Origin of the sequence: Actinoplanes sp. NPDC049316 (genome assembly GCF_040677315.1) — a bacterium.
GTDB lineage: Bacteria > Actinomycetota > Actinomycetes > Mycobacteriales > Micromonosporaceae > Actinoplanes.
On record NZ_JBFAQM010000004.1, the window covers coordinates 111,513 to 223,952 of the forward strand.

The 112,440-nt window shown below is 72.8% G+C and carries 103 protein-coding genes and 2 pseudogenes (1 of these 105 cut by a window edge); 58 read left to right on the forward strand and 47 right to left on the reverse strand.

Translation table 11 applies throughout. The annotated features are described in order from the left end of the window. Nucleotides 1-221, reverse strand: the 5' portion of a protein-coding gene (locus tag AB0K03_RS07915; RefSeq protein ID WP_364681925.1) for an extracellular solute-binding protein. The gene continues 1,066 nt to the left of window position 1, outside the view; the window shows 221 of its 1,287 coding nt (coding positions 1-221); its start codon is at nt 219-221; its stop codon lies beyond the left edge, outside the window. Nucleotides 222-331: 110 nt separating this feature from the next. Between AB0K03_RS07915 and AB0K03_RS07920 the strand changes: the two genes are divergently transcribed. Beyond that, complete coding sequence (locus tag AB0K03_RS07920) at nt 332-1,654, forward strand: endo-1,4-beta-xylanase (RefSeq protein WP_364681927.1); 1,323 nt, start codon at nt 332-334, stop codon at nt 1,652-1,654. On the opposite strand, the gene AB0K03_RS07925 is transcribed toward AB0K03_RS07920, so the two are convergent. Next, nucleotides 1,639-3,309, reverse strand: a complete 1,671-nt coding sequence (locus AB0K03_RS07925) for a glycoside hydrolase family 43 protein (protein WP_364681929.1) — start codon at nt 3,307-3,309, stop codon at nt 1,639-1,641. The two genes, AB0K03_RS07920 and AB0K03_RS07925, sit on opposite strands and share 16 nt — an antisense overlap. 77 nt (nt 3,310-3,386) lie before the next feature. After that, the gene (locus tag AB0K03_RS07930; protein WP_364681931.1) at nt 3,387-4,415 is read right to left on the reverse strand and encodes a glycoside hydrolase family 11 protein; all 1,029 of its coding nucleotides are present in this window, start codon (nt 4,413-4,415) and stop codon (nt 3,387-3,389) included. Between the two features lie 382 nt (nt 4,416-4,797). On the opposite strand from AB0K03_RS07930, the gene AB0K03_RS07935 reads away from it, so the two are divergent. The 5 genes from AB0K03_RS07935 (at nt 4,798) to AB0K03_RS07955 (ending at nt 8,433) form a co-directional block, all read left to right on the forward strand. Next, a complete protein-coding gene (locus tag AB0K03_RS07935) occupies nt 4,798-5,487 on the forward strand; it encodes a phytase (RefSeq protein ID WP_364681933.1) in 690 nt (229 codons plus the stop codon). Between the two features lie 90 nt (nt 5,488-5,577). Further along, complete coding sequence (locus AB0K03_RS07940; RefSeq protein ID WP_364681935.1) at nt 5,578-6,426, forward strand: alkaline phosphatase family protein; 849 nt, start codon at nt 5,578-5,580, stop codon at nt 6,424-6,426. 7 nt (nt 6,427-6,433) lie between these two features. After that, nucleotides 6,434-7,261 carry an MFS transporter gene (locus tag AB0K03_RS07945; RefSeq protein WP_364681937.1) on the forward strand — a complete coding sequence of 276 codons (828 nt, stop codon included), beginning with the start codon at nt 6,434-6,436 and terminating at the stop codon, nt 7,259-7,261. Between the two features lie 33 nt (nt 7,262-7,294). Next, the gene (locus AB0K03_RS07950) at nt 7,295-7,420 is read left to right on the forward strand and encodes a hypothetical protein (protein WP_364681939.1); all 126 of its coding nucleotides are present in this window, start codon (nt 7,295-7,297) and stop codon (nt 7,418-7,420) included. Beyond that, nucleotides 7,417-8,433 carry a hypothetical protein gene (locus AB0K03_RS07955; protein ID WP_364681940.1) on the forward strand — a complete coding sequence of 339 codons (1,017 nt, stop codon included), beginning with the start codon at nt 7,417-7,419 and terminating at the stop codon, nt 8,431-8,433. The genes AB0K03_RS07950 and AB0K03_RS07955 overlap by 4 nt, the downstream gene beginning before the upstream one ends. Here AB0K03_RS07955 and AB0K03_RS07960 read toward each other — a convergent pair. Together AB0K03_RS07960 and AB0K03_RS07965 are read right to left on the reverse strand one after the other, a co-directional pair. Next, nucleotides 8,394-9,419 (reverse strand): LuxR C-terminal-related transcriptional regulator, encoded by a 1,026-nt coding sequence (locus tag AB0K03_RS07960; protein WP_364681942.1) that lies wholly within the window; start codon nt 9,417-9,419, stop codon nt 8,394-8,396. The two genes, AB0K03_RS07955 and AB0K03_RS07960, sit on opposite strands and share 40 nt — an antisense overlap. 124 nt (nt 9,420-9,543) lie before the next feature. Then, nucleotides 9,544-9,951 (reverse strand): STAS domain-containing protein, encoded by a 408-nt coding sequence (locus AB0K03_RS07965; protein WP_364681944.1) that lies wholly within the window; start codon nt 9,949-9,951, stop codon nt 9,544-9,546. 123 nt (nt 9,952-10,074) lie between these two features. On the opposite strand from AB0K03_RS07965, the gene AB0K03_RS07970 reads away from it, so the two are divergent. Further along, nucleotides 10,075-11,115 (forward strand): zinc-dependent alcohol dehydrogenase family protein, encoded by a 1,041-nt coding sequence (locus AB0K03_RS07970; protein ID WP_364681946.1) that lies wholly within the window; start codon nt 10,075-10,077, stop codon nt 11,113-11,115. A gap of 125 nt (nt 11,116-11,240) precedes the next feature. On the opposite strand, the gene AB0K03_RS07975 is transcribed toward AB0K03_RS07970, so the two are convergent. From AB0K03_RS07975 to AB0K03_RS08015, 9 genes are read right to left on the reverse strand one after another with little or no spacing between them, the layout of a single operon-like run. Further along, nucleotides 11,241-11,939, reverse strand: coding sequence for an endo alpha-1,4 polygalactosaminidase (locus AB0K03_RS07975; RefSeq protein WP_364681948.1), 699 nt, complete (start codon nt 11,937-11,939; stop codon nt 11,241-11,243). Then, nucleotides 11,936-12,904, reverse strand: a complete 969-nt coding sequence (locus AB0K03_RS07980; protein ID WP_364681950.1) for an NAD-dependent epimerase/dehydratase family protein — start codon at nt 12,902-12,904, stop codon at nt 11,936-11,938. The genes AB0K03_RS07975 and AB0K03_RS07980 overlap by 4 nt, the downstream gene beginning before the upstream one ends. Then, nucleotides 12,901-14,205 (reverse strand): nucleotide sugar dehydrogenase, encoded by a 1,305-nt coding sequence (locus AB0K03_RS07985; RefSeq protein WP_364681952.1) that lies wholly within the window; start codon nt 14,203-14,205, stop codon nt 12,901-12,903. The genes AB0K03_RS07980 and AB0K03_RS07985 overlap by 4 nt, the downstream gene beginning before the upstream one ends. Before the next feature lie 10 nt (nt 14,206-14,215). Continuing rightward, on the reverse strand, nt 14,216-15,118 hold the full coding sequence (locus tag AB0K03_RS07990) for an endo alpha-1,4 polygalactosaminidase (RefSeq protein ID WP_364681954.1): 903 nt from the start codon (nt 15,116-15,118) through the stop codon (nt 14,216-14,218). After that, entirely contained in the window at nt 15,115-15,954 is an 840-nt protein-coding gene (locus AB0K03_RS07995; RefSeq protein WP_364681956.1) for an NAD(P)-dependent oxidoreductase, read from the reverse strand. Before AB0K03_RS07995 ends, AB0K03_RS07990 begins: the two co-directional genes overlap by 4 nt. Further along, nucleotides 15,951-16,679 carry a sugar phosphate nucleotidyltransferase gene (locus tag AB0K03_RS08000; protein WP_364681958.1) on the reverse strand — a complete coding sequence of 243 codons (729 nt, stop codon included), beginning with the start codon at nt 16,677-16,679 and terminating at the stop codon, nt 15,951-15,953. Before AB0K03_RS08000 ends, AB0K03_RS07995 begins: the two co-directional genes overlap by 4 nt. Before the next feature lie 22 nt (nt 16,680-16,701). After that, on the reverse strand, nt 16,702-18,108 hold the full coding sequence (locus AB0K03_RS08005; RefSeq protein ID WP_364681960.1) for a hypothetical protein: 1,407 nt from the start codon (nt 18,106-18,108) through the stop codon (nt 16,702-16,704). Beyond that, a complete protein-coding gene (gene pelF / locus AB0K03_RS08010; protein ID WP_364681962.1) occupies nt 18,105-19,622 on the reverse strand; it encodes a GT4 family glycosyltransferase PelF in 1,518 nt (505 codons plus the stop codon). Before pelF ends, AB0K03_RS08005 begins: the two co-directional genes overlap by 4 nt. A gap of 7 nt (nt 19,623-19,629) precedes the next feature. Beyond that, nucleotides 19,630-21,750 (reverse strand): hypothetical protein, encoded by a 2,121-nt coding sequence (locus AB0K03_RS08015; protein WP_364681964.1) that lies wholly within the window; start codon nt 21,748-21,750, stop codon nt 19,630-19,632. Nucleotides 21,751-22,325: 575 nt separating this feature from the next. Here AB0K03_RS08015 and ppk2 point away from each other — a divergent pair. Continuing rightward, entirely contained in the window at nt 22,326-23,222 is an 897-nt protein-coding gene (ppk2, locus tag AB0K03_RS08020) for a polyphosphate kinase 2 (RefSeq protein WP_364681966.1), read from the forward strand. A 74-nt stretch (nt 23,223-23,296) separates the two neighbouring features. Then, nucleotides 23,297-24,112, forward strand: a complete 816-nt coding sequence (gene arsM / locus AB0K03_RS08025; protein ID WP_364681968.1) for an arsenite methyltransferase — start codon at nt 23,297-23,299, stop codon at nt 24,110-24,112. A gap of 50 nt (nt 24,113-24,162) precedes the next feature. On the opposite strand, the gene AB0K03_RS08030 is transcribed toward arsM, so the two are convergent. From AB0K03_RS08030 to AB0K03_RS08040, 3 genes are all read right to left on the reverse strand, one after another. Then, a complete protein-coding gene (locus AB0K03_RS08030) occupies nt 24,163-25,521 on the reverse strand; it encodes a polysaccharide deacetylase family protein (RefSeq protein ID WP_364681970.1) in 1,359 nt (452 codons plus the stop codon). A 406-nt stretch (nt 25,522-25,927) separates the two neighbouring features. Next, nucleotides 25,928-26,737, reverse strand: coding sequence for a DUF4142 domain-containing protein (locus AB0K03_RS08035; protein WP_364681972.1), 810 nt, complete (start codon nt 26,735-26,737; stop codon nt 25,928-25,930). Between the two features lie 90 nt (nt 26,738-26,827). After that, nucleotides 26,828-27,805: an SMP-30/gluconolactonase/LRE family protein gene (locus tag AB0K03_RS08040; protein ID WP_364681974.1), complete on the reverse strand. Its 978-nt coding sequence runs from the start codon at nt 27,803-27,805 to the stop codon at nt 26,828-26,830. A gap of 92 nt (nt 27,806-27,897) precedes the next feature. Here AB0K03_RS08040 and AB0K03_RS08045 point away from each other — a divergent pair. Further along, a pseudogene (locus tag AB0K03_RS08045) lies at nt 27,898-28,782 on the forward strand (glycosyltransferase 87 family protein); the annotation flags it as partial. Between the two features lie 210 nt (nt 28,783-28,992). Here AB0K03_RS08045 and AB0K03_RS08050 read toward each other — a convergent pair. Both AB0K03_RS08050 and AB0K03_RS08055 read right to left on the reverse strand, forming a co-directional pair. After that, nucleotides 28,993-29,739, reverse strand: a complete 747-nt coding sequence (locus AB0K03_RS08050) for an SDR family oxidoreductase (RefSeq protein ID WP_364681976.1) — start codon at nt 29,737-29,739, stop codon at nt 28,993-28,995. An 11-nt stretch (nt 29,740-29,750) separates the two neighbouring features. Beyond that, entirely contained in the window at nt 29,751-31,466 is a 1,716-nt protein-coding gene (locus AB0K03_RS08055) for an IlvD/Edd family dehydratase (protein ID WP_364681978.1), read from the reverse strand. A gap of 74 nt (nt 31,467-31,540) precedes the next feature. Here AB0K03_RS08055 and AB0K03_RS08060 point away from each other — a divergent pair, with 74 nt between their 5' ends. From AB0K03_RS08060 to AB0K03_RS08070, 3 genes are read left to right on the forward strand one after another with little or no spacing between them, the layout of a single operon-like run. Then, nucleotides 31,541-32,311, forward strand: a complete 771-nt coding sequence (locus AB0K03_RS08060) for an IclR family transcriptional regulator (protein WP_364681979.1) — start codon at nt 31,541-31,543, stop codon at nt 32,309-32,311. Further along, entirely contained in the window at nt 32,308-33,183 is an 876-nt protein-coding gene (locus AB0K03_RS08065; RefSeq protein ID WP_364681981.1) for an SMP-30/gluconolactonase/LRE family protein, read from the forward strand. Before AB0K03_RS08060 ends, AB0K03_RS08065 begins: the two co-directional genes overlap by 4 nt. A gap of 14 nt (nt 33,184-33,197) precedes the next feature. Next, nucleotides 33,198-34,058 carry a fumarylacetoacetate hydrolase family protein gene (locus AB0K03_RS08070; RefSeq protein WP_364681982.1) on the forward strand — a complete coding sequence of 287 codons (861 nt, stop codon included), beginning with the start codon at nt 33,198-33,200 and terminating at the stop codon, nt 34,056-34,058. 10 nt (nt 34,059-34,068) lie between these two features. Here AB0K03_RS08070 and AB0K03_RS08075 read toward each other — a convergent pair whose 3' ends face one another. Then, nucleotides 34,069-35,973: an acyl-CoA dehydrogenase family protein gene (locus tag AB0K03_RS08075; protein ID WP_364681984.1), complete on the reverse strand. Its 1,905-nt coding sequence runs from the start codon at nt 35,971-35,973 to the stop codon at nt 34,069-34,071. Nucleotides 35,974-36,064: 91 nt separating this feature from the next. Next, nucleotides 36,065-37,003, reverse strand: a complete 939-nt coding sequence (locus AB0K03_RS08080) for a PaaX family transcriptional regulator C-terminal domain-containing protein (protein WP_364681986.1) — start codon at nt 37,001-37,003, stop codon at nt 36,065-36,067. Nucleotides 37,004-37,264: 261 nt separating this feature from the next. On the opposite strand from AB0K03_RS08080, the gene AB0K03_RS08085 reads away from it, so the two are divergent. Next, a complete protein-coding gene (locus tag AB0K03_RS08085) occupies nt 37,265-38,581 on the forward strand; it encodes a PHB depolymerase family esterase (protein ID WP_364681988.1) in 1,317 nt (438 codons plus the stop codon). 19 nt (nt 38,582-38,600) lie between these two features. On the opposite strand, the gene AB0K03_RS08090 is transcribed toward AB0K03_RS08085, so the two are convergent. After that, the gene (locus AB0K03_RS08090; protein ID WP_364681990.1) at nt 38,601-39,416 is read right to left on the reverse strand and encodes a PaaX family transcriptional regulator C-terminal domain-containing protein; all 816 of its coding nucleotides are present in this window, start codon (nt 39,414-39,416) and stop codon (nt 38,601-38,603) included. A 93-nt stretch (nt 39,417-39,509) separates the two neighbouring features. On the opposite strand from AB0K03_RS08090, the gene AB0K03_RS08095 reads away from it, so the two are divergent. Genes AB0K03_RS08095 through AB0K03_RS08135 form a run of 9 tightly spaced genes read left to right on the forward strand, consistent with a single transcriptional unit; the run spans nt 39,510 to nt 47,764 of the window. Next, nucleotides 39,510-40,691 (forward strand): ABC transporter substrate-binding protein, encoded by a 1,182-nt coding sequence (locus AB0K03_RS08095; protein ID WP_364681992.1) that lies wholly within the window; start codon nt 39,510-39,512, stop codon nt 40,689-40,691. After that, nucleotides 40,691-41,467 carry an ABC transporter ATP-binding protein gene (locus AB0K03_RS08100; protein ID WP_364681994.1) on the forward strand — a complete coding sequence of 259 codons (777 nt, stop codon included), beginning with the start codon at nt 40,691-40,693 and terminating at the stop codon, nt 41,465-41,467. Before AB0K03_RS08095 ends, AB0K03_RS08100 begins: the two co-directional genes overlap by 1 nt. After that, nucleotides 41,464-42,153 carry an ABC transporter ATP-binding protein gene (locus AB0K03_RS08105; protein ID WP_364681996.1) on the forward strand — a complete coding sequence of 230 codons (690 nt, stop codon included), beginning with the start codon at nt 41,464-41,466 and terminating at the stop codon, nt 42,151-42,153. Before AB0K03_RS08100 ends, AB0K03_RS08105 begins: the two co-directional genes overlap by 4 nt. Then, nucleotides 42,150-43,010, forward strand: coding sequence for a branched-chain amino acid ABC transporter permease (locus AB0K03_RS08110; RefSeq protein ID WP_364681998.1), 861 nt, complete (start codon nt 42,150-42,152; stop codon nt 43,008-43,010). The genes AB0K03_RS08105 and AB0K03_RS08110 overlap by 4 nt, the downstream gene beginning before the upstream one ends. Further along, nucleotides 43,007-43,957, forward strand: a complete 951-nt coding sequence (locus AB0K03_RS08115; protein WP_364682000.1) for a branched-chain amino acid ABC transporter permease — start codon at nt 43,007-43,009, stop codon at nt 43,955-43,957. Before AB0K03_RS08110 ends, AB0K03_RS08115 begins: the two co-directional genes overlap by 4 nt. Next, nucleotides 43,954-44,865, forward strand: coding sequence for an SDR family oxidoreductase (locus tag AB0K03_RS08120; RefSeq protein WP_364682002.1), 912 nt, complete (start codon nt 43,954-43,956; stop codon nt 44,863-44,865). Before AB0K03_RS08115 ends, AB0K03_RS08120 begins: the two co-directional genes overlap by 4 nt. Next, complete coding sequence (locus tag AB0K03_RS08125; RefSeq protein WP_364682004.1) at nt 44,866-45,747, forward strand: amidohydrolase family protein; 882 nt, start codon at nt 44,866-44,868, stop codon at nt 45,745-45,747. It begins immediately after the preceding gene. Continuing rightward, nucleotides 45,744-46,199: a MaoC family dehydratase gene (locus AB0K03_RS08130; RefSeq protein ID WP_364682005.1), complete on the forward strand. Its 456-nt coding sequence runs from the start codon at nt 45,744-45,746 to the stop codon at nt 46,197-46,199. The genes AB0K03_RS08125 and AB0K03_RS08130 overlap by 4 nt, the downstream gene beginning before the upstream one ends. After that, a complete protein-coding gene (locus AB0K03_RS08135; RefSeq protein ID WP_364682007.1) occupies nt 46,196-47,764 on the forward strand; it encodes a long-chain fatty acid--CoA ligase in 1,569 nt (522 codons plus the stop codon). The genes AB0K03_RS08130 and AB0K03_RS08135 overlap by 4 nt, the downstream gene beginning before the upstream one ends. On the opposite strand, the gene AB0K03_RS08140 is transcribed toward AB0K03_RS08135, so the two are convergent. Next, nucleotides 47,699-48,634: an alpha/beta fold hydrolase gene (locus AB0K03_RS08140; RefSeq protein WP_364682009.1), complete on the reverse strand. Its 936-nt coding sequence runs from the start codon at nt 48,632-48,634 to the stop codon at nt 47,699-47,701. The two genes, AB0K03_RS08135 and AB0K03_RS08140, sit on opposite strands and share 66 nt — an antisense overlap. Before the next feature lie 106 nt (nt 48,635-48,740). On the opposite strand from AB0K03_RS08140, the gene AB0K03_RS08145 reads away from it, so the two are divergent. The 3 genes from AB0K03_RS08145 (at nt 48,741) to AB0K03_RS08155 (ending at nt 51,423) form a co-directional block, all read left to right on the forward strand. Beyond that, a complete protein-coding gene (locus AB0K03_RS08145; RefSeq protein WP_364682011.1) occupies nt 48,741-49,595 on the forward strand; it encodes a glycosyltransferase family 2 protein in 855 nt (284 codons plus the stop codon). Nucleotides 49,596-49,621: 26 nt separating this feature from the next. Next, the gene (locus tag AB0K03_RS08150) at nt 49,622-50,848 is read left to right on the forward strand and encodes a GAF domain-containing SpoIIE family protein phosphatase (RefSeq protein ID WP_364682012.1); all 1,227 of its coding nucleotides are present in this window, start codon (nt 49,622-49,624) and stop codon (nt 50,846-50,848) included. 176 nt (nt 50,849-51,024) lie between these two features. Continuing rightward, nucleotides 51,025-51,423 (forward strand): NUDIX domain-containing protein, encoded by a 399-nt coding sequence (locus AB0K03_RS08155; RefSeq protein WP_364682014.1) that lies wholly within the window; start codon nt 51,025-51,027, stop codon nt 51,421-51,423. Here AB0K03_RS08155 and AB0K03_RS08160 read toward each other — a convergent pair. The 3 genes from AB0K03_RS08160 to AB0K03_RS08170 form a co-directional block, all read right to left on the reverse strand. Further along, entirely contained in the window at nt 51,420-52,418 is a 999-nt protein-coding gene (locus AB0K03_RS08160) for a GGDEF domain-containing protein (RefSeq protein WP_364682016.1), read from the reverse strand. The two genes, AB0K03_RS08155 and AB0K03_RS08160, sit on opposite strands and share 4 nt — an antisense overlap. A 170-nt stretch (nt 52,419-52,588) precedes the next feature. Further along, nucleotides 52,589-53,128: a hypothetical protein gene (locus tag AB0K03_RS08165; protein ID WP_364682017.1), complete on the reverse strand. Its 540-nt coding sequence runs from the start codon at nt 53,126-53,128 to the stop codon at nt 52,589-52,591. Between the two features lie 472 nt (nt 53,129-53,600). Next, the gene (locus tag AB0K03_RS08170; protein WP_364682019.1) at nt 53,601-54,275 is read right to left on the reverse strand and encodes a MarR family transcriptional regulator; all 675 of its coding nucleotides are present in this window, start codon (nt 54,273-54,275) and stop codon (nt 53,601-53,603) included. A gap of 60 nt (nt 54,276-54,335) precedes the next feature. On the opposite strand from AB0K03_RS08170, the gene AB0K03_RS08175 reads away from it, so the two are divergent. Genes AB0K03_RS08175 through AB0K03_RS08185 form a run of 3 tightly spaced genes read left to right on the forward strand, consistent with a single transcriptional unit; the run spans nt 54,336 to nt 56,856 of the window. Further along, nucleotides 54,336-55,934, forward strand: coding sequence for a DHA2 family efflux MFS transporter permease subunit (locus tag AB0K03_RS08175; protein WP_364682021.1), 1,599 nt, complete (start codon nt 54,336-54,338; stop codon nt 55,932-55,934). A 59-nt stretch (nt 55,935-55,993) separates the two neighbouring features. Then, nucleotides 55,994-56,245 carry a FitA-like ribbon-helix-helix domain-containing protein gene (locus AB0K03_RS08180; RefSeq protein WP_364682023.1) on the forward strand — a complete coding sequence of 84 codons (252 nt, stop codon included), beginning with the start codon at nt 55,994-55,996 and terminating at the stop codon, nt 56,243-56,245. Next, nucleotides 56,239-56,856: a PIN domain-containing protein gene (locus AB0K03_RS08185; RefSeq protein ID WP_364682025.1), complete on the forward strand. Its 618-nt coding sequence runs from the start codon at nt 56,239-56,241 to the stop codon at nt 56,854-56,856. The genes AB0K03_RS08180 and AB0K03_RS08185 overlap by 7 nt, the downstream gene beginning before the upstream one ends. Before the next feature lie 330 nt (nt 56,857-57,186). Here the strand turns inward: AB0K03_RS08185 and acpA are convergent, their stop codons facing one another. Together acpA and AB0K03_RS08195 are read right to left on the reverse strand one after the other, a co-directional pair. Further along, the gene (gene acpA, locus AB0K03_RS08190; protein WP_364682027.1) at nt 57,187-58,827 is read right to left on the reverse strand and encodes an acid phosphatase; all 1,641 of its coding nucleotides are present in this window, start codon (nt 58,825-58,827) and stop codon (nt 57,187-57,189) included. Nucleotides 58,828-58,912: 85 nt separating this feature from the next. Next, nucleotides 58,913-61,381, reverse strand: a complete 2,469-nt coding sequence (locus AB0K03_RS08195; RefSeq protein WP_364682029.1) for a SpoIIE family protein phosphatase — start codon at nt 61,379-61,381, stop codon at nt 58,913-58,915. Between the two features lie 124 nt (nt 61,382-61,505). On the opposite strand from AB0K03_RS08195, the pseudogene AB0K03_RS08200 reads away from it, so the two are divergent. The 4 genes and pseudogenes from AB0K03_RS08200 to AB0K03_RS08215 form a co-directional block, all read left to right on the forward strand. Further along, nucleotides 61,506-61,742, forward strand: a pseudogene (locus tag AB0K03_RS08200) (MerR family transcriptional regulator); the annotation flags it as partial. 188 nt (nt 61,743-61,930) lie between these two features. Continuing rightward, nucleotides 61,931-62,593 (forward strand): response regulator transcription factor, encoded by a 663-nt coding sequence (locus tag AB0K03_RS08205; protein ID WP_364682031.1) that lies wholly within the window; start codon nt 61,931-61,933, stop codon nt 62,591-62,593. Beyond that, nucleotides 62,590-63,849, forward strand: a complete 1,260-nt coding sequence (locus AB0K03_RS08210) for a HAMP domain-containing sensor histidine kinase (protein WP_364682032.1) — start codon at nt 62,590-62,592, stop codon at nt 63,847-63,849. Before AB0K03_RS08205 ends, AB0K03_RS08210 begins: the two co-directional genes overlap by 4 nt. Beyond that, entirely contained in the window at nt 63,846-64,820 is a 975-nt protein-coding gene (locus AB0K03_RS08215; RefSeq protein WP_364682034.1) for a glycosyl hydrolase, read from the forward strand. Before AB0K03_RS08210 ends, AB0K03_RS08215 begins: the two co-directional genes overlap by 4 nt. Nucleotides 64,821-64,828: 8 nt before the next feature. Here AB0K03_RS08215 and AB0K03_RS08220 read toward each other — a convergent pair whose 3' ends face one another. Continuing rightward, nucleotides 64,829-66,166, reverse strand: a complete 1,338-nt coding sequence (locus tag AB0K03_RS08220; protein ID WP_364682036.1) for a HAMP domain-containing sensor histidine kinase — start codon at nt 66,164-66,166, stop codon at nt 64,829-64,831. Nucleotides 66,167-66,260: 94 nt separating this feature from the next. Here AB0K03_RS08220 and AB0K03_RS08225 point away from each other — a divergent pair, with 94 nt between their 5' ends. Further along, the gene (locus tag AB0K03_RS08225) at nt 66,261-66,923 is read left to right on the forward strand and encodes a response regulator transcription factor (protein WP_364682038.1); all 663 of its coding nucleotides are present in this window, start codon (nt 66,261-66,263) and stop codon (nt 66,921-66,923) included. On the opposite strand, the gene AB0K03_RS08230 is transcribed toward AB0K03_RS08225, so the two are convergent. Next, a complete protein-coding gene (locus AB0K03_RS08230; RefSeq protein ID WP_364682040.1) occupies nt 66,924-68,030 on the reverse strand; it encodes a hypothetical protein in 1,107 nt (368 codons plus the stop codon). Nucleotides 68,031-68,186: 156 nt separating this feature from the next. Between AB0K03_RS08230 and AB0K03_RS08235 the strand changes: the two genes are divergently transcribed. Genes AB0K03_RS08235 through AB0K03_RS08255 form a run of 5 tightly spaced genes read left to right on the forward strand, consistent with a single transcriptional unit; the run spans nt 68,187 to nt 70,067 of the window. Continuing rightward, complete coding sequence (locus AB0K03_RS08235; RefSeq protein WP_364682041.1) at nt 68,187-68,546, forward strand: hypothetical protein; 360 nt, start codon at nt 68,187-68,189, stop codon at nt 68,544-68,546. Beyond that, nucleotides 68,543-68,977, forward strand: coding sequence for a MerR family transcriptional regulator (locus AB0K03_RS08240; RefSeq protein WP_364682043.1), 435 nt, complete (start codon nt 68,543-68,545; stop codon nt 68,975-68,977). The genes AB0K03_RS08235 and AB0K03_RS08240 overlap by 4 nt, the downstream gene beginning before the upstream one ends. After that, nucleotides 68,974-69,252 (forward strand): hypothetical protein, encoded by a 279-nt coding sequence (locus AB0K03_RS08245; RefSeq protein WP_364682045.1) that lies wholly within the window; start codon nt 68,974-68,976, stop codon nt 69,250-69,252. The genes AB0K03_RS08240 and AB0K03_RS08245 overlap by 4 nt, the downstream gene beginning before the upstream one ends. A 9-nt stretch (nt 69,253-69,261) precedes the next feature. Then, on the forward strand, nt 69,262-69,729 hold the full coding sequence (locus AB0K03_RS08250) for a hypothetical protein (protein ID WP_364682046.1): 468 nt from the start codon (nt 69,262-69,264) through the stop codon (nt 69,727-69,729). 29 nt (nt 69,730-69,758) lie between these two features. Beyond that, on the forward strand, nt 69,759-70,067 hold the full coding sequence (locus AB0K03_RS08255; RefSeq protein WP_364682048.1) for a hypothetical protein: 309 nt from the start codon (nt 69,759-69,761) through the stop codon (nt 70,065-70,067). A 13-nt stretch (nt 70,068-70,080) separates the two neighbouring features. On the opposite strand, the gene AB0K03_RS08260 is transcribed toward AB0K03_RS08255, so the two are convergent. Together AB0K03_RS08260 and AB0K03_RS08265 are read right to left on the reverse strand one after the other, a co-directional pair. After that, nucleotides 70,081-70,545 (reverse strand): GyrI-like domain-containing protein, encoded by a 465-nt coding sequence (locus AB0K03_RS08260; RefSeq protein WP_364682050.1) that lies wholly within the window; start codon nt 70,543-70,545, stop codon nt 70,081-70,083. A gap of 10 nt (nt 70,546-70,555) precedes the next feature. Continuing rightward, nucleotides 70,556-70,855, reverse strand: a complete 300-nt coding sequence (locus AB0K03_RS08265) for a 2TM domain-containing protein (RefSeq protein ID WP_364682052.1) — start codon at nt 70,853-70,855, stop codon at nt 70,556-70,558. Nucleotides 70,856-71,035: 180 nt separating this feature from the next. Here AB0K03_RS08265 and AB0K03_RS08270 point away from each other — a divergent pair, with 180 nt between their 5' ends. From AB0K03_RS08270 to AB0K03_RS08290, 5 genes are all read left to right on the forward strand, one after another. Then, nucleotides 71,036-71,227: a hypothetical protein gene (locus tag AB0K03_RS08270; RefSeq protein ID WP_364682054.1), complete on the forward strand. Its 192-nt coding sequence runs from the start codon at nt 71,036-71,038 to the stop codon at nt 71,225-71,227. A gap of 87 nt (nt 71,228-71,314) precedes the next feature. Next, on the forward strand, nt 71,315-72,082 hold the full coding sequence (locus AB0K03_RS08275; RefSeq protein ID WP_364682056.1) for an ABC transporter ATP-binding protein: 768 nt from the start codon (nt 71,315-71,317) through the stop codon (nt 72,080-72,082). Between the two features lie 12 nt (nt 72,083-72,094). Next, the gene (locus AB0K03_RS08280) at nt 72,095-74,524 is read left to right on the forward strand and encodes an FtsX-like permease family protein (RefSeq protein WP_364682058.1); all 2,430 of its coding nucleotides are present in this window, start codon (nt 72,095-72,097) and stop codon (nt 74,522-74,524) included. A gap of 73 nt (nt 74,525-74,597) precedes the next feature. Beyond that, entirely contained in the window at nt 74,598-75,803 is a 1,206-nt protein-coding gene (locus AB0K03_RS08285; protein ID WP_364682060.1) for an acyltransferase, read from the forward strand. 16 nt (nt 75,804-75,819) lie between these two features. Further along, nucleotides 75,820-76,326 carry a hypothetical protein gene (locus tag AB0K03_RS08290; protein WP_364682062.1) on the forward strand — a complete coding sequence of 169 codons (507 nt, stop codon included), beginning with the start codon at nt 75,820-75,822 and terminating at the stop codon, nt 76,324-76,326. Here the strand turns inward: AB0K03_RS08290 and AB0K03_RS08295 are convergent. From AB0K03_RS08295 to AB0K03_RS08305, 3 genes are all read right to left on the reverse strand, one after another. Beyond that, a complete protein-coding gene (locus AB0K03_RS08295; protein ID WP_364682063.1) occupies nt 76,304-76,852 on the reverse strand; it encodes a hypothetical protein in 549 nt (182 codons plus the stop codon). The two genes, AB0K03_RS08290 and AB0K03_RS08295, sit on opposite strands and share 23 nt — an antisense overlap. A gap of 101 nt (nt 76,853-76,953) precedes the next feature. Then, a complete protein-coding gene (locus AB0K03_RS08300; protein ID WP_364682065.1) occupies nt 76,954-78,180 on the reverse strand; it encodes a DUF6596 domain-containing protein in 1,227 nt (408 codons plus the stop codon). Next, nucleotides 78,177-78,506, reverse strand: coding sequence for a YciI family protein (locus AB0K03_RS08305; protein WP_364682066.1), 330 nt, complete (start codon nt 78,504-78,506; stop codon nt 78,177-78,179). The genes AB0K03_RS08300 and AB0K03_RS08305 overlap by 4 nt, the downstream gene beginning before the upstream one ends. Nucleotides 78,507-78,578: 72 nt before the next feature. Between AB0K03_RS08305 and AB0K03_RS08310 the strand changes: the two genes are divergently transcribed. The 3 genes from AB0K03_RS08310 (at nt 78,579) to AB0K03_RS08320 (ending at nt 81,833) form a co-directional block, all read left to right on the forward strand. Continuing rightward, nucleotides 78,579-79,616, forward strand: coding sequence for a polyprenyl synthetase family protein (locus AB0K03_RS08310; protein WP_364682067.1), 1,038 nt, complete (start codon nt 78,579-78,581; stop codon nt 79,614-79,616). A gap of 66 nt (nt 79,617-79,682) precedes the next feature. Next, on the forward strand, nt 79,683-80,069 hold the full coding sequence (locus tag AB0K03_RS08315; protein WP_364682069.1) for a DUF6394 family protein: 387 nt from the start codon (nt 79,683-79,685) through the stop codon (nt 80,067-80,069). Nucleotides 80,070-80,081: 12 nt separating this feature from the next. Then, nucleotides 80,082-81,833, forward strand: a complete 1,752-nt coding sequence (locus AB0K03_RS08320; protein WP_364682070.1) for an NAD-binding protein — start codon at nt 80,082-80,084, stop codon at nt 81,831-81,833. 7 nt (nt 81,834-81,840) lie between these two features. On the opposite strand, the gene AB0K03_RS08325 is transcribed toward AB0K03_RS08320, so the two are convergent. Together AB0K03_RS08325 and AB0K03_RS08330 are read right to left on the reverse strand one after the other, a co-directional pair. Further along, entirely contained in the window at nt 81,841-84,108 is a 2,268-nt protein-coding gene (locus AB0K03_RS08325; protein WP_364682071.1) for a beta-L-arabinofuranosidase domain-containing protein, read from the reverse strand. Nucleotides 84,109-84,186: 78 nt separating this feature from the next. Then, a complete protein-coding gene (locus AB0K03_RS08330) occupies nt 84,187-85,284 on the reverse strand; it encodes an aminopeptidase P family protein (protein ID WP_364682073.1) in 1,098 nt (365 codons plus the stop codon). A 54-nt stretch (nt 85,285-85,338) separates the two neighbouring features. On the opposite strand from AB0K03_RS08330, the gene AB0K03_RS08335 reads away from it, so the two are divergent. Continuing rightward, complete coding sequence (locus AB0K03_RS08335; protein ID WP_364682075.1) at nt 85,339-86,499, forward strand: amidohydrolase family protein; 1,161 nt, start codon at nt 85,339-85,341, stop codon at nt 86,497-86,499. 56 nt (nt 86,500-86,555) lie between these two features. Here the strand turns inward: AB0K03_RS08335 and AB0K03_RS08340 are convergent, their stop codons facing one another. Further along, entirely contained in the window at nt 86,556-87,122 is a 567-nt protein-coding gene (locus AB0K03_RS08340; RefSeq protein WP_364682077.1) for a TetR/AcrR family transcriptional regulator, read from the reverse strand. 118 nt (nt 87,123-87,240) lie between these two features. Here AB0K03_RS08340 and AB0K03_RS08345 point away from each other — a divergent pair, with 118 nt between their 5' ends. After that, nucleotides 87,241-88,248 (forward strand): NAD(P)-dependent oxidoreductase, encoded by a 1,008-nt coding sequence (locus AB0K03_RS08345; protein WP_364682078.1) that lies wholly within the window; start codon nt 87,241-87,243, stop codon nt 88,246-88,248. Here the strand turns inward: AB0K03_RS08345 and AB0K03_RS08350 are convergent. The 3 genes from AB0K03_RS08350 to AB0K03_RS08360 are packed head-to-tail and all read right to left on the reverse strand — an operon-like array spanning nt 88,245 to nt 90,818. Next, nucleotides 88,245-89,033: an ABC-2 family transporter protein gene (locus AB0K03_RS08350; RefSeq protein WP_364682080.1), complete on the reverse strand. Its 789-nt coding sequence runs from the start codon at nt 89,031-89,033 to the stop codon at nt 88,245-88,247. The two genes, AB0K03_RS08345 and AB0K03_RS08350, sit on opposite strands and share 4 nt — an antisense overlap. A gap of 1 nt (nt 89,034) precedes the next feature. Beyond that, nucleotides 89,035-89,820: an ABC-2 family transporter protein gene (locus AB0K03_RS08355; RefSeq protein ID WP_364682082.1), complete on the reverse strand. Its 786-nt coding sequence runs from the start codon at nt 89,818-89,820 to the stop codon at nt 89,035-89,037. Further along, nucleotides 89,817-90,818 carry an ATP-binding cassette domain-containing protein gene (locus AB0K03_RS08360; RefSeq protein WP_364682084.1) on the reverse strand — a complete coding sequence of 334 codons (1,002 nt, stop codon included), beginning with the start codon at nt 90,816-90,818 and terminating at the stop codon, nt 89,817-89,819. Before AB0K03_RS08360 ends, AB0K03_RS08355 begins: the two co-directional genes overlap by 4 nt. A 154-nt stretch (nt 90,819-90,972) precedes the next feature. On the opposite strand from AB0K03_RS08360, the gene AB0K03_RS08365 reads away from it, so the two are divergent. After that, nucleotides 90,973-92,238, forward strand: a complete 1,266-nt coding sequence (locus AB0K03_RS08365; protein WP_364682086.1) for a prolyl oligopeptidase family serine peptidase — start codon at nt 90,973-90,975, stop codon at nt 92,236-92,238. Between the two features lie 13 nt (nt 92,239-92,251). Here AB0K03_RS08365 and AB0K03_RS08370 read toward each other — a convergent pair whose 3' ends face one another. Further along, nucleotides 92,252-93,799 (reverse strand): diguanylate cyclase, encoded by a 1,548-nt coding sequence (locus tag AB0K03_RS08370; protein WP_364682088.1) that lies wholly within the window; start codon nt 93,797-93,799, stop codon nt 92,252-92,254. 23 nt (nt 93,800-93,822) lie between these two features. Beyond that, complete coding sequence (locus AB0K03_RS08375) at nt 93,823-95,316, reverse strand: S8 family serine peptidase (RefSeq protein ID WP_364682090.1); 1,494 nt, start codon at nt 95,314-95,316, stop codon at nt 93,823-93,825. 202 nt (nt 95,317-95,518) lie between these two features. Between AB0K03_RS08375 and AB0K03_RS08380 the strand changes: the two genes are divergently transcribed. Together AB0K03_RS08380 and dacB are read left to right on the forward strand one after the other, a co-directional pair. After that, nucleotides 95,519-96,856, forward strand: coding sequence for a M1 family metallopeptidase (locus AB0K03_RS08380; RefSeq protein ID WP_364682092.1), 1,338 nt, complete (start codon nt 95,519-95,521; stop codon nt 96,854-96,856). Between the two features lie 116 nt (nt 96,857-96,972). Next, the gene (gene dacB, locus AB0K03_RS08385; RefSeq protein WP_364682094.1) at nt 96,973-98,577 is read left to right on the forward strand and encodes a D-alanyl-D-alanine carboxypeptidase/D-alanyl-D-alanine-endopeptidase; all 1,605 of its coding nucleotides are present in this window, start codon (nt 96,973-96,975) and stop codon (nt 98,575-98,577) included. Between the two features lie 537 nt (nt 98,578-99,114). Here the strand turns inward: dacB and AB0K03_RS08390 are convergent. Then, nucleotides 99,115-100,479 (reverse strand): serine/threonine-protein kinase, encoded by a 1,365-nt coding sequence (locus AB0K03_RS08390; protein WP_364682096.1) that lies wholly within the window; start codon nt 100,477-100,479, stop codon nt 99,115-99,117. A gap of 189 nt (nt 100,480-100,668) precedes the next feature. Between AB0K03_RS08390 and AB0K03_RS08395 the strand changes: the two genes are divergently transcribed. From AB0K03_RS08395 to AB0K03_RS08405, 3 genes are read left to right on the forward strand one after another with little or no spacing between them, the layout of a single operon-like run. Continuing rightward, nucleotides 100,669-101,982 carry a hypothetical protein gene (locus AB0K03_RS08395; protein WP_364682098.1) on the forward strand — a complete coding sequence of 438 codons (1,314 nt, stop codon included), beginning with the start codon at nt 100,669-100,671 and terminating at the stop codon, nt 101,980-101,982. A gap of 1 nt (nt 101,983) precedes the next feature. Then, nucleotides 101,984-102,598, forward strand: coding sequence for a class F sortase (locus tag AB0K03_RS08400; protein ID WP_364682100.1), 615 nt, complete (start codon nt 101,984-101,986; stop codon nt 102,596-102,598). A gap of 22 nt (nt 102,599-102,620) precedes the next feature. Then, a complete protein-coding gene (locus tag AB0K03_RS08405) occupies nt 102,621-103,685 on the forward strand; it encodes a hypothetical protein (RefSeq protein WP_364682102.1) in 1,065 nt (354 codons plus the stop codon). Nucleotides 103,686-103,695: 10 nt separating this feature from the next. Here AB0K03_RS08405 and AB0K03_RS08410 read toward each other — a convergent pair whose 3' ends face one another. Together AB0K03_RS08410 and AB0K03_RS08415 are read right to left on the reverse strand one after the other, a co-directional pair. Further along, nucleotides 103,696-104,958, reverse strand: coding sequence for an RNA polymerase sigma factor (locus AB0K03_RS08410; protein WP_364682103.1), 1,263 nt, complete (start codon nt 104,956-104,958; stop codon nt 103,696-103,698). 40 nt (nt 104,959-104,998) lie between these two features. Further along, a complete protein-coding gene (locus tag AB0K03_RS08415; protein WP_364682105.1) occupies nt 104,999-105,433 on the reverse strand; it encodes a YciI family protein in 435 nt (144 codons plus the stop codon). A gap of 178 nt (nt 105,434-105,611) precedes the next feature. Between AB0K03_RS08415 and AB0K03_RS08420 the strand changes: the two genes are divergently transcribed. The 3 genes from AB0K03_RS08420 (at nt 105,612) to AB0K03_RS08430 (ending at nt 112,094) form a co-directional block, all read left to right on the forward strand. Next, a complete protein-coding gene (locus AB0K03_RS08420; RefSeq protein ID WP_364682107.1) occupies nt 105,612-106,160 on the forward strand; it encodes a hypothetical protein in 549 nt (182 codons plus the stop codon). A 146-nt stretch (nt 106,161-106,306) separates the two neighbouring features. Beyond that, nucleotides 106,307-109,090 (forward strand): transglycosylase domain-containing protein, encoded by a 2,784-nt coding sequence (locus AB0K03_RS08425; RefSeq protein ID WP_364682108.1) that lies wholly within the window; start codon nt 106,307-106,309, stop codon nt 109,088-109,090. 205 nt (nt 109,091-109,295) lie between these two features. Beyond that, a complete protein-coding gene (locus tag AB0K03_RS08430; protein WP_364682110.1) occupies nt 109,296-112,094 on the forward strand; it encodes a BTAD domain-containing putative transcriptional regulator in 2,799 nt (932 codons plus the stop codon). A gap of 4 nt (nt 112,095-112,098) precedes the next feature. Here the strand turns inward: AB0K03_RS08430 and AB0K03_RS08435 are convergent, their stop codons facing one another. Continuing rightward, on the reverse strand, nt 112,099-112,416 hold the full coding sequence (locus AB0K03_RS08435) for a hypothetical protein (RefSeq protein WP_364682112.1): 318 nt from the start codon (nt 112,414-112,416) through the stop codon (nt 112,099-112,101). Between the last annotated feature and the right edge of the window lie 24 nt (nt 112,417-112,440).

The following is a 112,440-nucleotide window of genomic DNA, read 5'->3' on the forward strand; positions in this document are numbered from 1 at the left end:
ACCTGCTGAATCTTGATCTTCACCTTCGGGTGGGCGGTCTGGAAGTCGGCGACCGTCTTGTCCCAGAAGGCCTTGCCGGGCCCGGTCGTGGCGTTGTGCCAGAACTGCATCGTGACGGTGCCGCCCGAGCCGGAGCCGTCGTCGTCGCCGCTGCAGGCGGACAGGCCCATGGCGCTCAACGCCACCACGGCGGTCACTGCGAGGGTCCTGATAGGTGCCATGAGCCCACCTCTCGATACCGGAAGTTTCGGAATAGTTCCGATAGATGGCGCTCAAACTAAGGAGCAATTCACGAGGATGTCAAGGCATTGGCCGTGATCATTGGTAACACGTGCGTAACGGCGGGCTGCCCTATAGTGACCAAAAGTGCTACCGATGGTCGGAACTTTCACGGAAGTTTAGGAGGACGGCATTGACCTCAGCCGAGTTCGGCCACCGTTTCGGCGATGTGGTGCTCACCGTGCTGGACGGCGAGGGCCGACCGCTCGATGACCGCGACGTCGTCGTCGAGCAGCGCGCTCACGCCTTCGCGTTCGGCAACATCGGCTTCGACCTGGTCGCCGTGGCGAACGGGGAAGCGGCATCGCCGGGGCTCGCCGACCTGTGGTTCGGCATCTTCAACACGGCGACGCTGCCGTTCTACTGGGGACTTTTCGAACCCGAGCGCGGCCGTCCCGACACGAACCGGCTGCGTCGAGCCGCTCAGTGGTTCACCGACCACGGCTGCCGGGTCAAGGGGCATCCGCTGCTGTGGCACACGCTGGCCCCCGACTGGTTGCGGGATCTGCCGACCGACGACGTCGAGGCGGAGGTCCGCGCCCGGATCAGGCGGGAGGTGGCCGGCCTCGCGGACGTCGTACGGACCTGGGACGCGATCAACGAAGCGGTGATCATGCCGGTGTTCCGCAACGAGCCGCACCGCAACGCGATCACCCGGCTGGCCTGGGAGCGGGGCCGGATCGCGACCGTACGCCTCGCATTCGAGGAGGCCCGCGCGGCGAATCCCGCGGCGACTCTCGTGCTCAACGACTTCGACATGTCCTCGGCGTACGAATGTCTTGTCGAGGGTGTTCTCGAGGCCGGCATCCGCATCGACGCTCTCGGGCTGCAGAGTCACATGCATCAGGGCTATTGGGGTGAGGAGAGAACGCTCGCGGTGCTGGACCGGTTCTCCCGCTACGGGCTGCCGATTCACATGACCGAGACGACGCTGGTGTCCGGCCACCTGATGCCCGCCGACATCGAGGATCTGAACGATTATCAGATCCCGTCGTGGCCCTCCACGCCTGCGGGCGAGGAACGGCAGGCCGACGAGATCGTGCGGCATTACCGCACGCTGCTGTCGCATTCCTCGGTTCAGGCGATCACCTATTGGGGATTGACGGACGCCGACGCCTGGCTCGGCGCACCATGCGGCCTCGTGCGGGCCGACGGCACGCCGAAGCCGGCGTACGAGGCGCTGCGGGAGCTCGTGAGGGAACGGTGGTGGCTCCCTCCGACGAACCTGCGGACCGACGAGGCCGGGCGGGTCACGGTACGCGGCTTCCCCGGCGACTATCGGGTGGACTGCGCGGGCCGCACGGCGTCCTTCACGATCGCCGTGCCCGGCGAGGCGGAGACCTCCGTGCGGCTCGAGCGTCAGTCCGCGCGGTAGACGGCCCGGTCGAAGTCGGCGTAGCCGCCGTCGGCGCCGAGATCCTGCACCCAGAGCCCGACGAACGCGCCGGTGAAGCCCCAAGCCTCCGGTTCGCCCGGCACCATCGTCACGGCGTACTCGTCGGACAGCGTGGTGGCGTCGAAGGTCCGGCCGAGCTCGTGCCACCCGGTCCCGGCGCCCGGGTCCGTGGTGTACGCGAACGTCAAGGCCGGACCGTCCAGCCGCAGGCGCAGGCCCAGCCGCCGTACGTCACCGAGCGCGACCCGCGTGCCCGGCGCGACGGTGACGCGCCCGCTGTCGCAGCAGAGCACGTCGAGGACCCGCGCGCCGTCGTCGTCGGCGGTCACGTGCAGGTAGTACCAGTTGCGGCAGTTGTAGTACGCGGTGATCCCGGCCAGCTGGCGGAAGGTGGCGGGCTCGAACTCACATGTCGCCTCGAACGTGCACCGCTCGGCCGTCACCCGGCGGGCGACGAGGCTCGGGCGGTGCCGGGCCATCGGCGACTGGCCGCCCTGTATCCGCAGGTGTGACGCGCGGGTGGACAGGTCGATCCAGTCGGGGGTCGCCGGGCGGCGCAGCGTCGACCAGTTCACGCCGAGCACGGGGGCGTCGAAGTGGTCGTCCTCGCACTGTTCGGACGAGGGCGGCGCCGGGCTCACGGGCGTGACGCCGGTGGGCGCCGGGACCTGCACCGCCGGTACGCCGTCGGGGATGCACGGCCATCCGCCGGCCGGCCAGTCCACCCGCTGCAGGGCGGCCTCGCGGCCGAGGACGCACCGGCCCGACGCCGGGTACGGCCGGGCGACCAGGTGCGCCAGGTACCACTCGCCGGCCGGCGTCTGCACCAGGCTGCCGTGCCCGGCCTTCTGCAGCTCCAGGTCCGGGCGCCCGGCCGAGGTCAGCAACGGGCCGGCCGGATCCACCTCGTACGGCCCGAGCAGGCTCCGGGACCGGGCGACGGTGACCTGATGCGTCAGGCTCGTGCCGCCCTCCGCCGTGACGAGGTAGTACCAGCCGTCCTTGCGGTACACGTTGGGCGCCTCGGTCAGCCCGGCCTCGGTGCCCTCGAAGATCAGATGGTCCGGACCGACCAGGCGGCGTTCGCGACGGTCGTACTGCTGGATCGAGATGCCCGCGAACCGGTTCCGGCCGGGCCGCCAGTCGGCGCGCATCGACAGCATCCAGGTCGTGCCGTCCTCGTCGTGGAACAGCGACGCGTCGAAGCCGCGGCCGTGCAGGACCACCGGGTCGGACCAGGGTCCGTCGATGCCGGGCGCGGTGACCAGGTAGTTCTGCGGGTCCCAGTAACCGGAGGCGAACGTGGCGACGTCGGTGTAGAGCAGATGGAACAGCCCGTCGGCGTAGGAGAGGCTGGGGGCCCAGATCCCGCACGAGTCCGCGGTTCCGGCGAGGTCGAGCAGCCGCCGCTCGGTGAGCACGCCGCCGAGCGGCTGCCAGTCCACCAGGTCGGTCGAGTGGTGCACCCGTACGCCCGGGTACCACTCGAAGGTCGACGTGGCGATGTAGTAGTCGGAACCGGCCCGCACTATCGAGGGGTCCGGATGAAATCCCGGCAGCACCGGGTTGCGGATCATCCGGTGGCCGGTCCCACCGTCACCGGCGGTGGAGACCGCGGGCTTGGCGATCGTCATGGAGGTCCTTCTGCTGAAGGTGGCGCGGCGGCCGGGACCGCCGCGCCACAGCTACGGGTGTCGGAAGAGGTGCCGGGTCAGCCGGCGCGGCAGGTGATCGTCGGCCACGTCCAGTTGCCGTTGGCCATGATCGTTACGCCGAAGTTGTTGCCCGAGCCGTTCGGCCGGGCGGTGACGGTCCCCGTCGTGCCGCTGACCGAGGCGTTCCAGCTGTTCTGCAGGCTCTGGCCGCCGTTGAGGTTGAGCTGGACGGTCCAGTTGTTCGTGCCGCTGACCGCGACGTTGAGGTTGAACCGGTCGCCGAACTGCTGGCCGGCGGACAGGGTCGCGTTGCAGTTGCTGCCGCCGCCCGGCGGCGGGGTGGTCGGGTCGGTGGGGGTCGTGCCGCCGCCGGTGCCCTCCCGGACGGTGATGTCCGAGCTGCCCTGGCTCTGGTAACCCTCGGTGGCCATGATCTGGTACGCCCAGCTGGTGCCGAGGTTCAGGCCGGCCCGCGCCCACGCGTCGAAGTGGTTGGCGGTGGTGATGGTGCCGCTGCTGCGCTTCTGCTGGCGGACGCTCCAGTACTGGTAGAACGTCTGGGTGCCGTCGATCGACGGCTGGTTGACCCGCTGGGTGCGCAGGATGTCGTACGTGCCGCCGTCGGTGGTGACCGTGCCCAGGTGCTGGGCGCCGCTGCTCGGGTTGTAGCTGCCGAAGTTCTCCACGACGTAGTACTCGATGAGCGGGTTGCGCGTCCAGCCGTACAGGGCGAGGTAGGTGTTGTTGTTCCCCGGGTTGTAGCTGCCCGAGTAGGTGACCGTCCGGCGCGAGCCGGTGGCCCAGCCCTTGCCGCCGACCCAGTTGTTCGTGCTGCGGTCCCAGCTGCTGGAGTACCGGCCGTCGGCGCGCAGCGTCATGCTCGCGTTGCCGCTGTCCTTCCAGAACGAGAAGTAATACCCGTTGTGGGTGCCGGTGGTGTTCGAGCTGACGGTCCGGTCGGCCTCGGCGTGCGCGACGCCGGCCATCGTGACTCCCGAGACCGCCATCGCCACGGTGCACGCGGCGGCGGCGAGCAATCGGATGCGGCCGCGTCGGCGACGCGGGGGAGCGAGATCTGCGGTCATGTGAGTGCTTCCTCCTCATGAAGGGCCGCGGGGGGACAGCCCCCACGGGCACGCCGGACGCCGCCGGGACAGCGGCGTCGTGCCTCGTGGCGGGGGTGACGACATTCAAGTGCGTCATTGCGGATCGTGGCCCGTCGCGCGCCGCCTTGTCAATTACTTTCGGAAATGTTCCGGAAACGAAGATCTCGATCGTCGGGCGGCGAACTCGCCATCAGAGCAGCTCAAGCCGGGTTTTCGAAGCCTCTGGCGAAGCGCATGATCCACCGCTTTGTTTCGCCCAGATAGCACAGGAGCAGGCTGGACTGAAACTTCCAGAATCGTCGCCGGCCCCCGGTCACCCGGCGGCAACCCCGCGGCCACGTGCGTCGGGCAGCCTCGCGGCATGCGCCGTACCGCAGGCATCGCCGCGCTCGCCACCCTCAGCACCACCGTCGCCGCCCCCGCGCAAGCGGGGCGACCGGCCGAGGACACCCGTGAGGTCATCGCCGCCGCCGAGACGCCCGCCCTCTTCGACGACGCCGGCGGCGACGCGGACGCCGACGACCCGGCGATCCGGGTCGACCGGGCCGACCGCGCCCGGAGCCGGATCATCGGCACCGCGAAGAACGGCGGGCTGCGCGTCTACGACCTGTCCGGGCGGGAGGTGCAGTCGATCACCCCGCCGGCCGGCGGCCGTTTCAACAACGTGGACCTGGTCTCCGGTCTCGGCGGGCAGGATCTGGCCGTCGTCACCGACCGCGGCTTCGGCGGCCGCATCCGCGCCGACGCCGAGGGAGTGACGATCTATCCGACCGGCCGCCGGTCGGGCTACCTGATCGTCTCGAGCCAGGGCGACAGCCGCTTCTTCGTGTACGACCGGCGCACCAACCGCCCGGTGCGCAGCTTCCGGGTGGTCGACGGCCCGTACGCCGACGGCGTGCAGCACTCCGACGGCGCCGCCGCCACCGCGGCCGCCCTGCCCGGCCACCCGCGCGGGATTCTCGTGCTGCACGACGGCGAGAACACGCCGGATCCGGGCCGGGCCGGCACCGACTTCAAGATTGTCGACTGGCACACGCTCGGGCTGCGGTAAGGTCGCCACCATATCGACGTACGCCGATTCTTAACCGGGCGGCAACGTCGTGTGCGTACCCGCTTGCCCCGCCCGCGTGAGGATGCTGCCATGGCATTTCGGCGTCTCACGGTCGCTGCCGCGACCCTCGCTCTGGTCGGTGCCGGGCTCACCGCCGCGGCCCCGACGGCCCAGGCCGCCACGAGCGTGCCCCGCTTCGACCACATCGTCCTGGTGATGTTCGAGAACAAAGCGAGCTCGCAGATCACCGCCTCCAGCGCCCCCTACTTCCGGTCCCTGGCCACGCAGGGCGCGAGCTTCTCGCAGTCCTATGCGATCACCCATCCCAGCCAGCCCAACTACATCGCCCTGTTCTCGGGCTCGACCCAGGGCGTCACCAACGACGACTGTCCGAAGACGTTCAGCGGCAACAACCTCGGCGCCCAGCTGATCGGCGCGGGGCTCACCTTCACCGGCTACTCGGAGTCGATGCCGTCGAACGGCTACACCGGCTGCTCCAGCGGCACGTACCGCCGCAAGCACAACAGCTGGGTGGACTTCAGCAACGTCCCGGCGGCCGGCAACCTCACGTACGCCGCCTTCCCGGGCAGCGCAGACTACGCGTCGCTGCCCACGGTCGCGTTCGTGACCCCGAACATGTGCAACGACATGCACGATTGCTCGATCGGCACCGGGAACACGTGGCTGCAGAACAACCTCGACGCGTACGCGCAGTGGGCGAAGACGCACAACAGCCTGCTGATCGAGACCTTCGACGAGGACAACTCGCTCTCGCTCAACCACATCTACACGACGTTCGTGGGCGCGCACGTCCAGCCGGGCACGTACTCCACCAAGATCACGCACTACACGGTGCTGCGGACCATCGAGGCCGCGTACGGCCTGAGCGCGCTCGGCGGCGCCGCCGGCGTCTCCCCCATCACCGACGTCTGGAACTGATCACACCGTGTATCTCGCCTCCGTGGACCGCCGGGCCACGCCGGCCCGGTCTCGGACCACGAAGGTCGCCGGCAACGTGCTCGCGCTGGGCGCCGTCAGCCTGGTCACCGATGTCTCCAGCGAGATGGTGACGGCGGTCCTGCCGCTGTACCTGGTGGCCGGGCTCGGTCTCGGCCCGGCGGTGTACGGCCTGGTCGACGGCCTCTACACCGGGGCGACCGCGCTGCTGCGCCTGGCCGGCGGCTACGTCGCCGACCGGGTACGGCGGCGCAAGCTCGTCGCCGGTCTCGGCTATGCGGTCTCCGCCGTGGCCAAGGCCGGCCTGCTGCTGGCCGGCGGCTCCCTGGCCGGCATCGGCGCGGCGATCGTGGCCGACCGGGCCGGCAAGGGGTTGCGCACCGCGGTCAGCCTGGGCCAGGCCGCCGCACTGCTGCGGCGTCGCCCGGTGCGGTTCCTGCTCCTCGGCGCGGTGCTGCTCGGGCTCAGCACGATCGGCGACGGCTTCGTCTACCTGCTCCTGCAACGCCGGGAGAACCTGGCCGCCGGGTGGTTCCCGCTGCTGGCGGTCGGCACGAGCCTCGCGTACCTGCTGCTCGCGGTGCCCCTCGGCGTCCTCGCGGACCGCCTCGGCCGGACCCGGGTCTTCCTCGGCGGCTATGCCGCCCTGCTCGTCGTCTACGTGCTCCTCGCGACGTCGCGGGGCGGCCTCGCCGCGCTGGTCACGGTTCTTCTGCTGTACGGCGTCTTCTATGCGGCCACCGACGGCGTGCTGATGGCCGTGGCCGGGCCGGTACTGCCGGCGGAGCTGCGCACCACCGGGATCGCGCTGATCTAGAGCGGTCAGGCGCTCGCGTACCTGGTGTCCTCGGTGCTGTTCGGGGCGGCCTGGCAGCGGTGGGACGCCGCCGGTGCGATCCGGGCCGCCGCGGTCGCCGCCGCGCTCACCCTGGGCGGCTCGGCCGTGCTGCTGCTCCGCGCCGGGAGAACGACGTGACGGCGCGGGGCAGGGCGCTGCTCGCCGCGGGGTTGTCCCTCGTCCTGCTGGCCGCGGCGGCGGCGTACGTCGTCATGGCCGGCCGCCGGGGCGCGCCCGCGGTGGCAGGAGCCGGCGTGGACGCGAGCCCCGGCAACCGGCTGTTGTTCCGGAGCACCGCCGCGGGCAGCTACGGACGGGCCGCCACCGTCAGCCGGGAGAACCCCGCTGGTCCGCGTACCGTGTCGGGGTTGGATTGTGCTCGGCTCTACGCGGCCGCGGGCGCCGCGATCTGCTTGCGCCCCGACGGGCTGCTGGCGACCTACCAGCTCGCGCTGCTCGACGGGCGCCTGGCGGTGCGCGACACCTATCCCCTGGTCGGCGTGCCCGACCGGGCCCGCGTCTCGCCCAGCGGGCACGTGCTGACCTGGACCGTCTTCGTCGCCGGCGACAGCTACAACGGCGGCAGGTTCTCCACCCGGGCCGGCATGCTGAACACCGCCACCGGCGAGACGGTGGACACCCTGGAGACGTACGCGGTGACGCGCGACGGCAAGCCGTACCGGGCGGCCGACCTCAACTTCTGGGGCGTGACGTTCGCCGACGCCCAGCACTTCTACGCCACCATGTCGACCGCCGGCCGCCGCTACCTCGTCGCCGGAGACGTGGGGGCGCAGACGATACGCACTCTGGCGGCGAACGTGGAATGTCCCTCGCTGTCGCCCGACCGACGGCGGATCGCGTACAAGGAGGCGATCGGTGGCGACCCGGCACGCGGCTGGCGCCTGTCCGTGCTGGACCTCGCCACCATGCGGCGCACCCGGCTGGCCGAGACCCGCAGCGTCGACGACCAGGCGGCCTGGTACGACGACACCACCGTCATGTACGCCCTGCGCCGCGGCCGCGCCGCCGACGTGTGGTCGGTGCCGGCGGACGGCACGGGCCCGGCGACCATGCTGATCCCGGACGCGGAATCGCCGGCCGCCCTGTGGAATCAGGCGCACCCGCCCCCGGAGAACTCCACGGGAATGTAGAGACTCTGCCGACCGGCGCGTGTCGCGGCCATCGTGCGGGACTCGGCGCCGAGCTTGGCCATCAGATGCTCCACATGGGAGACCACCGTCCGGGGACCGACGGCAAGGGCCGCGGCGATGCGGGCATTGGACCAGCCCTCCACCAGTCCCCCCAGCACTTCCAGCTCGCGGCGGGTCAGCCCCTGCAGCGGCGGCGAAGCGCCCACCAGGATCACGGCACGCAGATCGCCGGGCGGGATCGCGGCGCACGACAGGGCGGTGACCCGGACGAGCTCGCTGGTGCGGACGCCGGGATCCACCGGGCACAGGAAGGAGATGCAGGCGCCGTCGCGGTGCAGCCGGGACGCGGCCACGGTCACCAACGCCGAATCCCGGCGCAGCACCGGATGACCGGCCCGGCCGGGCAGGGCCGCGATGTCACCGGAGCGGGTCAGGATGCCCCCGGCCCCGGCGTGGGCGACGACGTCCGCCAGCGCGGCGACGGTCCGCAGCGGATCCAGGGCGGAGGCGATCAACGGCACCACCCGCTGAAGCAGCCCACGCGCCTCGTCGCTGGCCGGGGCGGCATCGCCGCTGTTCAACCACAGCAGGCCCAGGTAGCGGCCGTCGGGGGTCAGGAGCCCCGTGCCGAGACCCTCGCGGAACCCTGCCGGCCGCAGATGCTCCGCCCACGTGGGCAGCTCCATCGGCGCCACCGGTAGGTCCTTCACCCGCATGACGCGCGAGACGCGCATCAAGGAGGCACGGTCCAGCTGGTCGACGAACACGCGACTGTCGAGGTAGTCGTGGATCGCCTCGTAGCCGCGACGCACCAACGGCACCTGTAGCCGCTGCTGGGCATCGAACAGGGTGATGAGGGCCGCATCGAAGGGATACACGGCCGACAACGGCTGCAGGAACGCCTTGGCCCGCTCGTCGACCCCGGCCGGGGAGGCCGCCACGGCGGCGATGCGCACGACGAGGTCTTCCGGATCGACCGGTGTCACGGATCATCACCGTCCCGTAAGCCGCATCACCGAGCGGATGCGGCCGACGACAAGGCGGTTGAGTAGTCCCTAGCCTAGGGGGTCGGCGCCGGAAGACCGGCTGAGGTCACCCGTACGGGTGGCCTCAGCCGGTGTACGGATCGGACTCAGGAAGCAGGGCATGCAACGCCCTCACGTCCGTGGTGAGCATGAGCCAGTCAGCCGGGCAGCCCAGCAGCGAGAGCAGATTGATCAGCGCGGCGCTCTCGGCGACGAGAACGACGACGCAGCCGCGGGCTTCACAAGCCCGGTGCAACGTCGCCAACGCCCGGGCGCCCGCCACGTCGACGAACGTGAGCGCGCCGAGGTCCAGATTCACCCGGAAACCCTCGCCCTCGGGCAGCACGGCCTTCACCTGCGACACCAGGCCCGATGCGACGACGCTGTCCAGCTCCCCGCACAGGCTCAGCTCGACGATGCCCGGCGCCGCCGACACGGCGGCCACCATGAAGCTGGGACGGCCGCACTCCGAGAAGTTCGATGGAAACGACATACAGCGGACTCCCCTGACCGGATTTCGCCCAGCGTGCCAGCCGGGCGGCGAGAGCCGCATCGGAAGTTGTTCCGATGAGGCGGCAATCCGACACCGGCCGTCAGTGCCTGAGAGGATGGTGCCGTGCGTGCCGTGGTCATCGATGCCGTCCGGGCCGTGCCGGAGGTCCGGCAGGTCGCCGAGCCCGCGCCACCGCCTCACGGCGTCGTGGTGAAGGTGATGGCCACCGGGATGTGCCGCAGCGACTGGCACGGCTGGGCCGGTCATGACGAGGACATCGTCTTCCCGCACGTGCCCGGCCACGAGCTGGCCGGGGTGGTGGTCGAGGCCGGGCCCGAGGTCAGGCGGTGGCGGGCCGGTGACCGGGTGACCGTGCCGTTCGTGTGTGGCTGCGGCCGGTGCGAGTGGTGCCGTGGCGGGGACGCCCAGGTGTGCCCCGAGCAGCAGCAACCGGGTTTCACGCACTGGGGCTCGTTCGCCGGGTACGTCGCCCTGCACGCCGCTGACACCAACCTGGTGGCGCTGCCGCCGGAGGTGGACTTCCCCACCGCCGCGAGCCTCGGGTGCCGGTTCGCCACGGCCTACCGTGCGCTGTCCGGGCGCGCACGGGCCGGCGCAGGCGAGTGGGTGACCGTCGTGGGCGCCGGCGGGGTGGGGCTCAGCACGGTCATGATCGCTCGCGCCCTGGGAGCCCGGGTGGTCGCGGTGGACCGGAACCCGCAAGCCCTCACGGTCGCCGCCGGGCTCGGCGCGGACCACACCGTGCTCGCCGACGGGACGGACATCCCGGCCGCCGTCGCCGACCTCACCGGCGGCGGCAGCCATGTCGCGGTCGATGCGGTCGGCAGCGAGCAGACCTGCGCCGACGCGATCCTCAGCCTGCGCCGGCGCGGCCGCCACGTGCAGGTGGGGCTCCTGCCGCCGGCCGGCGGTCACCCGCGGGTGCCGATGGCGCGGGTCATCGGCTGGGAGCTCGACGTGCTGGGCAGCCACGGGATGGCGGCGGCCGACTACCCGGCCATGATGGCGCTCATCGAGCGGGGACTACTGCAACCCCAGCGGCTGATCGAACGCACCATCGGACTCGACGAGGCGGCGGCGATGCTTCCCGGCTTCGACCGGGCCGCGGTCGCCGGCATCACGGTCGTGGACCCCGCCCGCTGAGGCCGCGGGCGGGGATTCCGGCCGGGAGCCCAGACGCGAGCGGGGCATGCCGGCCGGGCTCCCAGACGCGAGCGAGGCATGCCGGCCGGGCCCTCAGACGCGAGCGAGGCATGCCGGCCGGGCCCTCAGACGCGGGACAGGGCCCGATCGCTGACGATGCACTGCATGCCGAACTGGCGGGCGCGGCGCATCGCGAAGTCGGTCAGGCCGGGGTCGTCGGCGTAGTCGAGCGCATAGAGGTCGACCTCCAGGCGCAGCAGCTGCTCCGCGATCTGAGCGTGGAACTCGAGCACGTCGGGCGGCCACGGCGCGTACCCGTCCTCGGTCCAGCGGGCCGAGAAGGACTCGAACACCACACCGTCGACCAGTTCGGCCAGCCGCGGCAGCATGCCGAAGCCACGGTTCGCGAGCACGTACGCCGGCCCGGCCTCGGCCCGGATCGCGGCCACCAGCGTGAGCAGATGCGGCACGTCCTCGGGGAAGGTCAGCTCCACGTTGAGCGTGTCGAGGAACAGCCCGTCGAAGCCGGCGGCCAGCGCGTCGCGAGCCTGTCCGACCACGTACGACACCCACCCGGGGTGGCTGACGTGCACGAAGGTGCCACCCCAGTCGGGGTTGCGTTCGGCGCGCTGCCAGTCGGCGGGCGGGCCGGTGTCCTCCGACAGTGACAGGTAACCCAGGCACTGCACGCCGCGGCCCTTCAGGAAGGCCAGCTCCTCGGCGTTGTAGAAGGCCGGTTGCAGCACGACCCGGGGGTATTCGGCGAGGTCCAGGAGCTTGCCGTTGCCGTAGTAGAAACAGATCGGCGCGCGATCGGTGGTCATGCGGGCCTCCCGTGCTCGGCGTACCAGGCGAACGTCGTGCGCACGCCCTCCTCCAGGGGTACCGCGGGCTCGTAGCCGGTCAGCTCGCGCAGCTTCGACAGGTCGGGGCAGCGGCGGCGGACCGATCCGGGCGGCGCGGCGGCGCCGGCGAGGGCGGGGCTGACGCCGGCCACGCGCAGCACCAGTTTGGCCAGGTCACCGATGTTGGTCTCCTCGCGGTCGTTGCCGATGTGCACGATCTGACCGGCCGCGCCGGGTGCCGCCATGAGGCGGATCATCGCCTCGACGGCGTCGTCGACGTGGCAGAACGCGCGGAACTGGTCGGCGCCGGGCACGCGGAACGGGTCCTCGCCGGCGTACGCGCGCAGCGCCATCTCGGGGATGACGTGGTCGGCGCCCATCCGCGGGCCGTACACGTTGTGGAAGCGGCCCACCACGGCGTCGAAGCCTCTGGTCCGCGCGGTGTGCAGGAAGGCGGCCTCGCCGAGGAGCTTGCTGGCCGCGTACGCGAACCGCGGCGCCGTGATGTCGGAGATCATCGTCGGCACGTCCTCGGCGGTGGGCACCGCCACGACGCCGGCGTCGACGCCGCCCGCGTACACCTCGCTCGTGGAGGCGAAGAAGACCCGGGAGCCCGGCGCCACCCAGTCGAGCAGGTGCATCGCCGTGAGGGTGTTGACGCGTACCACCCGGGCCGGGTCCGTCTCGACGTTGCGCACGCCGACGACGGCCGCCAGAAGGTAGATCTGGTCCCAGTCGGGCCGCAGGCCGGCGTAGGCGCCGGGATCGGTGAGGTCCGCCGAGATCACCCGGACCGAGGGGGACGAGCGTACGGCGAGCAGGTCGGCGTCGGAGCGCCCGCGGGAGAAGTCGTCGACGATCGTCACGTCGTGGCCGTCGGCGACGAGACGCCGGGCGAGGTGCAGGCCGATGAAGCCGGCGCCGCCGAGCAGCAGGGCCCTCATGCGGTCACCTCCGGCAGGTAGCCCAGGCCCGCGTACCGGATGCCCGCAGCCCGGACGGCGGCGCCGTCGAGGATGCGCCAGGAGTCGAAGATCAGCGCCGGCCGGGCCGCGCCGAGCAACGACATGACGTCCATCGCGCGGTAGTCGGGGTGGTCGTTGATCACGAGAATGGCGTCGCTGTCGGTGAACGCCTTGTCGAGGCTGACCGGCTCGCCGCCGTAGCGGCGCACCACGTCGTCGCCGACCATCGGGTCGTGGCCGGTGACCGTGATGCCGGCGGCCGAGAAGATCGGCATCATGGCGGCGATCGGTGTACCGCGCATGTCGTCGGTGGGCGGCCACCCCTTGTACGCCCACCCGAGCACGCCCAGCCGCAGTCCTCCGGTCCGGCCGCGGATCTCGCGGACGAGCCGGACGACGGTCTCGGCCACGTGCACGGGCAGGTACTCGTTGAGCGCCCGGGCCGGCCCGACCAGGAACGGGCGGTGCTCCCCCGCGCTGTCGAGCATGATGTACGGGTCCTTGGAGAGGCAGCCGCCGCCCACGTACCCCGGCTTGGCCAGGTCCGGCCGCGGATAGTCCACGTTGGCCGCCCGGATGACCTCGAGCGGGTCGAGGCCGTGCTGCTCGGCGATCAACGCGATCTCGTTGCCGAACGAGTAGATGAGGTCGGTGTGGCAGTTGTTCGAGAGCTTCACCATCTCGGCCGTCTCCAGGCTGGAGACCGGCACCACCGTGTGCGCCAGCCCGGAGAAGAACTCGACGCCGGCCCGCAGGCTCTCCTCGTCCAGCCCGCCGACGACCTGCGGCAGCTCGACCAGCTCCCGCAGCGCCTGGCCCTGGATGGTGCGTTCGGGCGCCATCACAAGCCGCACCTCGTCGCCCCAGGCCGCGCGCAGCTCGGGCAGCACGACGCGGCGGCTCGTGCCGATCGGCACAGTGCTGCGCACCACGACCAGGGTGCCCGGCCGGCAGGTCGCCGCGACGCTGCGCGCGGCAGCCGCGAGGTTGGCCAGATTGGGGCGGCGGGTGGACTCGTCGACCGGGGTGGACACGCTGATCACGGCCACGTCCACGGTGTCGCGGGGCAGATCGGCGGCGACGTGGACGCCGGCGCCGGCCCGCTCACGGAAGATCTCTTCGACGCCCGGCTCGAAGATGTGCGAGCGGCCCTGCGACAGGGTCTCGATCACGGCCGGTGACACGTCGGCGCCGTGCACGACGTATCCCTTGTCGGCGAGCGCGGCGGTCAGCGTCAGGCCGACGTAGCCGAGGCCGACGACTCCGATCGTCTGGGGCATGCGGTTCTCCTTACACGCGGGGACACGGCGGAGCGGGCCGGTCCAGGTCGAGCACGGTGACGGTGCCGGTGAAGCCTTCGGCGGCGTAGTGCTTGCAGGCGGCGCGCACATCGGCGGGCCTGGTGGCGTAGTCGACGCTGAGCACGAACTTGCCCGCGTCGCGCAGCGCCCGGGTCTCGGCGAGGTTCTCGGCACACCAGTCGTCGGCGCACCGCCGGTCCGTGGCGCGGAAGAACAGCTCCTCCATGCCGATACCGTCGATCGCCGCGGTGTATCCGGGCTGGTGCCGTAGTTCCGGCGAATTCTGCGGCACGATCAGGAAGCCGGGGCGGCGGGCCTTCCCGTACGCGCTGATCCGCGCGATGAGGGCGGCCATCTCGCGGGCGAGTGCCGTACGGTCACGGCCCTGCGCGGCGGCGAGCCGGATGTTCTCGTACGCGAGCGGGGTGTCGAGATAGACCCCGTCGAAATCCGCACGGAGCGCCTGGTCGACGCGCGGTTGCACGACGAGGCGCCACCAGCGTTCGTCGTAGTAGCGCACGAAGAACTCCCCCGGCCACTCCGCCCACTCGTTGGCGATCAGGTCGGGGGCGTCGCGCCGCAGCAGCGGGTATTCGGGCCGGAAGTCCTCGATGCTGCCGACCTCGAAGTACGCGAGGACCCGCTTGCCGGTCGCCCGCACCCGGGCGACCTCGCCGGCGGTGAACCAGTCGGCGTGCGCGTCGCGGGCCAGATCGATCACGACCGTCCGGTACGGGCCGGCGGCCAGCTGGTCGAGGCGCCCGTCCCGGTAGTCCTGCAGCTGGTAGGCCCAGGACGGGCCCACGGACGGGTGGGGAGCCGGCGGCCGGGGCGCGGCGGTGCAGGCGGCGACGGTCAGCACCGCCGCCAGGACCGCCACCGCCCCCCTCACGACTCGTCCCAGACGCTCTTGATCGACGCGTCGAGGTCGTACGCGGGCGCCCAGCCCAGATCGGCGCGGGCGCGGCCGATGTCGGCCCGGATCCAGCTCACCGTCGCCGACCGCGGCGGCCCGGCGCCCACCTCGCGGACCCCGCCGGTGTACCCCGCATGGCGGGCGAGCGTCTCCACGGCCTCGCGGACGGTGACCGCCCGTCCGCTGCCCGCGTTGTAGACCCGGTGTGCCAGCGCCGGTGCCACGACCACCCGTTGCACGAGCGAGGCGACGTCGCGCACGTCGACGAAGTCCCGGTACGCGCCGAGCGGCCCGAGGGTGATCTCCGGGCGCCCGGCGCGCATCTGGGCGGCTGCGCGGCCGAGCACGGTCTCGGCCGGTTGTCCCGCACCGATGGGGTTGAACACCCGTACCGAGACGGCGCCCGCCTCGGCCAGCTCGAACAGGCGGGTGCCCGCGAGGTGGCTGACGCCGTACGCCCCGACGGGCTCGGCGCGGCCGTCCTCGGCGACGGCCCGTCCCTGCGGCACCACGCCGTACTCCCCCGCCGAACCCAGCCGCACGAGCCGGGCGTGCGCAGCGGCCTCGACCAGCTTGGCGGCCACCATCGTGTTGGCACGCACGAGCTCCTCGGCGGAGCCGGTGAGCGCGCCGACGCAGCAGACCACGGCGTCGGGCGCCTCGGCGCGCAGCAACGCGGCCAGCTCGGCGGCGGAGCCGTGGACGAGGTCGTGACGGTCGCGCCCCGGGCACACCACCTCGCCCACGTCGCGCAACGCGGCTCGCACGTGCCGCCCGATGAAGCCGGAGGAGCCGAACAGCACGATCCTCATACCGGCTCTCCGGCACGGTCGCGCAGCAGGACCGGGCGCAGCTGCTCGAAGCTGCGGTTGGCCTCGTCGTAGTCCTCCGGGCGGCCGATGTCGAGCCAGAACCCGGTGAACGGATAGGTGGCCGGGTGCTCGTGGCGGGCCAGCAGGTCCAGCACGAGCTCGTCGAAGCCGAACGGCCGGCCGGCCGGGTACGGGGCGAGGGTGCGGCGGCTCATCCCGTACACGCCCATGCTGACCTGGTAGCGCAGGCTGGGCTTCTCCCGGAAACCGATGATCTGCGAGGCCTCGACGTCGAGCACGCCGAACTCCACCTTGTGCGTACGCTCGGCGATCGCCACGGTCAGGCCGCTGCCCGAGACCGTGTGCTGGTGGAGCAGATCGGCGTAGTCCAGGTCGGTGAGCACGTCGCCGTTCATCACGAGGAAGTGCTCGGGCAGCGCCTCCTTGAGACCGAAGAGCGGTCCGACGGTCGAGAGTGGCCGGTCCTCCTCGATGTAGTCGACGCGCAGGCCCCAGCGGGCGCCGTCACCGACGAACGCGCGGATCAAGGGACCGAGATGGTTGATCGCCAGGGTCACCGAGGTGAACCCGCACCCGGCGAGCTGTTCCAGGACGATCTCCAGGATCGCGTGCTTGTCACCGATCGGCATCAATGGCTTGGGCAGCGTGGTGGTGTACGGCCGCAGCCGCACGCCCTTGCCGCCTGCGAGAATCACCGCGTGCATGCAGATCTCACCCCCGAGTGAATCACCGGAAATGGCGTACCTGGCGGACGGACGGAGCCAGGCCGAACAGGAACTGGGCCAGCAGCGCGAGCACGCTGCCGAGGTAGAGCGTCGTGTCGGCCAGCGGGGCCACCGGTCGGCCCACCAGCTGGACGACACCCAGGTGCAGCACGAGGGCGGCGCCGATCGTGCCGCAGAGCAGACCGAAGCGTTCGAAGCCGGCCAGCAGGAAGGCGAGGTAGTACGCGCCGGCCAGGACGACGTGCGCCGCGACCATGACGGCGCTCGCCGGCCCGGGGAACCCGAGCGCCGCCTGCAGGACCATGCCCAGCGCCGCGGGCACGGCCATGCACACGCCGATCTCGCGGCCGACGAGCGTGCCGATCCGCCGCTCGAAATCGCCGGGCCGGCGGCTGACCCGGGTCAGCGCGACCGCCTGCGAGCGGAACCGTTCGGCCCGCCACTCGACGAAGCCCATGGCCAGGATCAGCGGCGCCACCCCGATCGCGATGTCCAGCCGGTGCGACAGGTAGGGCAGCGCGGCGTGCAGCAGGAACACCGCGGAGAGGAACCCGTACGCGGTGACGCCCAGCAGGCCGCGCGGGCGCATCCGGGCGACCGATTCCGTACCGGTGCCCCGTCCCCGGGTGCAGAACAGCGCTGCTCCCGCCGCGAGGGCGACGCCGAGCGCGGCGGTGCTCAGCGCCGCCACGCGCAGCGAAGGGGTGACGAGGTAGGCGACACCGCCCGCCACTGCCGGCGCCATCGCCAGCGCCTGCAGACCCTCCCGGCGGTAGAACATCAGCACCGTGCCGGACAGCTGATAGGTCAGCTGCCCGGCGCCCAGGAGGACCAAGCCCCGGCCGCCACCCATCAGGACGCCGGTGATCGCGCCCGTCAGGGCGGCCGCCGGCACGGAGAACCTCAGCAGCTGGGCGGCCCGGCGCGGGCGGTTGGCCCCGAGGAGCCGGTACGCGGCGAACGCCACGGTTCCGGCGTACGCCCAGCCGACCACCCCGGCCACGGTCAGCGCCAGCAGCGCGTCCCGCTGGCCCAGTTCGGCCAGGACGGCGGGGAAGACGGCGGCGGGCAGGGCGTAGAGCGGGCCGTGCAGGAGAAGCCGTACGGTCCGCCGGCGCCCGTGCCCGCCGTCGGCCGGTGCGGGCGGGTCGTCGGCGGGCGGCCCCAGCCGGCGGTAGACCTCCTGGGCGAGCGCGAAGACGTCCGGGAAGCCGTACTCGACCCGGGCCGCCCGGTCGGTGACGCCGTCCGCCTCGAGCACGGCCGCCACCTGCAGGGCCTCGACCGCGCGGGCCAGCGCCGGCCGCATCCGGTCGACCAGTTCGTCCAGCGGGTCGGTGGAGATCCGCGGCAGCACGACCGGGTGGATCGGCGGCGCGGCCGGCGAGGTCTCCTGCTCGATGGTCATCGCTGCCCCGCCCAGCTCGGTGCGGCCGGACGCAGCCGGGGCGCCGGGTTCCGCGCCGCACCCAGGTGATGCGGCGGGTCGCCGGCCCGCAGCGGACTGACCAGTCCCTCGTAGACGTTGCGGTACATCTGCAGCGACTGGTTGAGCGTGAAGTGCTCCAGGACCCGCGCGCGGGCGGCGGCGCCGAGCCGGTGCCGCAGCTCGTCGTCGCGCAACAGCTCGACGCAGGCCGCCGCCACGGCCGCGTGGTCGCGCGGCGCCACCACCCGCCCGGTGTCCGCGACCGCCTCGGCCACCCCGCCCACGTTCGTACAGACGGTCGGCCGCCCGCAGGCCATGGCCTCGACCACCGTGTACGGGAAACCCTCGGAGATGCTGGTGAGCGCGACGATGCTGCCCGCGTGGTACGCGTCGGCCGCGCGCTCGATGCGGCCCTCCAGCACCGCCGCGCCCTCGAGGCCCAGCTCGGTGATGAGCCGCTCGCACGACTCGTGGTACAGCCGGTTCACCGCCGGCGTGCCACCGAAGACGCGCAGGCGGGCGGCCGGGACCTCGGCACGCACGAGGGCGAACGCGCGGATCAGCGTGTGCAGGTCCTTGAGCGGGTCGACCCGGCCCATGAAGGCGATGGTCGGCACCTCCGGCTCGGAGGTGGCCGCCGGGAAATCGGCCGGCTCCACGCCGTTGTACATCGTCCACATGCGCTCGGGGTCGGCGCCGTTGTGCAGCTGCCACCGCCGGTTGTAGGCCGAGTGCGGCGCCAGCACGTCGGTGATCAGGTACGCCGCGCCGGCCAGCGAGCGGAAGAAGCTCAGCGCCATGACGCGTACGGCGTGCGGCGCGTCGTCGTGCAGGTAGGAGATGTAGCGCTCGCGCAGGTAGATGCCGTGCTCGCTCATCACCAGCGGGGTGCCGTACCGCCACTTGGCGACCATCGCGACCAGCATCGCCAGGCCGTTCATCGAGCAGTGCACGATGTCCGCCTCGCTCACCGGGGCGGACAGCGGGCGCAGCATGTGCTCGAGCAGCCAGGTGGCCTGAACGGCGTCGGCCACCGTCGGGGCCGGGGCGGTCTGCTCGACGCGCAGGTCGTGCCACGCGTCGAGCATCATCGTCACGGCCTCGTTCGACACCAGCGCGGCGCCCAGGTCACCGCCGGCGGCGGCGTAGTCGTGGAGCCCGCGCAGGGCGAGCAGGAACAGGCCCCGCCCCACCTCCGGCCGTACCGGCTCGACCGGGGTGATCAGGGCGCGCAGGAACATCTCGTACGGTCCGGTGAAGCCCGTCCCGGGCGGGCCGCCGCGACGCTCGCGGCGGCCGCCCCACAGCGGGATGGACTGCACCCGGTCGAGGTTCGCCGGGGTGGCGAAGACGGACCGCTCGGTGCCGTCGACGGTGAGCGCGACGACCTGCCAGCGGTAGTCGGGCATCCCGCGGATGAGCTGCTCGCACCAGATGCTGACGCCGCCCATCGCGTACGGGTAGGTCCCCTCGGACACGAGCGCGATCCGCATCGTCGGCTCAGGCCCGCGGCACTGCGGTCACCGTCACCGCGGTTCCGGCGGTCAGCGGCAGCGGTGTCGTCACGTCCGTGCCGTACGTCGTGGACCCGGCGCCCTGGACACCGCTGACCTGGACCGTGCCGGCCGCCGGCGAGGACACCGTGACCGTGCCGGCCGACCGGTCGTAGACCGCGTCGACGCCGGCTGCCAGCTGCGCGAAGTGCTGGTTGCGGACCGAGGTGTACGCCCCGAGCGACGACCAGTCCACGTTCAGCAGCGGCACCGAGTAGAAGGCGGCGTACTTGGCCGCGACCGTCTCGACCCAGTCGGTGACCAGGGTGCGGCCGCTGCCGTAGTCGTGGACGTTGGCGATGTGGAACGTGTGGGTGTTGATGCCGCCGGCCGCCACGTGCTGCAGGCCGACTCCCGCCTCGTAGTCCAGGATCTGCTCGTACGTGCGGTTCGTCGGCCAGTACGGGAACTTGCCGTTCGGCCCGTAGAAGGAGTTGTAGAACGCGGTCTCCTCCTCCGGGGTGGTGACGAAGTACGCGATGTTGGTCGGCCAGTCCGGCACCACCGACAGGCTCGGCTCCATCGGGTGCACGATCGACGCGTTGAAGTGCGCGGGCACCTGGCTGGCGAACGAGAAGTTGCCGTGCAGGTACTTCACGCCCAGGTCCTTGGCGGCTCGCAGCAACTGCGGATTCGAGCCGGCCAGGCCGTGGTCGACCGGCACCCCGGTGTCGTCGTTCGGGTTCGTGGTGTAGACGCCGAGCCCGGAGTACTCCGGGGTCTTGAGGACGTCGTCCGGGTTCGCGAGACCGATGGCGTTGCCCGCGTTGCGGTTGTTGAGGATCTCGGCGTACGTGGTGGCGTAGTCGGTGTTGTTGAGCTCCGGGTGGTTCAGCGTGTGGTTGAGCCAGCGGAACTGCGACGCCAGGCACTTGGTCGTGGCGGTGAGTTCGTTCGGTCCGCCGTCGGGGCTGCACTGGTTGCCCGCGAACGGGTCGATGTCCGCGCCGTTGAAGGCGATGTTGAAGGTGAAGCCGTTGCCGATCGCGTCCTGCCGCTGATCGAGGTTCACCATCTCGTGCGCGGACACCCGGAAGCCGGGGTCGTACTCGACGTGGCCGTCCGGGTAGTAGTGGTCGGCCGAGTTGAACCAGTCGTCGATGTCGACGTTGAGGTAGTGGCGCTGCTCGCCGAGGAACATGCCCTTCGTCGCCCACCGGACCATGCCGTAGACCAGCAGGTCGGACTGCAACAGGTACTGGTTGAGGGTGAACGTCAGCGCCAGGCGCTCACGTCCGTCGGTCGACGTGGTCCGCACGCCCAGCACGTTGGTGCCGTCGGTGGCGATCGGCTCGGCGGCGCAGCCCGGCGCGATGGAGGTGCGGTAGACGTACGACTGGACCACGGGAATCGTGGCGCTCGCCTTCAGATAATCGAACACTCCCGCGCCGGCGGGCGTGAGCGAGACGTTGAGCGGGGTGTCGCCGACGGCGGTCTCGCCGGCCGAGCGCAGGCAGTAGTCCTCCGGCCAGGAGCCGTAGCTGGTGTAGAGCGCGGCCTGGCGAACCCCGAAGTTCCGCTCGTACGCCCAGAGGATGTTCCATTCGGAGGGGTCGAGCCCGTTGAGGTAGGCGCCGCCGTCGGCGTACACCTGCATGCTGTTGGTCAGCAGGATCGCGTTGTACTTCCCGGTGCCGTCGGGCCGGACCAGGGTGTCGGTGGTGATCGGCGTCGTGGCGTCGTACAGCACGTCGTACGCGGCGCCGAGCCGGTCGAGCGTGGTCTTCAGGGTCGGGACGCCGAAGTCGTCCTGGTTCGTGGCGACGATGAGCGCGCGCAGGGCGACGCGGTCGTTGAGGCCGGCGGCCGCGGCGGCCGCGGTGGCCGGGGCGGCCGCACGGCCCTGCCGGGCGACGGCGACTTTTCCGGTGCGGTGCGGCAGCGGGGCGGGCGGGACGACGCGCGGCGGGGCGACCTGACCGAAGCCGGGCACGTGCGGCGCCGCCTTGGGCCGTACGGGTCCGGGACCGGCGGTGGCGGGCGCGGCGGCCACGAGCGCGCCGGCGCAGATTCCGGCGACGAGGGCGCGCGCCACTCGGCGGTGGGTGGTGATGCGGGCAGCAGCCATCGAGCGACCTCCACAGAGGACGATGGGACGACGGACGGGTGGACGGGCGATACGGGACGGCCCTCGGTGGAAGGGCCGACGGCGAGTCTAAGCAGAAATTGAGGGATTGCCGTTCCTCTATACGGATGTCATCAGGCCGACCAATTCAGCCCGTTGACGGCGATCGGCGCCGGTGTTATTCGCCGCGTTAATTCGGCCCCCACCCCGCGCCGCAATGGAGTCGGCGCGTCGCCGTGACATGGCATTTCCCGACAGATCTTGCCACCACGCGCCGCCCGCCGAAGATCGACCGCCGCGCCCCACCTTGACGGCAAAAATCAGTGTTCCTGCCGGTCGGGAACAACGCCGGGATTCGCTCAGGAAGCACAATCGGTCTGGTTTAGACGGTCGGTTGTTAATGCAGCGTGGTGGACCTAGGACGGAGCGCGACGTGCACCACGCATGATCCATTCTTCGCCGACCGTGATCGACAATGAGAAAGGGTATGCTAAATGTCCGACCAAAGCCAGTCCGGATATTTGCCGAATAGGCGCCCCGGCGCCGGCGATCCGAGCCGGGCGTCGGATACTCGAGCGGTGAGACGCGAAAACTTCCGGGAGTACCTGGAGCACCTGCTGCGGGACGGCTACAGCGTGCGGCACGACGAACACCTCGCCGACCCGGACCTCATCGATCCCGGGGGCGACCCCGTGGAGACGTGGCGCGAGGACTACCCGTACGACGAGCGGCTCGACCGCGACGCCTACGAGGAAGAGAAGTACCAGCTGCAGATCGAGCTGCTGAAGTTTCAGAACTGCGCCCAGGACACCGGCAGCAAGCACGTGATCCTCTTCGAGGGGCGCGACGCCGCCGGCAAGGGCGGCACGATCAAGCGGTTCATGGAACACCTCAACCCGCGGGCCGCCCGGGTCGTCGCGCTCACCAAACCCACGCACACCGAACTCGGACAGTGGTATTTCCACCGCTACGTCGCCCAGCTGCCGACCGCCGGGGAGATCGTGCTGTTCGACCGGTCCTGGTACAACCGGGCCGGGGTGGAACGGGTGATGGGCTTCGTCAGCGACCACGACTACGAGATCTTCCTCCGGCAGGCCCCGCTGTTCGAGCAGATGCTGATCGAAAGCGGCTTCTCGCTGACCAAACTGTGGTTCTCCGTCACCCAGTCGGAACAACGCACCCGGTTCGCGATCCGCCAGATCGACCCCGTGCGCCGATGGAAGCTCTCCCCCATGGACATCGAATCCCTGGACCGCTGGGACGACTACACCACGGCCAAGGAAGCCATGATCGAGCACACGGACACCGACCACGCCCCGTGGACCTCGATCAAGAGCAACGACAAGAAACGCGCCCGCATCAACGCGATGCGGTTCTTCCTCCACCAATTCGACTACGAGGACAAGGACTTGGCGGTGGTCCACCCGCCGGACCCGCTCATCGTGCAGCGCGGCCGCGACTCGATCAAAGACTGACGACGGTCTCGCCGCCGGCGACCTGCCCGCGGCCCGGCCGCTGAACGCAGACACCCGACATGAAGGAGGTCGTCATGACGACCGCAAACCCGGAGGAGATTCGCAACGCCGTACGCGACCGCTACGCCGACGCTGCCCGTACCGCCGGCACCGTGCCCCGGCCGACCGAGTACACCCGGAGCCTCTACCCCGCGCACCAGCGCGACGAGCTGCCCGAGCAGGCCCTGACCGCGTCGCTGGGCTGCGGCAATCCCACCCTGCTGGCCGAGCTCGAGCCCGGGCAGACCGTGCTCGACCTGGGCTCCGGTGGCGGCATCGACGTGCTGCTGTCCGCCCGCCGGGTGGGACCCACCGGACGGGCGTACGGCCTCGACATGACCGACGAGATGCTCGAACTGGCCCGCCGTAACGCCGCCGAGGCACACGTGTCCAACGTGGAGTTCCTGAAGGGCTGGATCGAGGCGGTCCCGCTCCCGGACGCCGTGGTCGACGTCATCATCTCGAACTGCGTCATCAACCTGTCGGCAGACAAGGACGCGGTCTTCGCCGAGGCGTTCCGCGTTCTGCGCCCGGGTGGCCGGCTGGCGGTCTCCGACATCGTGCTCACCCGGCCCTTGCCCGAACCGGCGAGCCGGATCATGGCCCTGTGGACGGGCTGCGTGGCCGGCGCGCTGGTCGCCGACGACTACCGCGAGCGGCTCGCCGCGGCCGGTTTCACCGCGATCGACCTGCAGCCGACGCAGGTCTACGACGCCGGCGCCGTCCGGGCGATCCTGGCCGGCGCGGATCCCGCGCGGATCCCCGCCGGCATCGACACCGAGGCGGTCCTGCGGGCGCTGGCCGGCACCGTGACCAGCACGTTCGTACGCGCCGTCAAGCCCACCGCCTGACCCGTCGCACGAGGGCTCGGGCGCACCTGGTGCGCCCGAGCCCGGTTCACTCAGTAGTAGATGACGCTGGTCGCCTTCGTCGTGCTGTTCCAGATGATCGCGCCGTGCTGGAAGTCGCTGCGCCGGCCGACCGAGACGGTGTACTCGTCACTGACCGGGAGGCCGAGGCGGCTGCCCGTCCCGCCCAGGGACAGGTACTTCTTCAGGATCGAGCCGTGCACCTCGTGCGCGCCGATGCCGCTGGACCAGTAGACGTTGCCGCCCTGGAACTGCGAGGCCCGGCCCCCGGTCACCGCGGTCTCGTCCGAGATCGGGTAGCCGAGGAACGCGCCGGTCGAGCCCAGCGCCAGCCACTTGGTGCGGATGGCGCCGTGCACCTCGTGGGCTCCGGTCGCCGACATCCAGTAGATGGATCCGCCCTGGAAGTCGTAGTGCCGGCCACCACCGGCGGCGGGCAGGCTGTCGGTGATCGGGAACTTCAGCAGCGAGGTGACCGTACCCATCGCCTTGTACTTCGTGAGGACCGCTCCGCCGACGTAGTGCGCCGCGCTGGCCGGCGAGTAGTAGATCCGGCCGTTCTGGAACCACTGCACCGCGGTGTCGGTGGTCGTGGCGTCGAGGTCGGCCGTGGTGGCCGCGCCGAAGAACGCCGGGCCGCCGATCGCGAAGTACTTGGTCCGGACCGGTCCGCGGGTGACCGCCTGGAACGGGCTGACGAACCCGTACCCCATGCCCCGCAGCTTGTCGATGACCCGCTGCAGGTTGCCCGGGTCGGTGGACGGGATGGTCACGTGCATGACGATGATCGCCCCGGGCACCGTGTACTTGTCGATCCGGGCGGACACGGTCGCCCAGTCGGCCGCCTGGTAACCGGTGGTGTCGAAGGTCCAGTCCAGGTTGATGTAGTAGCCGCGCAGCGCGAGGTCACGGTTGAGCCCCGAGTCCATGTAGCCGGACCGGTACGGCGCCCGGAACCAGCCCGCCGAGGCGATGCCGGCGGCCTTGAGCGCCGCCTCCGCCCGGTCGAGCTGCGACCAGCGCTGCGCCTGGGTCAGCGTCATGAAGTCCGGGTGGCTGTAGCTGTGGTTGAAGATCTTGTGCCCCTGGGTGGCGATGTTCTTCGCCTCCACCGGGTTCTGCTCGGCGAACCGGCCGGTCATCCCGAAGCCGCCGGTGATGCCGTTGGCCGCGAAGACCCGGAGCACGGTGTCCAGGTTGGCCTTGCTGACCGCGTTCTCCGCCGGGGTGCCGGTGCGCCAGTCCAGATCGAAGGTGAGGGACACGACCTTCGAGGTGTCGTAGCCGCGGGTGAAGACCTGAGCCCGGTACGGCGTGCTGTCCGCTGCCGCCGCCGGCCGGGCCGTCACCCCGCCGACCACGGTCAAGCCGAGCACAGCGACGGCGATCACCAGAGATCGGATTGCCGTTCGCGCCGTTGACCACCGCACGTTCACGAGACTCACCTCCTACCCTCCACCGTCCACGGCCGACTCTCCCGTCATCAGTGCCGTTCGGCCTCTATCGACAGCGGCCGGCACCACCCGGTCCTCCTTCGAATTCGCGGCACGTGGCATCGGGGGGTGAGCGATCCGACGGCTGTCGGCCGGCTCACACCGCGCAGCAGCGGGCGTCCACGAGCCGGCGGTCGGTGACGGATCATCCTGATCGACGGGGCGGGCGGGGCGGCCGGGGGCTACGCCGTCCAGCCGGCCACGAACGCCGGCGCGTACGTGATCGCCACCGCGAGCCCGCGCAGCAGCGAGCGCGCCGGTCAGCTCGCGCGGCTGGCGGCGGAGGTCGACGCCGGCCGGCGCGTCAGTACGATCTGCTGCGTTGTCGCCGATACCGGCGGCGGGGGTCCTGCATGACGTGCCGGACGGTGAACGCCGTCACGGCCACGCTCGCCAGGGCGACCACGACGACGGTGAGCACGGGTGCGCCGCCCACCGACAAAGGCGGCTCGGCATTCGCGACCTGCCGGAGCGATCCGTTCGGGGCGGCGGCCGCCGGTGGCGGCGCGGTCGGCAGCCCGGTGAAGTCGACGATGCCGCTGCTCTCGAGCAGCGTCATGTGGGTCATGACGAACTGGTTCGTCCGCTGGGCGAGCTTGCGGACCGTGTCGTTGCGGGTGCCGGCCCGGATCGTGGCGATGGCCGGGAAGATCTTGCCGTGCGCCGCCCGGAGCCGGTCGATGTACACCTGGTCGAAGTCGGCGCCCTCGGCCTCGCGCATCTCGTCGAGCCAGCCCTGCTGGTCCGCGTTCGGTTCGTCGGGCAGGGCCACGTCGAGCTTCTTCGCCGCGTCCCGGACGAGCTTGTCCAGCGTGACGTGCTGGGAGGCGATGTCCTGCCCGATGGACCGGATCCGGTCGTCGTCGGACTTCTCCCGCGCCATCTTGCCGGCCGGGATCTCCCAGAGCCCGGCCAGCCGGACCTTCACCACGAAGTCCCGGTCCGCCTCGGAGACGTCGCCCCGCCCGCGGTCGGTCAGCAGCCCGTTCGGCGGCACCGGCACGCCGGGTTCGGCGCGGGCCGCCTGCGGGTCGAACAGGGCCAGAACCAGCGCGATCAGGGCCGCACCGGGCAGCCGGTGACGCCACGGTGACATCCGGTGGACCGCGAGCACGTCGTCCTCCAGCCATCGTCACGGGTGTCTCCCGCTCCCACCAGGGATACGAAGCGCAGGCCACCGGGGATCAACGCCTGTCAGCCGAGTTCACGCAGGCGGCGCGGCGATCACCGCCACGTCGTCCTCGGTCAGGCTGCCGAGGACGATCATGCCGTCGCGCTCGGCGACCGCGGTGACGAAGCCGTACGAGCCGTCGGCGACGCGCAGGTCGTGCACCGGCTCGCCGTCGAGGCCGAAGGCCATGGCCCAGGCGACGACGGCGGCCTTGGGGCGTACCGCCTCCGGCACGTTCCACAGCAGGAGCCGCAGGAGGCCGGGCAGCGGCAGGAGCTTGTCCAGCAGCGGGTTGCGCGGGGCGGCGATGCCGACCCAGAGCAGGCCGTCGCTGCCCAGCGACATGTTGTCGGGGAAGCCGGGCAGGTTGTCGGCGAGGACCTCGGTACGGCCGGCGTCCGGCCCGGTCAGCCAGTGCCGCCCGATCCGGTAGCCGGTGGTCTCGGCGTACAGCAGGTACGACTCGTCGGGCGCCAGCACCAGGCCGTTGCCGAACTTCAGCCCGGTCAGCACCGTGGTGACGGTGCCGTCGGGGTCGCGGCGCAGCAGCCGGCCGGTGCAGGTGTGCTCGAAGACGTCGCCGAGGTAGTTCGCGAGGTCCCACCTGCTGGTCGAGGTGGTGAACCAGATCGTGCCGTCGGTGGCCTGCACCACGTTGCTCGCGAACGTCACCGAGCCCACGAGGACCTCGACGGCGCCGTCCGGGCGTACCTCGAGCAGGCCCCTGTCGTGGTCGCAGACCAGGACGCCGCCGTCGGCGCGGGCGTGCAGCCCCAGCGGGCGCCCGCCGGTGTCGGCGAGCACCGTCCGCTCGCCGGTGACCGGGTCGAGGCGCACGATCTTCCCGTCGCCGGTCCCCGTGAGGATCTTCCCGGCGGCGTCGAAGACGACGTCCTCGGGCCCGTGCCCGCCGGTCGGTATCCGGCGCATGACCTGCAGCGGCGCGGTCCGGCCCCGGTCGTGCCGGGCCGGCGGTCGCCAGCGGCGAGGTCTGATCAGGCGGCGGGCCATCCGGTCTCCCTAGGTCGGCAGGCATGGGTCTGCTCGGGGACAAGTGTGCTCGACGCGGGAACTCGCCGGCTCCGGCCGACAGATAACTCACGATGAATGAATACTCCGCCCCGACGACACGCGCCGGCCTCGCCGTGACGATCGGCAGCACGGTCGGTGCCGCCGCCGCTTTCGTGGCCACCGTGGCCGGCTTCCATCGGCTGTTCGACCTCGGCGTCTATCGCGGCGCCGTACGCCACTGGCTGATCGACGGCGGCGATCTCTACGCCTTCCGGTACCAGGGTTCGGGCTTCGGCTTCACGTATCCGCCGTTCGCCGCGCTCGTGCTGAGCCCGCTCGCGGCGATGTCCTGGCCGGTCACGGTCGCCGCGGCGATCACCGTGAACGCCGCCGCGGTGGTGCTCGTGCTGCGCTGGTTCCTGGCGCCGATCCTGCGCCGGCATGCGTGGCCGGTGTGGACCGGCTGCGCCCTGGGGTTCTGCGCCCTGCTGCTGTTCGAGCCGGTACGGCTGACGCTCAAGTCGGGCCAGATCAACCTGCTCCTGCTGGTCCTCGTCTGTCTCGATCACCGCGTCCTGCGAGGCGGCAGATGGGCCGGGGCCGGGATCGGCATCGCCGCGGCGATCAAACTGGTCCCGGCGGTGTTCATCGGCTATCTGATCGTGTCCCGCCAGTACCGGGCGGCGGCCACGGCAGCGGGCACGGCCGGCACGGTGAGCGTGCTCGCCTGGGTCGCCGCACCGGGCGCGTCGCGTACGTTCTGGACGGACGCGCTGTGGGACACCGACCGGGTGGGCCAGGTGGCCGCGCTCTCCAACCAGTCGCTCCGGGGCCTGACCGCGCGCCTCGATCTCGGCAGCCTCTGGTGGCTCGTCGCGGTCGGCGCGGTCGTGGCGATCTGGTTCCTCCGGGTACGCCGTACCGCCGCAGCAGGTGATCTCGGCACGGGATTCGCCCTCACCGGTGTCGCCGGGTGCCTCATCAGCCCGGTGACCTGGGTGCACCATCTCGTCTGGCTCGCGCCGGCCCTGTTCATGCTGCTCGATGCCGCGCTCGCGGAGCCCGGACGGTCCCGTCGCCGGCTCCGGATCGCCGTCGTGGTGATCGGCTACGCGGTGCTCAGCACGAGGCTCACCTGGTGGAGCGCCGTGGGCCCTGACCCGTACGTGTGGGTCTGTCTCGGCCTGCTAGGGGCGGCGCAGGCGCAGACCCTGCATGCCGCCGTCGACGGCCAGCGCGGTGCCCGTGGTGGCCGACGCCAGCGGGCTGGCCAGATAGGCGATCGCCGCGGCGACCTCGTCCGCGGAGACCAGCCGCCCGGTCGGCTGGCGGGCCTCCAGCGCGGCGCGTTCGGCGGCCGGATCGTCGGCCCGGGCCAGCAGGCGGCCGATCCAGGGGGTGTCCGCCGTTCCCGGGTTGACGCAGGTGACCCGGATGCCCTCCGCGAGGTGGTCGGCCGCCATGGCCAGGGTCAGTGACAGCACGGCGCCCTTGGTGGCCGAGTAGAGGGCGCGCTGCGGCACGCCTGCGGTCGCGACGATGGAGCAGGTGTTGACGATGGCGGCGTGCCGCGACCGGCGCAGGTACGGCAGCGCGGCCCGGGTGACGCGGACCATGCCGTACACGTTGACGTCGAAGACGCGGGCCCATTCCTCGTCGTCGTTGTCCTCGACGGTGCCCTGCGCGCCGATGCCGGCGTTGTTGACGACGATGTCGAGCCCACCCAGCGCTCCGGCCGCGGCGTCGACCCCGGCGCGCACGGACGCGTCGTCGGTGACGTCGCAGCCGATGCCGAGCAGAGGCTCCTTCACCCCGGTGTCGAGGTCGAGGCTGGCGACCGCGCAGCCGCGCTCGGCGAGCAGATTCGCGGTGGCCAGGCCGATGCCGGACGCGCCGCCGGTGACGATGGCGCGCAGTCCACCGAACTCTGTCATGGGATCGCCTCTCAGTGGGATTCGCGGGAGACCTGGTCGCCGCTGGAACCGAGCAGGAAGTCGCAGTCGGCGCCGGTGTTCGCCTGCCCGACGGAGTCGACGTAGAGGCGCTCCCAGCCCCGCTGCGGCCGGGCGAACGCCCGCACGGCCTCGGGCGCGGGCTCGCGGGCGGCAAGCTCGTCGTCGGGGACGCCGACGTCGATGCGCCGGTTGGCGACGTCGAGGATGATCGGGTCGCCGGTGCGGACCTTGGCGAGCGGCCCGCCCGCGGCGGCCTCCGGCGTCACGTGCAGGACCACTGTTCCGTACGCGGTTCCGCTCATCCGCCCGTCACAGATGCGGACCATGTCGCGTACGCCCTCCGCGAGCAGTTTCGCCGGCAGCGGCATGTTGGAGACCTCGGGCATCCCGGGGTAGCCCTTCGGCCCGCAGCCGCGCAGGATCAGCACCGAGTCCGGCGTCACGTCCAGGGCCGGGTCGTCGAGCCGGGCGTGCAGGTCCTCGATCGAGTCGAAGACGACCGCCGGACCGCGGTGCTGCAGCAGCTCCGGCGTGGCGGCAGCGGGCTTGATGACGGCACCGTCCGGGGCGAGGTTGCCGTAGAGCACGGCGATCCCCGCCTCGGGCTGCAGGGGGCGTTCGCGCGCCCGGATGACCTCACGGTCGTAGACGGGCACGGCGTCGAGATAGTCGGCCAGTGGCCGGCCGGTGACGGTCAGCGCGCCCGGGTGGAGCAGGTCGCGGATCTCGGCGAGCACGGCGTGCAGCCCGCCGGCCCGGTAGAGGTCGTCCATCAGGAAGCGGCCGGCCGGCTGCAGGTCCACCAGCAGCGGTACGCCCGAGCCGACGCGGTCGAAGTCGTCCTGGCTGAGCTCGACGCCGAGCCGGCCGGCGATGGCGAGCAGGTGCACGACGGCGTTGGTGGAACCGCCCAGCGCCGCCAGCGCGACGATCGCGTTGAGGAACGACTCCCGGGTCATCACGCCGCTCGGGCGCAGGTCGCGGCCGACGAGGTCGACCGCGAGCTCGCCGGTCGCGTGCGCGGCCTCGAGCAGGCGGCTGTCGGGCGCCGGGGTGCCGGCCACCCCGGGCAGGGTCATGCCGAGGACCTCGGCGAGCAGGCCCATGGTGGACGCGGTGCCCATCGTGTTGCAGTGGCCCTTGCTGCGGATCATCGAGGACTCCGAGCGGGTGAACTCGGCGGCGCTGAGCGTGCCCGCGCGGACTTCCTCGCTCAGTTGCCACACGCCGGTCCCGCAGCCCAGCGGGACGCCCCGGAACGTGCCGGTGAGCATCGGCCCGCCGGGCACCACGACCGCGGGCAGGTTCACCGAGGCGGCGCCCATCAGCAGCGCGGGAATCGTCTTGTCGCAGCCGCCGAGCAGCACCACGCCGTCGATGGGGTTGGCGCGCAGCATCTCCTCGATGGCCATCGCGGCCATGTTGCGCCACAGCATCGCGGTGGGCCGCACCTGCGTCTCGCCGAGCGACACCACCGGCAGGTTCAGCGGGATGCCGCCGGCGGAGTGGATGCCGTCGGCGACGCTGCGGGCGACCTCGTCGAGGTGCGCGTTGCAGGGGGTCAGGTCGGAGGCGGTGTTGGCGATGGCGATGTGCGGCCGGCCGTCGAACGCGCCGGCGGGCAGGCCCCGGCGCATCCAGGCGCGGTGGATGTAGCTGTTGCGGACGTCCCCGGCGTACCACTGCGAACTGCGGCGTGGCTGCATCGTCGCCCCCTTCTGGATGGAGGGGATGCTACCTGCTTTCCTAATGATGGAACAGCGGTCTATTATTCGGAACCATGACCGACTCGGACGCCGACAAGCTCGTCGGCTCCGACCGTGTCCTGGCGGTCCTCTCGGAGCTGGCGAAGCACCCGCAGGGCATCGGGCTGGACGACATGGCGCGGGCCATGGCCAGCCCCAAGCCGACCGTCCACCGTGCGCTCGCATCGCTGCGGCGCGCCGGGTTCGCCGTGCAGGACGGGTACGGCCGCTACGTGCTCGGCGACGAGTTCCTGCGGCTCGCGTTCGCGCACCACGAGGCACGTCCGGACCACGTCCGGGTCCAGCCCGTGCTCCAGCGGCTCTGCGCGCGGTACGGCGAGACCGTCCACTACGCCGGCCTCGACGGCCGCGACGTGGTCTACCGCTCGAAGCTCGACCCCACCTCCGGCGCCGTACGCCTGACCTCGGTGGTCGGCGGCCGCAACCCGGCGCACTGCACCGCCGTCGGCAAGATGCTGCTGTCCTTCACGCTGCACACCGAGCAGCAGGTGCGCGACTGGGTCGGCGACCAGGACCTGACCAGGCGCACGGAGAACTCGATCGGCACCGCCGAGCAACTGCACGCCGAGCTGGTCCGCACCCGCGAGCGCGGCTACGGCGTCGACGACCAGGAGAACGAGCCCGGCGTCATCTGCCTCGCCGTACCCATCTTCTTGACCTCACCGTTCGCGCCCAGCGGCGCGATCAGCATCAGCAGCCTGGCGTACCGCACCCCGCTCGGGAAGCTCATCGACGACCTGCCCGCCATCCGGGCCATCGTCGCCGACCCGGCGGAGAACCCGTGACCGGCACGCACACCGCCCGGCCCGCCGGCGCCGGGGTCTACCAGCTCGGCGAGGGCCCGCTCTGGGACCCCCGCCGGCAGCGGCTGCTCTGGGTCGACATCGACGGCCACGCCGTCCACCAGGGCGAGCTCGACGCGGTGACCGGCACGATCGCCGCGATCGGTACGTGGCGATTCGACGCGCAAGCCTGCGCGGTGGCCGTGGCCGCCTCCGGTGACCTGCTGGTGGCCGAACGCGAGACGCTGACCCGGGTCGCGCCGGACGGTACGCGGACCGAACTGGCCCGGGTCCTGCCCCACGGCGCCCCCGGACGGCTCAACGACGGCGCGGTCGACCCGGCCGGCCGCTTCCTGGTCGGCAGCCTCGACCCGCGCCAGCGGTCCGGGACCGAGGTCCTCGTCCGCCTCGATCCCGGCGGCCTGACCGTCCTCGACGACGACCTCACGCTCTCCAACGGGCTGGCCTGGAGCCCGGCCGGGGACACCCTCTACAGCATCGACTCCGTACCGGGCACGGTGTGGGCCCGCGACTACCAACCCTCCACCGGCGTCGTCGGCGGCCGCCGGGAGGCATTCCGGATCACCGACGGCCTACCCGACGGCATGTGCGCCGACGCGGACGGCAACCTGTGGATCGCGGTCTGGGGCCGTGGCCGGGTGGAGTGCCGTACCCCGCAGGGCGACGTGCTGGCCACCGTCCACGTCGACGCCCCGAACCACACCAGCGTGGCCTTCGCCGGGCCGGACCTGGACGTCCTCGTCGTCACCACCGCCGCGGCCGGCCCGGCCGGCCATCCCCACTCCGGACGGCTGTTCACCGCTCGCGTCGGCGCCGAAGGGCTGCCCACGGCGTACTGGAATCCCGACCTCTGACTCCTGGAGCCCTCGTGTTGCTCATGCGTGTCGGCGCCTTCGGCGCCGAGAAGCCGGCCGTCCGCGTCGACGACACCCGCTACGTCGACGTGTCCGATCTGGTCACCGACTTCGACGAGGCGTTCTTCGCCGCCGGCGGGCCCGCCACGCTGACCGCGCCGGTCGCCGGGCGGATCGCCGCCGGGGACGTGCGCGAGCTCGGCGCCCAGCGGATCGGCGCGCCGATCGCCCGGCCGCACCAGATCCTCTGCATCGGCCTGAACTTCAGCGACCACGCCGCCGAGACCGGGCAGGCCGTGCCGGACGAGCCGATCCTGTTCACCAAGAGCCCGAACACGCTCGTCGGCCCGAACGACGACGTCCGGATCCCCCGTGGCGCCACCAAGACCGACTGGGAGGTGGAGCTGGGCATCGTGATCGGCCGGCGTACCTCCTATCTCGGCTCCCCCGCCGACGCCGCCGGCGCCATCGCCGGCTACGTGCTGGTCAACGACGTCAGCGAACGCGCCTTCCAGATGGAGCGCGGCGGGCAGTGGTCCAAGGGCAAGTCCGCCGAGACGTTCAACCCGGCCGGTCCGTGGCTGGCCACCCCGGACGAGATCCCGGACGTCCGCGACCTGGGCATGTGGCTCGACGTCAACGGCGTACGGCGGCAGACCGGCAGCACCCGGACGATGATCTTCGACCCGTACGTCGTCGTGCACCATCTGAGCCAGTTCCTGGTCCTCGAGCCCGGCGACCTGATCAACACCGGCACCCCGCCCGGCGTCGGCATGGGGCACAAGCCGCCCGTCTGGCTGCAGCCCGGCGACGTGATGGAGCTCGGCATCGACCGTCTCGGCCGGGCCCGCCAGCAGGTCGTCGGGCCGCGATGACCCGGGAGGATCAGGCGGAGGGCGGGATCCGCCGGCGCACGTCCTGCACCGTGGCCTCGCCCGCGACCGGTACGGCCACCCACGGCAGCTCGGACGGCGAGGTGACGATGCCCTCCTCGAGGAAGGCGTAGCGCCCGTCCAGGAGCCGCTTGGCCGCCTTCACGTCCAGCGAGTCGGTGTTGTCCCAGAGACCGGCGAACAACGCCTCCGCCCGGATCCGCGCCTGGCGGCAGAACAGATCGGCCAGCTCCAGGCCCTCGGGCCGGTCCTGCCGCTGCGCGTGGGCGCGGACGCACACCGCCGACATCGCGAACAACTCGGCGCCGACGTCGACGATGCGGCCGAGGAAGCCCTGCTTGCGCTCGAGCTTGCCCTGCCAGCGCGACATCGCGTAGAACGTCGAGCGGGCCAGCTTGCGCGAGGTGCGCTCGACGTACCGCAGGTGAGCCGCGAGCGGGCCGAATTCGCCGTACGCGGTCGGCGCCTGGCCCCGCCCGACGGCCAGGGTCGGCAGCCACCGGGCGTAGAAGGCCCCGGCGCGCGCACCGGCGCGGGCCTTCCTGCCGAGCCCCGCGTCCGGGTCGATGATGTCGCCGGCGACCGACAGGTGCGCGTCGACCGCCTCGCGCGCGATGAGCAGGTGCATGATCTCCGTGGAACCCTCGAAGATGCGGTTGATCCGCAGGTCCCGCAGCATCTGCTCGGCCTCGGCCGGACGCTCGCCGCGGGCGGCCAGCGAATCGGCCTTCTCGAAGCCGCGGCCGCCGCGGATCTGGATCAGCTCGTCGCCGACCTGCCACGCCATCTCGCTGGCGTACAGCTTGACCAGCGCGGCCTCGATGCGGATGTCGTTGCGGTCGTCGTCGGCGATCAGGCAGCAGAGGTCCAGCATGGACTCCATCGCGTACGTCGTCGCTGCGATGAACGCGAGCTTCTTGGCGACCGCCTCGTGCTGACCGACCGGGCGGCCCCACTGCACCCGCTCCGCCGACCATTCGCGCGCCACGTTGAGCGACCACTTGCCCGCGCCGACGCACATCGCGGGCAGCGACAGGCGGCCGGTGTTGAGCGTGGTCAGCGCGATCTTGAGGCCCTTGCCGAGGCCGCCGATGACGTTCTCCTCGGGCACGAACACGTCGTGGAAGCGGGTGACGCTGTTCTCCAGCCCGCGCAGGCCGAGGAACTCGTTGCGGCGCTCGACCGTGATGCCCGGCGTGTCGGCCTCCACGACGAACGCGGTGACGCCCTTCTCCGGCACCCGGGCCATCACCACGAGCAGCGTGGCCACAGTGCCGTTGGTGGCCCACAGCTTCACCCCGTTGAGCCGGTAGCCGCCCTCGACCGGTTCCGCCACGGTGCCCAGCCGCGCCGGGTCGGACCCGACGTCCGGCTCGGTCAGCAGGAACGCGGACACCTCGCCCGCGGCCAGCCGGGGCAGGAACTGCTTCTTCTGCTCGGCGGTCCCGAAGGTCTTGAGCGGCTGCGGCACGCCGATCGACTGGTGGGCGGACAGCAGCGCACCGATGGACGGGTTGGCCGAACCCACCAGGGTCAGCGCCTTGCAGTAGTGGAGATTGGACAGCCCGAGGCCGCCGTACTCCTTGTCGATCTTCATGCCGAACGCCCCGAGCCGGGCCAGGCCCTGGAACACCTCGTCGGGGATGCGGGCCTCCCGCTCGATGCGCGCGCCGTCGACCTCCGAGCGGACGTACGCGTCCAGCCGCGCGAGGAACTCGTCGGCGTCGGGACGGGGCTCGGCGGCGGGCCACGGATCGATCAGGTCCAGCCGGAACCGCCCGAGGAACAACTCCTTGCCGAAGCTCGGCTTGCGCCACTCGGACTCGCGGGCGGCCTCGGCGACCTGCCGCGCCTGCTTCTCCGAGACGTGAGCCGGCTTGCGCTGCGTCGTGGTCACGGCCTACCCCCTCAATCCGAGTACGGCTGGAGCCCTGCAAGCCACGCTACTCAGGAGTCCTACCCGGCGGTAGCCTTCCGGCGGCTCCCGGTCAGCGCAGGCCGGCCGCCAAGTCGGCGACGGTGTGGGCCCGGATGCCGGCGACCGGGGCACCGCAGTAGCGGGCGGCCACCGCGCGGACGTGGTCCTCCGCGGCCCCGGCCAGGCCGTCGTAGACGGTGGTGAACAGCTCGCGGGCGGGCTCGCGCAGCCAGCCCGGCGGCAGGAGCCGGGCCGGGAGCTGCGGGTCGAGAACCGGCAGCCGCCGATAGGTGTTCATGACCTCGGTGCGGGCCCGGACCGCCTCGGCCCCGCCGAGCGTCCCGGGCGGCGCCGGGCTCCACCGTTCGACGAAGGCCTCGTACTGCCGGGCGATCCCCGCGATGTCCCAGGCGTCGATCGGATTGCGCCGGGTCGCCGCGTCCAGCTCGACGTGCCGGGCGCGGAAGACGGTCAAGGTGCCGAGGGTGAGGTCGGCGAGCCGCGCCCGGGCCTTCACGTCGAGGTCGCGCGGGGAGATCCAGAGGCCGTCGTACAGCGGCGCGTACCCCATCCACCGCAGCTGACTGCGCAATCCGCGCCGGAGCGTGCCCTCCTCTTGCGGCAGCGAGAAGGCGATGAGCGTCCACTGCTCGTCCCATGGCTGCGCCTCGGCGGGCGTGAGGATCGCGCCGGCGCCGACGGCCAGGAAGGTGGCGGCCCCGGCGGTCAGCCGGTACGAGCTGCGCCGGCCCTCGCGGCGGCCCTCGATCACCCCGCGCCGGGCGAGGCGGCTGATCGCCGTCCGAGCCCCGGCCGGGGTGACACCCGCCTCCGCGAGCAGCGCCACCACGGCCCGGGAGGGCAGCCACGCGCGGTGCCGCAGGGTGTAGTCCGCCAGCAGGGTGACCGCTAGGCCCTGCGGCGAGTTGCCGCTCTGCCGGCGGGGCAGCCGTACCGGTTCGGACAGCTCCTCGGGAAAGATCTCGCCGATGTCGTACGGGCCGGTCACCGCTACGACCCTAGCGGGTCCATCAACATCGATAGTCATTGATTGACAGTTCGCATCCCCGGGGGAAGACTAACTGTCACACGAGTACGACCTCCGGCGCGCGGCACCAGGGCATGCCCGCGTACCGGCGACTCGGCCTGCCCGGGAGCCGCAGGCCCCCCGCGTACTCCTCTCCGCGCTGTCCCAGCCGACGCCGTCCGCGCCGTCCATCGCGCGGCCGGTCGTCCCCGCCTGCGTGCGGGCAACCCAAGGAGCAAGGCGATGAAGATCAGAAGAAAGCTGCTGCTCGCCGCCGCCACCGCGCTGGCCCTCGCCGGGCTGGCCGTGCCCGCGGCCCGGCCCGCGTTCGCCGCCGCGCTGACCGAGGTCACCAGCTTCGGCGACAACCCCGGCGGCATGCGGATGCACATCTACGTCCCGGACTCTCGTCCCGCCCGACCGGCCATCGTGGTCGCCATGCACGGGTGCGGCGGCTCGGGGCCGGGCTTCTACTCCGGCAGCGAGTTCGCCTCGCTGGCCGACCGGTACGGCTTCCTCGTCGTCTATCCCACCGCCACCCAGCAGGCCGGCTTCGGCAACTGCTTCGACACCTGGTCCGACGCCGCCAAGCGGCGCGGCGGCGGCAGCGATCCCGTGTCGATCGTCTCCATGATCACGTACGCCGAACGCCAGTACGCCGGCGACCCGAACCGGGTCTACGCGACCGGCAGCTCGTCCGGCGGGATGATGACCAACGAGATGCTCGCCCTGTACCCCGATGTGTTCAAGGCGGGCGCGGCGTTCATGGGCGTGCCCTTCGGCTGCTTCGCCAACGCCGCCGACTACCCGCCCGGCAGCAGCAAGTGCACCGGCGGCAGCATGGACCGCACCCCGCAGCAGTGGGGCGACCTGGTGCGGCAGGCGTACCCGGGCTACACCGGCCAGCGCCCGCGCATGCAGCTGTGGCACGGGACGAGCGACACGCTCGTGCCGTACTCGCTGTTGCAGGAGGAGATCGAGCAGTGGACCGACGTCTTCCGGCTGAGCCAGACCCCCACGTCGTCCGACCAACCGCAGGCCGGCTGGAACCGCCGCCGGTACGCCGACGCCTCCGGCACCCAGGTCGAGGCGTACAGCATCCAGGGAGCGGGGCACAGCCTGCCGAGCGCCGGCATGGCCGCGTACGCGATCGCGTTCTTCGGTCTTGACAGCCCGGTCACTCCCCCGTCGACGCCGCCGTCGAACCCGCCGTCGAACCCGCCCTCGAACCCGCCGGCCTCGGGCTCGTGCCGGGTGACCGCCACGATGAACGCCTGGAACACCGGGCTCACCGCGAGCCTGACAATCACGAACACCGGCGCCTCGGCGGTGAACGGCTGGTCGCTGGCCTTCACCCTGCCGGGCGGGCAGTCGATCACCTCGGGCTGGAACGCGACCTACTCGCCGGCCTCCGGCCGGGTTACCGCCAGGAACGCGAGCTACAACGGCGCGATCCCGGCGAACGGCTCGGTGAGCATCGGGTTCCAGGCGAGCCACACCGGTAATACGGGTACGCCGTCGGACTTCGCGCTGAACGGCAGCACCTGCAGCACCACCTGATCCCCCCGGCCCCGGCCGGTCAGGCGGTCGCCGGGAGCAGGTCCAACAGGCCGTCCGCGACGGCCCGGGCCGGCTCCCGGTACGCCGTCTCGAGCTCGCGGAACCGCTTCTGCGCCCGCACCGCGGGCCAGTCCGGCGGCAGGTGCTCGACCGGCAGGCGGGGATCGCGCCGGATCGCGTGCAGCCACTCCGCGATCAGCGTGAGGCGGGCCGCGAGGGGGTCGCTCAGCGGTGGCGGACCCTCCCAGCGGGTCAGGAAACCGGTGTAGGCCGCGGCGAGCGCGGGCAGGTCGTACGCATCGCCCACCATGACGCCGATGTCGGTGCGCGATCCGGCCCGGGCGTGAAAGATGCGGGCGTGCGCGTCCAGGCCGAGGCTGCTGACGATGTGGTCGGCGGCCACCTCGCCCGGTGCGATCCACAACCCGCCCTGCAGCGGTCCGAACCCGGCCCAGGCCAGCTGTGAGCGCAGGTCGTGGCGCTGGCGCTGCCAGGAGTCGGGCAGCGAGAAGCTCAGCAGCGTCCAGCTGCCGTCCCAGTCGTCGTTGACCGCGCCGGCCCGCCAGATCCGGTCGCGGCCGTCGCGCAGCAGCGCCGTGGACCGCTCGGTGAGTCCGAAGTACATGCGGCGGCCGTCGCGCCGGCGGCGCAACAGGTCCCGGCCGGCCATCCGGGTCAGAGTGGACCGTGCGGCGTGCTCCGAGATGCCCAGCCGGTCACACACGTCGATCACGCTCCCGGAGAACACGCACAGGTCCCGGTCGAGCAGGTAGTCACCGAACAACATCAGCAACAGGGTCTGCGGGCGGGGCCCCGCGGGTTCCGTTGGCGGCATGAGAAGAATGTTAGGCAGAATATTGACGGTCGTGACGGACGCGCCTAACTTTACCTTCCTGTAACGGCAGAACCCCTCGCTGAGGAGGTACCCGTGCGCAGATCCACGACCGTCCTCGTCGCCCTCCTTCTCGTCACCGCGGCCGGCTGCGGTGACGGCAACGACTCCACCTCGGACGATTCCATCCGGGTCGGCCAGATCGTCTCGCTGACCGGGAACTACTCCCCGCTCGGCACGGAGAACCAGAAGTCGGTCGCGCTGGCGGTCGAGCAGCTCAACAACGCCGGCGGCATCGGCGGGCGGCGGATCGAGCTGACCGTGCGCGACGACAAGAGCCTGCCCGACCAGGCCGTGCTGGCCTTCAACGAGCTCAAGGGCGACTCCGACGCGATCATCGGCTCACCGTTCTCCAACTCCGCCCTGGCGACCATTCCGCTGGTCGACCGGGAACAGGTCCCGTACCTCTCGCTCACGCCGGCCGACGAGCAGGTGCGACCGGTGCACCCGTACGTTTTCGTGGTCCCGGCGACCTCCGGCACGTACGCCGAGGCGGCCCTGCGATACCTGCAGGCCACCAGGGTCACCCGGCTCGCCGTCGCGTACGACACCAAGAGCAGTTACGCGGTGGCGGGCTTCAAGGGCCTGCAGGAGAAGTCCGCGCAGTACGGCGTGACGCTCGACCCGATCGAGCAGTTCCAGACCACCGCCACGGAGTTCGGCGCGGTCTTCACCCACGTACGCTCCTCCTCCGCGCAGGCGCTGATGGTCTGGGCCACCGGCGCGCCCGCCGTCGCCCTCACCAAGCAGTACGCGGCGAGCGGCCTGAAGATCCCGCTGATCCTCACCGGCGCCCAGGCCAGCAAGCTGTTCCTGGACCCGGCCGGCCCCGCGGCCGAGGGCGCCGTCGTGGCCAGCTCGATCGGCGTGGTCGGCGACGCGCTGCCGGCCGGCGCGCAGAAGACCGCGATCGAGGAGCTCTCCACCGCCTTCCGGGCCAAGTACGGCTACCCGCCGCCGCAGTTCGCCCAGGACGGCTGGAGCGGGGTGAAGCTGCTGGCCGCCGCGGTCGAGAAGGCCGGCGGGACCGACCGGGCGAAGGTCCGCGACGCGCTCGAAGGGCTCACGCTGACCACGCCGAACGGCACCTACCGCTACTCGGCGGCCGACCACAGCGGGCTGACCGCCGACTACATCGCGATCAACACCGTGCGGTCCGGGGCGTTCGTGCCGACCGACTACACGAAGACGAAACTCGCCACGCTGGGCGGCCGCTGATGGCCCGAGGCGCCGCCCTCGGCGTCTCCGCGGCGAGCCGGGCGTTCGGCGGCGTCTACGCCGTCCGGGACGTCGGCCTGGGCCTCGAGCCGGGCGAGCTGCGCGGGCTGATCGGGCCGAACGGGGCCGGCAAGTCGACGCTGTTCGCCCTGATCGGCGGTCAGCTGCGGGCCGACGCCGGCACCGTGTGGCTGGACGGCGCCCGGATCGACCGGCTCAGCGCGGACCGCCGGGCCCGGCTCGGCGTCGGCGTGGTGTTCCAGGCGGCCCGGGTCTTCCCCGGGATGACCGCGCTGGAGAACGTGATGGTCGGCGCGCACGGCACGACCGGGGCCGGGTTCCTGGCCGCGGCCCTGCGGCTGCCCGCCCACCACCGCGAGGAGCGGATCATCCGGGAGCGGGCCCGGGAGTGTCTGGCGCGCACCGGGCTGGCCGGATGGGCCGACCGGCCGGCCGAGGCACTGCCGCTGGGCCAGCAGCGGGCTCTGCAGCTGGCCCGGGCGCTGTGCGGACGGCCCCGGCTGCTGCTGCTGGACGAACCGGCGTCCGGGTTGCGCGCGGCCGAGCGCGAGCGGCTGTCGGCGCTGCTGGCCGAGCTGCGCGCGGAGGGCCTGACCATGCTGCTGGTCGAGCACGACGTCGGGTTCGTCATGCGGCTCGCCGACCGGATCACCGTGCTCGACCTGGGCCGGATCATCGCCGAGGGCAGCCCCGCCGACGTGCGCGCCGATCCGGTCGTGGTGGACGCGTACCTGGGCGCCGGGAGCCCCGCGTGAGCGCCGTGGTCGAGGCCCACGGGCTGGTCGTGCGCTACTCCGGGGCCACCGCGCTGGACGGCGTCGACCTGACCGTCGGCGAGCACGAGCTGGTCGCGCTGATCGGCGCGAACGGCGCGGGCAAGACCACCCTGGTCCGGGCGCTGTCCGGCCTGGTCCGGCCGGCCGCGGGCCGGGTCGTCGTGCACGGGAGGCTGGCCCAGGTGCCCGAGGGCCGGGAGGTGTTCGCCGGGCTCAGCGTCGACGACAACCTGCGGCTGGGCGGCTGGCGCAACGGCCGCGCGGGACGCGCCACCGGGCCGGTGTACGAGCTGATGCCGGAGCTCACCGCGGTGCGCCACCGCGCGGCCGGCACGCTGTCCGGCGGCCAGCAGCAGATGGTGGCGATCGGCCGCGCGCTGATGGCCCGGCCGGACGTGCTGGTCGTCGACGAGCTCAGCCTCGGCCTGGCCCCGAAGGTCGTCGACGTGCTGGTCGGTCACCTGCGCCGGCTGCACGAGGACCGCGGGCTGGCGATGCTGCTGATCGAGCAGAACGCCCGCCTGGCCCTCGGGCTCTGCCACCGCGGGTACGTGCTGGAGGCCGGCCGGGTGGCGCTGCACGGCGACGCCGGCCGGCTCGCCCACGACCCCCGGGTCACCGCCGCCTACCTGGGCGGCCACGTCACGACCGAGGAACCGCGATGAGCGACCTCCTCGGCTACCTGCTCACCGGGCTCGGCATCGGCGCCGGTTTCGCGCTGGTCGGCAGCGGCATGGTGGTGATCTACCGGGTGACCCGGGTGGTGAACCTGGCCCAGGGCGCGTTCGCCGTGGTGGCCGCGATGCTCGCCTCCACCCTGCTGGCCACCGGGCTCCCGCACGGGCTCGCCGAGCTGACCGGGGTGCTCGTCGCGGCCGGCGCCGGGCTGGTGGTCGGCGTGGTGGCGATCGGCCGGCCGGGCACCGACCCGGGCACGGCGCTGATCATCACTCTCGGGCTGGGCGTTCTCGCGTACGCCGTCGAGGTGACCGTCTGGGGTGACCAGCCCCGCTCGTACGCCGGCCTGCCCGGAGCCACCACCGTGGGCGGGGCCCGGGTCCAGACGCACTACCTGCTGATCGTCGCGGTGACGCTGCCGGTCTTCGCCGTGCTGACCGCGTTCTTCCGGCGTACCGACCTGGGCAAGGCGCTGACCGCGTGCGCGCAGAACCCGTACGCGGCCCGGGTGGTGGGCATCGACGTCCGCCGGATGGGCCTGCTCGCGTTCGCGCTCGGCGGCGCCCTGGGCGGCCTGGCCGGCGTGCTGGTCACGCCGGTGCAGCAGGTCACCTTCGACAGCGACGTGACGCTGATCGTCAACGGCTTCGCCGCCGCGGTGCTCGGCGGGCTGACCCGCCCGGCTGTCGCCCTCGCCGGCGGGCTGCTGCTCGGGGTCGCGCAGACCCTGATCGCGGGCTACGGCGGCGGCGCCTTCCAGCTCGAGATCGCCCTGCTGGTGATGCTCACGGTGATGGTCGGGCAGGCGCTGCGCGCCGGTTCGGTCCGGGAGGCGGTGCGATGAAGGCGTGGCCGATCGTGGGCGCCGCCGCGGTGAGCCTGGCGCTGCCGCCGCTGCTGCCGGAACGCCAGCTGTCGACGTACGTGCTGCTCCTGCTGGCCGCCACGGTCACCGCCGGCGTGTCGCTGCTGATGGGGTACGCCGGTCAGGTGTCGCTCGGCCAGGCGGCGTTCTACGCGATCGGGGCGTACGCCGCCGGCCTCTCCGCCGTGCACGGCGTACCCACCCTGATCGGCCTGCTCGCCGCGCCCGTCGTGGCGGCGCTCGCCGCCGTCCTGATCGGAGCGCCGCTGCTGCGGCTCCGCGGGCACCACCTGGCCTTCGCCACCCTCGCCGTGCACCTGATCCTGCTGTCCCTGCTCGGGCAGGGCACCTGGGCCGGCGGCGCGATCGGCCTGCAGGGCATCCCGCCGCTGACCCTCGCGGGCACCCCGCTGCGCGACGATCTCGGCTACGCCTACCTCGCCTGGGTCGTGCTCGCCCTGGTCCTGCTGATCAGCCGCAACGTCGTGGACTCGCGGGCCGGCCGGGGACTGCGCGCGGCCGCCGGCAGCGAGATCGCGGCCGCGGCCGGCGGCGTGCCGGTGGGCGGCTACCGCCTGGCCGTCTTCGCGCTCTCCGCCGCCTTCGCCGGCCTGGCCGGCGGCGTCTACGCCTTCTACCTCGGCTACCTCGCGCCCGGCTCGTTCCCGCTGCTGCTCTCGATCGAGTTCGTGGTGATGGCCGTGGTGGGCGGGCTCGGCACGATCACCGGGCCGGTGGCCGGCGCCGCGGTCCTCACCCTGCTGGTCCAGGCGCTCAACCAGCTCGGCACGCAGGGCGGGATGCCGAGCTACGCGCCCGTCGTGCTGTCCTACGCGGTCTACGCGCTGCTGCTCGTCGCCGTGGTCCGCTACCTGCCCCGGGGCATCGTCCCGACGCTGACCGTCGCACGGAAGGACCCGTCATGAGACTCGACGACAAGGTGGCGATCGTGACCGGCAGCGGACGCGGGCTGGGTCTCGCGTACGCCGAGGCGCTCGCCGCGGCCGGCGCGGCCGTGGTGGTCAACGATCTGGACCCCGCGGCCGTGGACGCGGCGGTGGCGCGGATCGCCGGCGCGGGCGGCCGGGCCACGGGGGTGGCCGCCCGCGTCGGCGGCCGCGAGACGGCCGAGGCCCTCGCCGACGCCGCGATCGACCGGTTCGGCCGGCTCGACGTGCTGGTCACCAACGCCGGCGTGCTGCGCGACCGGGTGTTGTGGAAGATGACCGACGAGGACTTCGACGAGGTCGTCCGGGTGCACCTGCGCGGCACCTTCACCTGTGCCCGGGCGGCCGCCGTCCGGATGCGGGCGCAGGGCCAGGGCGGCCGGCTCATCCTGATCTCGTCGCCGGCCGGTCAGCGCGGGAACTTCGGGCAGACCAACTACGCGGCCGCCAAGGCCGGCATCGCGGCGATGGCCCGTACGTGGGCACTCGAGCTCGCCCGCAGCGACATCACGGTGAACGCGGTCGTGCCGGTCGCCGCCACCGAGATGACCAAGACCATCCCCGCCTTCGCCCCGGCGATCGAGGAGTCCGAGCGCACCGGCGCGCCGCTGCCCGGGTGGATGCGCCGCGACGAAGGGCTGGGCACCCCCGGCGACGCCGCCGGCCTGATCGTCTTCCTCGCCTCGGACGCGGCGAAGGACGTCACCGGGCAGGCGATCGGCGTCGGCGGCGACCGGCTCACGCTCTGGGGGCACCCGTACGAGAAGGCAGTCGCGTTCCGGGACGGCGGCTGGAGCGCCGAGGCGATCGCCGCGGCATGGCCGGACGGCATCGGCGCCGAACCGGAGCCGTACGGCATCCCGGCGCCGAAGGGCCCGGAGGCCTAGATGGACGTCAGGTCGTTGACCGCGATCGACGTGCACACGCACGCCGAGGTCGGCCGGGACGGGCACCCCTCGCTCGCCCCGGAGCTGATGGTCGCGTCCGCGGCGTACTTCGGGGCGCAGGGCCACCGGCAGCCGACGATCGACGAGATCGCGCGGTACTACCGCGAGCGCGCCATGGCGGCGGTGGTCTTCACCGTCGACGCCGAGCACGCCACCGGGCACCGGCGGATCAGCAACGAGGAGGTCGCCGAGGGCTGCGCGGCCCACCCGGACGTGCTGATCCCGTTCGCCAGCGTCGACCCGTTCAAGGGGCGGGCGGGGGTGCGTGAGGCCCGCCGGCTGGTCGCCGGGCACGGCGTACGCGGCTTCAAGTTCCACCCGAGCCTGCAGGGGTTCGCGCCGGACGACCGGATGGCGTACCCGCTGTACGAGGCGATCGAGGAGCTGGGCGTGCCCGCGCTGTTCCACACCGGGCAGACCGGGATCGGCGCCGGCGTGCGCGGCGGCGGCGGGATCCGGCTGCGGTACTCGCATCCGATGCTGGTGGACGACGTGGCCGCCGACTTCCCCGACCTGCGCATCATCCTGGCCCACCCGTCCTTCCCGTGGCAGGACGAGGCGCTGGCGGTGGCCACGCACAAGCCGCACGTGTACATCGACCTGTCCGGCTGGTCGCCGAAGTACTTCCCGCCGCAGCTGGTTCGCTACGCCGACTCGCTGCTGCAGGACAAGGTGCTGTTCGGCTCCGACTACCCGGTCATCACCCCGGACCGGTGGCTCGCCGACTTCGCCGAGCTCGATCTCAAGCCGGCGGTCCGGCCGAAGATTCTCAAGGACAACGCCGCCCGCCTGCTGGGCCTGGACAAGGAGGACGCATCGTGATCACCGTTGACGGGCTGCCGGAGGTCATCGCGCTGGCCGGCCGGGACCTGGGCCGCAGCGACTGGCTGGAGATCACCCAGGACCGGGTGAACCGGTTCGCCGACGCCACCGGCGACCACCAGTGGATCCACGTCGACCCGGAACGCGCGAAGGACGGCCCGTTCGGCGGCACCATCGCGCACGGCTATCTCACCCTGTCGCTGGTGATCCCGCTGTTCAGCTCGCTGCTGGAGATCCGGGGCGTCGCGATGGGCGTCAACTACGGCCTGGAACGGGTACGGTTCCCCAGCCCGGTGCGGGTGGGCTCGAAGATCCGGCTCGCGGCGTCCGTGGCCGAGACGAAGCCGGTCGGGGGCAACGGCGTCCAGCTGCTGGTGGACCTCACCGTGGAGGTCGACGGCGGGACCAAGCCCGCCTGCGTCGCCCGTGCCGTCTACCGCTATTACGCATGACCGCGGGCGTACCGGTGCGCAACGCCGGTCTGGGCTCCTGGCCGGCCCGGCGGGCGGCGATGTCCCCCGGCCGCGACGCGCTGGTCTTCGGGGACCGCGTCGTCACCTACGCCGGGCTGGCCGGCCGGGTCGCCCGGCTGGCCGCGCGGCTGCGGGACGGCGGCGTGCAGCCGGGTGACCGGATCGCCTATCTCGGGCCGAATCATCCGGCCTTCGTCGAGACGATGTTCGCCACCCACCTGCTCGGCGGGATCTTCGTGCCGCTGAACTTCCGGCTCGCCGCGCCCGAGGTCGACTACATGCTGCGGCACAGCGGCACGGTCGCGCTGGTCCACGCGCCCGGCAGCGCGTTCTCCGCCCGGCCCGGCACGGTCGTCGAGGTCGGCGACGCGTACGAGAGATGGCTCGATGCCGCGGGTGAGCCGGCGCCGCCCGACATCGCCGTCGGCATGGACGATCCGGCCTTCATCCTCTACACCTCCGGCACCACCGGCCGGCCGAAGGGCGCCGTCCTCACCCATGCCAACGTCTTCTGGAACTGCTACAACCTGCTCGCCGGGGTGGATGTGACCAGCGACGAGGTGACGCTGATCGGCGCTCCCCTGTTCCACGTCGCCGCGCTCAACCAGTGCCTGCTGCCGACCTTCCTGAAGGGGGGTTGCAGCGTGCTGATGCCGTCCTGGGACGCCGACGAGGCGCTGCGGCTGATCCCCCGGCACGGGATCACCTGGATGTTCGGCGTGACGGCGATGTTCGCGGGCCTGGCGCAGTCGCCGCGCTGGCCCGGGACGGACCTCTCATCGCTGCGAAGCGTGATGTCCGGCGGCGCCCCGGTGCCCGAGTCCCTCATCCTCGCGTACCAGGACCGGGGGCTGACGTTCTGCCAGGGGTACGGGATGACGGAGACCGCCCCGGGCGCGACCTTCCTGGAGGCACGCGAGAGCCGTACGCACATCGGCTCCGCCGGACTGCCGGTCTTCTTCGCCGGCGTGCGCTGTGTCCGGCCTGACCTGAGCGACGCCCCGCCCGGCGAACCCGGCGAGGTGCTGGTCCGCGGACCGAACGTGACACCCGGCTACTGGAACGACGCCCGGGCCACCGAGGACGCCTTCACCGCCGACGGATGGTTCCGCTCCGGTGACATCGCGCGCGTCGACGCCGACGGCCATCTGCACATCGTCGACCGGCTCAAGGACATGTACATCTCCGGCGGCGAGAACGTCTACCCGGCCGAGGTGGAGTCCGTGATCTTCGAGCATCCGGCCGTGTCCGAGGCCGCCGTCGTCGGGGTGCCCGACCCGGCGTGGGGCGAGGTGGGCCGGGCGTTCGTCGTCCCGGTGCCCGGCGCGGCGCTGGACGGCGACTCCGTGCGCGCCTTCCTCACGCCCCGGCTCGCGAAATACAAGATCCCCGTCTACGTCGACGTCGTACCGGCGCTTCCGCGCACCGGCTCCGGGAAGGTGCGCAAGGCCGAGCTCCGGCGCCGGCCGGGCGGGCGGCTACCGGGCGGGCCGGGCCCGGGAGAACAGGAAGCCGGTCACGGCCGGGGCGAAACCGGGCCCTAGCTGCGGTACGTGCGTGCCGCCGTCGATCGTCCAGGCCTGGACAACCGACCTGTCCGCGCAGCCTTCGGTGTAGCTCCGTACCGACGTCTCGGCGGCCGGGAGGTTCGTGACGAGGTCGAGCTTCGGGGCGTCGCGGCCCGTGGTGGCGCAGTGGTCCAAACGCAGCCACTGGGCGACCGTGGCGTCCGCCGACGGGTACGCGTTGCCGTCGATGTCCCCGCCGGTGAACGCGACGGTCTCGTCGGTGCTGCTGTGGATGGCGAGCACGCTCACCGGCCCGGACGGCCGGCACCGGGCCGGGTCGCTCCAGCTCGCGCCGTTGAGCGAGACGATCGCGGTGACCTGGTCGGCGTGGTCGCAGGCCATCCGGAACGCCATGAAGCCGCCGTTCGAGTGCCCGATCAGGTAGACCCGGCCCCGGTCGAGCCGGTACGCCTCCTGCAGCGTGGTGATGAGGCCGCTGAGGTAAGCCGAGTCGTCGGGTTTCGGATCGGAGAAGGAACAGCACGCGTCGGTGGCGTTCCAGAAACGCTCACCCCGATCGTCTTCCGAGCCGTCCGGGTACGCGTAGACGAACCCCCGCCGGTCCGACTCGGGAGTCAGCCGCAGGTACGACTCCAGCTCCTTCGCGTCGGAGGTGTAGCCGTGCAACCCGACGACCAGGGCCGCGGGACGGGCCCGGTCGTAGGAGGCCGGGACGTGCACGGTGACCTGCCGCCCGCCGATCTCCACCGTGCCGGTGCCGCTCGCAGGCAGCGCCGGCGGGGACGCGGACGGCCGGGGATTGTCCGCCGAGCCGCACGCCACCATCACCATGAGCGCCGCCACGGCGGTCACCGCCCGGACCGCCCGCCATCGGTTCAGCCTCATCGCACCTCCCCAGGGATGCGGTCTGAGGATACCGCCGGCGATTCCTTGCCCCGGGTTTGAGAACGGCCAGAGGTTGCCTTGAGGTAGCCGCCCGATCTCCAGGGGCATGAACGCGACCCTGGAGCTCATCCCCGCCACCGCCCCGGCCCTGCACGACATGTCCCGCCTGTGGGGCCGTGCCGCCGACGGCGTCGAGCTGTCCGTGGTCGTGCCCTTCTACAACCCGGGCCCGGCGCTGCGCCGTACGGTCGAGGCCCTGGTCGCCTGCCTGCGCGACGCCGAGGTCGGCTACGAGGTCATCGCGGTCTCCGACGGCTCGACCGACGGCTCGGCGCAGACCCTCGGCGGCCTGCCCGGCGTCCGGGTCATCGACAACCCGGTCAACCAGGGCAAGGGCGCCGCGCTGCACCAGGGCTTCGCCACCGCCCGCGGCGCGTGGATCGGCTTCATCGACGCCGACGGCGACATCGACCCGCGGCACCTGGTCGAGTACCTGACCGTCGCGCGCCGCGGCGGCCACGCCCTCGTGTACGCCGACAAGCGCCACGCCGCCTCCGCGAGCGCGGCCACCGGCTTCCGCAAGCTCGTGTCGGTTTCCTACTCCACGCTCGTCTCGCGGCTGTTCCAGCTCGACGTGCGCGACACCCAGACCGGCTGCAAGATCGTGCGCCGCGACGTGCTGGCCGCCGTGCTGCCCCGGCTGCGCGAGCGCCGCTTCGCCTTCGACCTGGAGCTGTTCGTCGCGGCCGACGCCGCGGGCATCGACGACCTCAAGGCCGTCCCGGTGCGCCTCGAGGCCCGCGTCGCCGGTTCCACGGTCACCAGCTCCACGATCATCCGGACGATCCGTGACACGTTCGTGATCTACCGCCGCCGCCGGGACGACCACTACCGTCCCGCCGCCCCGGTCGTCACCCTGGCGCCGCGTACGCCGGCCGCCGCCCTTGCCTACGCCGCCTGAGTCGTACAGGCATTACGCTCGCACCTGTGGATGAAGGGGCGGGATCTGCGGAGCTGTTGCGCCGCATGGCGGCGGTCACCGACGTCGCCCTGTCCCGGCTCGGCGTACCCGAGATGCTCGACGAGCTGCTGATCCGGGCACGCACCCTGCTCGGCACCGACACCGCCGTGATCCTGCTGCTCGACCCGCACGCCCGGCAGCTCGTCGCGACCGCGGCCAAGGGCCTGGAGGCGGAGGTACGCCAAGGCGTGCGCATCCCGGTCGGTGAGGGCTTCGCCGGCCGGGTGGCGGCGAGCCGCCGTCCGGTCGTCGTGGCCGACGTGACCCCGGCGAACGTGATCAACCCGATCCTGCTGGAGACCGGCGTACGGTCGCTGCTCGGCGTGCCGATCTTCGCCGCGGGCGAGGTGGTCGGCGTGCTGCACGTCGGCTCCTTCACGCCGCGCCGGTTCACCGCCGACGACATCAGCCTGCTGCAGCTGATCGCCGACCGGGCGGGCGTGGCCGGGCACATCCGCTCCGCGAAGGCCGAGCAGCAGGCCGCCCTGTCCCTGCAGCGCAGCCTGCTCCCGCCGCAGCTGCCGGACCTCCCGGGCCTGAGCATGTCCGCCCGCTACCTGCCCGGCCACGAGTTCGGCGTCGGCGGCGACTGGTACGACGTGTTCTGTCTGCCCTCGGGCTGGACGGGCCTGGTCATCGGCGACGTCTCCGGGCACGGGCTCGCCTCGGCGGTGGTCATGGGGCGTGTCCGCAGCGCGCTGCGCGCGTACGCCCTGGTCAGCGAGGATCCGGCGCAGGTGCTGACGATGCTCGACCGCAAGGTGCGCCACTTCGAGGCCGGGAGCCTGACCACCGCCCTCTACGCGATGATCTCCCCCGACCGCGGCACCGTCCGGCTGTCCAGCGCCGGTCACCTGCCCCCGGTGCTCGCCGTACCGGACCGGAACACGGTGCTGATGGACGTACCCGTCAACGCGCCGCTGGGTGTCGGGCACCCGCCGCGCCGGTGCACGACCGACGTCGCCCTGCCGCCGGGGTCACTGCTGCTGGGCTACACCGACGGGCTCGTCGAACGCCGTGACCAGGTGATCGACGTGGGGCTCAAGGCGCTGGTGAACGTCGTGCACGCCGACGACCCGCACAGCGTGTGCAGCGTGGTGATGTCGGAAATCGCCCAGGAGCCCGCCACGGACGACATCGCCGTCGTCGCCGTACGCCGGTCGGCCGCTGCCGGGGAGTCGACGTCGCCGTAGGGACGCCGTCGCCGGGCACCCCCCGTTGCCCTTGCTTTCGCTGCCGGGCGTTTCGCCGCCGTGCCGTCGCGGGGTGTCTTCGTCGGCGGGCCGGGCGTGACCCATCGTGCCGGTCGGGAGACCTCGATCGCCGGGTCGGCGCCGGGCTCTTCCCGGCGGGTTTCTAGGCTGCCCGGGTGGACGTGGTGGCGGCGGCGTGGGTGTGTGTGCGGGACCGGCGGGTGCTGGTGGTGCGGGCGTACGGTTCGGATGCCTTCTACCTGCCCGGCGGCAAGCCGGAGCCGGGAGAGACCGACGCCGCGGCGGCCGTGCGCGAGGTGCGCGAGGAGGTCGGCCTGATCGTCGACCCGGCCGGGACGGCGCCGTTCACCGAGATCGTCGCCGCGGCGCACAACCGGCCACCGGGCACGGCGGTGCGGCTCACCTGCTTCATCGGCGGCGACCCGGGCGGGGAGCCGAAGGCCGCCGCGGAGATCGCCGAGCTGGCCTGGTTCGGCGCGGCGGACACGGACCGGTGCGCGCCGGCCATCCGGCTGCTGCTGGACGAGCTGGTGGCCGCCGACCTGATCGACTAGACCGTGACGGCGCCACGGGACGCTCTGCGCCGGGTCTTGTCCCCGTACAGTCGCTTGTCGGCGACCGCGACCAGCGCGGCCAGGTCCGTGCCGTCGTCCGGGGCGGTGCCCGCGCCGCACGAGACGCCGACCCGCGCGGCCAGCGCGCTGCGCAGGCGATCGCCGGCCGCGGCCGCGGCGTCAGCCGGATGCCCCGGCAGGACGATGATGAACTCGTCACCGCCGGTACGCGCGACCAGCGCGTCCATCGGCAGCGTGAGCAGGGCGGTCTGCACCGCCCAGCGCAGCAGCTGATCGCCGGCCGCGTGGCCCTGGGTGTCGTTGATCAGCTTGAAGTCGTCGAAGTCGAGGCACAGCACCGACACCGGGCGGTCCGCGGTCGCGCTCGCCAGCAGCGGAAGCGCCTTCTGCTCCATGCCGCGCCGGTTGAGCGCCCCGGTCAGCGGATCCAGCTGGGCGAGTTGGTGCAGCTGCCGCCGCTGGGCGGCGACCATGGCCGCCTGCAGCGAGCAGACCGCCACGATGACCAGCATGCCGCCCAGGTTGACGAAGATGTAACCGGGCCGCGGCGGCGTACCGGCCCACGCGGCCGCGGCGTAGACGGCGATCAGCATCGCCTCCATCCCCACCATCACCCGGGGCGGGCAGGTCACCGCGAAAAGCAGGCTCGGAGCGAAGAAACCGAGCGCCGCCGGAGAACCGGCCCCACCGTCGAGCACGGCGGCGACGCCGACGATGACCGTGGACACCACACCCACCGCCAGCATGATCAGCCGATTGCCGCGGGCCGCGGTGAGCGCCCGCGCGGCAGCGATGACCACGACGCCGATCAGCGCGCCGGCCGCGTACAACGTCGCCATGGCACCGCGATGCGGCCCGCCCCACGTCATCGCGACATACGCCAGCGCGATGGCGTTCGCGGCGACACCCATCGCGCCACTGAGCATGATCCGCCAGGCGCGGCCACTGCTCCAGCGCTTCACCACCAGATCCACGCCCGCATGATCGGCAGCGCGGCGCGCTGGGACAGCATTTTCGCCGCCGAGCTGCCGCCGGTCCGCCCCGCGAAGGGAAGACAGCATTTTCACCGCTGAGATCCCCGCTACACCTTCGAGCCGAGGCGGCGGCATCGGCACTTTCGCATCTTGAATCAACGGCTGACCGTTCACCTTGATTCTACCGGCGAATTGACTGTGACGATCGCCGCTTTTTCCGGGTGATCGTTCAGTTTCTCGACCGGGGCGGGTCGCGGGACAATTTTCGGGTGCGGCAGCTTCAGTTCTTCTCGACGGCGGAAATGGCCACGATGCGTGACCGGACCGCAGCGCGGAACTATTCTCCAGCGCGGGAGGAGTTCCGCCGGGAGCACGCACGCCGCCGACGGTGGGGATTGGCGCGAAGGCACGCGGAGAAGTTGCGTCGCCTCCACGGCGATCGCGACGCGGACCGGCTGGCGGGCGCGCGCGGGAAGGCCGACCGGGCGACGGACACGCTCAGCGATGCGGGCCGGCCAGCGGACGCGCGCAAGGAGGCCGACCGGCCAGCGGACACGCGCAGCGACACCGGCCAGCCAGCGGACACGCGCAAGGGGGCCGGCCGGCCAGCCGCCGCACGCGATCACGCCGATCAGCCAGCAGGTGTGCGCAGCCAGGCCGACCGGGCAGCGGGCGAGCGCGATCACCGGACAGGACACGAGTTCAACCACAGGTCGGCGACCTGGGACGCCCCCGCGGTCAGGCCGCCAGCGAGCCCGAACGCCACCGCGGTCAAGCCGCCGGCAAACCCGAACGTCACCGCGGCCGAGTCGGTGTCGCCCGGGGCGGCGGCGGGAGCCGACGTCCGCCACGGTTCCTCACAGGATTGCGTAAAGCGACTCACGGATGCGGGCCCCTGTCCACGCGCAAGGAGTTCCAGCAGGACGACACCGCGTCAAAGAGTCAGGACGAAATTGTCGGAACGCGTTCGTCTTGGAAGAGAACACGCTGTGGTTGGCCAGACAGCCGAGGACCCGCGTATCAGAATTGCCGACGTGGGGAGTCGGTGCGACGTCGCATGCGAACGGGTCGGCTACAACATGGAGAACGGCCACGCATTGTCGAGACCGATGCATCATTTTCGTCGAGGCCCGCCACAATGCAAACGCATTGACTTCCGGTCGACCCACACGACCACGGGCGTCAACGGCCCTCGGCGCTGTGGTCCCGCGCCGGCTCGGCCGCGGACTCGCGCATCGCCTCCGCGGCGGGATCGGGCGCCAGCTCGTCGGCGGTGCCGCGCGTCGCCTCCCCGACGGCGTCACGCACCGGCCCGGCGCCGCGGGCCTCCGTCGCCCCCCGACCGGGATCACGCACCGGGCCGCCGGCGGCGTCACGCGTCGAGCCAGCGGCGTCACGCGTCGGGCCGGCGGCGTAGTCGCGCATTGCCTCTGCGGTCTCCCGGAGGAAGGTGGCCGTGGCGGCGGCCTGGTCGGGCGTGAGGCGGGATGCTGCTTGCTCGACGCGGTGGAACAAGGGGGCGAGGGCGTCGAGCACCTCGTCGTACGCCTGGTCCGTGGCGATCACCGTTTGGCGGCGGCGGTCTGTGGGGTGGGGGACGCGGCGGGCGTGGCCGGTGGATTCGAGGCGGTCGACGAGGGTGGTTGCCGAGGCGGAGCGGATGCCCAGGCGGCGGCTGAGTTCGCCCGGGCCGAGGCCGTTCTCACTGCTGAGCAGGTGGTCGAGCGCCGTGGCGTCGGTGATGCCGAGGCCGAGGCGGCGGGCCAGGCTCTGGCTTGCCTCGCTGTGGGCGCGCAGCATCTCGCGGATGGCGTGCGACACCTCGCTGTACGACTGTCCTCGCCCGCGTCCGGCCATTCCCGCGATCCCCAAGAGTGTAGGTAGCCAGTTTTTCTAACTACTTGTATACCTGACTTCATGACCTCCGAGAGAACGGGCGCACGCCGGTGGCTGGGCCTGGTGATGATCAGCCTCGGCGTTGCGATGATCATCGTGGATGCGACCATCGTGAACGTCGCGGTGCCCTCGATCATCAAGGACATCGGCGCCACCTCCAGTGACGCTCAGTGGATCCAGGAGTCGTACACGCTGGTCTTCGCGGCGCTGCTGCTGGTCGCCGGCCGGACGGCGGACCGCACGGGGCGCCGCCGGCTGTTCCTCGCCGGGATCGTGGTGTTCACCCTTGCCAGCGTCTGGTGCGCGCTGGCCCCGACGCCGCCGCTGCTCATCGCCGGGCGCCTGGTGCAGGGCGTGGGCGGCGCGATGATTCTGCCGACCTCGCTGTCGCTGCTCAACGCCTCCTTCACCGGCCGGGACCGGGGCATCGCCTTCGCCGTGTGGGGCTCCACGATCGGCGGCGCCGCCGCGCTCGGTCCCCTGCTGGGCGGCTGGCTCACCACCGACCTGTCGTGGCGGTGGGCGTTCGGCATCAACGTGCCGCTCGGCGCGCTGGTGTTCGCCGGCACCGCGCTGCTGGTCGCCGAGTCGCGCGAGCCGCAGGGCCGTCGCGGCAACGACTGGGCCGGCGCGGTGATCTCGGCCGTCACGCTCACCGGCGTCGTCTTCGGCCTCATCGAGGGCCGCAACTACGGCTGGTTCGAGCGTACGGGGCCGGTCGACATCGCCGGTGTGTCGTGGACGATGCGGCTCTCACCCGTACCCGTGGCTTTCGCTGTCGCCGTCATCGGCGCCGTCGCCTTCGTGATCGTGGAGCGCCGCCGCAACGCGGCGGGCAAGCCTGTCCTGCTCGACCTGACGCTGTTCGCCATCCCGTCGTTCCGCAACGGCAACCTGGTCGCCGGCGTCGTCAGCCTGGGCGAATTCGGTCTGCTGTTCTCGCTGCCGCTCTGGCTGCAGAACGTGCGCGGCTACTCCGCGTTCGAAACCGGCCTGGCGCTGGTGCCGCTGGCAGCGGGCAGCTTCCTCGCCAGCGGCCTCGCCGCGCCGCTCACGGCGGCGCGCGGCGCGGCCTTCGCGGTCCGCCTCGGCATCCTGCTGGAACTCCTCGGCGTCGCCGGCATCGGCATCGTCGCGGCGCCGGACACGCCCTGGTGGGCGTTCACCCCGATGCTCTTCGTGTACGGCGTGGGCGTCGGGCTCGCCACCGCGCAGATCACCGGCGTCGTGCTGGCCGACGTGCCGGTGGCGATGAGCGGTCAGGCGTCCGGTACCCAGAGCACCACCCGGCAGCTGGGCTCCGCCCTGGGCATCGCGGTGCTCGGCTCGGTGCTGTTCGGCACGCTCGCCGGCCACCTCGGCGCCGCCCTCACCGACCGCGACGTCCCGGAGCCGCAGAAGTCGGCCGTCGTCACCGCGGTGAAGAAGAGCGCGGGCGCGGCGATCCCCGGCCTCGCGGCGAACCCCGCCACGGCACCGCTGGCGGACGACGCCCGGCAGGCGTTCTCGACGGCGACGAGATGGACCGCACTCACCGCCGCCGGCTTCCTGCTGCTCGGGCTGGTCGCCTCGACCCGGCTGACGCCGGCCCGCCGCCAGGAGAGCAGCGCCGGCTTGTGACCTTCGAGGCTCGGGACGCTGGCATTGCCATCATAATTCAGTGGGCAGGAGGTGATCCGATGGCAGCGCTCAGCATCAGAGATCTCGACGACTCGGTGAGAGAGAAGCTACGGCTCCGCGCAGCCCGCAACGGCCGATCCATGGAGGCCGAGATCCGCCTCATCCTGACAGCGGCCGCCACGGAGGAGGAACGCCCGCGCAACGACCTCTTCACCGCCCTCACCGAGCGGTTCACGCAGCTCGGCGGCGGGGAGCTGGACTTGCCGGCCCGGACGGCACCTCCCCGCGCGGCGGACTTCAGCGAGTGGTGATCGTTCTCGACACCCACGTCGTTTCCCAGCTCATACGTGCCGTGCCGGATCCGGTCGTGCTCGCGTGGCTGCGGCAGACGTCGAGCACCGGGCTGTACACCACAGCCGTTACGGTTGCCGAGATCCGCTACGGCATCGCCCGGCTGCCGGAAGGGCGTCGCCGGCACACGCTGCACCAGGCCGCCGACGAGATCTTCGCAGCGTTCCCGCGCCAGGTTCTGCCATTCGACCTCGCCGCAGCCACCGCCTACGCCGATGTGGTCGCCGGCCGAGAGAGGGACGGCAACCCGATCAGCGGGGTTCGACGCCCAGATCGCCGCCATCTGCCGCTCCCAGGCTGCCACGCTCGCCACACGGAACACCAAGGATTTCATCAACACGGGAATCAGCCTCATCGATCCGTGGCAGGAGGCACCGGCTCAGGCACCATGAAGTTCCGACGCTTGTGGGGCACGGCGGACCTGGTGGCGAAGACTCCCCCTCAGCCGTGCCGGACGCTTCCTGGCTCAAAGATCGGACGCTTCCTGGCTCAGAGATCGGCGACGCCGGCCCGCGCGGCGGCGAGGATCCGGGTGCGTACGCCGACGGTGCGGGGCCGCGCCCGGTCCTGACCGCGGGCGGCGCCGGTCGATCGTCCTCCACCTCCGCACCGTCGTCGTGGTGGCCGTCGTCCTCGTCATCACCCTCGACCGGGCGTACCCATCGCCGGTCTACGGTCTCGGGCGACTCTGCTTCGTGGTCCGGCGTCGCCGACGGGGATGGTGACGGCGACGGCGTCTTCGATTCCGGGGCGGTGGGAGCGACGCTCACCGAGGGACGGGAGGGGACGGCGGACACCCGCGACGAACTGCCGGTCGCCGGCGTGACGATCAGGAGGGGCCGATCACCGGGGTCGGCGGGGCCGCCGACGCCGCGACCGCCCACCCGCGCGACGCGGGCCGTCAACCGTGCCGGACGCCTCCGACGCGAAGCGCGCGGCTCAGGTCGTTGACTCGGGCGTCGCGGCCGAAGCGGGTGTCGAGGGGGGCCAGGCCGTACTGCCGCTCGATCGTGCGCAGGATGGACGTCGTGTCGTACGGCGTGTGGTCGACGCCGGAGGCGCGCAGTGACCGGGAGATGAGCAGGGCGGGGATGCGGGTGCCGGGGCCGTACTCGTCCGAGGGTCCCGGGGTGGCGTGCCGGCCCTGGCCGGGCGGGACGACGTGGTCCCATTGGCCGCCGAACTCGTCGTAGGTGACCACGATCAGCGTACGGGCGGCCTGCGGGCTGTTCATGACCGCGGTGATCAGGTCGACCAGGTGCCGCTCGCCGTTGTCGGTGCTGGCGTAGCCGGGGTGCTCGTTCTCGGCGCCGTACGGCTTGACGAAGCTGACCGCCGGCAGCGTGCCCTGCCGGGCGGCGGCGAAGAACGCCGTCTCGTCCTGCAGGTGGTCGCGGGGGTGCTCGCCGGTGCGCGGGTCCACGTAGCCGGGCGCGTACCGGGCGAAGTAGTTGAAGGGCTGGTGGTGGTACTGGAACAGCGGGCCGGGATGCCCGGCCGCCGCGTCGTTCCAGCCGCCCGCGTACCAGGCCCAGCTGACGTTGCGCTCGGACAGCTCGTCGCCGATCGTCCGGCGGTAGTCCGGCGCGGCCGGGTCGACGTTGTTCACCAACGGCAGCGTGCTCGCGCCGCCGGCGCTGGGCGGGCTGGCCGGCTGGACGGTGTTGACCGCGTAGTCGCCGCAGGCGAAGCCTGCCCGGCCCGGGCAGGCCTGGGTGAGCGGACCGTCGTTCAGCGCCGGGTCGCTGGAATGCAACGGGTACGGCCGGACGCCGGTGCCCGCGGCCGGCGGGTTGGGGTTGGGGAAGCCCTCGGCGTCGACCACCGAGTGCGCGGCGGCCGGCGCGTTCGGCCACGGCGGTGCCTGCGCGGCCACGAGGTACTGATGGTTGAGGAACGATCCGCCGAACGCGGCCTGGAAGAACCGGTCCGCGACCACGTAGTTCGGCGCGCCGGCGGCGTGCAGGTACTGGTAGATGGGCAGCTGACGGGTGTCGTAGTAACCCTGGGTGAGACCGGCGGCGTCGCTGCCCGTGCTGTAGCGGTCCATCCGGCCGCCGTGCAGCTGGTACTGCTCCTGGTAGAACCGGTGCACCAGGTCGCGCGTGCAGCCGCCGGGAGTGCCACCCGGACAGGTCCGGCTCTCCGGGGTGAGGTAGTCGTTGATCGAGAACGGCTTGTTCACGAAATGACTCGGGTACGAGAACCCGTTGCTCGCCGTGTCCGTGCCACAGGCGGCGTCGAGCGGCGGCGTCGCCAGGGCCGGATCGTTCTGGTAGAGGCACCGGTAGGGCGTGCCGTCCTGGCGCACCTGGACGCTGCGGCGGGCGTACCCGGGTGCGCCGCGGCCGTCGACCCATTGCGCGCCGACGCGTCCCCAGCCGGCGTACAGATTGTCGAAGCTGTGGTTCTCCTGGTAGATGACAACGAGGTTGGTGAACGGGCCGAGCGGGCCACCGCGGCGATGGTGGGCCTGGGCGGGCGCGACGGCCGCCGCGAGAACGAGAACCATCACACCGAGCACCGCGCTGACACGTCTCATGTCGACTCCCGCCCTCATCCGGCTCACCGCAACGTATCGCGGCTGCCACCGCCGGTCATAGGGGTGCGGCACGGATTCTTCCGGCTCAGCCCGGGAGCGTGGCGGTCAGGCAGGTGCCGTCCGTGGACAGGTCGAGCCGGACGCTCGCGGCCGTACGGTTGATCACCGCGAGGCCGTGTCCCCCGCGCCAGATTCCGTGGTCCCTGACCTCGACCCGGACGTGGCGCGAGTCCACACGCAGCACTCGCAGGTCCACCGTGCCGCCTCCGGGACGGTCCTCGTACGCGTGCTCCAGCCCGTTCTTCAGCGCCTCGGCACAGACGGTCACGAGCGCGTCGGCGTGCCGCTGCGGCATGCCCTCGCGCGCAGCCCAGGTGCGCAGGTCCGCGCGTACCTCCTGCAGCTCTTCGGCGGTCTTGAGACTGCGGCGCAGCACCGACGAGTCCCGGGTGAGCACCGTGGCGCCCTCCAGCCGCAGGCACGCGACCACCACGTCGTCGGCCACCGTCTCGCCGTCGGTCATGCCCTTGAGCAGCGCGTCGCACCAGGCCTGCGGCTCGTCGCCGGTGAGCTGGGCGGCGAGGCGGGTCAGCTCCTCCAGGCCGCGGTCGATGGTGCGGGTACGGCGCTCGACCAGCCCGTCGGAGTACCAGACGAGCATCGCGCCGGGCGGGCAGCCGACCCGTGCCTGCGAGCGCGGGCGGCCACGGACGCGCAGCGGCTGGGACCGGCCGTCCATGAGGAACCGGGCCCGGCCGTCCATCACGAGCAGTGGCGGCGGGTGACCGGCGCAGGCGTACGTGAGCGTGCCGTCGGCGGCGCTGTACTCGGCGTACCCGACGGTCGCGCAGTCCGCGCCCGGGATCGCCGGCGAGGCCTCGTCCAGCGCCTCGAGCACCTCGGCCGGCTCCGATCCCGACAGGGCGGCCGAGCGCAGGACGTGCTGCAGCCGGCCCATCGCCGTCGCCGCCTGCAGATCGTGGCCGACGACGTCGCCGACCGCGAAACCGACCCGGTGGCCCGGCAGCTCGAAGGCGTCGTACCAGTCACCGCCCACGTCGTGACCGCGCTCCGCCGGCCGGTAGCACACGCCCACCCGGGCGCCGGGCAGGTCGGTGGCTATCCGCGGCAGCAGCGCGCGCTGCAACTCGTGGGCGGCCTCGTGCTCGGCCTCGTACAGCTGCGCGCGTTCGAGCGACTGCACGGCCAGTGCGGCGAGCGTCTGCGCCATCGCGGCCACCTCGTCGCCCAGGGTGCGGGGGTCGCGGAAACCGAACGTGAGAGCGCCGATCGTGCGGTCGCCGCGCCGTACCGGCAGCGCCAGCAGCGCGCCGAGCCCGGTCGCGGGCCCGGGATGCGGATACCACGCCGCGACCTCGGCGGCCGTGCCCAGCGAGATCACCCGGCCGGTACGGGCCACCTCCATCGCCGACTCCGGGTTCGGGTCGGCCAGCGGCACCGTACGGGCCCGGCCCGGCTGCCCGGTGTGCCACAACCGGACGGACCCGCCGCGGCGATCGATCAGCGCGACGGTGCCCACGTCGGCGAGCGGCGCCACCCCGCGCTCCGCCAGCACTTCCGCGATCTGCTCCGTGGTGGCCGCGGTGGCCAGCGCGGCCGTGACGTCCTGCAGCGCCTCCAGGCGCCGGCGAGCGGCCGTCTCCCGCGCCGAGGTGGCCCGCGCGTCGTCGCGTTCCACCACCGCGATGGCCAGCATCCACGCGCCGAGCACGGCGAGCGCCAGGTACACCTGCAACGTCGCGGCCTCCAGCCGCGGCTGCTGGGACAGCGCGGCCCACGGACCCCGGCCGGCGGCCGTCATCAGGTTCGCGACGAAAGCCATGACGAAGCCGGCAGCCGCGATCGTCGCCACCCGGGACCGGAACCCCAGCGCGATGAGCAACGGCACCGGCAGGTACGACAGCGGCACCTCGTACGGCAGGAACCCCACCACCGTGACCGCGGCCATGGCCACGAGCACGAGCGCCGCCCGCGCCACGGACCGGCCGCTCACCCGGCGGCCGGCGGTGACAGCCAGCCCCAGGGTGAGCACGGCGAGCGCATCACCCGCCCAGTACGGCCCGAACGAGCCCCAGAACCCGCGGCCCAGCCCGATCGTGATCGTCGACGCGCCGAGCAGCGCCCCGGCCAGCGGTCCCGCACCCACGCAGCAGGCCAGGAACAGCAGCGCGTCCGAGCGCCGGGTCACCGAGATCGAACCCGGCAGCCACCGGCGCAGCAGGGCGGCGCCGACCAGGGGCTCCATCACGTTGGCCGCGACGAAGCCGAGCGCCACCGGCACCCGCTGCCCCTGCCACACGTCGACGGCCAGCTCGACCACCGCCGCGGCCCCGAGCACCCACGGCCAGCGCCGCCGCGAGGTCAGCAGGAGAGCCCCGAGCGTCACGCCGGCCGGCGGGTAGAACACGGCGACGGCCGAGGCGTGGAACAGGATCCACGCGCATCCGGCGCCCAGCGCGTACCCCAGGCCGACGAGCACGGCGACGGCCGGCGAGCGCCACCACCCGCCGGCCAACCGTCCGCGTACGGCCACGTCCCAGTCTTCTCCTGCCCGCCCCCGCCCGGGGAAGGGCCCGGACGGTCAATTGTGGGCGGTGCGGCCGTTCGGGTGACACCCGGTCGGCGCGAGCAGGGCTTGTCCCTCACGTGACGTGCCCGTCCCGTGGGACTGCGCCGACGGCTTCTTCGAGGCCTATTGGCGGCGGCCGGAGGCGTACCTGGACGTGCACGTCCGGCGCGCCGTCTCAGTGTGGACGCGGGTGGGCGCGGAGGCCGAGCGGAGGGCGGTGAGCGCCTTGCGCGCGGACCTCTCGTCGGGCCGCTGGGCCGAGCGCAACCGCGATGTCGTGGCTCTCGACGAGGCGGAGCTGGGGCTGTGTCTGCTCGTCGCCTGAGCCCGCCTGTTCCTCGCGCCGAGGACGATCCGCAACCGGCCGGACGCCCCGGGAACACGTTGATCGGACGGCGGCGCGAGCCGGCGGCCGTGCCCTGACCGGCGATCTGCACCTTCTTCCCCACCGGGCCCGCACCGAGAGGCAGGAGTGGGGCTCCGGCGCGACGTGCGGATCTACACTCGCCGACCATGCGGGTGCTGGTGGTGGAGGACGACCCGGAGCTCGGCCCGGCCATCGCCGGCGGGCTGCGGGCCGGCGGGTTCGCCGTCGACTGCGCACGGCTGCGGGAGGAGGCCGACCTCAAGGTCTCGGTCAACAGCTACGACTGCGTGGTGGCCGACCGCGGCCTGCCCGACGGCGACGTGCTGGCGGTGGTCCGCACGTGGCGCGGCGCCGGGCGGACGGTGCCGGTGCTGGTGCTGACCGCGCTGGGCGCCGTCGAGGACCGGGTGTCGGGCTTCGAGCACGGTGCGGACGACTATCTGGTCAAGCCGTTCGCCATGGCGGAGCTGGTCGCGCGGGTACGTGCGCTGTGCCGGCGTGAGCGGCACCCGCGGCCGCCGACGCTCACCGTGGCGGACCTGACCCTCGACGTGCCCAGCCACCGGGTACGCCGGGGTGGCGTCCTGCTGGCGTTCACCGCCAAGGAGTTCGCCGTCCTCGAGGCGTTGATGGTCCGCGCCGGCGAGGCCGTCACCCGCACCGAGCTGCTCGAAAGCTGCTGGGACGAGATGAGCGACCCGGCGTCGAACGTGGTCGACGTGGTGATCCGGCATCTGCGCCGCAAGCTCGGGCCGCCGGACCCGATCGAGTCGCTGCGGGGCGTCGGGTACCGCCTCCGCGCCGCATGACCGCCGGGCGCCCGGCCGTCGCGCGGCTGCGCCGGATGCGGTGGGCGCTGACGCTGCTGTACGCGACCGTGAGCGCGGTCTCGCTGGTCACGCTGGTCGTCATCGCCGCCTCCATCGACGCGCGGTCGGGGTCGCGGGACCTCGACTCGGAGCTTCGGGGCCGCGCCGAGGCGCTGTCCCGGGCCGTCTGGATGGACGAGGGCGCCCTGCACCTCGAACCGCTCGCCGAGGACGAGCTGGCGACGATGTCGGACGTGACCGCCGTCCTGCAGAAGAGGGGTACGGGCGCCGCACAGGCCCGCTGGGTGCGGTCCGATGCGGACGGCGCGCTGCCGAGGGCCGGCCGGCTGGACGACCTGTGGGCGACGACCGTCCGCGAGCAGGAGCCGGTGCTCGCGACGATCCCGGGACCGGACGGCCGCGAGCTGCGCTGGGCCACCGCACCGGTGTGGGACACCGACGAGATCGGCGCGGTCGTGCTCGTCGCGGTGGACCCGGCGCCGGTGGAGCGCCGGCACACCGAGCTGGTCCTGTGGCTGGCCGCCGGCTGCGCGGTGCTGGTGCTGGCCTCGGCCGGCGCGGGTCATCTGCTGTCCGGCAAGAGCATGCGGCCCGCGATGCGTACGCTCGGCCGGCAGGAGCAGTTCCTGGCGGAGGCGGCCCACGAGCTGCGGACACCGCTGGCCACCCTGCGCCTCGCCTTGGAGAGCGGCTCGGGGCGCGACGCCGTACGCCTGGTCGACCACCTGGACCGGCTGGTCGCCGGGCTGCTCACCCGCGCCCGCATCGACACCGGGACCCGCCCGCTGGAACTGACACCGCTGCGGCTCGACCTGCTGGTCGAGCAGGTCGTGGCGGAGCTCCCGTACCCGGATGAGCGGGTGTCGCTGCGCACCGAGCCGACCGTCGTCCTCGGCGACCCGGACCTGCTCGCCCAGGCGGTCCGCAACCTGGTCGGGAACGCCCTGCGCCACGGCGCCCCGGCTCCCGTGGAGGTGTCCGTGGCGGCGGGCACGGTCGCGGTCCGCGACCACGGGCCGGGGATCCCCGAGCGGGACCGGGAGCGGGTCTTCGGCGACCGGGTCAGCGGCGGGCGCGGTGGCATCGGCGTCGGCCTCGCCATCGTCCGGTGGGTCGCCGAGCTGCACGGCGGACGGGCCGAGGTGGCCGACGCGGAGGGGCCCGGCGCCCGCGTCGTGCTGGCCCTTCCCGCTTCATCGTCCGCTCATGGTCCGGTTGCCACCCTGTCGCCATGAAGATCAAGCCCGAACCGGCCCGGCCCCGCTCGCGCCGGGCCGTCCGCGGCGTCGCCGTGGGTGTTCTCCTGGTCGCGGCCGCCGCCGCGACGATCAGCCAGACCGATGCGTTCGCCTCCAGGACGGAGCCGGCCCGCGGCGTCGCCCGGCTCGCGCCCGCCCAGGGTGCGCTGCTGGGCCACTACTACGGCAACGGCACCATCGCGCAGACCGACAAGCGGATCGGCCGGAAACCGGCCGTCCATCTCACCTACTACGACTTCGCGCAGGACGACTGGATCAAGTCGCCGGTCAGCGCCGCCGACTTCGCCGACGGCCGGATCCCGCTGGTCAACGTGGAACCGAACGACGTCGACTTCGCCGACATCATCGCCGGCGCGTACGACCCGATGCTGCGCAGACGCGCCGACGACGCCAAGGCGCTCGGCAAGCAGTTCTTCATCGACTTCGCGGCGGAGATGAACGGCGACGAGGGATGGGGCGGCCACGACCCGGCGAAGTACATCGCCGCCTGGCGCCACATCCACGACATCTTCGTGGCGCGCGGAGCCACCAACGTCGTCTGGGCCTGGTGCCCGAACAACGAGGACGCCGAGGACTCGCCGCCGGCGATGGACTACTACCCCGGCGACCAGTACGTCGACTGGACCGGCATCGACGGCTACAACTGGGGCACCTCGGACCCGGACTTCGAGTGGCAGAGCTTCCGCTCGGTCTTCGCCACCCTGTACGCCCGGCTGGCCGCGAAGGGCAAGCCCATCATCATCGCCGAGACGGCCTCGGACGAGGCGGGCGGCAGCAAGGCGTCCTGGATCGCCGGCATCGTCCCGACGCTGCGGACCACGTACCCGCTGATCAAGGCGGTGGTCTGGTTCGACGTCGACAAGGAACGCCACTGGCAGATCACCTCGTCGTCGTCGGCGCTGTCGGCGTACCGGAAGATGGCGAAGAACCCGTACTTCAATCCCTGAGGCGGCCGTCAGGCGGGAAGCGCGACCACCGCGTCGATGCCGGTGGGCTCGGCCGGGTCCAGCCGGGCCCGGCCGCCGCTGGCCTCGGCGAGCTTGTGCACGAGCGCCAGACCGAGGCCGGTCCCGCCCTTGCGCGCGCCGGGGGCACGCCAGAAGGGCTGGAGGGCGCGGACGCGATGCTCCTCGGTCAGGCCCGGGCCGGCGTCGATGACGTGCAGTTCCGCGGTCGCGTCGCCGGCCCGCCAGGCGACGGTGACGGTGCTGCCGGCCGGTGCGACGTCGAGGGCGTTCGAGATCAGGTTGTCGAGGATCTGCTCCAGCGCGCCCGGGATCGCGTGCGCCGTCGCGTGCTCGGGCCCGCGGACGGCGAGCGTGACGCCGCGGCTCTCGGCGACGGGTCGCCAGACCGCGATGCGGGCCGTGACCGTGGAGGCGATCGCCACCGGCTCGGTGGGCTCGGCGCAGTGCTCGCTGCGGGTCATCGCGAGCAGGGTGTCCACCAGCGTGGTGAGCCGGTCGGTTTCCCGTACGGCCGCCTGCAGGTTCGCCTCTCCCGCGGCGGCGATGTCGGGTTCGAGGTTCTCCAGCCGCAGCCGCAGCGCGGTCAGCGGGGTCTTGAGCTGGTGGGAGGCGTGCCCGGTGAAGGACCGCTGCGCGGCGATCAGGTCCTGCAGCCGCGCGGCCGTGGTGTTGAAGGTCGTCGCCAGCCGGCGCAGCTCGGGCGGTCCGCTGCCGGTCGGGGCCGGGGTGGTGGAGCCCTCGGCGAGGCGGCGGGTGGCCCGTTCGAGGTCGCGCACCGGGCGGCCGATCCACCGGGCGAGCGCGAGGGCGATGAGCCCGCCGCAGGTCAGGACCAGTATGCCGACGCCGATCAGCACCATCCGGAACTGGTGGATCCGGGCGGTCAGCGCGGCGCTGGGGACGCTGACCTGCAGGGCGCCCTGCGAGGGCCGGCCCGGATGGATGGGTACGGCCACGGACAGCCTGCCACCGCTGATGTCGGTCACCACCGGGGTGTGGCCGGTCAGCACCGGGTCGAGGCGCGCGGTGGCCGAGGCGCCGGTCCGGGTGCTGATCACCGTACGGCCGCCGGCGTCGACCACGTCGATCTGCGCGTCCCAGCGCCGGGCGGAGTCGTGGACCAGCGACTCGATCTGGGTCTGGTGGTGCAGCCGGGTGGCGGTGTCGATGAACGCCGCGAGGGTCTCCGCGTCGTGTTCCAGCTGGGCGAGCGCGTGCTGCTGCTCGCCGCGCTGGTAGACGTACCCGAAGGGCAGTGCCAGCCCGGCCAGGACGACCAGGGTCAGCGTCAGGTACGTCAGCAGCAGGCGGCGCGTCACAGGCATGGGTACGTGCGGTCCGGCCAGGCGCGTTCAACCATGAGGCGGCTCCGGTGCGTACAGGGGGGTGTCGGGTCGTCGGTTGCGCTCGGGAGGCGTGGTGCGGGTTCTGCTGGTGGAGGACGACGAGTCGATCGCCGAGCCGCTCGCCGACGGGTTGAGCCGCTACGGCATCACCACCCATCGGGTGGGCACCGGCGCGCAGGCGCTCAGCGCCCCGCCGGCCGACTTCGTGCTGCTCGACCTCGGGCTGCCCGACATCGACGGGATCGACGTGTGCCGCCGGCTGCGCGAGACCAGCGACGTACCGATCATCATGCTGACCGCCCGCGGTGACGAGACCGACCGGGTCCTCGGCCTCGAGATCGGCGCGGACGACTACATGCCCAAGCCGTTCAGCACCCGCGAGCTCGTGGCCCGGATGCGGGCGATCGGCCGGCGGGCCCGGACCCCCGATCCGGTGTCGTCCGGGCTCGGTCCGCTGACGATCGACGAGCGCACCCGGCAGGCGCGCCTGCACGGCGAGGTGCTGCCGTTGACGCCGAAGGAGTACCAGCTGCTGGCCCTGCTGGCCGCCGACCCGGGTGCTGTCGTGGACCGCCGCCGCATCCTCGAGACGGTATGGCAGCCGAACTTCTTCGGGCGCGGCAAGACGCTGGACTTCCACGTCGCGACGCTGCGCCGCAAGCTCGGCGATCCGCGCTGGATCGAGAATCGCCGCGGGGTCGGGTTCCGGCTCGTCGTGCCCGCTGCCGGCGCCTGATCACACCTGTCGGGCCGACAGCAGGCCGTCGCGGTGGCCCGCCACCAGCCACGGCCGGTCGCCGGCGCGGGCCACGGCGATCACCTCGGGGTTCGCGTACGCCTCCGGGACGGGGCCGTGGTAGCCGGCGGTGGCGTACCCGTGCCGCTCCAGCCGGGTCCCGCCGGCGCAGGTGAACACCCACCCGTCGACGACGACGGCGCTCTCCACCGACTCGGCGGCCGGCGCCGACCAGCGGGCCACGACGCCCTCGCCGACGACGATCTCCTTGAGGCCGCCCTCCCCCGCCACGTACACCCGGTCGTCGTGCACCCACAGCCGTTCCGGGAACTCGCCCTGCGGCAGGCACCAGCGCGGCTGCCCGGCCGGCGTCACGACGAGCAGCTCGCCGCGGTGCCCGGCGAGGACCCGGTCGCCGTTGGACAGGTACGCGGCCGCGCGCACCGGCCCGCCGAACAGGCCGAGGAACTGCCCGGTGCGCGCGTCCAGCTCCAGCGCTCCCGCGTTGGTGGCGACCAGCACGCGCGTCCCGGCGGCGTCGGCGGTCGCCGTGTGCGGGGCGGCCGGCACCCGGATCTCCCAGCCCACCCGGCCCGCGGCGTCCAGGCGGAACACCCGGCCGTCCGCCGTGCCGCCCACCACGCCACCGGGTACGGGCACGACCTGCCGGGTCGCGCCGAACCCGGTCGTGTGGTGGTCCTCGACGGTCAGCGTCCAGCCGATGTCCGAGCGCAGCCGCACCACGCCCACGCCGGCGTCGGTCGCGGCGTACACCAGCCCGGGATCGTCGTCGGCCGCCCGGATGTCCCACACCGTGCGAAAGCCCAGCCGGGTGGTCACCGGCGGCCCGGCCACGGCGGCCGTGCCCGGCGGCGCCGACGGCAGACCCTCGTCCACGATCGAGGTCACCTCGCCGGTCTCCGGGTCGACGGTCGCGGCGCACAGCCAGCTGCCCCGGACGAACTGCACCACGAGAACCCGGCGGCCGAACTCGTACGCGGCCCGCACCGCGGCCACCCGGCCGCCGCCTGCCTCCCGCAACGCCGCATCCACCGCCCGTGCGGCCTCCAGTGACGCCGCTGTGTCCCGCGCTGTCGTCTCGCTCATGGCTGCCCCTTCGCGCCGAGTGCGTACGCAGCAGTAGACGCACCCGCCGGCCCGCCGGATCGCCACCCGGACCGACTCTGCCCAGCTCCTGGCAGATTCCTATACCTCGAGCCGACGCTTGCATCCGGTACCCGGGTACAGGGTTACCGTCGAGCCATGACCACCACCGACCAGGCCTGGGCCCCGGCCGCCTGCACCCTGCCCACCGCCGAGCGCCCGCTGCGCGTCGCGGAGTTCGACGCGCTGTTCGCCTCCGCGGCCCGGCACATCGACGCCGTCACGCCGACCCACGCGGTGATCCGGCTGGCCGGCCCGCCCGGGCTCGAGGCCACCGTGCGGGACCTGACCGCCCGGGAGACGGCGTGCTGCTCGTTCTTCACCTTCACGGTCACCGCCACGCCGTCCGCCGCCGGTGAGGAGGTGACCCTGCACGTGGACGTACCCGCGGAACACACCGACGTGCTGCAAGCGCTCACCCGGCGCGCCGCCGCCGTGTCGCCGCGGCCCGCGCCGTGACCGGCGGCCTGCGCTCGGGCGAGGTCGCCGAGCGGGCCGGGCTCAACATCCAGACGCTGCGGTACTACGAGCGCCGCGGCCTGCTCGCCGCGCCGGGCCGGTCCCCCGGCGGGCACCGGCTGTACCCGCCGGACACGGTCGCCCTGCTCGGCGTGATCAAGGCGGCGCAGCGGCTCGGGTTCACCCTCGACGAGGTGGCCGACCTGCTGCACACCGGCCGCCGCCGGCATCCCGGCAGGGACCTGCGGCGACGCGCCCAGGACAAGATCGCTGAGATCGACGCGCGGATCGCCGACCTCACCGCGATCCGCGGCGCGCTCGCCGAGGTCGTCGACGCCCGCTGCGACAGCCTCACCGACTGCACCTGTACGGACTGTCCCATCCCGTTCCTGACCATCAGCACCCGTCGCCCCGCCGGAGAGCCCGCATGAGCCGACCCACCCCGGACAGCCCGCCGACCCGCAGCAAGGTGACGGGAGGGCTGGCAGTGCTGGCCTGTGCCGCCTGCTGCGCCCTTCCGCTGCTCATCGCCGCAGGCGTCGTCACCGGCGCGGGCGCGGCGCTCCTGCGGCAGACCCTGCTCGCCGTCGCCGCCGGCCTGGCCGTCGCGGCGCTGACCATGTGGTGGCTGCACGGCCGCCGCCGGGACACGTGCCGCGCTCCGGCCGGCGGATGCGGCGGTACGGGATGCGCCTGCCTGCGCTAACCTCCAGCGATGATCAGCAATGTCCTGAAGGCTGTGGCACTCGGCGCCGTCCTCGCCGTGTCCGGCTGCGCCGGCGACGACGCCGCGGCCGGCCGCCCCGCCGCGACCGCGGCCGGCTCGAACACGGATGCCGTCTGCGCGCGCTGGATGGCGGCGCAGAAACCGTTCCTGCTGCACACCGCGCCCGAGGCCAAGGCGTACGCGCAGGCCGTGGCCGACTCGTACCAGGGGAAGGAGACACCCGGCGCCCGGGAGATCCAGCGCGCGTACTGGTCCGGGTGGGCGGACGTGATCCGGCCCCTGGCGGACCAGGCGGACGCGCCCGAGCTCAAGGCGGCACTCACCGCTGAGGTCACCGAACTCGACCGGCGGGCCACCGCGGAGCAGGCGGACGCGTCCGAGCAGGCCTTCAACCCGGTCCAGGAGCTCTGCCTGCATGCCGGCGGCCCCGCCGCGCAGGTCACCACGGCGGAGTGAGGCGAAGGGCGCGCCGGTAGGATCGCCGGATGCAGACGACGGATCCGACGCGACCGCTGAAGTGGTACGCCGGCCTCGCCGCGGTCTTCTTCGGCATCGTTCCGGCGGTGATGGTCGCCCTCCTGGTGGCGAGCGGCAACACCCCGCGGTCCGTCGGCCTGCTGCTGATCGGCGGGGTGCCGCTGGTGCTGGCCGGGCTGGTCAGCGTCGTGCAGGGCTTCCGGGCGGCCGATCCGGCCTGGGCGGAGCGCCGGCTGCGGCTCGCGATGGCGTTCATCGCGGGCGCGGACGTGCTGCTGCTCGGCGGCAACGCGCTGATCCGCATGGCGACCGGCTGACCCGATCCGCCGGTCACCCTCTGCGGTACGGCGCGATGAGATCGGTACGCCAGCGGGCCGGGTCGGGCTCGGTGCGCGGGTCGGTGTAGTAGACCTCCCAGTGCGGCCCGGACGGCTCGCAGGCGTGCTCCTTCATCCAGTGCGCGACCGCCTCGTACGCCACGGGCAGGCCCTCGTAGCGGCCGCGGTGTGTCGTGACCGCCGCGGGACCGCCGGGCAGCGAGGATGGCACGACGCGGCCCAGCGCCAGGACCGGGCCGGCCACCGGGAACCCGGCCTCCACCTCGACGACGTCGTCGTGGAAGGAGAACCGGGCGTACGGCGGCCCGGCCGGCTCCAGGCGCGCGCTGCCGAGGTACCCGATCACCTCCTGGAAGGCGCCGGCCAGCCAGGAACTCACCTGGGTCTGCGGAAGGCTGGCGGCCACCGAGGCGGTGGCCTGCTCCGCCAGCTCGCGGGCTTCGATGCGATACGCCATGGTCGTCCCCTTACCTCGAGCCCTGCAGCTCGCGGTCGATGTCCTCATCGGTGATCGGCCGGGCGCGGTAGACGTTCCAGGCGCCCAGCAACCACAGCACGCCCCACCCGGCGATGACCCAGCCGGGCCAGAAGTATCCGAAGCCGGTCATCGCCCAGATCGCGACGAGGAACGCGTTGATCGCGAGGTAGGACACGAGGTCGGCGTACAGCTTGCGCTTCTTCTCGATCCGCCGCCGCGCCCATTCCCGTTGCGAGTGCGGCGACGGCGAGTCGGAGCGGCTCATGCCGGGTGTGATCAACTCAGCCATCACGTCACCCCCCTCCATCGTCAGCGTCGGCCCGGCGGGCCGGGACCTGCCAGAGTCGTTGGGCCCTCCCGCCCGTGACCGGCCGGTGGTTGGCGTCGGGCTCTGCGGGGGCTTCGCTGGAGCAAGTGGCGGTACTGCCGCAGCCCGTACCCGCCGTGGCGGCTCATCGGCGAGGCCGACGTGGCGCACGTGCTGCGGGAGATCACCGCTCGTGGTCCTCGGGTGGACGCGCTATCCGGCTACGACAGCACACCGTGGACGTTCCGGGCCTTCGACCGGTACCGGGGGGACCGTTACCGGACGCTGCGGGCCGGCGAGGAGCTGCGTATCAGCGCGGCACTGCTGGACTCGAAGGCGCAGAGCCCACGGTAGGGCGCCGGCCGTGGGGAGCCGGTCGGCCACGGGTTCGTGCCGGTCGGCCCTGCCCGGTCACCGCCGCGCTGTGGCATACGGGTACGCATGGGTGAGGCGAGGACCGACCTCAGCCCGGCTGTCGACGCGCGGGCCGGGGCCGAGGGAACGCGCATCGACCTGGACGACGTGTGCCGGCACTTCACGGTGGGCGGCAACGTCGTCCGGGCGCTGGATCAGGTGAACCTGCACGTCGACGAGTCGGCGTTCCTGGTGGTGCTGGGGCCGTCCGGGTCGGGCAAGACGACGCTGCTGAACCTGATCGGCGCCCTGGACGCGCCGACGTCGGGCACGATCCGGCTGGCCGGGACCGAGCTGACCACCGCGTCCCGGGCCGAGCGCACCCGAATCCGCCGCCGTACGGTCAGCTTCGTCTTCCAGAGCTTCAATCTGTTCCCCGCGCTCACGGCGCTGGAGAACGTCCAGTTCGGCGCGGACGTGGCGGGGCGGGCACACGCCGAGCGGGTCGCGGAGCAGGTGCTGGAGCAGGTCGGCCTCGGCGAGCGCGGCCGGCATTTCGCCCACCAGCTGTCCGGCGGCGAGCAGCAGCGGGTCGCGATCGCGCGGGCGCTGGCCACCGGCAACCCCATCCTGCTGGCCGACGAGCCGACCGGCGAGCTCGACTTCCGCACCGGCGTGCAGATCCTGGAGCTGCTGCGGGCGCAGGCCGAGGCCGGCAAGACGGTCGTCGTGGTGACCCACAACCGGGAGATCTCGCGGGTCGCCGACCGGGTGATCGAGCTGTCCAGCGGCCACATCGTCGCGGACGGTCCGCCCGTGGGCGGCCGCGCCGCCCTCGCCGACCTGCACTGGTAAGGGGTGTGCGCCGTGCGCCGATTCCGGTTCTGGACGCGGTGGTCCTGGCGGGACCTGCGGCGTCGGTGGCTGCTGGTCACCGCGATCGCCCTGGTCATCGCGCTGGGCACCGGAACGTACGCGGGCCTGCTCGGCACCTCGGCGTGGCGCACCCAGTCCAACGACGCGAGCTTCGCCGCCGTCCACACGCACGATCTGCGGGTGTCGCTGCCGCAGGGCAGCCAGGTCCCGGAGGGCCGGCTCGCCGCCCTGGTGTCCGGCCTGCCCCACGCCGCGGACGTGACCGGGGCGCGGGAACGTCTCGTCGTCCCGACCCAGATCGCCGGACCCGGCGGGCTGCTGGTCACCGGGGAACTCGTCGGCACGGACACCCGTCCCGGCCCGGCGGTGGACGGCGTCTGGGTCAGCGAGGGGCGGGCACTCGGCGCCGGAGACGACGGCCGGCCGCGGGTGGTGGCCGAGGCCGTCTTCGCGCGCAAGAACGACCTGCCGACGCCGGCCGAGCTCACCGTCTCCGGCGGCGCCGCGCTGACCGTCGTGGGCCGCGGCCAGTCCCCGGAGTACTTCCTGATCACCGGCGCCCAGGGCGGTGGCACCCCGTTCCTGAGCCAGAAGTCGTACGGCGTGCTCTTCGGCTCCCTGCACACGGTCCAGCGGGCCACCGGCGCGACCGGCGTGGTCAACGACCTCGTGCTGACCCTGCGCCCCGGCGCGGACCGCGACGCCGTCGCCGCCGAGCTGCGCCGCGCGCTCGACGCGGCACAGCCGCCGGTCGCGGCGACCATCGGCACCCGCGACGACATCGACGCCTACCGCATCCTGTACGACGACATCGACGGCGACGCCAAGCTGTGGCGGGTCGTCGCCGTGCTCGTGCTGCTCGGCGGCGCGCTGGCCGCGCTCAACCTCACCACGCGGATCGTCGAGGCGCAGCGTCGCGAGATCGGCATCGGGATGGCGCTGGGCGTGCCGACGCGGCTGCTGGCCGTACGGCCGTTGCTGTTCGGCGCGCAGGTCGCCCTGCTGGGAGTGGGGCTGGGCCTGCTCGTGGGCTGGGCGATCGGGATCCCGCTGCGGGGCCTGTTCACCGACATGGTGCCGCTGCCCATCTGGCGTACCCCGCTGCAGCTGGACGTGTTCGCCCAGGCCGCCGCGCTCGGTTTCGTGCTGCCGTTCGCCGCCGTGGCCTGGCCGGTCTGGCGGGCGCTGCGGGTGCAGCCGGTGGAGGCCATCCGGGTCGGACACCTCGCCGCGCGCGGGGGCGGCCTGGTCGTGCTGCTGCGCCGGCTGCGCCTGCCGGGGCCGGGCTACCACCAGATCCCGGTGCGCAACGTCCTGCGTACCCCGCGCCGCAGCGCGCTCACCGCGCTCGGGATCGCCGCCGCGATCACGACGCTCGTCACCGTGTTCGGCTTCCTGGACTCCTTCCGCGGCACCCTCGACCGGGCCGAGGACGAGCTCCTGCACGCCGCTCCCGACCGGGTCGCCGTCACCCTCGACACGTTCCAGCCGCTGGACGGCGACGTGGTGCGGCGGGTCGCGGCGCTGCCGCAGGTCGCCTCGGTGGACCCCGGTCTGCTCACGACCGGCACGGCCCGCGCCGGCGACCGGAGGGTCGACCTGGTCGTCGAGGTCGTCGCCGGCGACGCCGGCTGGACGCCGACGCTGACGAGCGGCTCCGCGCACGGCGGCATCACCCTGGCTGCCAAGGCGGCCGGCGATCTGGGCGTACGCGTCGGCGACACGGTCACCGTCGAACATCCGCAAGCCACCCCCGACGGGCTACGCACCGTGCAGACGCCCATGCGGGTCACCGGCATCCACCCCAACCCGATGCGGATGCTGGCGTACCTCGGCCAGGACTCCGCCGCCGCGTTCGGCCTCACCGGCACGGCCAACCTGCTGACCGTCACGCCCGCGGCCGGCGTCGCGCCCGACGCCGTACGGCGCTCGCTGCTGGCCGTCCCGCACGTCGCCTCCGCCCAGACGGCTCAGGCCGCGACCGAGGGCATGCGGGCCAGCCTCGACGAGTTCGTCGGCGTCCTGCAGGTCGCCGCCGCGGTCACCCTGCTGCTGGCGCTGCTCATCGCGTTCAACACCACGACCATCGGGGTGGACGAACGCGCCCGCGAGCACGCCACCATGCTCGCCTTCGGGCTGCCGCCCCGGACCGTGCTCGGCATGACGACCGTCGAGACCGTGCTGGTCGGCGGCGCCGGAACCGTCGTGGGCATCCTCGGCGGGTACGCGCTGCTGCGCTGGCTGACCGCCACCACCATCCCGTCCGTCCTGCCGGAGATCGGCGTCACCGCCACGCTGTCCGGGCTGACCGTCGCCGAGGCCCTGGCGCTGGGTGTCCTCACCGTCGCCGTGGCGCCGCTGTTCACGCTGCGTCGTACCCGCCGGATGGACATCCCGACCACGCTGCGGGTGATGGAGTAGCCGGGACCTCTCTCGCAGCCGGCGGGTCGATGGGCCCTGGCACCGCGGTGTCCGGCGGCGCGACCGTCGACAGGTGGTGGCAGGTGCGGCGGGCTCCACGAGCGGTTCCGCGCTCGGCCGGCGGGACGACGCGCCGGCCCGGTGGGCGGCCGGACGCCTGCGGTACCTGGACAACCTCAAGGTCGTCCTGATCGCGGCGATCATCGCGATGCATGCGGTGCTCGGGTACGTCGGGTCGATGGAGGTGTGGTCGTACACCGAGGTGCGCGAGACGACGCTCAACCCGGTGGTCGAGGCCACGCTGCTCGTGCTGATCACGCCGTTCGGGCTGTGCGTCATGACGATGTTGTTCCTCGTCGCCGGGCTGCTCACCCCCGGGTCGCTGGAGCGCAAGGGCACCGCGCGGTACGTGCGCGGCCGGCTGCTGCGGCTGGGGGTGCCGTTCTTCGCGTACGTCCTGCTCGTGCAGCCGGCGGTCATGTACGCCCTCGAGCACCCGCTGGGCAACGCGCCGGGCTCGTACTGGGCCAACATCGTCGACGACGAGGGTGTCCTCGACTCCGGTCCGCTGTGGTTCGTGGGCGTCCTGCTGATCTTCTCGCTCGGGTACGCCGGCTGGGTGCGGGCCGGGCTCGGCCGGGCCGGCACGCGCAAGAACGGTCGCATCACCGTCGGTCGTCTGGTGCTGACAGCCGCGGTGGTGGCGCCGGCGTCGTTCCTGGTCCGGCTGATCTATCCGTACGGCAGCGACAGCGGTTTCACCGACCTCAACTTCTGGCAGTGGCCGGCGTGCCTGGCGATGTTCGGGGTGGGTGTCAGCGCCGTACGCCACGGCTGGCTGACCCGGGTCCCCGAGCGGGTCTACCGGCAGAGCCGTGCCGTGACCGCCGCTGCCGTCGCCGGGTGCATGGTGCTGCTGAGCGTCGCCGGGCTGCTCGAGCGGATCGACGACATGATGGGCGGCGTGCAGTGGCCCGCGGTGGCCTTCACCGCGGTCGAGACCGTGCTGTCGGTGTTCGGGCCCGTGTGGATGCTGGGCGCGGCGCAGCGGCATCTCGGCGTACCGCTGCGGTGGGCCGGACCGGCGGTGGCCCGCAGCTCCTACGGCGCGTTCATGGTGCAGACGCCGGTGCTGATCGGCCTGGCCGCCGCGTTGCGCGTCGTCGCGCTGCCCGCGGAGGCGAAGGCGGTGCTCGTGGCGGCCGGGGCGGTCGTGGCGTCGTTCTGGCTGGCCTGGCTGCTGATCAGCCGGGTACGCGGGGTGGCGCGGGTGCTCTGATCGGTGGGTGAGGGCGATGAAGGTGGCCATCGGCGGGACGCGGGCGGGGACGTTCGCCAAGTACCTCGCGTTCGGGCTGACCGTGCTGCTCGCCGCGTTCGGCGGGGCGTTCCTGATCGGCGAGACCGTCATGGATCCCGGCGGCCCCGTGGTCGTCGCGTCGGTGGTCTGCTGGGGCGTGGCCACGGTCGCGCTCGCGGCGTACGCGCTGTGGCGCCCCGGACCGGCCACCCGGACGCTGACCGTCCTGGCGATCGTCGTCGCCGCGTTCATCGTGGCGGACCTGGTGCTGCGGTTCGTACCCCGCGGGCTCGGGCCCGCCGGCTCGGCCTGCGCCCTGGCCGTGGCGACCGGTCTGGGCTTCCTCGGCGTACGGCGGCCCGCGGCGGCCGGCCGGTTGCTGCTGCTCGTCGGCGTGGCGGCCGTCGGGGCGGGCGGTTCCGGCGTGGCCCTCGCCGGCCCGGTGCTGGTGATCGCGGCGCTGTTCCTGCTCGCCGGCGTCAGTTCCCGGCGTACTTCTTGATGCTGTCCTTGAACGCCATCCGCTCGCATGCCTGCTCGTCGTCGTACGCCTTGTTGGCGCTGGTGTTGTCGCCGTACCTGAGGGCCACCGGGTCGCCGCCGACGCTCACCTCGTGACCGCGATCCTTCAGGCACTTCGCCGTGACGCGCAGCAGGTCCACGTACCGGGGGTTGGTCCGGGCCTCGCGCTCCATCCAGGTCTCCGGGTAGAGGTGCTGGCACTTGCGGGCCGCCGCCTTGCTCTTCGGGTCGTCACCCATCCGCGGTTTCGGCCCCGATCCGGCCGCGGCGCCCTCGTTCCTCAGGCACTGGGCGAAGATCGCCACGTACCGGTCGAAGTCCTCCGGGCCGTCGTCGGGCCGCACCACCGGCCGCTCGGGGGTGCCCGCCGAGGCGCTCGGCGCCGGACCGGCGGAGGTCAGCGTGGCGACCCGCGAACCGTCGGAAGGCGTGGATCTGCTGCAGCCCGCGGCAGCCGACAGGCACAGCAGGGCAGCGGCGGCCGCGGCGAGGTTTCTGATCGACATGCGCCCACTATCGGGGCCGCGTGTCAGGAACCTGTGAGGGTGAACGTCACGTCGTCCACATCGAACGCGGTGGTGCCGCCGCCCGCGGGGCGGTCGAGGGACTAGCCCAGCTGGTCGCGGCGGCGGGTCAGGTACGCGGTCTCCGCCGTGTTGCCGGCCAGCTCGATCGCCCTGTCGTACGCCGAGCGCGACTCCCGGCTGCGGCCCAGGCGGCGCAGCAGTTCGGCCCGGGTCGCGTGGTACGCGTGATAGCCGGCCAGCCTCGCCTCCAGACGGTCGACGACCGCCAGCGCCACCTCGGGCCCGTCGAGCTCCGCGACCGCGATCGCCCGGTTGAGGGCGACGATCGGTGAGGGGTCGAGGCGGACGAGCTGGTCGTAGAGTGCGACGATCTGCGACCAGTCGGTGTCGCGGGCCTCGCGGGCCCAGGTGTGCACCGCGTTGATCGCCGCGAGGATCTGGTAGCGGCCCGGGGCCACCCCGGCGGCCAGCCGCTCGCGTACCAGGCGGTGGCCCTCGGCGATCAGCGTCCGGTCCCACGCCCCGCGGTCCTGCTCCTGCAGCGGCACCAGCTCGCCGCTCCTCGAGACCCGTGCGGCGCGGCGCGCCTCGATGAGCAGCATCAGCGCGAGCAGGCCGGCCACCTCGCCGTCGCCGGGCAGCAGCGTACGGAGCAGCCGGGTGAGCCGGATCGCCTCGGCGGTCAGGTCCGCGCGGACCGGGCCGGCGCCGGGGCCGGTGGCCAGATAGCCCTCGTTGAACACCAGGAACAGCACCGCGAGCACGCCGGAGACGCGGGCCGGGAGGTCCTCCGCCGACGGCACCCGCCACGGGATCCGGGCCGCCTTGATCTTCGCTTTCGCCCGGGTGATCCGCTGACCCATGGTGCTCTCCGGCACCAGGAAGGCCCGGGCGATCTCCGGCATGGTGAGACCGCCCACCAGGCGCAGCGTGAGCGCCAGGCGGGCCTCCATCGCCAGCGCCGGGTGGCAGCAGGTGAAGATCAGGCGCAGCCGTTCGTCGTCGATGACGCCCGGCGGCCCGGGCGGGGTGTCGTCGTACACCATCTGCGCCTGCAGCTGCTTGTCGTCGCGCTTGCTCTCGCGGCGGATCCGGTCGATGGCCCTGCGGTTGGCGGTCGTGGTGAGCCAGGCGCCGGGATTCGGGGGCACGCCGTCGGCCGGCCAGCGCTCGACGGCCGTCGCGAACGCCTCGGCCGCCGCCTCCTCGGCGACGTCGAGGTCCCCGAAGCGCTTCGTCAGGGACGCGACCATCCGCGCCCACTCCTCGCGATGGGCGCGGGTGATCGCCGCCGACACGCCGGTCATCCGGCGAGGAACGGCCGTACCTCGACCCGGCGGTTGCAGTGTCTCGATCCCTCGGCGGCGAGCTCCAGCGCCACGTCGAGGTCGGGGGCCTCGATGATCCAGAAGCCGGCGAGGTACTCCTTCGACTCCACGAACGGCCCGTCGGTGACCACCGGCCCGGCGCCCCGGTTGTCGATGACGGTGGCCGTGTCCGGGCCGCCGAGGCCGCCGGCGAAGACCCAGTGGCCCTCGGCCTGCAACCGCTCGTTGAACGTGTCGATGGCCGCCATCTCCTCCGGGGTGGCCGAGCCGGTCCGGTCGTCGATCACGGAGAACAGGTACTGCATCTCGATTCCTCTCTGTGGGCCGCCGCTCAACCCTGCAACGAACGACCGGGCCCGGATCCGACAATCACCCCCATGAGATCTCTGTTCGCGTACCAGCAACGCGCCGAGGCGGTCCTCGTCCGATACTTCGACGAACTGCCGGACCGCCTCCTGCCGGCCGGCGGGCGCTGGCCCGCGCGGACCGTCGAGCTCCTGCGCGAGCTGACGCTGCGGGGCGGCAAGCGGCTCCGCGCCGCCGTCGTCCACGCCGCGGCCGGGCTGGTCACGGACGCGGACGTGCCGGGGCTCGACAGCGCGGTGCTGGGCGTCGAGCTGCTGCACACCCACGGTCTCGTGCACGACGACATCATCGACGACGCGGCGACCCGCCGGGGCGGTCCGTCGACGCATCACGCGTACCGTGCGGAGGTCGCGGAACCGCAGGCGCGCAATCTGGCCATCCTGGCGGGCGACCTCGCGGCCTTCCTGTCCGTGCAGGCCGTCCTCGACGCGCCGGTACCGGCCGCCCTGCGCCACGCCATGGCGGCGGTGCTGAGCCGGGCCTCCGCCGACGCGGTGCTGGGGCAGATCCTCGACCTCGAGCGGGACGCCACGCCGCAGGCCGGCCCCGGCTTCCTCGACCTGGTCACCGATTACAAGAGCGCACGCTATTCGATCCTGGCGCCGCTGCGGCTGGGCTTGCTCGCCGCCGGCGCCGAGCCCGGCGACCATGACGAACAGCTGCGACGGTACGCGTGGCACGCCGGCATCTACGAGCAGATGCGCGACGACTACCTCGACCTCTTCGGCGACGAGGGCCGCACCGGCAAACCGGTCGGCGGCGACATCCGGGCCGGGCGGCGGACGTACGTGGTGCGGGCCCTGCTGGAGGCCCCGGGGACGCGGGAGCTGCTGCTGCCGGCGCTCGGCGATCCGGCCGTCGCGCCCGGGGCCGTCGCGCGGCTGCGGGAGCGGGCGATCGAGCTCGGTGTCGCACGGCGCCTGCGCGAGACGATCCGCAGCCACGCCGAGGCCGCCTCCGCCGAGGCCGCGGCGTGGGGCTGGTGGCGTACGGAAGGGGTGGCGTTCTTCTGCGACCTCCCGCTGGTGAACATGGACCGGATCGGCTGACCTGCGCGCTGCGCCCGGCGCGCGAGCGCCGGGCGGGCTAGCGTGGGTCCGACGTGGGGAGCGTGCATGAGTCTGGAAAAAGTGATCTTCGGGTTCTTCGTGCTGCTGGCCGCGACGCTCAACTTCGGGTTCTTCATCGGCGACCTGTCCGACCCGTCGCTGCACAACGTGTACGAGCTGTTCGCCGCGGTCGTCGTCAGCCTCATCGCGACCGTGCTGAAGTTCGGCGACCGCACCCAGATCGGCGCGGTCCACCTGGCCACCAGCCTGGTCGCGGACCTGCAGCTCATCGCCGCCGCGCTGGTGTGGGGGTACGCCACGCAGATCTCGTCGGCGGGCCTGGACGGCGCGGCGATGGCGAGCGTGGTGTCGCTGTCCGGCGGCGCCCTGCTGGCCAACCTGGTCTCGGTCGTGCTGCTCGTGGTCGAGACCGTGTCGTTCCACCGCCGGTGAGGAGGAGGGGCCGTGGCCGGTTCGGCACTGCGGGCGTGGCGGCAGTCCGCCCGGTCGGCGGAGACGTCGTCCACGATCTTCCTGATCCTGCGCCGGATGCGGGCGCCGCTGATCGTCCTGATCACCATCTTCGCCGTGAGCGTGCTGGGCCTGACCCTCATCCCGGGCCGCGACGAGGCCGGGCACGCGGTCCGGATGGGCTTCTTCGACGCGTTCTACTTCATGAGTTACACGGCGACGACCATCGGGTACGGCGAGATCCCCCATCCGTTCACCGGCGGCCAGCGGCTGTGGGTGATGGCCACGATCTACCTGACGGTCATCGGGTGGGCGTACGCGATCGGATCGCTGCTGACCCTCCTGCAGGACCGCGGGTTCCGGCAGGCGCTCGCGCTGCAGCGCTTCACCCGGACGGTGGCCCGGCTGCGCGAGCCGTTCCTGCTCGTCGTCGGGTACGGGCAGACGGGGCAGCTGCTAGGCCGCTCGCTGGACGCCATCGGCCGGCGCTTCGTGGTGCTCGACGCCTCCGGGGAACGCGTCGACGTGCTGGACATCGACTCGTACCACGCCGACGTCCCCGGGCTGGCCGCCGACGCCGGCAACCCGCAGGCGCTGGGCGTGGCCGGCCTCGAGCACCCGCGCTGCGAAGGGGTCCTCGCGCTGACCGACGACGACGAGGTCAACCTGGTCGTCGCCATGACCGCCGCGCTGCTGCGGCCCGAGCTGCCGGTCATCGCAAGGACCGTCTCGCCGGCGATCGAGCAGCGGATGCGGGCCTTCGGCTCCCCCGCCGTGGTCAACCCGTTCGACCGCTTCGGCGACCACCTGCGCGTCGCCCTGCGCTCGCCGGCCTCGTACCAGCTGATGTCCTGGCTGGAGAGCGGCCCGGGGGCGCAGCTGCCGCCGCGGGGCCGGCCGCCGACCGCCGGGCGCTGGGTCATCTGCGGGTACGGCCGCTTCGGCAAGAAGCTCGCGGAGGACCTGCGCGCCGAGGGTCTCGACCTGACCGTGATGGACCTGCGGCCGGACGCGACGCCCGAGCCCGGCATCGTCGTGGGCGACGCCTGCGAACCCGCCGTGATGGCCCGCGCCGAGCTGGAGGACGCGGTCGGTTTCGTCGCCGGCACCGACAACGACACGACGAACCTGTCGCTCATCGCCGCCGCCCGCCGGATCAACCCCGCCCTGTTCATCGCCTCCCGGCAGAACCGTCCCGCCAGCGCGCCGCTGTTCGCCGCGATGGAGACCGACCGGCTCCTGGTGCCCACCGAGACGGTCGCCCGGGAGATCTACGCGCAGCTGAGCACCCCGCTGCTGTGGCGCTTCCTGCAGGACATGCCGGCCCGCGGCGACGACTGGGCGGCCGGCATCATCGAGCGCCTCACCCGGCACTGCGGCGACCGCCTCGGCAGCGTGTGGAAGATCGCGCTCACCCGCCGGGACGCGCCGGCGCTCGAGCCGTACGTGCGCACCGGCGACGCCACAGTCGGCGGACTGCTCCGCAGCCCTCAGGACCGCGACCAGGCCGTCGCCGCCGTGCCGCTGCTGCTGCAACGCGACGCCGGGACCATCCTCGGGCCCGGCGACGACGTGACGCTGGAGCCGGGCGACGAGCTTCTCCTCGCCGGACGGCCCTCGGCGCGGCGCGCGCTGCTCGACACCATGACGCACCACGCCGTCAGCGAGTACGTGCTGACCGGCCGTACGGTTCCCTCGGGCTGGCTCTGGCAGCGCGTCACCGGGAAGGTGCCGCGCACCCGGTGACCTGCGCTCAGGCGGGTGTCAGCCGCCAGAGGTTGTCAGCGCTGCCGTTGTCGGAGTCCTGGACCACCCGGGCGCCCTGGGTGACGGCCCCGAGGACGCCCAGGAGCTTGCCGCTGTTGCCGTTGCGGATCTTGTACGCCCCGCCGCCCGCGCCGACCAGGATCCACCGGTGGTCGGCGGTGCCGTTGTCGTCCCACTGCAGGACGGCGGCGTTGTCCGCGGTGGACATGTTCTCGACGCCGAGCACCTTGCCGCTGTTGAGGTTGCGGAAGCGGAACCCGTCGCCGTCGGCCACCCGGATCCAGAGGTGGTCGGGTGTGCCGGTGTCACCCCAGATCAACGCGCGGCCGCCGTTGGCCGTGGACATGTCCTGGATGCCGAGTACGAGCCCGCTCGCGACGTTGACCAGCTTGTACGTCGCCCCCGTGGACCAGTAGACGGCGTAGTTGAAGCCGTGCGCGTCGTGGAACGGGCCGAGGCTGACGGTCGCGCCGTTCGCGGTGGCGGTGAACGCGAGGCCGCTGCCGCCGCTGCGGGTGATCGACGCGACGTTCAGAGCCGGCGGGGCGCTCAGCGTCGTGTCGCCGTAGTTGCCGCTCAGCACGACCGGACCGTACGTGATCGCCTGCAGGTCGGGGTTGTCGTTGGCGGGGCGCATGACCACACGCGCGGGCAAACGGACGGTCAGGGTGTCGCCGGCGGCCCAGGTCCTGGTCACCGTGGCGTAGCTGCCCGGCGTGGCGGCCACGTCCTGGACCTGGCCGTTGACGCTGAGGGTGGCGCCGCTGGTCCAGGACGGTACGCGGACCCGGATGCTCCACGAGCCGCTCATCGCGCCCGACAGCGTGAGCGTGGTGGTGTCGCCCGCCGGCAGGCTGGTGCTCTGGGTCACCGTGATGCCGCGCTCGGTCCAGGTGAGCACCGAGGGCACGAACAGGTTCACGGTCAGCGTGGTGCCGTTGCGGAAGTAGACGGCCTCCATGAGCCGGGTGTTGACCTCGATGCCGGTGCCCTGGCAGCACCAGAAGGTGGTGTAGTCGGTGCTCCACGTGCCGCCGCCCCATGCCGGGCCGACCCCGCGGCGCCCGCCGGGCCGCAGCGGGGTGAAGTAGGTGACGTGGCCGTGGCTGTCGGCCGGGTTCTGCGCGCCGATCACATGGTTGAGCAAGGCCCGCTCGTAGAAGTCGAAATAGGCGGCCCGGTCCGGTTCCAGCACCCACAGCTCGCGGGTGAGCCGGAGCATGTTGACCGTGTTGCAGTGCTCGCAGGTGTCGTCGGTCAGGTAGCCGGCGATCGCGTTCGGCGCGCGGAAGTGCTCGGCCTGGCTGTTGCCGCCGATCGCGTACGTGTGCGCGCCGACGGTCATGGCCCAGGCGTTGGCGGCGATGTCGCGGTAGCGGGTCGTGGCAGTCGCCTTGTACTCGCGGACCGCGCCGATCCACTTCGGCACCTGGGTGTTGGCGTGCAGCCCGTTGAGCCGGTCCTGGTTCGCGGCGAGCGGGTCGAGGACGGCGGCGTGGTCGAAGCGCTGCGCGACGGTCAGCCACCGCGCGTCGCCGGTCTGCTGGTACAGGTCGGCGAGCACAGCGCTCATGCCGCCGAACTCGGTGCCGAGCATGGCCTGCATCTGCGCCGCGGACAGCCGCGCGGTCCGGGAGTCGACCCAGCCGGCCAGCGCGAGGAGCACGGTACGGGCCTGGGTGTTCCCGAGCAGGCGCCACACGTCGAGCAGCCCGGCGAGGGTCTTGTGGATGCAGTAGTACGGGACGTTGCCGTTGGTCAGCGTGCGGTTCTCGAGGGCGGTGAAGTCCGACTCGGGGAACCCGGACAGGTAGCCGTTGCCCGCCTGGCACTTGGCCAGTTCGGCGACCATGAAGGTCGCCTTGTCGCGGCAGACCGTGTCGCCGAGCACCGCCCACGCCTGCGCCCACGCGGTCAGGAAGTGCCCCTGCACATGGGTACGGAAGGGGAACGACGGCGCGTCCCAGCCCCCGTTGGGCTGGGCCCCCGCGGTGGACCGGCCGTGGTTGGCCCGGAAGTTGTAGAGCAACCGGTCCACGTCGACGGACCGCAGGTAGGCCAGGGTGCGGTTCTGGTTGTCGAGGAAGCGGCCGGCGGTGAGCCGTACCTGGCCGAGGTCGAACGGGTACGCGGCGACGCCCAGGTCCTCCCGCACCGGCGGAATCCCCGCGGCAGCGGCCGGCGCGGCGCGCAGGAGGACCGGGGCGGCGGTGGCGAGCGTAGCGCCCAGCAGGTTGCGGCGGCTGACGGACATCGTTCCTCCGGACGGGTTGTTACCGGTAACATCGATGGCTGTCACATTGCATCACCGCCGTACCGGGACGTCAACGGCTCAGTGGACGATCTGCAGATCGCGGCTGGTGTTGTTCAGCGCGCGCCCGCCGTCCGCGGTGACCGTGACGATGTCCTCGATCCGCACCCCGAACCGCCCGGGCAGGTAGATCCCCGGCTCGATCGAGAAGCACATGCCGGGCACCAGCGGCTGGGTCTCACCCTCCACGATGTACGGCGGCTCGTGCGTGGACAGGCCGATCCCGTGACCGGTGCGGTGGATGAAGAACTCCCCATAGCCGGCGTCGGCGATGATCGTCCGCGCGACGCGGTCGACGTCCTGACAGGCGACCCCCGGCCGGACCGCCTCGAAGGCCGCCCGCTGCGCCCGCCGGACGATCTCGAACACCTCGCGTTCCAGCTCGTCCGGTTCGCCCACGTGCACCGTCCGGGTGGTGTCCGAGGCGTAGCCGTCCTGCATCCCGCCGAAGTCGAGGACCACCATGTCCCCCTCGGCGATCGTCCGGTCCCCCATCTCGTGATGCGGGTCGGCGCCGTTCGGGCCGGAGCCGACCACGGTGAAGTCGACCCGCGAGTGGCCGTGCTCGCGCAGCAGACCGGCCAGGTCGGCGCCGACCTCACGTTCCCGGCGCCCGGCGAACCGCACCGAGACGATCCGCTCGAACGCCGCGTCGGCCGCCGCGCCCGCCGCCGCCAGCCGCTCGAGCTCCTCGGGGCCCTTGACCGCGCGCAGCATCGGCAAGGCACGGGTCATCGGGACGTACCGGGACCGCGGCGCGGCCTCCTGCAGGGCCAGCACGTGCAGGGCCCACGCCGAGTCGGAGATCGCGTAGCCGCCGTGCGGGTCCAGCAGCTTCGCGACCCCGGCGTACGGATCGGCGCCGTCGGCCCAGTCCACCAGCGACACGGCAGCCGCGCCGGGCGCCGATTCGGCGTCGTGCCGCTCGAGCAGCGGAACGAACAGGACGGGTTCGCCTCCGGCCCGGAGCACCAGCATGGTGAGCCGCTCCGTCTCCGCGGGCGGCCGGTAGCCGGTGAGGTAGGCGAGGTCCGGACCGGGTGTCACCAGCAGCCCGGCGAGCCCGGCGTCCCCGGCCTCAGTGGTGGCCCGGCGCATGCGCTCCGCGAAGGTCTCCATCCTCGTGTTCTATCAGCCGGGCCGGGGTGGCGGCCGCCCGATAACTTGTGCCCCGTGATCGCGATCCGGGCGGCGGCCCTTTTCGACGGAGTGTCGGAGTCCCTCCTCCCCGATCCCGTGGTCGTGGTGGACGGCGGCACCATCGTCACCGTCGACAGTGCCGGGTCGCCGCCGCCGCACGCGCGCCTCGTCGACCTTCCCGGCGCGACGCTGCTTCCCGGCCTCATCGACCCGCACGTGCATCTGGCGTTCGACGCCGGCCCCGACCCGGTCGCCGCCCTCGCTGAGAGCGACGAGGACGCGGTGCTCGCGGCCATGGAGACAGCCGGCCGCACCGCCCTGCTCGGCGGTGTCACCACGATCCGTGACCTCGGTGACCTCGACTACCTGTCGCTGCGGCTGCGCGACCGCGCCGATCTGCCCACGATCGTCGCGGCCGGGCCACCGATCACCACGCCGGCCGGGCACTGCCACTTCCTCGGCGGCGCGGTCGAGCCCTCGGAAGGCAAGGTACGGGCGGCCGTACGCGAACGGGCCGACCGCGGGGTCGACGTCGTCAAGGTGATGGCCAGCGGCGGCCGCATGACACCGGGCACCCGTCCGGAGCTGTCCCAGTTCCCGCCGGCGGTGCTGCGGGCCCTCGTGGACGAGGCACACCGGCTGGATCTGCCGGTCGTCGCGCACGCCCACGGCACCGCGTCCATCCGGGAGTCGCTCGACGCGGGCGTGGACGGGCTGGAACATGTGACGTTCTGGAGCGCCGGCGGCGTCGACGAACCGGGTGACCTCATCGGCCGCATCGCGCGCAGCCGGGTCCCGGTCGGGATCGTCGCCGGCAATGCCGCCGCGCCGGGGGCCGTGACCACCCCGGCCGTCCAGGACCGGTTGCCGGGCATCGTCGCCACCTTCCGCGGCCTGCGCGACGCCGGCGCCCGCCTGCTCGTGGGCTCGGACGCGGGCATCGACGTCACCAAACCGCACGACGTCCTGCCCTACGCCATCGCCCAGGCCGCCGCGATGGTGCTCGGTCCGGTCGACGCGTTGCGCGCCGCCACGTCGGCCGCCGCCGCGGCGTGCGGCCTGGCCGGGCGCAAGGGTCGGATCACGCCGGGGTTCGACGCGGACATCCTCGCGGTGGACGGCGACCCGGCCACCGACCTGGCGGCGCTGCGCCGGGTCCGGGCCGTCGTCGCCCACGGCCACGTGATCCGGTAGAGCCCCGGGCCGCGTCGAGCACATCGGCCTCGGCCACCGGGCGCCGGTGTCACGGCTCAGCGATCGCCGATCATTCCGGTCAGGAGGGTCAGGATGTCGTCGGCGTCGGTGTGCCACTTGTCGGCGGTGAGCTGACCGCTGGCCTCCATCCCGATGATCCCGTGCACACTGGTGAGCAGCAGCGCCCCGTAGCGATAGGCCTGGTCCTCGCCCACCAGGTCACCCAGGACGGCCACGAACGGGCCTTGGCTCCGCGACGCCGCGCGCAGCACCTCGTCACCGGCGGGCGCCTGGTGCATCAGCCGGTAGAGATGCGGCTGCTCGCGGCCGATGGCAAGCAGCCCGGCGAGCATCTTCCGCAGCTTCTCCTCCGCCGGGGTCGCCGGATCGGCGGCCAACTCCACGGCCCGATCCGCCAACCGATCCCACGCCTCCGCCGCGACCGTGGTCAGCAGGTCGCCCTTGTCGACGAAGTGCCGGTAGGGCGCTCCGCGGCTCACGCCGGCCCGGGCACCCACCTCGCGCAGCGTCACCGCCTCCGGTCCGCCTTCGTCCAGCAATCCGGCCGCCGCGTCGAGCAGTGAACGACGGGTGGCGGCAGCGGACTCCGAGCGACTGATCACCACGCCATGCTAACTAGTTGACATCGTCAGCTCGTCAGTTGACATTGTCAGCTCAGCCCCGCACACTTCATTCAGGTGACAGCGTCAACGGAACGCGTCCCGGCGGTGGAGGGAACTCATGGACGTATTTCTCACGGGCGGCTCCGGCTCCGCCGGCGGTGTGATCATCCGCAGGCTCGTAGCCGACGGGAACACCGTGCACGCGCTCGCGAGGTCGGCCTCGGCGGAGAAGGCGGTCGCGGCCGCAGGCGCCCGTCCGGTGCGCGGTGACCTGGCGGAGGCCGTCCGGACGGGCGCGGGCACGCCGGCATGGCTGACCACCCTTCACGGGGTCGACGCCGTGGTCCACGCGGCGGCCTTCATGGAGTTCTGGGGGCCCGACAACCTGTTCGTCGAGCGCAATCTGCTGCCTACCCGCGCCCTGTACGAGGCCGCGGTGGCCGCAGGGGTGAAACGCTTCGTCCTGGTCTCGGCTGCCAGCGTCTCCACCGGCACCGAGCACCCGAGCATCGTGGACGAGACCTCCGAAACAGGCCGGGCGACCATCGCTTACAGCCGGGTCAAGCTGCGCACCGAGCAAGAACTCCTCGCGCTGCCTCACGGCGAGACCGAGCTGGTGATCCTCCGGCCGCCCTTTCTCTGGGGCCACGGGACGGCCGGCAACCTGCAAGGGTTCGCCGACTCCGTCCGGGCCGGCCGGTTCGCCTGGATCGACGGCGGGCAGCACACGGTCGACTTCTGCCACTTCGACAACCTCGCCCACGCCGTCGCCTTGGCGATGACGCGGGGCGACCACGGCCTCGTCTGCTACGTCACCGACGGCGAACCCCGACCGGCCCGCGGTTTCTTCACCCCGTTGCTTGCCACCCAGGGCCTCGACGTGAGCGGAAGCGGCAGCTACCCACGGGCGATCGCGTCGGCCATCGCCACGGTCCTGGAGACGGCCGCCAAGGCCCGTCGCAGTGCCACGCCACCACCCCTCACTCGATGGATCGTCACCTTCATGGGCCGCGACCGCGTCTACGACATCACCCGGGCCCGGACCCACCTGGGATACCAGCCCACGATCACCGTCGACGAAGGCCTTGGCCGGATGGCGGCCCTGACGGCCGGCGGCGGAAGCTAGTTGCCGGCGCTCTCGTAGCGGCGCATGCCGCGCTTGAAGATGAATGCCGCCGCGACGGCGCAGTACGCCGCCACCAGCGGCGTCAGCAGCCCGATCCACCGCGACTGCCCGGTGTCCAGGAGGTACGCGACCGGGAAGAAGCCGATGAACGCGAACGGCAGCACCGCGCCGAGCGCCGCCTTGAGCGCCAGCGGGTAGATGGAGAGCGGGAACCGGGCCAGGTCGCCCACCTGGTGCATAGCGAAGGCGAACAGCGGGGTGGGGCTGGACAGCCAGAACGACACCGCGTTCGTGGTCAGGTTGATCGACAGCTTGATCACCACCGAGCTGACCAGCAGCACGACGCCGAGGAACACCCGCCACGGGGTCCAGACGACGTCCACGTGGGCCAGCCCGCTCCCGATCATGGCCGTACCCATGACGATGTTGCTCAGGCCGTTGACGCCGATCCGGGCGCTGCTCGACTGCAGCGCCACCGGGAAGGGGCGGACCAGGTAGTAGTCGAGCTCGCCGCGGTTGATCTGCCAGGACAGCGACCACATGCCGTCGAAGAACAGCGAGCCCACGCCCTCGGCCAGGGCCACCGCGCCGAACATCATCAGCACCGACCAGAACGTCCAGCCGTGCAGCGCCGGGACCTTCGCGAACAGCGCCGCCAGGAAGACGATGTTGACCACCTGCATCAGCACGGTGGCCGCCACGAGGATGACGAAGTCGGCCTCGTACTCCAGCAGCGACCGGAAATGGGCGCCCAGGAGCCGCAGGTAGAGCCGTACGGTTCGCATGTCAGCCTCCGTTGACGGTGAGCCGGCGCAGACCCGCGCGCCACACCAGGCGGGCGCCGAACCAGAGGATCACGACCCAGGCGAGCTGGATCCCGACGAGCTGCAGCGCGTGCCGGCCGTCGACCCGGCCCAGGAAGATCAGCGCGGGGGTGGAGGTGAGCCCGGCGAACGGCGACCACTGCGCCGCCGTGGCGAGCCAGCCCGGCAGGTACGCCAGCGGGATGAGCGCGCCGGACAGGAGGTTCACCGCGGCCAGGCGGGCCCACTGCACACCCATGTAGTTCTGCGTCCAGAAGCAGGTCAGCGTGCTCACGTACACGATCAGGAACTTGAGCGGCACGAGCAGCAGCATGCTCACGGCGAACAGGGCGAGCCCCGGGCCGGCCGGCGCGTCGACCCCGCCGGTGAGGGCCAGCGTGACGCCGACGACCACGCCGATCAGGATCACCTCGATCCAGAGGCCGCCGACCGCCTCGGCGAATCGGGCCTTCTGGTAGTCGATCGGCTTGACCAGGTCCAGCGCGACGTCGCCGTCGAGGATCCGGAAGGCCATCCGGAAGTCGCCCAGCAGCGAGACCACCGTGCCGGCCGCGAACGCCACCAGCAGGTACGCCCGCATCTGCGGCCAGGTGAAGCCGTTCACCGGCGACTGCGCCAGGATCACCCGCCACACCGCGAGCAGCGCGACGAGCTGGACGAGCACGGCGCCGAGGCCGAGCAGCAGGCTGAACCGGTAGGCGAGCGCCGCCCGCGCGGTGGCCCGGATCAGGGCCCGGTATCCCCTCATCCGAGCACCAGCTCCCCCGAGTACACCCGGCGGATCACGTCTTCGATGCTGGGCTCGTCCACCCGGAAGTCCACCAGCTCGGTGAGCTGGGCGAGCGCGGTCACCGCCTGCCCGGCCGTCATGGCGAAGCGGTCGAAGCGCACCGCGTACCGGACCGGGGAGTCCTCCACCTCGACCTGCGCGCCGGGCAGCGACGCCCGCAGGGTCTCCAGCGGCGCCGGCCGCGCGGTCTCGACGTGCAGGATCCGCTCGCGGGCGAACCGGTCCTTCACCGCCTCGAGGTCGCCGTCGAAGATGATCCGGCCCTGGTCGATGATCACCAGTCGGCGGCAGAAGCCCTCGATGTCGGCCAGGTCGTGGCTGGTCAGCATGACCGTCGTGCCCTCGTCCCGGATGCTGCGGAAGAACTCGCGGACGCGGTCCTTCACCGCCAGGTCGAGCCCGATGGTCGGCTCGTCCAGGTAGACGACCTGCGGCCCGTGCACGAGCGCCGCCGCGAGGTCCGCGCGCATCCGCTGGCCCAGCGACAGCTTGCGGCCCATCACCGGCAGGATCTCGCCGAGCTCCAGGACCTCGTCGAACCGGGCCATCCGCTTGCGGTACGTGGCGTGGTCCACGCCGTAGATGTCGCGCAGCACGGCGAGCGACTCGGCCACGGGCAGGTCCCACCAGAGCTGCGTACGCTGCCCGAACAGCACACCGATGCGGTGCGCCACCGTCGTGCGGTCGCGCTGCGGGTGCAGACCGTCGATGCGTACGTCGCCGGCCGTGGGCACCAGGATGCCGCTGAGCAGCTTGACGGTCGTCGACTTGCCGGCGCCGTTGGGGCCGACGTACGCGACCGCCTCACCGGCCTCGATGGACAGATCGACGTGGTCGACGGCGACCTTGTCGGTGAAGCGGCGGGCGAACAGGTGCTTGACCGCTCCGCCGAGGCCGGGGCCTTTGTCCGGGCGGCGGAACACTTTGGTCAGACCTTGTGCCTCGACGATCGGCATGCGTGGCAACCCCCCGTGTAGATGCCTGCATCGACCGGGGACCACCGTACGGAACCGGTTACGCGACGCAATCCATTTCTTGTCGGCCGCGCGGCTTCTGTGATAGACCGGCGACGATGCGTGACATTTAACGTGATCGAAACGAGGAGGCCGCATGAGCCAGCCGATCAGCCGCCGATCCGTCCTGGTCGCCGGCGCGGGCGCCGCCGTCGGGCTCACCCTGCCGGGCGCGGCCGCCCAGGCGGGAGGACACGCGGGCACGAGGGTGCGGTTCACGCTCGATGCCGAGACCCTCGACGGCGGCGAGCAGGTCACCTCGCTCACCCTCGCCACGGGACGGCTCGGCCGGATCGATCCGGCGAGCCTCACGACCGGCACGTTCAGCGTGCACGCCAAGGCGACCAGCCCGATCCCGATAGCTCCCGGCGACCAGATCTTCAGCGAGTACGACCTGGACCGCCCGGTGACCGCCGTCCGGGTCGACCGCCACGGCGACATCGTGCTCGAGCTCGCGTACGCCGAGGGCCGGGTCGGCGGCGGCACCCTCGGCTACATCGCCGGCCGCGGGCGCAACGTCCAGCTCGATCTCGTCTACACGATCACCCAGCACGCGCCCGTCGTCGTCCGCGGGCACCGCCCGGTCACCTTCGAGTTCGTCCAGGGGCGGCTGTCCAACCCCGAGGTCGACGCGTTCAGCTACCACACCTCCCGCTCGGGGATGAAGTACCGCCTGTACTCGCCGCCGCGCCGCTCCGCCGGCCGCCGGGGCCACCCGCTCGTCGTCTGGCTGCACGGCGGCGGCGAGGGCGCCTCGTTGCCGGACGGCTACTACGACAACGAGACCACGCTGCGCGCCAACCGCGGCGCGCTCGGCTTCGCGACCCCCGAGGCCCAGCGGATCTTCTCCGGCGCGTACGTCGTGGCGCCGCAGAGCACCTCGTACTGGCTCGAGGACGGCGACCGCTTCGCCCCGCTCATCCGCGAGATCGTCGATGACCTGGCCCGCCGGTACGCCGTCGACCGCGACCGCATCTACGTCGCCGGGTGCAGCAACGGCGGCTACATGAGCCTGAAGATGACCACCGTCTACCCCGACCTGTTCGCGGCGTCCGTACCCGTCTGCGGGGTGGTCCAGTCACTGCAGCCGGGCGGCCCGACGATGATCACCGACGCGGAGCTGCGCGGCATCCGGACGCCGACCTGGCTGGTCGCCTCGCGCGACGACGACACCGTGCCACCCGAGGCGAACACCGTGCACGCGCACGACCTCATCCCCGGCTCGCTGCTGTCGCTCTACGACCACGTCGTCTGGAACGGCCACCAGTTCCCCGGTCACTGGTCGTGGATCTACGTCGCCCGCAACGACCCGAGCGTGCACGGCACCCACATCTGGCAGTGGATGGCCCGGCAGCGGGCCTGACCCGGCCCGGGACTCACGCGGCGAGGCGGCGGACGACCACGCGGTCACGGCCGGCGTTCTTGGCGGCGTACAGCATCCGGTCGGCGACCGCGAGCAGGGCCGGCACGGCGTCGTCGCCGAGGGTCGCGGTGGCCCCGACGCTGACGGTGACCGGCAGCTCGCCGGTCACCGGCCGCCAGCGGTGCGAGGCGACCGCCTGCCGCAGCATCTCGAGCCGGCTCTCGGCCTGCGCGGCGCAGACCCCCGGCAGCACCACCAGGAACTCCTCGCCGCCCATGCGGGCGACGAAGCCGGTCTCCGACACGGTCTGCTGCACGGAGCGCAGCTCCTGGGCCACGGCGACCAGCACCTCGTCGCCGGTGTCGTGGGACAACGTGTCGTTGATGCGTTTGAAGTGGTCGATGTCGACGAGCGCGATCGTCAGCGGCGACCGGGTCTCGGCGGCCAGGGCGACCGCGGCGGGCAGGTGGTCGTCCACGTAGCGCCGGTTGTGCAGCCCGGTGAGGGGGTCGCGCAGGGCCTGCTCGCGGTACCGCTGCGCGTCGTTGCGCGCCTGGGCGGTCTCGAACATCACCTGCCGGGTGGACGCGCGGGCCTCCTGCTGGGCCGAGCGGAGCTGCTCGCCGGCCGCGTGGAACCGCTTGTACTCGGCGAAGGCCCGCTCGAAGTCGCCGGCCGCGGCGTACAGCTCGGCCTGCTCGGCCATGACGGCCACCCGGACGCCGGTGAGCTCGCGTTCCTCGCACAGCGCACGGCTGCGGTCCAGGCTCTGCTGCGCCCGGCGCAGCGCGCCGAACCCGCGCTGGATCCGGGCCAGGGTGAGGATGGCCTCCGCGAGGTCGTGCGACTCGTACCAGAGCGGCGTCTCCGCCAGGGAGAGCAGCGTCTGCTCGGCCGCCGCGTACCGGCCGAGCGCGATCTCGATGTTCGCGATCGTGTCGCGCTCGACGATGAGGAAACCGCGACCCAGGCTTGCGGCCACGACCCGCATACGCTGGACCACGGTCGCCGCGGCGGCGAGCTCGCCCGCTTCGAACTCGGTGTACGCGCGGTTGTTCAGCACCTGCAGCCGCCGGTGCAGGTCGTCCATGGCGATCGCCAGCTGCTCCGCCTCGCGGTAGCGTTCCCGCGCCGCGTCGATGGAGCCCACGTCGCCGAGGGCGTTCGCGAGCCGGAGCAGGTAGATCACCCGCAGGCCCGGCGCGGCGTCCTCCTCGAGCAGCTCGGCGGCGCTGATCGCGTGTTCGAGGCTCGCGGCGTGGTCGCCGAGGTAGTTGTACGTCAGCGCCAGATGGAAGTGACTGCGGGCCAGCAGCGGGCGCGAGCCCAGCTCCTGCGCCCGCCGCCCGACCTCGAGAAACACCTGGGCGGCGCTGCCCCGGTCCCCGTCGCGCTGCTTCATGTCGGCCCGGATCAGCCGGGCCCGCAGCTGCAGGACCGTCTCGCCGGCCGCCCGCGCCTCCCGCTCGACAGCCGTGGCCGACGCCAGGTTCGCCTCGATGTCATGACCCTGGTACTGCTCCAGGTCATCCACCAGTCGGGCGAGCCCAGCCGTCTGCACCGCGTCTCCTCGAGTCAGAGTGCTCAGGACAACCAGCCCTTGTCACCGGCCGACAGCCAGCCGGCCAGGGACCAGGAGGCTCCGCTCCACATCGGCGCGGCGCCGTCGCTGTTGGACCACGTCTTGCCGTTCCAGCTCTGGGCCGCCCACGCGATGTCGGACCACGTCTTGCCCGACCACGTCTTGCCCGACCACGTCTTGCCGGACCAGTTGGCCTGCCCGTCCGAGGGCGTCGTCCAGCCGGTGCCCGTCCACGGCCGGCCCATCCAGTCCCCGCCCCTCCAGGACGTGTGGGCGGCGCTGGCCCGGGCCCACACCGACGAGCTCAGCGGGCCGAAGATGTCCCGCTCCCCGGTCAGCGGGACGCCGTCGCCCATGGTCACCAGCGACGTGCCGCGGTCCCGCTGGATGCTGCCGGTGCCGGTGACGGGGGTACCGCCCTGGCCGCAGCGGGTCAGCCGGGACTGGAGCGCCCGCTCCAGGTTGACCTGCGGGGCGTACGAGCCGGCGACCCGCGTGCCGGAGCCGCGCAAATGGCACATGACCTGCGTCGGTGACAGGTGCGGGTACTTCTGCAGCAGCACCGCCGCGGCGCCGCTGACCACCGCCGCGGCCTGCGAGGTGCCGCTGCCGGTGAAGAACCGGTCCCCCACCCGGGCCGACGGGTAGTTGACGTCGGCGTAGCTGCCCGGGTCACGCAGCGAGACGATCGAGCGGCCCGGCGCCATCACATCCGGGGCGCGGCCCCACGTGCCGGTGCTGCTGAACGACGCGATCCGGTCGTCTGCCGGGTTGGTGGTGCCCTGCGGGTCCGTCGCCCCCACCGTGATGATGTACGGGTTGGAGCCGGGCAGCAGGATGTTGCCCCCGGTGTTCCCCGCGGCCACGACCACGCTGATGCCGGCCCGGTACGCGTTCTCCACGGCCTCGCTGAGCGGGCTGGTCACCCAGCTCTGCGTGCTGTCCGTGCCGTACGACAGGTTGAGCACCTTGATCGGGTTGGCCGGGTCGTCGTTGCGGTGCGCCACGACCCAGTCGACGGCCGCCATCACCTGCGTGACGTCCACCGCGCCGTTCGCCGCGCCCACCTTGACGGAGAGCAGCTTGGCGTCGGGGGCCATGCCCCGGAAGCCACCGCCGCCGGCGTCGCGCCCCGCGATGATGCCGGCCAGGTGGGTGCCGTGGCCGTACGAGTCCCGGCGGGTCAGGCCCGGCACCTGCGACTCCAGCGACAGGTCCGGCCCGTTCGCCACGTTGCCGCTGGTCAGGCCGGGTACCGGCACGACGCCGGTGTCGATGAGCGCGATACCGACGCCCTTGCCGGTGTAGCCGGCGGCCGCCGCCACGTCGTCCCGGACGATCCGTCGCACGTCGGCCAGCCCCGCCGCCGTGGCGGTGTAGCTGTAGTCGGTGAACGACGCCCTCCGGGGCGCGGCCTGCGCGGCGCCGGCCTGCAGGAGAGCGGCTGCGGTGACGACGGCCACCCCGGCGGCCGCGAGCCGGCCTCTGCCTGTCATCTGCTGCTCCTTCGACGCCGTGACACTGTGGCCCCTTCACTCGGCAGGACCCGCTCGGTTATGAATCAGGTGCGGAAATGGTGGCCGGTCGGTGGCAGGCATCATCCGATCGGCCAGGCGCAAGGGGTTCCCCCGTTGCTGCCGGCCGGAGGTCCGAATCATGCTGATCGATGTCCATCCCCTGCGATCGACAGGACGGCAGATGCTCTCCAGACTGATGACCGGCGTCCTCGCGGTCACCGCGGGTCTCGCGGTGCCGGCGACCCCGGCCGCGGCGGCTCCCGACGCGACCCGCACGCCGGCCACCCCGGCGTACACGATCTCCCTCACCAGCGACGCCACCGGCGGCACCTGGACCGGGCACGAGAGCGTGTCGTTCAGCAATCCGTCCGCGACCCCGCTGACCGAGGTGTACCTGCGGTTGTGGGACAACTACCACGGCAGCTGCCCGTCGACGCCGATCACGGTCAGCAACGTCACCGGCGGCACGGCCGGGGCGCTGGAGGTGGGCTGCACCGCGCTCAAGATCACCCTGCCCGCGCCGCTGGCCCAGGGCGGCACCGGCACCATCGGCTTCGACCTGCGCATCGTCGTCCCGTCCGGGGTCGACCGGTTCGGCCACGACGGCAGCTACTACTTCATCGGCAACGCGCTGCCGGTGCTGGCCGTCCGCGACGCCGCGGGCTGGCACCTGGACCCGTACACCAACAACGGCGAGTCGTTCTACGCGCTGGCCGGCGACTACGACGTGACGCTCGACCACCCGTCGTCCGTGCTGGTGCCCGCGACGGGGACCTCCACCGACACCGCCGGGACGAGCGGGCGTACGGTCACCCGGGCCGTGGGCAAGAAGGTCCGCGAGTTCGCCTGGGCCGCCGGGCCGTTCAAGAAGATCAGCGGAACCACCGCGGGCGGCGTGGCCGTCAACGTGTACTCGGTCAGCTCGATCAGCTCCTCGAGCGCCAATTCGATGCTGAAGGTGGCCACCGGCTCCCTCGACGCGCACGCCGGCCGCTTCGGCGCCTACCCGTACGGCGAGGCCGACGTGGTGCTCGACAACGGCTTCTGGTTCGGCGGCATGGAGTACCCCGGCTTCGTGCTGGACCTGGTGAGCTCCACCGCGCTCGCCCACGAGCTGGCGCACCAGTGGTTCTACGGCATCGTCGGCGACGACGAGTACTCCACGCCGTGGCTCGACGAGGGGTTCACCGACTACGCGACCGACCTGTACTTCAACAAGACCGGTACGGGCTGCGGGATCACCTGGCAGTCGTCGGCGGAGAAGCTGACGAACTCGATGGCGTACTGGGATCAGCACTCCAGCCGCTACAGCACCGTCGTCTACGGGTACGGCAAGTGCACGCTGCACGACCTGCGCCGCAAGATCGGCGCGACCGCGATGGCGAACCTGCTCAAGTCGTACGCCGCCGCGCACTGGTACGGCATCTCCACCGTCGCCGACTTCAAGGCTGCCGCGCAGGCCGCCGCGGGTTCGACCGACCTGACCTCGTTCTGGGCCGCGCATCGCGTCGAGGGCTGAGCACCGGTCACGGCGGGGGTGCCGGCCGGCCCGGCGGGTGCCCCCACCGGCGGGCGTCGTCGTGCGAGGATGTGCCGCCACCCTCCGACGTTCCCCGACGAGAGCAGAGCTGATTCATGCGTAGAGCGCGTATCAAGGGGCCGGTGCTGCCGGTTCTGGCCGTGGTCGCCGTCGCCGTCACCGGTACGGCGTTCGCCGTCGGCACCGCGTCCGCCGAGACGACGACCACTTCGGACACCGCCCTGGTCGCGACGCTGGACCAGATCCTCGCCGACTCGCGGCTGGCCGGCTCCACCACCGGGCTGCAGGTACGCGACGCCACCAGCGGGTCGGTCATCTACTCGCACAACGCCGAGCAGCGGGTCATCCCGGCCTCCAACGAGAAGCTGATGACCTCGGCCGCGGCCCTGGAGGTCCTCGGGGCGGGCTACAAGTTCCACACGGTCGCGCGCTACTCGGGCACCAAGAGCGGCAAGACCGTCTCGGGCAGCCTCTACCTGCGCGGGCAGGGCGACCCGACCATGACGTACGCGCAGTTCGACGCGATGGCCGCCGCGGTGGCGCGGGCCGGCATCACCAAGTTCACCGGCTCGCTGGTCGCCGACGACACCTGGTTCGACCGCACCCCGCTGGGCCTGGACTGGTCGTGGCAGGACGAGACGTACGCCGACACCGCGCCGATCTCCGCGCTGACCGTCGCCGCGGACGCCAACTACAACGCGGGCGCCGTCGCCGTGCAGACCAAGCCGGGCAGCGCCGCCGGCAAGGCCGGCGTCGTCACGCTCACCCCGGCCAACACGGTCGTGAAGATCGTCAACAAGACGGTCACCGGCGCGAAGGGCACGGCGACCACCGTGTCCGCCACCCGCGGGCACGGCACCAGCACCATCACCGTGACCGGCTCGATCCCGCTGGCCGGCGCCGCGAAGGTGAACCTCGTGTCGGTGCAGGACCCGACGCAGGTGGCCATCGGCGTGTTCCGCGACGCGCTCAAGCGCCACGGGGTGACCGTCTCCGGCGCCACCACCACCGGCGCCACGCCCAGCACCGCGAAGACGATCACCGACCACGCGTCGATCCCGCTCAGCCAGCTGCTGCCGTACTTCCTGAAGCTGTCCAACAACGGCCACGCGGAGCTGCTCACCAAGGCGATGGGCCGGGCGAAGACGCCGGCCTCGGCCGGCAGCTGGAGCACCGGCCTGGCGGCGGCCACCGGCGCCCTCAAGGCGATCGGGGTCGACACCGGCAAGATCACCATGGGCGACGGCTCCGGACTGAGCCGCCGCGACTGGCTCACCACGGCCCAGATCGCCACCCTGCTGCAGGCCGCGCAGTCGCGCCCCTGGTTCGCCACCTGGTACGCCGCGCTGCCCATCGCCGGCGACCCCGCCCCGCTGATCGGCGGCACCCTGGCCAGCCGCATGCGCGGCACCCCGGCCGCCGGCAACCTGCACGGCAAGACCGGCACGCTCACCGGCGTCAACGCGCTCTCCGGGTACGTCAGCGACCGCAGCGGGCGCAGACTGGTGTTCTCGTCGATCTCGAACGCCGCGCAGTCGAACGTCAGCGACATCCTGGACACCGCCGCCGTGGCCATGGCGAGCTCCGGCGGCCCTCAGGCGGCGTCGCTGCGGACCCGGGAGCTGCCGACGGTCCAGCGCCACGTCGTCACCCGCAACGGCGAGGACGTCGAGTGCTCGTGGGTGCCGAACGCCTGCTAGCCGGACGACCGCGGACCGCCCGGGTGATCGTTCACCCGGGCGGCTCGCTGTCCGGGTCTCGTCGGAACCACCCGGCGTACGCCGTCTTCTCCGGGGGAAGGCAGACATCGATCTCAAGGCGGCGATCCACGGGGTCGCCGACCCACCACGCCACCCATGGGCGGCTCATCGCCAGCAACACCACGACAGGCACCGAAAGCTCACCACTGTCATGCGGTCGCACTCCACGGCGATCCGACAGATCCTCGCAGCCACGTCCCGTCACCGTTCTGCAGGACCAGCTCCAGGTGAAACCAGAAGACGCCTCCCGGACGTTTGATTTTGTGCAGACGTACGCCTGTGCCGCTCTGAACCGGGGTCACGGGAGCAGGCTAGGGGCGAACACGGCGTGCGTTCACCGACCCGCCGTGGTCACCGACAGGGTGCGTCGCCCCGCGACCGGGTTGCGGGCCCGCATCAGCCACAGCACGAAGCCCTTCGTCTCCGTACTCCGTGCCGGCCCCGTTCGGCGGCCAGGACGTGCCGGACCCTGAGGGATCAGGCCCCGGTCACCGGCTCGAAGCTGTCCAGCATCACGGTCAGTGTCGGCAGGCCCGGCGCCCACGCCGCCTTCGGCGCCCGCCATTCCAGGGCGTACGCGCGGCCGTCCGCGACCAGCAGCCGGCGCAGCGCACGCGTCGGGCCGGCGGCCGGGTCGCGGAACGTGTACTCCCACACGGCGGCCGGCGTGCCGGGCAGCGCCTCGATCCGGATGCGCCGGTACGCCGGGAGCCGTCCCTCGCCCTCCTCGGCGGTGAGCGCCGCGACGACGTCGTTCGGGGGCGCGGCCGGCCTGCTGATCCGAAGCGTGGGCCGGCCCGCCGGCGCGGTGAACACCAGCACGCCGGCAGGGTCGTGGTGGTGGCGCCATCCGCGCGGCACGGCGAGGCGGAAGCCGGCGGGGTCGGTCCACCAGCGGAAGTCGCGGGGCAACGCATGGTTCGTGCGGGCGCTCGCGGACGCCACCACCGAGGGCCGCGGGGCCGCTCCGTGGTCGTCGTCTCCGGTGGTCGCCGCTGCCGCGCCCGCCGCCGCGATGACGGCCACCGCGGCGACCGCCGCCCAGCGATGCCGCTGCGGTGCGGGCAGCACCGCCGCGGCGGCCGGGCGCGCCTCGGGTGCCGGCGGCGGTCCCACCACCGCCTGGAGACGTTCCTCCACTTCGGAGAGTCGTGGCCGGGCCGCGGGGTCCCGCTGCAGCAGATCGTCCAGTACGGCGGTGAGGGGTCCCGCGCGCCGCGGCCGGTCCGGGGTGTCACCGGCGGCCGGCGGGCGTCCCTCGACGGCGTGGAAGAGCGTCGCGCCGAGCGACCAGAGATCGGCCGCCGGGGTGGGATCGCCGCCGAGCGCACGCTCCGGCGCCCGGCACAGCGGCGGGCCGGCGGGGTCTCCCGTGACCGGCTCGGCGGCGTCGTCCGGCAGCGGCGGGCCGAAGTCGGAGAGCACGATGCGGCCGTTGTCGCCGATGAGGACGGTCTCGGGCCCGACGTCGAGGTGGGGGGCGCCGGTGCGGCTCGTCGCCGTCAGCGCGTGCAGCACGGCCAGGCCGACGGTCGCGGCCCGCGCCGGCGACAGCGGGCCCGACTCCCCGATGACCTGCAGCAGCGTGCGCGCGGGGACGTACTCCAGCACGATCCACGGTTCGCCGTCGCCGTCGCCGGGCAGGACGTCGAGGACGCCCACCAGGTTCGGGTCGCCGACCCGGGCGAGGGCACGGGCCTCGCGCATCGTCAGCCCCCACCGCCTGATCGCGACCTGCCGGTGCAGCATCTCGTCAGCGGCCAGCCACACCCGGCCGGCTCCCCCCTCGGCGAGGGGTCGTAGCAGCCGGTACCGCCCGGCCACCGGTTGTCCGTACGCCATGCCGTCACCTCGGAGTAGCGGGCAGCAGCACTCCTGACCGTACTCGCCGCCGTACGCGGATTTCATCTCGTGTTGCGCGGATTTCGGGCTATGCCGGATGGCCCGCTCGGGGGACTCGACCGATCTCGATGCGGGCGTATGGTCGGCGGCGACGTCACCGTCCGATGAGGCGATGAGGCGATGAGGCGTATGCGGGCACGCGACGTGGGTAGCCGCCGGCACCTGTTCCTCCTGCTCTGCGCGGGGATGGCGGTGCTGCTGTCCGCCGGGCCGGCGATCTCGACAACAGCCGCGGCCGGGCCGGCCGCTCACGGGACGGCGGCCGGGCCGGCCGCTCACCGGACGGCGGCCGCCGGGTCGGCGCGTGCCTCGTCCGCGGATCTGGCGGTACGCCTGCAGGCGCTGCTCGGCCGGCACTCGGTGCTGGCCGCCGACCTGATGCGCAGCCGGATCCGGGGCGACGACAGCTTCGCCCAGGCCGCGAACGCCGCGCTGGGCGGCAACACCGACGCGATGACCACGCTCGTGGGGCAGCTGTTCGGCGCCGCCACGGCCGAGAAGTTCCGTCCCATGTGGTCGGAGCACATCGTGGCGCTGGTCGCGTACGCGGGTGCCGTGGCCGACAAGGACGACGGCGCGAAGGTCCACGCCCGCGAGGAACTGGTCGAGTACGAGGAGGATCTCGCCCGCTTCTTCGCCGGGGCGTCGCACGGCCGGCTGTCCCCGAAGGCGGCGCGCGCCGCGGTCGTCATGCACGTCGGCCACCTGACGGAGCAGGCGGACGCGTACGCGGCCGGCGACTACGCCACCGCGGACCGGCTCTACCGGGAGGGCTACCGGCACACGTACGACCTGGGCCTGACGCTCGCCGACGCGCTGCTGCCGGCGGCGGACCGGGCCACCCTGCGCAAGCCCGTGTGGCGGCTGCGGTCCCGGCTGGGCGAGATCCTGGCCGAGCACGCCGTGCTGCTGGAGGACGTGAACCGGGCGGCGGTCACGAACACCGCCGACTTCGACGCGTCCGCAGACATGATCAACGACAACACGCGGGACCTGGCGGCCGCGGTGGACACCCTGTTCGGCGCGGCGACCGCGCGGCGGTTCCAGTCGCTGTGGGGGTCGCACGTGGAGCTGCTGGTCGCGTACGCGGGAGCCACCGCCGCCGGGAAACCGGACCGCAGGCACGAGACGCGGGCCGAGCTCGGCACGTTCGAGAAGGACATGGCTGCCGTCCTCGCCCCCGCGACCGGCGGCCGGATGTCGGCGGCCGACCTGTCCTCGGCGCTGCAGGACCACGACCGGATGCTGCTGGAGCACGCCGACGCCTACGCCGCCCGGGACTACCGCGGCGCCCAGGACATCGCGGGGCGCACGTACGAGCACATGTTCGCCCTCGCCCGCCGGCTGGCGGACGGATTCGGCGCCACCGTCGCCGCGCGGCTGCCGCAGGGCGGGGCGCAGACCGGGTACGGCGGGCTCGCCGGCGTCGCGGGGACCCGATGACATGCCCGCGTACGCCCGGACCGCGACCCTGGCCGGCCTGACGTCGGCGGTGCTGGCAGTGCTGGGCGGCGCGCAGCCGTACGCCCACCGGCCCGGCGGGACAGCGCCCGGCGCGACCGGGGGCCCGGCACCCGTGGCGGCGGACGGATTCCGGTCGGTGCGCACCTATCCCGTCGTGGCCCCGCCGGTGCGGCTGCGGATCCGCGCGCTGCGCGTCGACAGCCCCCTGCAACGGCTCGGCCTGCGCCCCGACGGGACCGTCGAGGTGCCGGCGCGTCCCGATGTGGCCGGCTGGTACGAGCGCGGCCCACGCCCCGGGCAGCCCGGCCCCGCGGTGGTTCTCGGTCACGTCGACTCCCGTACCGGCCCGGGGGTCTTCGCGCGGCTGCGCACCGTACGGCCCGGCACGCTGATCGGCGTCGACCGCGCCGACGGCAGCAAGGTGACGTTCCGGGTCACCCGGGTGGCGCAGACCTCGAAGACCGCGTTCCCCACCGACCTCGTGTACGCGCCCACCCTGGACGCCACGCTCCGTCTCGTCACCTGCGGCGGAAGCTTCGACCGCGATCGAGGAAGCTACCGGGACAATGTCATCGTGTTCGCCGACGAGGCGTGAGCATCTCCGGCGGCCGGCCCGGATGCTGCTGTCCGCCCTGCTCGCGGTGGCGGCGGCGGGGACCGGTTCGCCGGCCGCGGCGGCCGTTCCGGCCAGGCTGCCGATCGCCGCCGTCCTGGTCCGGGGTGAACGGACGGCTGTGGTCGTCGACCTGAGCGCCGGCACCCGGAGCGGGCACCGCAGCGTCACGGTCACCCGGGACGGTGTGCCGCAGTGGGCCCACCTGGCGCCCGTGATGTCGGACGGGCTCGCTGTCGCACTGGTCCTCGACACGTCGGTCACCGGCGCCGCGACGCTGCCCGCGTGGCGCAGTGCCGGCGCGCGGTTCATCCTGGAGGCCCCCGCCGCCACCCGGGCGGTCGTGATCGACAGCTCGGCGCCCGCCGCGGTGATCGCCGGGCCGGCGGGCGGACCGGCCGGCACGGTCCGCGCGCTCTCCTCGGTGCCCGCCCGCGGCGTCCGGGACACCGCCGCGGCCATGACGCTGGCACTGCGGCAGTTCCCCGCGGCGGCGCCGGGGCGGCGGCTGGTCGTCCTCTACACGACCGGGCTGGACGCGGGCGGCCAGGACGCCGGCGCCCTGGCCGCGGGGTTCCGGCAGAGCGGGACGATCCTCGTCGTGGTGGGACCCGCTGTCGCCGGTTCGTACTGGGCGGCCGTCGCGGCGGCAACCGGCGGCTTCTTCGCACCCGCGCGCGAGAGCGACGTCGGTCCCGCCCTCGACCAGGTGTCGACCGTGCTCGCGAGCCGCTACCTGGTCGAGTTCCCGACCCCGCCGACGCTGCCGGCGCAGGTGTCCGTCCGGGTCGACACCGCCGACCTCACCCTGACGGGCGACACCGTCGTGGCTGCCGCGCCGGCCCCGTCCGCGACGACGACGCACTCCCGGACCCGGACGGCGGTGATCGGGGGCGCGGCCGCCGCGGGCCTCACGGCGCTGACGGCCGCCGCGGTGATGGTGGTGCTGCGCCGTCGCCGGCGCCGGGCGTTCGCATCGTCTGTCGCGCGGCAGGCGCCGACCGTGGCGCGCGGACGCGCCACCGTGCAGCCGCCGGCCGTGGGCCGGGCGCGGGCCGAGGACAACTGACGCTCCCCGGTCAGCGGTCCTCGGCGCAGGCGGCGGCGCGGTCCAGCAGGAGGGCCCGCTCCCGCCCGTTGCGGGTCAGCGCGGCCGCCCGCTCGAACTCCGTCCGGGCCTCGGCGGGCCGGCCCAGCTTGACCAGGAAGTCGCCGCGCACGCTGGGCAGCAGGTGGTAGTTCCGCAGCGCCGGCACGGCCACCAGCCGGTCCAGCAGCGCCAGCCCGGCCGCCGGCCCGTACGCCATGGCCAGCGCCACCGCGCGGTTCAGCTCGACCACCGGGGACGGCGTCGCCCGGGCCAGGCGCTCGTACAGGCCGGCGATGCGTTCCCAGTCGGTGTCGGCGAAGCGGCGGGCCCGGGCGTGGCACGCCGCGATGGCCGCCTGCAGCTCGTACGGGCCGGGCCTGCCGTCACTGAGGCCCTCGGCCCGCTCCAGCGCGGCCAGGCCACGGCGGATCAGCAGCTGGTCCCAGCGGGCCCGGTTCTGGTCCGCCAGCAGGATCGGCTCGCCGCCCGGACCGATCCGGGCGGCCGACCGGGACGCCTGGATCTCCATCAGCGCGACCAGGCCGTGCACCTCGGGCTCACGCGGGGTCAGCCGGGCCAGGACCCGGCCCAGCCGCAGGGCGTCCTCGCACAGCGCCGGCCGCATCCAGTCGCCGCCGGCGGTGGCCGAGTAGCCCTCGTTGAAGATGAGGTAGACGACCTCGAGCACCGAGGAGAGCCGGGCCGCCAGCTCGTCCCCCTGCGGCACCTCGAACGGCACCCGCGCCTTGGCCAGGGTCTTCTTGGCCCGCACGATCCGTTGCGCCACGGTCGGTTCCGGCACGAGGAAGGCCCGGGCGATCTCGTCGGTCGTCAGCCCGCCGAGCAGCCGCAGGGTCAGTGCCGCGCGGGCCTCGGCGGACAGCACCGGGTGGCAGGCCACGAACACCAGCCGCAGCAGGTCGTCGCCGATGCCGTCGTCCTCGGCGACCAGCGCGCCGATGTCCGGGGTGGCCTGCTCGAGGTCCCGGCCGACCTCCTCGAGCTTGCGCCGGAGGGTCTCGTCGCGCCGGATCCGGTCGATGGCCCGGCGCTTGGCGGTGGTCGTCAGCCACGCACCCGGATTGCGCGGCACGCCCTCGGCCGGCCACTGCTCCAGCGCTGCGACAAGCGCGTCCTGCGCCAGCTCCTCGGCCACGCCGACGTCGCGAACGAGCCGGGCGAGCCCGGCGATGAGCCGCGGCGCCTCGATCCGCCAGACGGCCTCGATCGCGCGGTGGGTGTCAGTGGCCACGGCCCCCGTCTACCCCACCGCCCGATCGCGCGCAACGACCTCAGCCGTTACCGGCGGCCCGGGCGCGCCGTTCCGCCACGGCTTCCTGCTGCTCGGCGGTGAAGCTGTCGCCGAAGTCCGCGGCCTCCAGGACCCGCCGGATCTCGAGGTTGGCCGGCCCTCCGTCGCCCGGACGCTGGATCGGGCAGCGCTTGAACCACTCGACGCACTCCTCGAGCGACTTCATCTCGACCAGCCAGAAGCCGCCGATGAGCTCCTTCGTCTCGGTGAACGGCCCGTCGACCACGGTCTTGTTCTCGCCGTCGAAATAGATCCTGGCCCCCTCGGCGCTGGAGTGCAGGCCCTCGGCGGCCAGCAGCACCCCCGCGTCGACGAGCTCCTCGATGAACGCGCCCATCGTGCCGATGTCCTCGGTGGCCGGCAGCACGCCGGCCTCGCTCTCCGGGGTGGCCTTGGTGATCACCATGAACCGCATCGCTGTCTCCTCCTGTCGGGACGCCTTGACACCTACGCGTCGAACGGCGCCGGGGCCACTCGACACACGGCCGGAGGTTCTCACCGCGATCTTGTCCCCGGCGGGCCACGCTCTCCGCTCGCCATGATCGTTGAACCCGGCGGAAACCCCGGATCAACGCTCAGGAGTCAGTTCAGAGATGTTCTCGCGCCGCCTTCTCCAGCTCGCCGCCGCCGGTGCGACCGTCGCCGCCGGCCTCGGACCCGCCGCCCCGGCCACCGCGTCGGTGCGCTACGACCCCGAGGCCAAGTCCGGTTTCGCCGGCGCCGCGGATGTCCGGAAGGCGTTCGGCTGGAGCGACGCGGTGCTGGCGGCGCGCGCCGGCCGGCTCGTCTTCGACCACGGCTTCTGGACCGAGGACGCGTACTCGGTCTCGTGCGGCAAGGGCTTCTTCCCCGTACGCCACCAGCGCGAGTTCGGCCGGCTCGAGCTGGCCGACGCGGTGGTCCGCGAATCGCGCCGCGGCGCGCCTTCCGGGTACGACCGTGGCTCGCGGCTGGTCGGCTTCCGGATCACCGGCCCGTACGCGGGCGTCTCGGGCACGTCCGTCCCGCCGTCGGTCGGTCAGCCGTGCCCGCAGCCCCGCGGCGCGCGGATCACCCGGGCGAAACTGGTCTCCTCGACGACCGGCTGGTCGCTCACCGTCAGCTTCGGCACGGCGACCAAGGTGCTCCGTACCGGGCGGTGACCTCGGCGACGGGCGATGCCGGAGCGCCGGCCGTCCGCCGCGACCGTCACGGAACGTAGGGAACACTGCACCATTTGCGCATCTCAACAACTTCCTGACATTCGCCGGGTTTGATCGCCCGCATGGCATTGACGGAAGTGCGCGCAGTGTCTGATCGACCGGCCTCCCCCGCGGCCACCGAGCCGCCCCCGCGGCGGCACCGCAAGCGCCGGGCACCGGACTGGTACCTGCGGGTCCCGCGATGGCTGCGGAGGTCCGTGGCGGCCCTCGCCGTGGTGGTCCTCATGCTCACCGGAGTCGCCTCCGGGTACGTCGCGAGCGTCGACCTGCCCCCGGACCCGGTGCCCCCGCAGGCCTCGGTGCTCTACTTCCGCGACGGTCACACCGTGCTCGCCCGGATCGGGCTGGCCGACCGGACGGACGTCAGCCTGGACCGGGTCCCCGTGCACGTGCGGCGCGCGTTCCTGGCCGCCGAGGACCGGGACTTCTACGACCACTTCGGCATCTCGGTGACCGGCCTGCTGCGCGCGCTGTGGACGAACCTCGTGCACGACAGCGGCCAGGGCGCCTCCACCATCACCCAGCAGTACGTGCGCAACGCGTACCTGACGCAGGAGCGCACGGTCAGCCGCAAGACCCGGGAGGCCGCCCTCGCGCTGAAGGTCGAGCACCGGTGGAGCAAGGACGAGATCCTCGAGCGCTACCTCAACACCATCTACTTCGGGCGGGGCGCGTACGGCATCGAGGCCGCGGCGCGGGCCTACTTCGGCGCGTCGGTCGACCGGCTGAGCGTGGCCCAGGGCGCCGTGCTCGCCGCCATGGTCAAGGACCCGACCCGCGGCGACCCGGCCGTGGACCGGACGTGGGCCCAGCAGCGGTGGCGCTGGGTGCTGCGGTCCATGGCCGCGCAGGGCTGGCTCGACGCGGGCGCGGCCGAGAACACGCCGTACCCGGCCGTGGCCAAGGAGTCCGTCACGACGAGCACCATCAGCGGGCCGGCCGGGCTGGTCGCGGACCGGGTGGAGGACGAGCTCACCCGGGCGGGCATCAGCCGGCAGCAGATCCGTACGGGTGGACTGCGGATCACCACCACGCTCGACGCCACCGCGCAGGCCGCCGCCACCGACACCGTCGGCAAGGCCCTGAAGGGGCAGCCGAAGGAGTTGCGCGCCGCGCTGGTGGCCGTCGACCCGGCCGACGGCGGGGTCCGCGCCTACTACGGCGGCGACCGTGGCCGCGGCTACTTCGACGACGCGATGGCCGCCCGGCCGCCCGCCTCCACGTTCAAGCCGATCGTGCTCGCCGCCGCCGAGGAACGCGGCATCGGGTTCCGGTCGTTGTACAACGGCAGCTCGCCGCGTCTCTTCGACAGCCGCAACGGCGCGCCCTTGTACAACCAGGAGAACCTGCAGTGCCCCATCTGCCCGCTGGACACCGCGATGGTGCACTCGCTCAACACGCCGTTCTATGCCGTCGCGGAACAGATCGGTCCCGACGCCGTCAGCCGGCTGGCCCGCCGGCTCGGCGTCCCCGAGAAGTACGGCGACCAGCAGACGCTCGTCGACCTCAAGGGCGAGCCGTCTCCCGGCCGTACCCGACCGGACATCGCCCTGGGCCGCTATCCCGTGGCCCCGGCCGACATGGCGACGGTGTACGCGACCCTGGCCGGCGGTGGGCGGCGCGCGGAACGGCACTTCGTGCAGTCGGTGGCCACGGCCGACGGCGCCGGCCTGCACCGGCACGCCGGCAAGACCAAGCAAGTGCTCTCCGACGACGTGGCCGCGGACGTGGGAGCCGTGCTCGCGGAGGTCGTGCAGCACGACGGCCCCATCCCGAACCTGCCGGCCGCCGCGAAGACCGGTTCGCAGCAGTGGGCCGACACCACCGACTCGTCGGACGCCTGGACCGCCGGGTGGACGCCGGCCCTCGCCGCGGTGGCGTGGGTGGGGCGCGACAAGCCCGGACCCATCCGGCTGAAGAACGGCAAGGCCATCAACGGCGACGGCATGCCGTACGAGGTCTGGCGGGCCTTCCTCGCGGGCGCCCTGCGCGACCAGCCGCCCCGGCAGCTGGCGGATGCGACCCTGGTGGGCGAGCCCGTCAGGATGGACCTGAAGACCGTTCCGCCGGACGCCAAGGCGTTCCCCGGCCTCGTCTACCCCGGGCCGCAGAGGGGCGATCAGGTGGACAGGTCGAAGGCGACCGGTTCCTGGCCGGAGCGGGTGGACCGGCTGACGAAGGTGCTCGACACGTACGCCGACACCGTGCCGGAGTTCACCGTCTCCGTGGTCGACCGCAAGACCGGTGACCGGTACGACTACCACGGCGACACCCGGCTCGAGGCGGCCAGCGTGATCAAGGTCGAGCTGCTGGCCGCTCTGCTGCTCAAGGCGCAGGACGAGAACCGTGGCCTCACCGGCGCTGAGAAGTCCCGGGTGGCGAAGATGATCAAAGCCAGCGACAACGACTCGGCCAAGAAGGTGTACGCGGCGATCGGCGGCCCCTCCGGGCTGCGCGACGCCTGCGAACGGCTCGGCCTGCGCGACACCGAACCCGCGTCGGCATTCGGCCTCACCCGGACCACGGCGAACGACCAGACCCGGATGCTGGCGGCCCTCGCGGACGCGAGCAGCCCGCTGAGCGAGAAGTCCAGGAAGGCGATCCTCGACCTCATGTCGTCGGTGAACGCCGACCAGAACTGGGGAGTGAGCGCCGCGTCGCTGGCCGGTGAGCGGGTGGCGGTGAAGAACGGGTGGCTGGCCCGGTCCTCCGAGGACAACCGCTGGATCATCAACAGCACCGGCCGGATCACCGGCGACAAGACCGATGTGTCGGTGTCCGTGCTGTCGCACGGCCACACGGGTCAGAAGACCGGCATCGCCGTCGTCGAGCACGTCGCCGCGCTCGCCCGCAGCTACCTCGGGTGGTAGTGAGCCCGGCGCCGGGCGGTCCGGTGGCCGACAAACCGCTGGCCACGGCCGGTGCGCCGCGCACACTTGTTCCCATCCGGCGACGCGCCGGCGGTGCCGGGTTCCGGCCGGCGGAGTGCCGGCGGTGCCGGGTTCCGGCCGGCGGAGTGCCGGCGGTGCCGGGTTCCGGCCGGCGGAGTGCCGGCCGGGGTCGAACGGAGGCCGGATGGCGGTGGAGTTCCGGCTGCTGGGCGAGGTGGAAGCGGTCGTGGACGGCCGCCGCCTCGACCTTGGCCACGACCGGCAGCGGTGCGTGCTGGCCGCGCTGCTCGCCGACGCCGGCCGTGCGGTGCCCGCCGACCGGGTCCTCGACCGGGTGTGGGGCGAGCGGCTGCCGCAGCGCGCGCCCGGGGTGCTGCGCAGCTACCTGTCGCGACTGCGCCGGGCGCTGTCCACGGCCGACGGTGTCGAGATCGTGCGCCGGCCCGGCGGGTACGCGTGCACCGCCGACCCGATGACCGTGGACGTGCACCGATTCGGCGCTCTGCTCGCGCAGGCCCGGGCCGCCGCGGACGACCACAGCGCGGTGGCGCTGTTCGAGGAGGCGCTCGGCCTGTGGCGCGGCGAGCCGTTCGGCGTCCTGGACACCCCGTGGCTGGCCGCCGTCCGGGAGGGACTGCTGAATCAACGGCGGTCGGCCGTTCTGGACCGCAACGACGCCGCGCTGCGCGCCGGGCGGCACGGTGACCTGCTCCCCGACCTCGTGGCCTGCGCCGGCGCTCACCCGCTGGACGAACGCCTCTGCGCCCAGGTGATGCTGGCCCAGTACCGCTGCGGCCGCCAGGCCGAGGCGCTCGCGACCTATCAGCGGATGCGCCGGCTGCTGGCCGACACGCTCGGCGCCGACCCGGGCCCGCCGCTGCAGCAGCTTCACCGCCGCATCCTCGCCGGCGACGCGACCCTGGAGGTGACGGCCGCCGCCCGGCCGTCGCCCGGCCCGGTGCCGCGCCAGCTGCCGGCGCCGCCGTGGCGGTTCACCGGCCGGTCGGCGGCGCTCGCCGAGCTCGACGCGACCCTGGACGGCCCCACCGGCGGGACGGCGCCGGTCGTCATCTCCGCGATCGGGGGCGCCGGCGGGGTCGGCAAGACGTGGCTGGCGCTGCGGTGGGCGCACGACAACGCGGCCCGCTTCCCCGACGGGCAGCTCTACGTCAACCTGCGCGGCTTCGATCCCACCGGCGAGCCGGTGGCGCCGGACACTGCCGTACGCGGCTTCCTCGAGGGTCTCGGCGTGGACACCTCCGCCATGCCGGCCGCCCCGGAGGCCCGGGCGGGGCTCTATCGCAGCCTGATCGCCGGCAAGCGCCTGCTGATCGTCCTCGACAACGCGCGGGACGCCGCCCAGGTCGTACCGCTGCTGCCCGGGTCGGGGTCGTGCACGGTGCTGATCACGAGCCGGTCGCGGCTGCTCGGGCTGCTCAGCGCGTACGGCGCCCGTCCGCTCACGCTCGACGTCCTGACCGGCGCGGAGGCCCGGCAGCTGCTCGCCGGCCAGGTCGGCGAGGACCGTACGGCGGCGGAGCCCGCGGCGGTGACCGCGCTGCTGCGGTGGTGCGCGGGCCTGCCCCTGGCGCTGAGCATCGTGGCGGCCCGCGCCGCCTCGGACCCGGGGCTACCGCTGGCGTCGCTGGCCGCGGAGCTGCACGAGGCGGCCACCCGCCTGGACGCGCTGGACGGCGGCGAGGTGACGGTCAACCTGAGAGCCGTCCTCTCGGCCTCCCGCGAGGCGCTGACACCCGCCGCGGCGCGCATGTTCGCCCTGATGGGTCTGTGCCCGGGGCCGGACCTCACCCTGCCCGCAGCCGCGAGCCTGGCCGGACTACCTCCGGCGCGGGCGAGCGCGCTGCTGCGCGAGCTGACCGCCGGCCACCTGGTGCAGATCCCCGCGCCGGGCCGCTACCGGATGCACGATCTGGTCCGGCTGTTCGCGGCCGAGCAGGTCGCCGGCGCGGACGCCGGCCGGCGGGACGCCGTACGCCGGATCCTCGACCACTACCTGCACACCGCCACGGCCGCCGACCGGCTGCTCGCCCCGCACCGGGACCCGGTCCTGCCGGCACGTCCCGCCCCCGGCGTCACTCCGGAGCGGTTCGACGACCACACCGCGGCGCTCACGTGGTTCACCGCGGAACACGCCGGGCTGCTCGCCGCGCTGACCTGTGCCGCGGACACCGGCAGCGACACCCACGTGTGGCAGCTGGCGTGGGCGCTCACCACGTACCTCGACCGGCACGGGCACGGGCAGGACCGGCTCGCCGTCCACGCGGCGGGCCTGGCGGCGACCCGGCGGCTCGGGGACCCGGGGCTGCAGGCCCACGCGCACCGCGAGGTGGCCCTCGCGTACGTGTGGCTCGGGCGCTCCGACGAGGCGCGTGCCCACCTCGGACAGGCGCTCGACCTGTTCACCCGGCTCGGCGACCTCCTCGGCCAGGCGCACACCCACCGCAGCCTCGCCCGGGTCCACGCCCGGCAGGGCCGGCACGCCGTGGCGCTGCCGTACGACCGGCAGTCCCTGGCGCTGTATCTTGCCGCGGGGCACCGGCCGGGCCAGGCCGCGGCCCTCAACGCCATCGGCTGGCACCACGCCCACCTGGGCGATCCCGAGCGGGCCATCGCCTGCTGCGCGCAGTCCCTCGCCCTGCACGAGCAGCTGCGGAGCCGGCACGGCATCGCCCTGACCCTCGACAGTCTCGGCTACGCCCACCACCAGCTCGGCCGGCACGGTGCGGCCGCCGTCCACTTCGGGCGCGCCATCGAGCTGTTCGCCGATCTGGGCGACCGCTACCGCCAGGGCGCCACGTACGCCCGGCTCGGCGACACCCTCGACGCCGCCGGTGACCGCGCCGCGGCCGGCCGGGCGTGGCGCGACGGCCTGGCCCTGCTCACCGAGCTGGGCCACCCGGAGGCCGCCGCCGTGCAGAGCAAGCTGCACGGCGGCGAGCCCCCGGCCCGGTCCGCCGCCTGACCTGTCAGACGACCGAGTAGTTCAGCGTGTAGAACGCCTTCGCCGCGGCCTTGAACTCCAGCGTGTTGTTCTGCACGGGGCTCGCGCCGACGGTGTGCAGGCCGAGGTTGTCGTCGGCGCTGTTGGCGTCGATCTCGACCAGCTGCACGTTGACGCTGCCGGTGAAGGTCCGGCTGATCCCGCCGAGCTGGACGGTCTCGTTCTTGTGGACGCCGAACGGGCCGGCGACCTTCACACCGTTGATCCGCACCTCGATCTCGTCCTCGGAGATGGAGTCCTGCAGCTTGGCGCAGTGAAAGGAGTTGAGCTTGATCGTGGACATCGGTTCTCCCCCCTGGGTTCGCGG

Coding starts and splice junctions, on each gene's coding strand:
- AB0K03_RS08090 (WP_364681990.1), bottom strand. CDS start 39,416: ATGCCGCCAACGGAACCCGCGGGGCCCCGCCCGCAGACCCTGTTGCTG.
- AB0K03_RS08135 (WP_364682007.1), top strand. CDS start 46,196: ATGACCGCGGGCGTACCGGTGCGCAACGCCGGTCTGGGCTCCTGGCCG.
- AB0K03_RS07985 (WP_364681952.1), bottom strand. CDS start 14,205: ATGCCCCAGACGATCGGAGTCGTCGGCCTCGGCTACGTCGGCCTGACG.
- AB0K03_RS08300 (WP_364682065.1), bottom strand. CDS start 78,180: ATGACCGGCGTGTCGGCGGCGATCACCCGCGCCCATCGCGAGGAGTGG.
- AB0K03_RS08275 (WP_364682056.1), top strand. CDS start 71,315: ATGGGTGAGGCGAGGACCGACCTCAGCCCGGCTGTCGACGCGCGGGCC.
- AB0K03_RS08050 (WP_364681976.1), bottom strand. CDS start 29,739: ATGACAGAGTTCGGTGGACTGCGCGCCATCGTCACCGGCGGCGCGTCC.
- AB0K03_RS08245 (WP_364682045.1), top strand. CDS start 68,974: ATGAGCCGACCCACCCCGGACAGCCCGCCGACCCGCAGCAAGGTGACG.
- AB0K03_RS08405 (WP_364682102.1), top strand. CDS start 102,621: ATGCTGCTGTCCGCCCTGCTCGCGGTGGCGGCGGCGGGGACCGGTTCG.
- AB0K03_RS08305 (WP_364682066.1), bottom strand. CDS start 78,506: ATGCAGTACCTGTTCTCCGTGATCGACGACCGGACCGGCTCGGCCACC.
- AB0K03_RS08145 (WP_364682011.1), top strand. CDS start 48,741: ATGAACGCGACCCTGGAGCTCATCCCCGCCACCGCCCCGGCCCTGCAC.
- AB0K03_RS08210 (WP_364682032.1), top strand. CDS start 62,590: ATGACCGCCGGGCGCCCGGCCGTCGCGCGGCTGCGCCGGATGCGGTGG.
- AB0K03_RS08235 (WP_364682041.1), top strand. CDS start 68,187: ATGACCACCACCGACCAGGCCTGGGCCCCGGCCGCCTGCACCCTGCCC.
- AB0K03_RS08260 (WP_364682050.1), bottom strand. CDS start 70,545: ATGGCGTATCGCATCGAAGCCCGCGAGCTGGCGGAGCAGGCCACCGCC.
- AB0K03_RS08125 (WP_364682004.1), top strand. CDS start 44,866: ATGGACGTCAGGTCGTTGACCGCGATCGACGTGCACACGCACGCCGAG.
- AB0K03_RS08110 (WP_364681998.1), top strand. CDS start 42,150: ATGAGCGACCTCCTCGGCTACCTGCTCACCGGGCTCGGCATCGGCGCC.
- AB0K03_RS08325 (WP_364682071.1), bottom strand. CDS start 84,108: ATGTCCGTCAGCCGCCGCAACCTGCTGGGCGCTACGCTCGCCACCGCC.
- acpA (WP_364682027.1), bottom strand. CDS start 58,827: ATGAGACGTGTCAGCGCGGTGCTCGGTGTGATGGTTCTCGTTCTCGCG.
- AB0K03_RS08215 (WP_364682034.1), top strand. CDS start 63,846: ATGAAGATCAAGCCCGAACCGGCCCGGCCCCGCTCGCGCCGGGCCGTC.
- AB0K03_RS08000 (WP_364681958.1), bottom strand. CDS start 16,679: ATGCACGCGGTGATTCTCGCAGGCGGCAAGGGCGTGCGGCTGCGGCCG.
- AB0K03_RS08180 (WP_364682023.1), top strand. CDS start 55,994: ATGGCAGCGCTCAGCATCAGAGATCTCGACGACTCGGTGAGAGAGAAG.
- AB0K03_RS07935 (WP_364681933.1), top strand. CDS start 4,798: ATGCGCCGTACCGCAGGCATCGCCGCGCTCGCCACCCTCAGCACCACC.
- AB0K03_RS08175 (WP_364682021.1), top strand. CDS start 54,336: ATGACCTCCGAGAGAACGGGCGCACGCCGGTGGCTGGGCCTGGTGATG.
- AB0K03_RS08250 (WP_364682046.1), top strand. CDS start 69,262: ATGATCAGCAATGTCCTGAAGGCTGTGGCACTCGGCGCCGTCCTCGCC.
- AB0K03_RS08375 (WP_364682090.1), bottom strand. CDS start 95,316: ATGACAGGCAGAGGCCGGCTCGCGGCCGCCGGGGTGGCCGTCGTCACC.
- arsM (WP_364681968.1), top strand. CDS start 23,297: ATGACGACCGCAAACCCGGAGGAGATTCGCAACGCCGTACGCGACCGC.
- AB0K03_RS08265 (WP_364682052.1), bottom strand. CDS start 70,855: ATGGCTGAGTTGATCACACCCGGCATGAGCCGCTCCGACTCGCCGTCG.
- AB0K03_RS07940 (WP_364681935.1), top strand. CDS start 5,578: ATGGCATTTCGGCGTCTCACGGTCGCTGCCGCGACCCTCGCTCTGGTC.
- AB0K03_RS08380 (WP_364682092.1), top strand. CDS start 95,519: ATGCTCTCCAGACTGATGACCGGCGTCCTCGCGGTCACCGCGGGTCTC.
- pelF (WP_364681962.1), bottom strand. CDS start 19,622: ATGCGGATCGCGCTCGTGTCCGAGGGGACCTACCCGTACGCGATGGGC.
- AB0K03_RS07925 (WP_364681929.1), bottom strand. CDS start 3,309: ATGACGATCGCCAAGCCCGCGGTCTCCACCGCCGGTGACGGTGGGACC.
- AB0K03_RS08060 (WP_364681979.1), top strand. CDS start 31,541: ATGACCGACTCGGACGCCGACAAGCTCGTCGGCTCCGACCGTGTCCTG.
- AB0K03_RS08120 (WP_364682002.1), top strand. CDS start 43,954: ATGAGACTCGACGACAAGGTGGCGATCGTGACCGGCAGCGGACGCGGG.
- AB0K03_RS07980 (WP_364681950.1), bottom strand. CDS start 12,904: ATGAGGGCCCTGCTGCTCGGCGGCGCCGGCTTCATCGGCCTGCACCTC.
- AB0K03_RS08170 (WP_364682019.1), bottom strand. CDS start 54,275: ATGGCCGGACGCGGGCGAGGACAGTCGTACAGCGAGGTGTCGCACGCC.
- AB0K03_RS08315 (WP_364682069.1), top strand. CDS start 79,683: ATGAGTCTGGAAAAAGTGATCTTCGGGTTCTTCGTGCTGCTGGCCGCG.
- AB0K03_RS08220 (WP_364682036.1), bottom strand. CDS start 66,166: ATGCCTGTGACGCGCCGCCTGCTGCTGACGTACCTGACGCTGACCCTG.
- AB0K03_RS08400 (WP_364682100.1), top strand. CDS start 101,984: ATGCCCGCGTACGCCCGGACCGCGACCCTGGCCGGCCTGACGTCGGCG.
- AB0K03_RS07965 (WP_364681944.1), bottom strand. CDS start 9,951: ATGTCGTTTCCATCGAACTTCTCGGAGTGCGGCCGTCCCAGCTTCATG.
- AB0K03_RS08430 (WP_364682110.1), top strand. CDS start 109,296: ATGGCGGTGGAGTTCCGGCTGCTGGGCGAGGTGGAAGCGGTCGTGGAC.
- AB0K03_RS08255 (WP_364682048.1), top strand. CDS start 69,759: ATGCAGACGACGGATCCGACGCGACCGCTGAAGTGGTACGCCGGCCTC.
- AB0K03_RS08015 (WP_364681964.1), bottom strand. CDS start 21,750: ATGGCTGCTGCCCGCATCACCACCCACCGCCGAGTGGCGCGCGCCCTC.
- AB0K03_RS08100 (WP_364681994.1), top strand. CDS start 40,691: ATGGCCCGAGGCGCCGCCCTCGGCGTCTCCGCGGCGAGCCGGGCGTTC.
- AB0K03_RS08395 (WP_364682098.1), top strand. CDS start 100,669: ATGCGGGCACGCGACGTGGGTAGCCGCCGGCACCTGTTCCTCCTGCTC.
- AB0K03_RS08420 (WP_364682107.1), top strand. CDS start 105,612: ATGTTCTCGCGCCGCCTTCTCCAGCTCGCCGCCGCCGGTGCGACCGTC.
- AB0K03_RS08435 (WP_364682112.1), bottom strand. CDS start 112,416: ATGTCCACGATCAAGCTCAACTCCTTTCACTGCGCCAAGCTGCAGGAC.
- AB0K03_RS08140 (WP_364682009.1), bottom strand. CDS start 48,634: ATGAGGCTGAACCGATGGCGGGCGGTCCGGGCGGTGACCGCCGTGGCG.
- dacB (WP_364682094.1), top strand. CDS start 96,973: ATGCGTAGAGCGCGTATCAAGGGGCCGGTGCTGCCGGTTCTGGCCGTG.
- AB0K03_RS08205 (WP_364682031.1), top strand. CDS start 61,931: ATGCGGGTGCTGGTGGTGGAGGACGACCCGGAGCTCGGCCCGGCCATC.
- AB0K03_RS08345 (WP_364682078.1), top strand. CDS start 87,241: ATGGACGTATTTCTCACGGGCGGCTCCGGCTCCGCCGGCGGTGTGATC.
- AB0K03_RS08115 (WP_364682000.1), top strand. CDS start 43,007: ATGAAGGCGTGGCCGATCGTGGGCGCCGCCGCGGTGAGCCTGGCGCTG.
- AB0K03_RS08355 (WP_364682082.1), bottom strand. CDS start 89,820: ATGAGGGGATACCGGGCCCTGATCCGGGCCACCGCGCGGGCGGCGCTC.
- AB0K03_RS08415 (WP_364682105.1), bottom strand. CDS start 105,433: ATGCGGTTCATGGTGATCACCAAGGCCACCCCGGAGAGCGAGGCCGGC.
- AB0K03_RS08055 (WP_364681978.1), bottom strand. CDS start 31,466: ATGCAGCCACGCCGCAGTTCGCAGTGGTACGCCGGGGACGTCCGCAAC.
- AB0K03_RS08360 (WP_364682084.1), bottom strand. CDS start 90,818: ATGCCGATCGTCGAGGCACAAGGTCTGACCAAAGTGTTCCGCCGCCCG.
- AB0K03_RS08085 (WP_364681988.1), top strand. CDS start 37,265: ATGAAGATCAGAAGAAAGCTGCTGCTCGCCGCCGCCACCGCGCTGGCC.
- AB0K03_RS07930 (WP_364681931.1), bottom strand. CDS start 4,415: ATGACCGCAGATCTCGCTCCCCCGCGTCGCCGACGCGGCCGCATCCGA.
- AB0K03_RS08230 (WP_364682040.1), bottom strand. CDS start 68,030: ATGAGCGAGACGACAGCGCGGGACACAGCGGCGTCACTGGAGGCCGCA.
- AB0K03_RS07975 (WP_364681948.1), bottom strand. CDS start 11,939: ATGACCACCGATCGCGCGCCGATCTGTTTCTACTACGGCAACGGCAAG.
- AB0K03_RS08040 (WP_364681974.1), bottom strand. CDS start 27,805: ATGGCCCGCCGCCTGATCAGACCTCGCCGCTGGCGACCGCCGGCCCGG.
- AB0K03_RS08295 (WP_364682063.1), bottom strand. CDS start 76,852: ATGTCGATCAGAAACCTCGCCGCGGCCGCCGCTGCCCTGCTGTGCCTG.
- AB0K03_RS07995 (WP_364681956.1), bottom strand. CDS start 15,954: ATGAGGATCGTGCTGTTCGGCTCCTCCGGCTTCATCGGGCGGCACGTG.
- AB0K03_RS08005 (WP_364681960.1), bottom strand. CDS start 18,108: ATGACCATCGAGCAGGAGACCTCGCCGGCCGCGCCGCCGATCCACCCG.
- AB0K03_RS08290 (WP_364682062.1), top strand. CDS start 75,820: ATGAAGGTGGCCATCGGCGGGACGCGGGCGGGGACGTTCGCCAAGTAC.
- AB0K03_RS08330 (WP_364682073.1), bottom strand. CDS start 85,284: ATGGAGACCTTCGCGGAGCGCATGCGCCGGGCCACCACTGAGGCCGGG.
- AB0K03_RS08350 (WP_364682080.1), bottom strand. CDS start 89,033: ATGCGAACCGTACGGCTCTACCTGCGGCTCCTGGGCGCCCATTTCCGG.
- AB0K03_RS08365 (WP_364682086.1), top strand. CDS start 90,973: ATGAGCCAGCCGATCAGCCGCCGATCCGTCCTGGTCGCCGGCGCGGGC.
- AB0K03_RS08390 (WP_364682096.1), bottom strand. CDS start 100,479: ATGGCGTACGGACAACCGGTGGCCGGGCGGTACCGGCTGCTACGACCC.
- AB0K03_RS08310 (WP_364682067.1), top strand. CDS start 78,579: ATGAGATCTCTGTTCGCGTACCAGCAACGCGCCGAGGCGGTCCTCGTC.